The following is a 114,094-nucleotide window of genomic DNA, read 5'->3' on the forward strand; positions in this document are numbered from 1 at the left end:
TGGCCGCGCGTGCACAGGCGACAGGACACGAGCTGGCCTGGTTCCAGTCCAACGCCGAGCATGAGCTGATCGGTCGCATCCACCAGGGCCGCGACGACCAGACGACGATGATCCTGATCAATGCCGGCGCATTCACCCACACCAGCATCGCCCTGCGCGATGCGCTGGCCTCGGTGGCGATCCCGTTCATCGAAGTGCATCTGTCCAATGTGTTCGCGCGCGAATCGTTCCGTCATCACTCGTATCTCTCGGACATGGCGATCGGCGTGATCTGCGGCTTTGGCGGCAACAGCTACCGGCTGGCACTGGAAGCGGCGATCCAGCGATTGCAGGCGCCCGTGCCCGGCGCGGCATGAAATGAATCGGGCCACCAGGCCAACCCCATTCCCTTCCGACCACCTGTGGTGGCATGACTTAAAAGGCTGATCCGATGGATTTGCGCAAAATCAAGAAACTGATCGACCTGCTCGAGGAATCGAACCTCGCCGAACTGGAGATCAAGGAGGGCGAGGAAGTCGTCCGCCTGTCACGGGTACCCAAGAACACCGCGCCGGTCGCCGCCGCACCGGTGGCCGTGGCTGCCGCACCTGCTCCGATCGCGGCCACCATACCGGTGGCAACCGTCGCCGAGGCTCCAGCTGCCGATGCGCTGCCGGCCGGACATGTGGTCAAGGCACCCATGGTCGGTACGTTCTACGCCTCGGCCACGCCGGGCACCCCGGCCTTCGTCAAGGTCGGCCAGCAGGTCAAGGCCGGCGAGACGCTTGGCATCATCGAGGCGATGAAGATGTTCAACCAGATCGAGGCCGACGTGGCCGGCACCGTGCAGGCGATCCTGGTCGAGAACGGCCAGCCGGTGGAATTCGACGAACCCATGTTCGTGATTGCCTGAGGCCGCCCGGATGCTCGAGAAGGTCGTCATCGCCAACCGCGGCGAAATCGCGTTGCGCGTCTTGCGCGCCTGCCACAGTCTGGGCATCAAGACCGTGGCGGTGCACTCCACCGTGGACCGCAATCTGAAGCATGTCGGCCTTGCCGATGAGTCCATCTGCATCGGCCCGGGCCCGTCGGTCGACAGCTACCTCAATATCCCGCGCATCATCGCGGCGGCCGAGATCACCGACGCACAGGCGATCCATCCGGGCTACGGTTTCCTGTCCGAGCGCGCCGACTTCGCCGAGCAGGTGGAGCAGTCCGGCTTCATCTTCATCGGCCCGACCGCCGAAGTGATCCGCCTGATGGGCGACAAGGTCGAGGCGATCCGCGCCATGAAGGCTGCCGGCGTGCCGTGCGTGCCCGGCTCCGGCGGCCCGCTTGGCGAGGACGTCGACACCAATATCAAGATCGCCCGCGAGATCGGCTATCCGGTGATCATCAAGGCCGCCGGCGGTGGCGGTGGCCGCGGCATGCGCGTGGTGCGTACCGAGGCACACCTGGGCAACGCGATCACCATGACCAAGGCGGAGGCCAAGGCTGCATTTGGCAATGAACAGGTCTATATGGAGAAGTTCCTGGAGAATCCGCGTCACGTGGAAATCCAGGTGCTCGCCGATGGCCAGGGAAACGCGATCCATCTGGGCGAACGCGACTGCTCGATGCAGCGCCGCCACCAGAAGGTGGTCGAGGAAGCGCCGGCACCGGGTATCACCGACAAACAGCGTGCAGCGATCGGCAAGGTCTGCGTCGACGCCTGCATCCGCATCAACTACCGCGGCGCCGGCACGTTCGAGTTCCTGTACGAGAACGGCCGCTTCTACTTCATCGAGATGAACACCCGCATCCAGGTCGAACACCCGGTGACCGAGCTGATCACCGGTGTCGACCTGGTGCGCGAGCAGCTGTTGATCGCTGGCGGCGAGAAGTTGTCGATCAGGCAGGAAGACATCGTCATCCGCGGCCATGCGATCGAATGCCGCATCAACGCCGAGGATCCCGACACCTTCATGCCGAGTCCCGGCACGGTGAAGCGTTTCGAGGCACCCGGCGGCCCCGGGGTGCGCGTCGACACGCACCTTTACGACGGCTACAAGATCCCGCCGAACTACGACTCGATGATCGGCAAGTTGATCGTGCACGGCCCGGATCGCGAGACCGCGATCGCGCGCATGCGCCTGGCCCTGGCTGAAACGGTGATCGAAGGCGTCAAGTGCAACATCCCGTTGCAGCAACGGATCATGGCTGACGTCGGCTTCCAGCATGGTGGACAGAACATCCACTATCTGGAAAAGCGGATGGCGGAACAGAAGGAACATCCCGCCACCGGTCACTGACAGAAAGAAGTGAGTGAAGAGGAGTGAGAAGAAGCAGGCACGCCCTGCTTCTCGTCATGGACCGAAGTATCTCTCTCCAGCCCGACACACTCGTCACAGTGCCCGCGCCTCTCTACTCACTCCTCTTCACTCACTCCTCGCCCTATGCCCTTTCTCGAACTCTCCCTAACCATCCGCGTCCAGCAGCAGCCGCACGTGGAAGAATCGCTGGATGATCTCGGCGCGCTGTCGATCACGCTGCAGGATGCAGATGCGGAGACGCCAGATGAGCAGGCGATCTTCGAACCCGGTGTAGGCGAATTGCCGCTGTGGCCGACGATCACGCTGAACGCGCTGTTCGACGAGCACACCGATCGTCGCGGCCTCACCGAGGCGCTCGGCGAGCTGCTGCCCTGGCTTGAACCTGATCAGCTGACCTTCCGCGAGGTCGCCGACCAGGACTGGGAGCGCGCATGGATGGACCAGTTCAAGCCGATGCCGTTTGGCCGCCGGCTGTGGATTTATCCGTGGAACATCGAACCGCCGGCTGATGACGGACAGGTCGTGGTGCGACTCGATCCCGGCCTTGCCTTCGGCAGCGGCACGCATCCGACCACCGCGCTGTGCCTCGAATGGCTGGATGGTCTCGACCTGGCCGGCAAGACGGTCACCGACTACGGTTGCGGCTCCGGCATCCTTGCGATCGCCGCGCTGAAGCTCGGTGCAGTCAGCGCGATCGGCGTCGACAACGATCCGCAGGCGCTCACCGCATCCATCGACAATGCCGAACGCAACGACGTTGCGGATCGCCTCGCCGTGTTCCTGCCCGAAGATTTCAATGTAGCGGCCGCTCCTGCGCATCCTGCGCCCGCGGCACTTGTGCATCCATGCACCTCGCCGGCCGATGTCTTTATCGCGAACATCCTCGCTGGCCCGCTCGGCGCCCTGGCACCGACCTTCGCTGCCGCCGCGAAACCCGGCGCACCCTTCGCGATCTCCGGCATCCTCAATGGTCAGCAGGACGAACTGTTGCAGCGCTATGCCGAGTGGTTCGACGATCTGCGCGTGGACACCCGCGAAGACTGGGTCCGCATCAGCGGCCACCGCCGCGCCTGAGCGCAGCGACCGGCTCGAATGCACATCACCAACGATGCGCATTCGCCCGCGAACCAGCGAGGCTGCCCTGTTAAGCTTGCTGCATACTGATCGAAGCGGCCCGCATGTACACCCAATGCCCTGAATGCCTGTCCGTGTTCTCGCTGGATGTGCACACGCTTGCGCAGGCGCATGGCCACGTCGTGTGCGGGCATTGCCAGGCCTGGTTCGACAGCATCGCCACGCTCACCGACCAGTTGCCACCGGAACCGTTCCACGAGCTGCCGGTAAACGAACCCGCCCTTGAGCCGCCGCGCATCGACCTGGTGGTCTACCGGCCACGACCTGACCCAGCGGCCGTGATCGAGAGCGACGCGGCGACAGTTGAAACCTCGAAGGAAGAAGACTTTTCGCAACTGGTGTTCGCACCGCGTTTTGCGCGCGAGTCATCCGCGCACCAGCCAACACGGTCAGCGCGCCCGCGACATGTGCACTCGACTGGCGAACGTCGCTGGCCATGGGTTGTCGCCTGCACCCTGCTCGCCTTGCTGCTCGCCGCCCAGCTGGGCTGGGCCGAACGCGACCCGCTGATTCGCAATCCCACTACCGGGGGCTGGCTGCGCATCAGTTGCGCGATACTCGGCTGCCCGCTTCCACTGGTAGCCGCACCAGAGCAGTTGCGCCTGCTCGCCAGCAATGTGCAGGCGCACCCCAGCGTCGCGGGCGCACTGATGATCAGCGCCCGCGTGCGCAACGATGCGATGTTTGCCCAACCCTATCCCATACTGACAATCACCCTGTCGAACGCACAAGGGCAGCGGATCGCCATGCGTCGATTACGACCTGACGAATATCTTGACGACCCTGTCCTGCTGAACCGCGGCCTGGCTCCGGGTGCCAGCGCCGTGTTGCTGCTCGAGGTGGAGGATCCCGGCGACAAGGCAGTCGGTTTCGAATTCGGTTTCGAATAGCACTTAAAATTATCGGCCCGCACGGGTAGACTCGACTCCCTGCGCAGATTGCCAACCGGTGCTCATACGCATCGAGAGCTGCAGCGATAATCAAAAACACATGCAGCGGCCCACGCAGCCGCCGCTACGTACACGAGGGAGATGTCCGTGAATGCCGTAAGACTGCCTGCCGTCGAGGCCGCAAAGCAGACCTCGTCGCAAGGCACCGATTCGCAGGTTGCCAGTTCTCAGAGTGCACTGAGCGAATGCGTCAGCCGTACGGTACGCCGCTACCTTGCCGACATCGGCGACACCGAATGCGCCGAGGGTCTGCACGCACTGGTGCTGCGCGAGGTTGAGGTGCCACTGTTGCGTGAAGTGCTGGCCTTCCACGACGGCAACCAGAGCCGCGCCGCCAGCGCGCTCGGCATCAACCGTGCCACCCTGCGCAAGAAACTGGCCGCCCACGGCCTGCTGTAATTTCTGATAAAGGCCGCCTGCCAAGGCCGCCCATCAATCAGACGGCTATAATGAGCGGCTTTCCCCTCCTGGAAACCCGCACATGTCCACGCCCCAGCTCGTCCCGGTCCGTCGCGCCCTGCTCAGCGTCTCCGACAAGACCGGCCTGATCGACCTGGGCCGACGCCTGACCGCCAAGGGTATTGAACTGCTCTCCACCGGTGGCAGCGCCAAGGCACTGCGCGAGGCCGGCATCGCGGTCACCGACGTCAGCGACGTCACCGGTTTCCCGGAAATCATGGACGGCCGCGTCAAGACGCTGCACCCGAAGGTGCACGGTGGCCTGCTCGGCCGGCGCGGCACGGACGATGCCGTCATGACCGAGCTCGGCATCGCGCCGATCGACCTGCTGGTGCTGAACCTGTATCCGTTCGAGAGCACCGTGGCGAAGCCCGGCTGCACACTGGAAGACGCCATCGAGAACATCGATATCGGCGGCCCGGCGATGCTGCGCTCGGCGGCGAAGAACTGGAACGATGTCGGCGTGCTGACCTCGCCCGATCAATACGACGCCGCGCTGGCCGAAATCGAACAGCATGGCGGTCTCAGCCGTGCCACCCGCTTCAAGCTGGCGGTCGCCGCGTTCAACAACGTCTCCAGCTACGACGGCGCGATCAGCGACTACCTGTCGGCGCTGCAGCTCAACGAGACGCAGGACGCCATCGCAGGACATGACGCCTTCCCCGGCCAAGCGAACGGTCGTTTCGTGAAACTGATGGACCTGCGCTACGGCGAGAACCCGCACCAGCAGGCGGCGTTCTACCGCGACCTGTATCCGGCACCCGGCACCTTGGCCACGTTCCGCCAGCTGCAGGGCAAGGAGCTGTCGTTCAACAACATCGCCGACGCCGATGCCGCATGGGAGTGCGTGCGCAGCTTCACCAAACCGGCCTGCGTGATCGTCAAGCACGCCAACCCCTGCGGTGTCGCGGTGAGCCTGGACGGCATCGGCAAAGCCTACGACCTCGCCTACCAGACCGATCCCACCTCGGCCTTCGGCGGCATCATTGCGTTCAACCGCGACGTGGACGGCGCCACCGCGCAGGCCATCGTGGCGCGCCAGTTCGTCGAGGTGGTGCTGGCGCCGGGCTATGCGGATGAGGCGCTGAAGGCCTTCGCCAAGAAAGGCAACGTGCGCGTGCTGGTGATTCCGTTGCCGGACGATGGCAGCCTACTGCACGCCCATCCGGGCAACAATTCCAAGCGCGTGGGTTCCGGCCTGCTGATCCAGAGCGCCGACCTCGGCATGGTTGGCGCGGAGGATCTGAAGATCGTCACCCGCCGTGCGCCGACCGAAGCGCAGATCCATGATCTGATCTTCGCCTGGAAGGTGGCCAAGTTCGTCAAGAGCAATGCCATCGTGTATGCGCGCGATCGCCAGACCATCGGCATCGGCGCCGGCCAGATGAGCCGCGTCTACAGCGCGAAGATCGCCGGCATCAAGGCGGCCGACGAAAAGCTCGAAGTGCGCGGCTCGGTGATGGCTTCCGACGCGTTCTTCCCGTTTCGCGACGGCATCGACGCCGCTGCCACCGCCGGCATCGCCGCAGTAATCCAGCCCGGCGGTTCGATGCGCGACGCCGAGGTGATCGCCGCCGCCGACGAACACGATATGGCGATGGTGTTTACCGGGATGCGTCACTTCCGCCACTGAAGCGTGAGGGCGGCGTGACTTCCCACCGCGCAATGCACGAAGGCCTGGGCGCAAGCCCGGGCCTTCGTCGTTTCGGGATGGCATGGCCGCATCTCAGTCCGCCGGCGCGGTATCGGCTTCACCGTTCGACAGCATCGAGGGAGCCGCTGCATCAAGCCGACGCGCATAGCGCCGCGCCAGCACCGCGCAGGTCATCAACTGAATCTGGTGGAACAGCATGATCGGCAGCACGATCATGCCCAGCGGATGGCCGGCGAACAGCACCTTGGCCATCGGCACGCCACTGGCCAGGCTCTTCTTGGAACCGCAGAACACGATGGTAATCTCGTCGTCCTTGCCGAAGCCCAGCGCACGCGAACCGTAGGTGGTGAGCAGCAGCGCCAGCGTCAGCAGCACCGCATTGACGATGAGCAGCCCGACCAGCACCGGCAGCGGAGTCTGCTTCCACAACCCTTCCAGCACCGCCGCGCTGAACGCGGTGTAGACCACCAGCAGAATCGAGCCCTGATCGACCACGCCGACCAGCGGCTTGTGCTTCTGCACCCAGCCGCCGATCCAGCGCTGCGCCACCTGCCCGGCCACGAACGGCACCAGCAGTTGCAGCACGATGCCGCCCACCGCATCCCACGACATGCCACCGTGTCCATGCGACTCCAGCAGCGCCCCCACCAGCAGCGGGGTGATGAAGATGCCAAGCAGACTGGAAGCGGACGCCGAGCAGACGGCGGCGGAAACATTGCCGCGCGCGATCGAGGTGAACGCAATCGACGACTGCACCGTCGACGGCAGCATGCACAGGAACAGCACACCCATGTACAGGTCCGGCGTCACCAGCGGCGCCAGCACCGGTCGCAGCAAAAACCCCAGCAACGGGAACAGTACGAACGTGCTGGCCAGCACCGTCAGATGCAGCCGCCAGTTGGTGAGGCCGGCGACCACCGCCGTGCGCGACAGCTTGGCGCCGTGCAGGAAGAAGAGCAGCGCGATCGCCACATCGGTGAACACGCCAAACACCTGCGCAGCAGCACCGCGACATGGCAGTACGCTGGCCAGCAGCACCGTGCACAGCAAGGCACAGGTGAAACGATCGGGAAGGAAACGGCGAAGCATGGCGACTCGGCATGCCGTCCGGAGCGACGGCGCGGGTAGTGAGGTTCAGGTATTGCACCGCCCCCACATTGATAAATCAAATCGTTTTATCTTATGTACTGATACGATATAAACATGAATATCAGCCTGCGCCAGCTGCGCGCCTTCCTCGCCGTTGCCAGGCTGCAACATTTCCGTCGCGCCGCGGAAAGCCTGCACCTGACCCAGCCAGCGGTCAGCCGGCACATCGCGGATCTGGAAGCCGAACTCGACGTGCGCCTGTTCGATCGCAATACGCGCGAAGTGATGCCGACCGAGGCAGGCCGTTATCTGCAAGGCGCGGTGGAACGCGTGCTTGAGGAACTCGAGGGCGTGCTGGCCCACGTCCACTCCGAAAGCGAGCGCCGCCACGGCAAGGTACGCGTCGCAGCCGTACCCACACTCTCCGCCGGGCTGATGCCGCAATGCATCGCCGCGTGCGCCCGCCACTATCCCGAGTTGACCGTACAGCTGCATGATCAGGTGCAGACCCTGGTGCTGGAGAGCGTGCGTGGCGGCGAAGTGGATTTCGGCCTGGCGATCGAACCGGCCGACCCCGAGGCATTCCACAGTGAAACGATCCTGCATGATCCGTTCGTGCTGGTCTGTCGGCGCGACCATCCGCTGGCAAAGCTCGCCTCGGTACCGTGGAAGAAACTGCAGGGTGAACTACTGGTGCTGCTCGACCACACCTCGGGCAGCCGCCGATTGATCGACGATCAATTGCTGGCCCACCACGTCGCAGCAGATGTGGTGCAACAAACCGGACATACGCATACCGCCTTCCGCATGGTCGAAGCGGGACTGGGCATCAGCATCACGCCAAGCCTGTCGATGCCTGCCTCCGACCAGTTGGCGGTACGCCCGCTGACACCCATCGCCAAGCGCGCCATCACCCTGATCCGCCGCCGTCAGCGCTCACTGTCGCCGGTAGCCGAGCTGGTATGGATACAGATCCGCGACATGGCGGCGCAGCTGTCGCCCACGCGGTGCGCTCCATCGAAACCAGGCTGAGCGCAGCCCACTCATCAACGGGCAATCCGCTCGCTCACACCACCTTGAACCCGACGCGCCTAGCCTCGACGGCACTCAAGGGAGTCCATCATGCGCTACCAGCTGTACTACTGGTCCGGCATCCAGGGACGCGGCGAATTCGTGCGACTGGCGCTGGAAGATGCCGGGGCTGACTACATCGATATTGCCCGGGAACAGGGCGACGACGCGATCCTGCCGTTCCTTGCGGGTGAACGACCTGGCGCACTACCGTTCGCGCCACCCTTCCTCAAGGCCGGTCGCACCGTGATCGCGCAGACCGCCGCGATCCTGCTTTACCTCGCGCCACGACTCAAGCTGGTGCCGACTGGGGCCGCGGCCACGCTTTATGCGCACCAGTTGCAGCTGACCGTCACCGATCTGGTTGCCGAGGTACATGACACCCATCACCCGATTGCCAGCAGCCTGTACTACGAGGACCAGCGCGCCGCCGCCAGACAGCGTGCGGAAGACTTCCGTCAGCAGCGGTTGCCGAAATACCTCGATTATTTCGAGCAGGCGCTGATGCGCAGCGATGGCCGGCATGCGCTGTCCCGACATTCCTATGTCGATCTTTCACTGTTCCAGGTCATGAGCGGACTGGACTACGCCTTCCCGCACGCGATGCGCCGGCTGCGTCGCAAGCGGCCACATCTGTGCGCACTGGCGGCACGCGTCGCCGAACGGCCACGGATCGCCGCCTATCTGGCTTCACCACGCCGGCTGCCCTTCAACGAAGATGGCATCTTCCGCCATTACCCCAAACTGGATGACCCGCGCTGAAAGTTGCGGAACATTCTCAGAACACCGCGATCACCATCGCCCCGGCCACGATCAGACCGCCGCCAATCAGCAGCGGCAGGCTTGGCTTCTCGCCGAGAAAAACCAGCGCCAGCACGATCGCGATCGCCACGCTGAGCTTGTCGATCGGCGCCACCTTGCTCACCGGCCCCAGTTGCAGCGCGCGGTAGTAGCACAGCCACGACAGCCCGGTGGCGATGCCGGACAGCACCAGGAACAGCCAGCTGTGCAGCGGTAATCCGGTCGGCTTTGCCCATTCCTGGCGCAGGCTGAGGATGCCGGCGGTAACGATCAGGATCACGATGGTGCGGATGAAAGTGGCAAGGTTGGAACTGATGCCGACCACGCCAAGCTTGCCGAACAATGCCGTCAGTGCGGCGAACAGCGCCGAGCCAAGAGCGAACACCAGCCAGCTTTCACGCAGTTGCATCGCGCCGATCTCCGCCAGACATTCACCCGTTGTGCCCTGCTACGCTGCCCACCAACGGCGACACTCAGGGATCAGTGACTGCTCTCGTCCGGATTCGTCTGCGACGAATCATCGGTGGCCGGCTTGCTCTTGCCCCACTCCAGCACCTTGTACATCGCCGGAGCTACCTCCCGCTTGCCGTGTTCGTCGATCAGGCGCCCCTGCGGGTCGACCATGTAGGTCTGCTGTAAACCGTTCTTGGGCGTGACCACCACCATGTAGACCTGCCCGCTGTGGCTGTATTCCTGAATGGTATTGTCACCTTCCTGGCGCACGCGGATCTGCGGCAACTGCGCATCCCTGCCGCCCGGAGGGGCGCCCTGCACTTCCGGCAACGCCGGCGGCTTCCGGGTCATCGGGTTGTTGTCCGGCGCCGCAGGTGCGGGCGGTGCCACCGCCTTTACACCGGGGTCATTGATGCCTGGCGGTGGCAGTGCACTTCCCGGCGCAGACTGCGCGGATGCATTCGCCACCAGCAGGCTCGAAGCGAACAGGACGCTGGCAGCAGCCAGCAAGGCAGCGGTTTTCATGGCGGCAACCTCGATCGGGTGGCAAAGCATAGCAGTGCCTTCGCACAGCTTCCGTGAAGCGGATTGCCGCATGCGAGAATGCGGCATGGCCAAACTCATCCTGATCGACGGCTCCTCCTACCTGTACCGGGCGTTCCACGCGCTGCCGCCGCTGAGCAATGCCCAAGGCGAACCAACCGGCGCACTGTTCGGCGTGGTCAACATGCTGCGCGCCACGCTGAAGGCGAAGCCGGACTATCTCGCCTTCGTCAGCGATGCTCCCGGCCCGACTTTCCGTGACGCACTGTACGACCAGTACAAGGCGAACCGACCACCGATGCCGGATGACCTGCGCGCGCAGGTCGAGCCGATGCTGGCGATCGTCGGCGCGCTGGGCTTTCCCATCCTGCGCGTGCCCGGCGTCGAAGCCGACGACGTGATCGGCACCCTGGCCGTGCAGGCACAGGCGCTCGGCATCGAGGTGGAGATATCCACCGGCGACAAGGACATGGCGCAGCTGGTGAACCCGCACGTCACCCTGGTCAACACCATGAGCAATACGGTGATGGACAGCGACGGCGTGATGGAGAAGTTCGGCGTGCGGCCAGAACAGATCATCGATTTCCTCGCACTCACCGGCGATACCGTCGACAACGTGCCGGGCGTGCCCAAGTGCGGCCCGAAGACCGCCGCCAAGTGGCTCGCCGAATACGCCACGCTGGACGGCGTGATCGCAAACGCGGACAAGATCGGCGGCAAGATCGGCGAGAGCCTGCGCGCTGCACTGCCACAACTGCCGCTCTCGCGCGAACTGGTGACGATCAAGACCGATGTGGCGCTGGAACTCGGCCCCACCGAGCTGGCCCAGCGCGACGCTGACACCGCGCAGTTGCGCGAGCTGTATGAGCGTTATGGGTTCAAGACGGCGCTGAAGGATCTCGACGCCGCAAGCTCCTCTGCATCCCCACCCTTGGAAAGCAACGCACAGAGCGAGCTATCCGAAATCACGTCTGCGCCAACGCCCCAGCCGGACAACAACCGCGCCGCGCCGGATGCCACCTTGTCCGCGCCCGGCAGCTACGAACTGGTCACCACCCAGTCACAACTCGATACGTGGCTGGAAAAGCTGCGCCATGCCGAACTGATCGCGTTCGATACCGAGACCACCAGCATCGATGCGATGCGTGCGGACATCGTGGGCCTCAGCTTGTCTGTGGAGCTTGGCCGCGCTTGCTACATCCCCTTGAGTCACGACTACCCCGGCGCGCCGAAACAGCTCGATCGCGACAGCGTGCTGGCCGCGCTGAAGCCGGTGTTCGAGGACGCCGGCAAACCCAAGCTCGGCCAGCACGCGAAGTACGACATCAACATCCTGTCGCACTACGGCATCGCCGTGCAGGGCTTGAAGCACGATTCGATGCTCGAGTCCTACGTGTGGAACGCCACCGCGACGCGCCACGACATGGACTCACTGGCACGGCTGTATCTCGGCTACGAGACGATCAAGTACGAACAGGTCGCCGGCAAGGGCGCCAAGCAGATTTCGTTCTCGCAGGTGGATCTGGAAACCGCCTGCCGCTACGCCGCCGAGGACGCCGACGTCACCCTGCGTCTGCATCATGCGCTGTGGCCGAAGCTCGAAAGCGTGCCGGCCCTGCGCAAGGTCTATCAGGACATCGAGATCCCGCTGGTGCCGGTGCTGGCCGCGATGGAACGCCGCGGCGTGCTGATCGACGGTGACGAGCTGCGCAAGCAGAGCCAGCAGCTCGGCAAGCGCATGCTGGAACTGCAGCGCCAGGCGTATGCCCTGGCCGGCCGTGAATTCAACCTCGATTCGCCGAAGCAACTGCAGGCGATCCTGTTTGACGAACTTGGCCTGCAGGCCAAGCTAAAAACGCCGACCGGCCAGCCATCCACCAACGAGGAAGCGCTGGAGGCGATTGCCGATACGCACGAGTTGCCACGACTGATCCTCGATTACCGCGGACTGGCCAAGTTGCGCTCCACCTATACCGACAAGCTGTCCAGCATTGTCAATCCGCGCACAGGTCGTGTGCACACCAGCTACCACCAAGGCGCGGTGGCGACCGGACGGATCTCCTCGTCCGATCCCAACCTGCAGAACATCCCGGTGCGCACCGAGGAGGGCCGGCGCATCCGCCAGGCGTTTATCGCGCCGCCAGGATGGAAGGTTCTTGCCGCCGACTATTCGCAGATCGAGCTGCGCATCATGGCGCACCTGTCCGGCGACGAAGGGTTGTTGCGCGCATTCCGTGAGGGCGGCGACGTGCATCGGGCCACTGCTGCGGAAGTGTTCGGACTCAAGCCGGAGGAGGTCAGCACCAACCAGCGCCGCGCCGCCAAGGCGATCAACTTCGGCCTGATGTACGGCATGAGCGCGTTCGGGCTGGCCCGGCAGCTTGGTGTGGACCGCGGCGAAGCCAGCGATTACATGGCGCGCTACTTTGCCCGTTATCCCGGCGTGCATGCCTTCATGGAGGCAACCCGCGCTCAGGCGCATCGCGACGGTTATGTCGAGACGATCTTTGGCCGCCGGCTATATCTGGAAAATCTCACCTCGCGCAACCAGGGCCTGCGCCAGGGCGCCGAGCGCGCCGCGGTCAACGCGCCAATGCAGGGCAGCGCCGCCGACATCATCAAACGCGCGATGATCGCCATGGCTGCCTGGGTCGACAGGCGCGACGACGTGCACATGTTGATGCAGGTACACGATGAACTGGTGTTCGAAGTACGTGCGGATGCCGTTGATGTGGTCCGCGCCGCGGTGACCGAACGGATGTCCGGCGCCGCGGAACTGGCGGTGCCGTTGCTGGTCGATGTTGGCGTAGGCGCAAACTGGGACGAGGCACATTGAGGCAGTACTCTGTGTCTCTGACATGCAGACCTTCCCGTACAACAACGGCTTGCGCGTTAATGTTTCATCAAATGAACCGACCTTAAATTTTTTCACCAGCGGTTGAAACTTTCCTGATGGATCCGTATCTAAGTCTTCGGATGCACGCAACGGCATCCACGGCTGGCTCACCTCCCTGAGCCGCCACGGACGCGAACCTCTCCCCTGGGTCCCTCGCGTCCGCCCGGCCCCGAAGGTTCCCCCTAACCTTCGGGGCCTTTTTTTGTCCGCTCTTTGACCAGCACTTCTGGCCTGTACTTCTTGTGCACACCGGCAACCGGCATACTCGGGCCACATCCATCGAGGGGAAACATCCATGCGCGCAGGACTGATCATCGTCGGCATCATCTTGCTGGTCGCCGGCATCTGGATCGTCTCTGGCCACGCCAGTTACCAGGACACTGATACGCTGCTGCAGGTCGGCTCGGCCAAGATCACCGCCACCCATGACAAGGGCGTGCCCCAGTGGGTAGGCATCGCCGGCATCGTGGTCGGTGGACTGTTCGCGGTCAGCGGCTTCATCAGCAAGCGCTAAGCGTCATCGGACACATCCGGAAAACCGCCGCCTACGCGGCGGTTTTCATGTGCGCCCCGCTACAATGGGCAGGATGGATGTCTCGTACCTGATCGACCCGCTCAACGACGCACAACGCGAAGCCGTCTGCGCACCGCCCGGCCACTACCTGGTGCTTGCCGGCGCCGGCTCCGGCAAGACCCGCGTACTCACCCACCGCATCGGCTGGCTCAACCAGGTCGAACGCGTGCCGCCGTGGGCGATCCTCGCCGTCACCTTCACCAACAAGGCCGCCGGCGAGATGCGCGCGCGGCTCGACGCACTGATTCCCGGTGGCACCCAGGGTCTCACCGTGGGCACCTTCCACGGCATCGCGCATCGGCTGCTGCGCCGGCACTGGCGTGAAGCCGGCCTGCCGGAAACGTTCCAGATCCTCGATGCCGACGATCAGCTGCGACTGGTCAAGCGCGTGGTCGCCGGACTGGGGCTGGACGATGCGAAGTACCCGCCGCGCCAGGCCAGTTGGCAGATCAATCAGTGGAAGGACGAGGGCAAGCGTCCGGATGGCATCGAGCATCGCGACCATCCGGTCACGCACACGTTCGTCAACATCTACAAGGCCTATGAAGACGCCTGCCGTCGCGCCGGACTGGTCGATTTCGCCGAGCTGCTGCTGCGCGCGCACGAACTGTGGCTGAAGAACCCGGCCGTGCTGGAGCATTACCAGCAGCGCTGGCGCTATCTGCTGATCGACGAATTCCAGGACACCAACACGCTGCAGTACGCGTGGATCCGCGTGCTTGCCGGCAGTACCGGACAAGTGTTCGTGGTCGGCGACGACGACCAGGCGATCTATGGCTGGCGCGGCGCCAAGGTGGAGAACGTGCAGCAGTTCCTGCGCGACTTTCCCGGCGCGAGGACAATCAAGCTGGAACAGAACTACCGTTCCACCTCGACCATCCTGAAAGCCGCCAACAGCGTGATCCAGCGCAACGGCAGTCGTCTCGGCAAGCAGCTGTGGACGGCCGGTGAGGACGGCGAGCGCATCGCGCTGTACGCCGCCTACAACGAACAGGACGAAGCGCGTTTCGTGATCGAGCGCATCCGCGAATACATCGCCGAGCATGGCCACGCGAAAGACTGCGCGATCCTGTATCGCTCCAACGCGCAATCGCGCAACTTCGAGGAGCAGCTGACCCAGCACAGCATCAAGTATCGCGTCTACGGCGGCCAGCGCTTCTTCGAGCGTGCCGAGGTCAAGGATGCACTGGCCTATCTGCGCCTCAGTGCCAACCGTCACGACGATGCGGCGTTCGAGCGCGCAGTGAACACGCCGCCACGCGGCATCGGCGATCGCACGCTGGACGCGCTGCGTCGCCGCGCGCGCGGCGACAACACCTCGATGTGGGAAGCGGTGCTCACCGAATTGAGCAGCGGCAGCGAGCTGGCCGGCCGCGCGAAGAATGCGGTGAAGGCGTTTCTCGTCTTGATCGACGAGATGGCGCAAACCTTCGTCGGGCATGGCGGTGGCGAAGCGCTCACCCTTGCAGAACAGATCGACCACGCGATCACGCATACCGGCCTGCGCGACTTCTACGAGAAGGACTCGCGCGGCAATGCCGAGTCGCGCGTGGAGAATCTCGACGAACTGGCCAACGTTGCCAGCCGCTTCGAGCCCACCCAGGAAGATATCGACGCGGGCTTGAGCGAACTGTCCGCGTTCCTCTCGCACGCCATGCTGGAAGCCGGCGAAAACCAGGGCGAAGCGTGGGACGACTGCGTGCAACTGATGACCCTGCACTCGGCCAAGGGTCTGGAGTTTCCGGTGGTGTTCCTGGTCGGCATGGAGGAAGGCCTGTTTCCCAGCCAACGCTCGGTCGACGACGAAGGCCGGTTGGAAGAGGAACGCCGACTCGCCTATGTCGGCATCACCCGTGCCCGCGAAAAACTGTTCGTCACCCACGCCGAATCGCGGCGCATGCACGGCACCGAGATGCTGGCGCGACCCTCGCGCTTCCTGGGCGAGATGCCGGCCGAATTGATCGACGAAGTGCGCCCGCGCGTGCAGGTCACCCGTCCGCTGTATGGCGGACGCACGCGCGAAACCTCGTCATCGCTCGAAGAAACCCTGCCGGTCAAACTCGGCCAGCGCGTCAGCCATCCCAGCTTCGGCGAAGGCATCGTGCTCAGCGCCGAAGGCAGCGGCGCACACACGCGGTTGCAGGTGAACTTCGAAGGTGCGGGCAGCAAGTGGCTGGTGGCCGCCTACGCGAATCTGACGCCGCTATAGAGCTAAGTTCGATCGCCAGCCACTGCTGTTGGCAGAGCGATACCGACGCCATGTCGATCGACCGTCAAGATGGACCTTGGTGTACCAAAGCCCCATGGACCTTTCCGCAGCGCTTGGCATGCACGGGGCCACGGAGTTCCAGCTCAGCGGCGCCCCTTCACCGCAAACGCAACGCCGGCCTGGCGCCGTGCCTTTGGTGCCACCAATCCCAACGCAGCGATGACCTTCGCCGGAAGTGCTTCTTACATCATCCAGGGGCTTCCGATCGCCCGCAATGCGCTGGTGATCGATACAGGATGGGATTTTCACATCGCCAAAAGCGCCGCCCTCAGCCTGTCCTACAACGGGCAGATTGCTTGCCATGCCGTGGACAGCCAAGTCCGCGGCGGCTTCATCTGGAGGTTTAAGCACGGCCTCGACACGGAGGTTTGAGGTGGGCGGCCGGATAACTGCCGTTAGCGGCCGTTTTTTGCGCACTGGCCATAGGAGGGATACCAGGACATCACCATTCATTTCAATTTTCGAACCCACAAACGTCTTGGAAAGGTCACAGCAGCCATGCGGATCGAATGCCATGAACAAACTCAGCCATCGGGCTGGCGCCGAAGCCGTTGAAACGGGCACGCCCTTTGCGGCGTGCGGCTACATCAATGCCGTATCGCCAATGCTGGGTGGCAGCCTTGGCTCGTTCATCCGCAGACTCCGCAACATGGTCGGCAGGCAACTTGCGGATCTGAGGGGCGCGGACCGCCCCCGTGCAATAACGAACTTTCTGCGTTCGCTGCATCACCGCCAGGATTGGCTCAACAGACCATCCAAGCACCGCAAGATGGCCATCAAATACGTCGTTCGCGCGCTCTGCATGCCACGGCAGCATGGACGGTATCTGGCGTTTGTGTTCGGCAATCCACACATGTGTGCTTGCCAGCGCCGCGACCCCCGCATGCTGGAACGCCATTTTCATCGCTATATCCATCTGCAGTGGGATCGACCCACGCGCCTGCAAAGCATTCAGCGACACTATCGATTTGCACTCGCGCAGTTGCCGTGTGCGTTGTTCGAAGCGATCTACGTCTATGGAAACGCAACGCTGGGTAACTTGACCCTGAAGGACGGTGGCCAGCTGAAGCTTTGCCTGCGGCCTCCAATCTCCGTGGGCTGCGAGGGCGAGTTGTGCATACAGCTCAGTGATGCCGACGATCATCCTGTCTATCGCCTGATTCTGACCGTGATTGGCGATCGGCCGACGATCGCGATCGGCTGCCTCCAGGGTCCGGACGACCAGAACGGCAAGGATATGGTCCGCGACATGACAAAGAACATGTACGGCATGCGACCGAAGCAGTTGATGCTTTCCCTGGCTTACGCATTCGCAAAGCATTTCCGCATCGAGCGCATTTTGGCGGTAAGCAATGCGGCACACCCCTTGCGTCGGGTCCGCGACAAATTCCGGGCTGACTACGACGCGTTCTGGCTGGAGCAGAAAGGCAGCGATGTGGGGAATGGCTGGTTCATGCTCCCTGAGGCATTGAGCCGGAAATCCGAGTCGGAGGTTTCCAGCCATCATCGATCCGCGTTCCGCCGACGTGAAATCATGCGCATCGAAGCCGAGCGCTTGCTGATCGATGCACTTGAAGCCTACCCGTCGCGATCGAGCGCGACTCCATCTGGCAAGGAGCTAGAATCAGTCAGGTCATCTCAACATGACAACCTGGATGCATCGTGGATACGTTAAGCAGAGCCACCGATGCCAGCCTCGATACTCTGGCGTTGCCCGCACACGCCGCACAGGTGGCAGAATTGTTCCGTGAGCACAATCGCGCCTTGATCGCCTTTCTGCGGTGTCGACTCAACTCCATGTCTGATGCGCAAGAGCTCGCACAGGATGCCTACTTGCGGCTGCTCACGCTGGAGCACCCCGAGCGCATCGACTCATTGCGTGCCTATCTATTCCGGATCGCGACCAACCTGGCCGTCGACCGACTGCGGATGCGCAAGGTGCGAAATGATATGCCTATCGAACAGCCGTCTGAAGACTTGCACTCATCTCCCATCCCTGAGCGACACGTATGGGCAGCCGAGCAATTGCGCGACATGCGTGATGCATTGCGCGAGCTCCCGGCGAAAACCAGCCAGGCCTTCGTGATGCATGTGATCGAAGGGTGGGACTTTAATGTCGTTGCACATGCCATGAGACTTAGCGAGCGCATGGTGCGTTATCACGTCTCCAACGCACTGGCACATTGTCGCGCACGGGTCGATCAATTGGAGATGCCCTGATGACCAAGATCCTGGATGAGAAAACCATGTGCGCGGCCGCTGAGTGGTGGACGCGTTTACGCGATCCCAACGGCGCAGCCAAGACTATGGATCAATGGTTGGAATGGACCCAGGCGGATGAATGCAATCTCGAAGCTTTCGAGCGCGTGACCGAGCTTGGTAATCGACTTGGATGCCTTGATGATGTCACGCGGCGACAATGGGCGAATGAGTTTGCGCGGCGACCTGCTCCAAGACAGCGCTGGCTTCCACTCGCAGCTGCTGCTTCTGCACTGCTGGCATTGTTCGGCAGCTATCTCGCATGGAGCCATTTAGAGGCAGTGGAAGCGCCACGGGACTATGCCAGCGCAGTGGCCCAGAACCGAAGCATCACGCTGCCGGATGGCTCGAAGGTCGTGCTGGGTGGCGCCTCCACACTGACCACGCGCTTCAGTCGCGGCGAGCGCCGTGTCGAGCTGGGTGGTGGCGAGGCGTTTTTCCAGGTCGTGCACAACACCCAGCGGCCCTTCATTGTCAGCGCGGGCAACGTTTCCATCCGCGATGTGGGCACGGCCTTTGACGTACGCCGTACCGGACAGCGCGTGACCATTGCGATAACCCAAGGCCGCGTGCAGATCGCAGACGACGGTGGTGCACCAGGATCAACTGCCACTGGCAGCCTCGAGGCCGTTGCCGGCCAGCTGGTGTCGTACGATCCGGCCACGTCAGCCATGAGCATCAGCAGCATTACACCCGCGCAAGCCACTGCCTGGCGCGACGACCGGCTGGAATTCATCAATGAGCCGCTCGGCGTGGTGGTGGCCAACGTCAACCGTTACAGCGCACGTCCGGTACATATCGCGGATGCCAATCTCGAGGCACTTACCTTCACCGGCACCATCAAGACCGGTGCCATCGACAGCTGGCTGGGGGCACTGCCGCAGATCTTTCCCCTGCGTGTAAGCGAGGATGCTAGTCAGGTAACACTCTCTCATGCCGAACCCGGGCAGAAGGCACCGTTGCCGACAAGCCAGTAATCCGCGGACGCCCGAATCTCGGGTGATCTACGGACCCTGACGCACTCGCCGGTTGAGCCCGCGCCATTCCCCCCGGCGCATGTCAAACTTGTCGCTTTAGCTGGGGAAAGCGACTGCCATGAACCGGGCTGCCCTGCTGTTTGTCTGCGGCTGTCTGTCGGCGCCGTTCGTCGCATTCGTTGCCGCGGCGACCTCGGCGCCCACGGCCCCGGCAGCGCCAGGCGTCGATTTCACGATACCGCCGCAACCACTTTCCACCGCACTGATCACGTTTGGCAAACAGGCCAACCTGCAGGTGCTGACCGCTGGGGGCACGATCGCAAGTTTTCGCTCCGATGGTGTGAGCGGCAGCTTCAGTCCGGATGCGGCGCTCATCAGGCTGTTGCAGGGCACCGGATTGAGTTACGTCTTCATCAATGGGGGAACGGTGGTGGTGAAGCCACGCGAACCTGCATCGAATAGCCCACCCCATGCCACCGCCACATCCACTGCGGCAAACATCGCCAATGCCAAGCTGCTTGCTCCGGTGCACGCCGAGGGCATGGACGAGAAGGACAGTGGCTATATGGTCGACACCACCAGCAGCGCCACCCGCACCGATTCCGACCTGATCGATGTGCCGCAATCGGTCAGTGTCATCACGCGTGACCTGATGGATTCACAACAGATCCGCACGGTGGCCGACGCGGTTCGCAATGTTGCGGGTGTGCAATACATCGACGGCACCGACAGCTTGCCGAATTTCCAGATACGCGGCTTCAATCCCGGCAACGGCATGACCGACGGCATGCCCAACAGCATCGCGGCCACAGGCGATTTTCCACCCTTGATTGGCGTGGAACGGGTCGAGGTGATGAAAGGGCCGGAGGCCATCCTGGGCGACTCCATCGGCAACAACGATTTTGGCGGCCTGATCAATGTGATCATGAAAAAACCGCAGAGCGACCCAGTGCACGAGTTCAGCTACAGCATTGGCGAGTACGGCGATACGCAAGCCGGCATCGACCTGGCCGGCCCACTGGGCAACAGCGGGGAACTGACTTACCGGCTGGTGCTCTCCGACGAATATGCCGATCACACGGCCCAAGGTTATCAAGGCCAGCGCAGCAGTTACTTCGCGTCGTCGATCGGCTGGCATGACAAGACAACGAAACTCGTCGTTGGCGTCGAACGCATCCTCAATCGGCTGCCCATTCCCGATCACACTATCCTGTTGAATGACTCCGTCTCTTCCGCCTCGCCAGCCGGGATCCTCCTCGGCAACCCGAGCGACCATGCCACTTACCAGACGAGCCGGTTCTACTACATGCTCGAGCAACAACTCGGTGACGTCTGGACGTTCCGCAGTCGAGGACAGTACGTACGGCAGTCAACCGATCAGCAGGACTGGACCCTGAGCAATCCCACGCCAACCGGTGATGTGGACGCGGCTGCGGAGGTGTATCGATATGCCGATGCGTACTACACCCTGCAGAGCGACATCACCGCCACGTTCGGAGAGGGTCTGTTGACCCATACCGTCGTCGTCGGGTTCGACTATTCGCGTTCACTGATCGAAAAAAGCGACGATATTTTCAACAACATCGATGGCGTCCCGTACAACATCTTCACCGGTGCTCCGCTTCCGCCTGTCCGCTCTGTGGTCGTGTCGGCCAATGACGTCTATCTGCCGGGGAGCCCATGGTCGACCACCAGCGGGCTGTTCCTGCAGGATCAGATCGCGGTGGGTGAATATTGGGATGTTCTGCTGGCGTGGCGGCACTCGGCTTACGAGCTTTCGACCTACGACGCCAATGGCAGTCCGTGGAATCTGCACAAGACGCAAGGAGTGCCCAGTGCCGGGGTGGTCTACAAGATCACGCCCGATATAGCGCTCTACGGCAGTACTGCGAATGGCTTTCAGCCGGATTACCTGCTGGGTAAAAATGGGCACCCGCTGGCACCCATAATGTCGCGTCAGATCGAAGCCGGGAGCAAGCTCGATCTTTTCCAGGATCGCGCGCGCCTCACCGTTTCGTGGTACCGCATCATGGTGGATAGCAGCTACGACCTGTTGTCGGCGCAACCCCCGTATTTCTTTAGCCAGGGTCCCGGTCAGACGAACAACGGCGTGGAGGTCGAGTTCACCGGCCGGATCGCGCCCGGCCTGGACATCACCACCAGCTACACCAATGCACACATCGTCAATCACGACGGTACCCCGTCGACAGGCACCCCACGGCAGCATTACAACCTGTGGGCGAGTTACTGGTTCCAGGGAAGCGCACTGCGAGGCTGGGGTATCGCCGGTGGCGTGCTCGCGCGCAGCCGCAGCCTGGGGCAGACCACGGACGACAACACGTATTTCGATATCCCCGGTCAGGCCAGCGTCGATGCCAATGTGTCGTACCGCACAAAAAACTGGAGCATGGCGATAGGGGTGAAGAATCTGTTTGGCCGAAATCTGCTCAGCGATAATTTTGACGAGACATTCGTGCCGCTGCACAACCGACGCAGCTTCCTGCTGAGCGGCGCCTACGATTTCTAAAAGTCAACCTGCTATCTGCGATGACTACGAAATTATCTGCGCAAAATCGAAAAGCACCCAGTTCCGAGCCGGGGACCTGCGCGAACGGCTTCTGGAATGCGCGTCGGGCTTTTTACCGACAAGGTGTGTGCGCCGTTGGCGTCGGCCTGGTGGTCGAGCAGGCTGGGGTGGCGAAAACCAGTTTGTATCGACACTTCCGCACGAAAGACGATCTCGTTGTCGCATTTCTGGACTGAGAGGATGTCGACTTCTGGGCGGCTTGGGACAGTGTTGCGGCCACGTATACGACTGCCCCGGCCACCGAATTGGCGGCCCACATGCGCTGGATCGGGGGCGCCTCGCGCTCTGACTATCGCGGCTGTCCGCAGATCAACGTATCTGCCGAATCCCATGAACAAGACCATCCGGCACGACAGGCGGCATGCGCGCATATGCACGGGCTCCGCTCGCGCCTGAATGCCATCGCCAAGCGGCTCAATGTGGCACATCCGGATACCCTGGCTGCGCAACTGGCTTTGCTGGCCAATGGTGCCTTCGTCAGCTCGAAACTAGTTGCATCGGATGACTCGACCCGGATTCTGCTGCCGTCGGCACAGGCACTCCTCCGCACTGCGCGTTCAGCCAAACAGGCACTCGACCCATCCGGGAACTTTGCGTGATCTGAACACATGCACCCATGCGACGAAACTCTTGCACCGCCGGCGCGTTCAATTCCTGGTCACCTACAGCCAGCGAAGAGTCATCATGGATCCACAGATCACGACGCCGGACACATCGGATCGCCACCGGCTCGACGAGAATATCTGCGTGCATATCTTCACCGCATCGGCAGCGATGGTAGGCGTCTGCCTGACCGTGGTCGGCATCATTCGCGTGGTGATTTCACGGCACAAATCCGATCTGTTCGCCGACGACCTGCTGGCAGTGAACGCCATGCTTTATCTGGCGTCATCCCTGCTGTCGTACTGGGCCCTGCGCACGCGCAACGTGACCCGGAACTATCGGCTCGAACGCATCGCCGACATCATCTTCCTGGTGGCGCTGACGCTGACCGCGGTCAGTGCGGCGTATATCACCTGGGCGATGTCGGTACATTGAGGGCAGCACACTGCGTGCCGCCACGGCGCATTATTCACGCAGCCGCGGCACTCCATGCTCGTTGCGCTCTTCGATCGCGACCGGACGCGTATCGAGACGGCCGGTCCGTTGTTCCTGCGGCAGCGGCTCGACTGCATCATCACGGATCAATGCAAGCGCGTTACGGTAACAGCGTTGCGCCTGCTCCGGATTGCCCTGGCCGGCAAAGGTGTCGCCGAGCGCCTCCCATGCACCCGCGCTCGGCGCCAAGGCGACCGAGCGTTGCAGGTACTGGTTCGCCTTGCCCCACAGCCGCAGCCGCACGCATATGCGCCCGAGCGTGAGCAGGAGCACGGCGTCGTTCGGATGGCCGTCGTACCAGCTTTCGGCGCGGCGCAGGCGCGCCTCGATATCGTCGCCGCCGAGGGTGCCGTAGGTCTCGATCAGCAGCGGCGACCATTCGCGACGCAAGGCGGATTCGACTTCATCCATCGCCGGCAGGATCAGACCGAAGCCGGCCGCGCGGCGCGCGTACGCATCGATCACCGCGGGCACTCGACGCTGCGCCTTGGGCAGTTGCGACCACAACGCGTTCAGTGCCGCACCATCCGACGTGGCGTTGATCGTTGCGGCAAGTATTTTTGCTTCCAGCGCGGCATAGGGACGGCTGCCGAGCGCACCGCTTTTCTGCAGCGGATCGAGCGCCTCGCGGGCGCGCCGGATGTCGCCACTGGCCAGCGCCGCCAGCGCCAGCTCGCGCCAACCACCGGGGGTCAACGCACCCTTGTCGGCTTCCGGCGCCAACAGCGCCAGCGCTTCGGCCGGCTTGCCATCGCGACGCAACACGCGGGCGCGCAGCACACGGGCTGCCTGCGGCGCGGATTGCGAGGCCTGGTTCAAGGCTTCCAGCGCGCGACCATGTTCACCGCGACGCGAGGCTGCTTCCGCCGCGGCCAGCAGGGCCGGCCCATGCAGGCTGTTCAGGCGCGAGGCACGGTTGAGGTCACGCTCGGCATCGCCGTGACGGCCTTCGATCAAGGCAATCAAGCCATCGCCCATGCGTTGCTGACTGAGTCGCCGATGCCGCCGCGAGAACGCACCGAACGGCCAGCGCAGCAGGCGCCACAACGCGGTGAGCAAACCCCACGCCAGCAGCAGGATGAGTACGGCGGCGACCACCGTGGTTTCCACCCGCCAGCCGCGCAGACGCAGCAGCACATAACCGGGATCCGCCGCCACCCAGTGCCAGCCAAACGCAGCCAATGCAGCGACGATGACCAGCAGCAGGATCCAGCGCCACAACCTCATGGCCGGACTCCGGCTGCCGGCTTTGCCGTGCTGCTGGCGGTAGCAGGCGCCGTATCCGGTTTCAAGGCATGGACGGTGCGCAGGTTGCGCAATTCGCTCAAGGCAACGCCGAGCTGCACCGGCGCATTCGCGGGCAACGCGATAGCAAGTTGCTTGATCGTGGCGCGCGCCTGCTGCACATCCGGCGCGCTGCCGTCGAACTGGGTCGCCAGAGCGGCGTCCACTCGTTGCAGCGCGGCCGCATAGGCCGGGCCGTCATACGCCATCAGCGCGATCTGCGCCTGGGCCAGATCCAGTTCGGCCAGCTCGCGTGCAAAGCGTGCATCGGCCACCGCCAGCGGTGCGCCGTTGTCGCGCTGCACGCTGACCACGCCGGCCAGTGCATGACTGATGCGCGCCCAGGTATCCGGCGCCTGCGTCGTGCCCGGGTTGTCGAGTGGCTTCAGCGGCAATGTGGCCAGCATGCCACGCAAGGCCGTCAATTGCTGCAATGCGTTGGCCTGGCTGGCTGGCTGGCTCCTTGCCAAGGCATCGCGCTCGGCGCTGATGCTCTGGCGCACACCGGAGAACGCACCATCGTTGACCGCCGCCAGGGCCTGGTCGGCCAGTGCATATGCTGCGGCCGCTCCCTGCCCATCGTGGAACAACGTGTAGCGTTCGCCCGCCATGCGCAGCAGCGATTCGGTCTCGTCCAGCAGCATCGCATCGTGGCCGGACAGGCTCTTTTCGGCGAGCTTCGCCACCGCGTCCTCGAGATTGCGTGTGCGCTCCGCCTGGCCAAGCAGCTCTTCACGCAACGAACGGTTCACTGCCGCCGCGTCGTTCAGGCGCTGGTTGAGGCTGGTACGTTCGCCGCTGACGCCTGACAACGTGGTCTCCAGTGCGGCGACACGCTGTTGCAGGTTGGTCACGTTCTGGCTGTCGGCAGCGTTGCCTTGCTCCTGTTGCCACTGGCGCCAGCCGACATAGCCGGCGACACCCAGCGCGATCAGGGCCAGCAACAACGCAAGCGCCAGACTGCCGCCACCACGCGGGTGCGGTTCGCGCGCTGCGGGCGCGTTTCGCACCGGGCGCACCGGCATCACATCGGGACTCGCGCCTTCGGGCGCGACGGATTCACTGGGTTTGTCTGCGTTGCTCATGCGCTCATGCTAGCAGCCCATACGCCCGCGTTCGTAGCAACATGGCGTGAAGAAGCTCAGCCGGTGCGCATGGCGGCATCAAGCAGGTCGGCCGGCAGCGCCGAGGTCGCCAGCACGATGCGCGGGAAACCGTTATCGCGAGCGATCGCCCCCAACCGCTCGCTGCTGACCACGACGGTCGCCGCACACAGTCGCACCCATGCCGCGGGTGGCAACAGTCGATGCAGGTTGTGCATCGCCTCCGCGCTGGACAGCAACAGCAGCGCCGAGGACGGCAGCTGCAGCAGCACATCGACATGCCGGCGATCCAGTCGCGGCGCCACCCGCTGATAGACATGCAACTCATGCAACTGCGCGCCGCGTGCGGCGATCTGTTCGCGCAACAGGCCGCGGCCGCCGGCGGCACCGATCAGGCCGACGCGATGGCCATGCAGATCATGCATAGCCGGATGTTCCAGCAGGCCTTCACTGTCCTGTTGCAACGGTGTCAGCGGCGTGCGGATACCGTGCCGACGCAGCGCGCGCGCAGTGCCCTGGCCCACGGCCAGCACCGTGGCCGTGGTCTGCAACGGCGCCAGGATCGCGGCGAAGCGAACGGCCGTCGGGCTGGTGAAGACCAGTACATCACCCTGCAGCGCCAACTGCAGATCCTTGCGTGCCACGGCTTCGTCAGCCACGCCGCGCAGGGCCAGTCCAGGCAGCAGCAGGGGCACGCCACCCAGGCGGCGTACCCGTTTCGCCAGGGCAGCGGCGGTGCCGGCCGGACGCGTGATCACCACGACCCGCCCGCGCAGATCCGCGTTCTCTACCGGGGCTGGCCGCTGCATCCGCGCATTGTATTCTTCATGGTCATGGCCCCAGTGTAACGGTCGCCCTACACTGGGAAGTCATTCTTTCCGCCAGGCCCTCGATCAACGTGAGTACCACCGACGACGCAACAACCCAGGCCCGGCAAACTCCGGCACAGCAACTGGTCCGGTTCATCCGCGACGAGATCCCGCTGGCCCGCACGATGGATCTGCAGCTGGGCGAATCCAGCGACGAGATGCTCAGCCTGCTCGCGCCGCTGGCGCCGAACGTCAACGACAAGGGCTGCGCCTTCGGCGGCAGCCTGGTCAGTTTGATGACACTGAGCGGGTGGGCGCTGGTCGAACTGGCGCTGCGCCGGCAGGGCCATGATTGCGATGTGTTCGTGGCCGAATCCAGCGTGCGCTATCTGGCGCCGCTATGGCAGGACTTTCGCAGCGAGGCGCGGCTTGCGGCCGATGCCGACTGGACGACATTCTTCAACACACTCAATGCACGCGGCAAGGCACGCATCGAAGTTTCCTGCGTGGTCCCCGGTGATGGCGGCAAGCCGGCCGCCACGCTGAGCGCGCGTTTCGTCGCCAAGGTACGGGATTGAATCTGGCGCGAATGAACCGCGACAACCCGGTTGAGGCAGAATGGCCCGGTCTTCATCGGGAGGAAACTTACATGCGCCGCATCCTGAGCATTCTTGCGTTGCTGTCCGTGCTTTTGCTGGCCGGCTGTGCCACCCAGAAGCAGGGCGACATACTGACCACCACACTCAATGCGTATTCCAGCACGCTGCGCTGGGGTGATTTCCAGAGCGCTGCGCAATTCATCGATCCCGAGATCCGTGAAAAGCACCCGCTGAGCGCGCTGGACATCGCGCGCTACAAGCAGGTCAAGGTAAGCGACTACGACGACGGCAACGGCCCGCTCCCGGCCGGCAAAGGCAAAGTGCAGCAAACCGTGCATATCAGCCTGGTCAACATCCATACCCAGACCGAGCGCAGCATCGTCGACCATCAGATCTGGCAGTACGACGAGAAAACCAAGCACTGGTGGCTGATCAGCGGGTTGCCGGACATCACCCAGGACTGAGATCACTGCCACCGGCCCCCTGCCGATGGCATCACACCCGTATAATCGGCGGTTTACCCGAGCGGGTGCCTGCAAGGCACGGTGGACTGACGATGAACGATTTCCTGCACAAGCTGCCCGAATTTATCGGCAATCATGTGGCCCTCGCGGCCCTGTTCGCGATCCTGCTGGTGGCGCTGATCGCCATGCAGATCGCCGAACTGTTCAGCAAGACCAAGGCGCTGACCCCGGCCGGCCTGACCCTGTTGATCAATCGCGAGAATCCGCTGTTGATCGACCTGTCCGCCTATGCGGATTTCGAGAAGATGCACGTGCCCGGTGCCAAGCACGTGGCAATGAGCCAGTTCGATCCGGAAAACAAGGATCTGGCCAAGGCGAAGGAACTGCCGGTGGTGGTGATGGACAAGGATGGCCGCGGCAACTCGCTCAAGGCTGCGCAGCGGCTGGTCAAGGCCGGCTTTGGCAAGGTCCACATGCTCAGCGGCGGCGTGCTGGCCTGGCATGCGGCGCAATTGCCGGTTGCCAAGGGCAGCAAATAGGGCCACCTGCAGGAGCGGCTTCAGCCGCGATTGCTCTTCGCATGACGTGAAAAGCATCGTGGCTGAAGCCGCTCCTACATAAAAGCAAATCAGCGATCGTGGATGCCGGCGCGACTGGCCACGATCTGCGCCAGCACGTCCGGCGCGTACTCGAACGAGTCGTAATACAGCCGATCCTCCGGCAGGCCGGCATCGAGGAACAGCGGGTGCGCGGCATCGATCATCGCCGGCGGCCCGCTCATGTACAGGTCGTGGCCGGACAGGTCGGGCTGGTCCGCCAGCACCGCCTCGTGCACCAGCCCCGTGCGGAAACCAGCCGCCTGCTCCGGATCGGACAGCACGGCGTGGAAGTGCAGGTTCGGCAACTCACGCTCCCAGCGCTCGGCCAGCGGACGCAGATACAGATCCGCGCTCGTGCGCGCGCCCCAGTAGACCCGCATCGACCGTCGCGTGCCCAGCGCGATGAAATGCTCGACGATCGCCTTGACCGGCGCGAAGCCGGTGCCGCCGGCCATGAACACCATCGGCCGCTCGGAATCCTCGCGCGGCACGAAGGTGCCCAGTGGCCCCTCGATACGCAGGTGATCGCCCACCTTCAGCACATCGTCGACCCACGAGGTGAAGCCACCGCCCGCCACGTGCCGCACATGCAGTTCGATCATGCCATCGGCCTGCGGGCCGTTGGCGATCGAGAACGGGCGCCGCCTGCCGTCTTCCAGCAACACATCCACATACTGGCCCGGCAGCCGGTTGAGCCGGCGCTCGCCATGGGCGGGCAGCAGGCGCAGGCCGATCACGTCCGCCGCCAACCGCCATTTCTCGGTCACCACCATGCCGAGCTGACGTCGTGCGATGTCCTCCACCGAGGTCACCTCGCGCGCTTCCAGCAGCAGGTCGCTGGTGGGCACCGCCTGGCACAACAGCACCGCCTGATGGGCCAGCGCGCTGGCGCTCAGCGCCAGCGGCGGGTTGCGCGGGTACTCGCAATGCCCCTGCAGCAAGGTCGCCTTGCAACTGCCGCAGGCACCGGCACGGCAGGAGTACGGCAACGCCACGCCTGCCCGTTGCGCCGCCTCCAGCACGGTTTCACCGGGAGCCACCGAAAACTGGCGGTCCGAGGATTTGAGAGTGACGTTGAACACCAGGTGCATTGTCGTTGTGATCGCGGCGGACAACAATGCGGGCCCGGTACCGAGGAATCAACCATGAGCATCTGGAAACAGCCTGTCGACCTCGCACGCATCAACGCGTGGAGCGCCAACACCATGATGGAGACGCTCGGCATCCGCATCAGTGCGATCGGCGACGACTGGCTGCAGGGCACCATGCCGGTCGACCATCGCACCCACCAGCCGTACGGTCTGTTGCATGGCGGTGCCTCGGTGGTACTGGCCGAGACGCTGGGCAGCACCGCGGCAATGCTTACGCTCGACCCGGACAAGGAACTGGCGGTGGGCCTCGACATCAATGCCAACCATGTCCGCGGCGTGCGCAGCGGCACCGTCACCGGCACCGCAAAGATGCTGCATATCGGCCGCACCACCCAGGTCTGGGAAATCCGCATCGAGAGCGAGGAAGGTGTACTGGTGTGCATCTCGCGCATCACCATGACGGTGATTCCGGCACGCGTCGTGGCGGCACGTTGAACGACACGCCGTACGCCAGCCTCAGCCCCGATCTGGTGCTCGACGCGGTCACTGCCTGCGGCCTGTGGCCGGATGGTCGGCTGCTCGCACTCAACAGCTACGAGAACCGGGTCTGGCAGATCGGGCTGGAACAGATTGGAGTGGAGCCGGAATCGCCGGTCATCGCGAAGTTCTACCGCCCCGGCCGCTGGAGCGACGCGGCGATCATCGAGGAACATACGTTCGCACAGGAACTCGCCGACGCCGAGTTGCCGGTGGTCGCGCCACGGGTGTTTGGTGGTCGCACCCTGCTGTTCCACGGGGGCTTCCGCTACGCGCTGACCACCCGTCGCGGTGGCCGTGCGCCGGAGCTGGAAGCGCTCGATCAACTGCAATGGCTGGGCCGACTGATCGCACGCATGCACGTCGTCGGCGCGCGCCAACCGTTCGCTCATCGCGGCCGGCTCGATCGCGACACGATGGTGCAGAAGCCGATGCAGGCCGTGCTTGAATCGTCCTTGCTGCCGACATCGCTGCAGACGAACTATCGCGCGGCGGCGATGCGCCTCGATGCCGCCATCGCCTCACGTCTCGAAGCGGTCGGCCCGGTCAGGCAACTGCGCCTGCATGGCGATTGCCATCCTGGCAATGTATTGTGGACTGATGAAGGCCCGCACTTCGTCGACCTCGACGACGCGCGCACCGGCCCGGCAGTACAGGATTTGTGGATGCTCGCCGGCGATACGCGTGCAATGGACGCCGTGCTTGAGGGTTACCGGCAGTTTCGCGATTTCGACGACAGCGAGTTGCTGCTGGTCCCCGTCCTGCGCGCGATGCGCCAACTGCACTACGCCGGCTGGATTGCCGCGCGCTGGCACGACCCGGCCTTCCCCGTCGCGTTCCCGTTTGCCGCCGAATCGCGCTGGTGGGAGCAGCACATCGCCGACCTGCACGAGCTGGCCGACGATCTCGAATAACTTCCCATTACCTGCAGGAGCGGCTTCATCCGCGATGCTCTTCGTGACACAGGCCAGAGCATCGCGACGGAAGTCGCTCCTACAATCCCTCATTTTCCGGAGTCCTGCATGCGCACCATCCTGTTCCGCCTGATCGGCATCCTCGAAATCGCCGGCGGCTTGTATGGCGTGGCAGCGATGCTGCATCGGTTGCTGCCGTTCGGCTCCGCCCACGAAAGCGTGATCGCGCTGCTCGGCCTGGTGCTTTACGGGTTTGTGCTGGCCGCCGGCGTGCAGTTGCTCGATGGCAGCGATCGTGGCGTGCGCATGTCCAGCTGGGCGCAACTGCTGCAGTTGCCGCTGATCGCTTTGCCCGTCTTCAGCTATGCACTGCACTGCGGTGCCTTCGTGAATGTGTTCGCCACGCTGCAGGCTGCGCCACGGCTCGGCATCGACTGGCATTTCGGTAGCCAGGGTTTCGTGCTGGCGGTTGGCGGGCCGGCGGTATCGCGGCTCGGCATCAACCTGCTGGCGTTGCTGTCGTGGCTGATGCTGCGGCTGCGCTGATCAAGCAGTGTCACAGACATGAGCTGCGATTCGTTCAGGATGCAAAAGTGTTGCGTTGCAGCATTTTCTCGCGGAAAGGATTAGGCTGAGACCAAGTTCGATTGCCGAGGCGAATCCGCATGAGCCAGCAGCCGATGAGTTTCCGCACCCGCAAGTGGGTGAAGCCGCAGGATCTCAATCCCAACGGCACCTTGTTCGGTGGCAGCCTGCTGCGCTGGATCGACGAGGAAGCCGCGGTGTACGTGATCGACCAGCTGGGCAATACCCGGGTGGTCACCAAGTACATGTCCGAGATCAACTTCGTCAGCTCGGCACGCGAGGGCGACATCATCGAAATGGGCATCAGCGCCACGCATTTCGGGCGTACCTCGATCACCTTGCGCTGCGAAGTGCGCAACGTGATCACCCACAAGAGCATCCTGACCATCGACAAGATCGTGTTCGTCAACATGGGGGCCGGTGACATCCCGCTGCCGCATGGACGCACCTTATCGATCAGCGAAGAGGCTCCGGCTGTGCCCGATACGGCGTGAGGCAAATGCGGGCCAGTGGCCTGTGCAAGCTATCATTCGCCAATGAACATGCCCTCGCCTCCCGCATCTGGCACCACTCTGCCGGTAATCCGCCTGAAATCCGATCGCAACCCAGGACACCCGTGGGTGTGGTCGGCACAGATCTACAAGCCGGAATCGAAGCTGCCGCCGGGCAGCGTGGTCGAGGTGCAGGATGCCAAGGGCCGTTTTGTCGGCCGCGCGTTCTGGAATGGTCACGCACGGATTGCCTTGCGCCTGCTCGACAGTCATCCCGATCAGGCGATCGACGCGGAGTGGATCGCCGCACGCATCGCCCGCGCGGTGCAACTGCGTCGTGAGTGGCTGCAGCTCGACCAGGTCAGCGACGCCTGGCGTGTGGTGCATAGCGAAGGCGATGATCTGTCCGGGCTGATCGTCGACCGCTACGCCGACATCCTCGTGATCGAATACTTCGCCGCCGGCATGTGGCGCTTTCGCGAAGCGATCCACGCCGCACTGCTCACGCACTTCCCGGGCGCACGCTTGTACTGGTTCGCCGAATCGCATGTGCAAAAACAGGAGTCGTTCGACTGTCGCAGCGGCGACGTGCCCGAAGCCGTGGAAGTGCACGAGCACGGCCTGCGCTTCCACGCTGCGCCCGGCTCTGGCCACAAGACCGGCTTCTTCGCCGATCAGCGCGACAACCGCAAGCGCTTCGCCGAACTGGCCAAGGGGCGTCGCGTGCTTGACCTGTGCTGCAACGCCGGCGGCTTCGCGGTGCATGCGATGGCGGCCGGTGCACGCGAAGCGGTCGGTGTGGACCTGGATGCGGGCATCCTGGAGATCGCCCGCGCCAACGCCGCGGCGAACAATGTCGCCGTGACATTCGAACAGTCCGACATCTTCGACTGGGTGCGCACCGCCGTGGCGCGCGGCGAACAGTACGACGCGGTGATCCTCGACCCGGCCAAGCTCACCCGCGACCGCAGCAAGGTGATGGACGCGCTGAAGAAATACTTCGCGATGAACCGCATGGTGCTGGACATCATCCCGCCCGGCGGCCTGCTGCTGACCTGCTCGTGCACCGGCCTGGTCGGCGAAAGCGAATTCCTGGAAATGCTGCGTCGCGTGGCACTCAATGCCGGCCGCGAGATCCAGATCCTGGAGGTACGCGGTGCCGGAACCGACCATCCGTTCCGCACCGATGTACCCGAGGGGCGTTACCTCAAGGCCGTGTTCTGCCGGGTGGATTGAGCGATCTGATCGCAGCGGGCGAGACAGCCATGCGTAAACTCGCCATCTGCATCACTGGATTCCCTTATGCCTGCCACTGAAATGCTACTGATCGCTCTCGTCATCGCCGTGCTGCTGATCATCGTGCTGCAGGTGATCGCGCTGTTGCGCGGACACGGCGATGCCGGACTGGCTCCGCGGCTGGATGCGCTGAAAGACGATGGTGAACGACTGCAACGCAGTCTGCGCGAGGAACAGCGCAGCGGACGCGAGGAGCTGCAACAGGGCTTCGACCGCTTCCGTGGTCACGTCGTCGAACAACTCGGCGGCATGTCGCAGCAGCAGATCGAACGCATCGACGGTTTCGGCCAGCGCCTGAACCTGCTCACCGAACGCACCGACAACGGCCTGCAATCGCTGGCACAGCGGCTGGCCGAAGACGCGCGCAAGAGCCGCGAGGAAGTCACGCTTTCGCTCAACCGCTTCGGCGAACAGCAGCAGCAACGCCTCGCCGCACTCACCGCGGACAACGAGAAGCGCATGAGTGAAGTGCGTGCCACACTGGAAGCCAAGCTCGGCGCAATCCAGCAGGACAACGCGGCCAAGCTCGAGCAGATGCGCGCCACCGTCGACGAGAAGCTGCAGAGCACGCTGGAGACGCGGCTGGGCCAGTCGTTCCAGCTTGTCTCCGAGCGACTGGAAGCAGTGCAGCGTGGGCTCGGAGAAATGCAGAACCTCGCGATCGGCGTGGGCGACCTGAAGCGCGTGCTCACCAACGTGAAGCGCCGCGGCATCCTTGGCGAAGTGCAGCTCGGCGGCTTGCTGGAAGACTTGCTCACCAACGAGCAATACGCCGCCAACGTCATCACCGTGCCTGGCGGCAGCGAACGGGTCGAATATGCGATACGCATGCCGGGCCAGAGCGATGGCGAAAATGTCTACCTGCCGATCGACTCGAAGTTCCCGGTCGAGGACTACCAGCGCCTGCTCGAAGCTCAGGACGCCGCGGATGCCGATGCGGCATCGGCGGCAGGTCGCGCACTGGAAGTCCGCGTGCGCGAGGAAGCCAAGCGCATCCGGTCCAAATACGTTGCGCCACCACACACCACGGATTTCGCCGTGCTGTTCCTGCCGACCGAAGGATTGTATGCCGAGGTGCTGCGCCGCCCGGGCCTGTTTGAAAGCCTGCAGCGCGACCACCGTGTCACGGTGGCCGGCCCCACCACGCTGAGCGCCCTGCTCAACAGCCTGCAAATGGGTTTCCGCACCCTGGCGATCGCCAAGCGCAGCAGCGAAGTGTGGAAATTGCTCGGCGCGGTGAAGAACGAGTTCGGCAAGTTCGGACTCGTGCTGGAAAAGGCCGAACGCCAGCTCAACACCGTGAGCAAGAGCATCAGCGATGCCGGCAAGAAGACCCGCACGATCGAGAAGAAGCTTCGCGGCGTGGAGTCCCTGTCCAGTGAAGACACCACGCAACTGCTCGGCGATGAATTGATCGATGGCGACAGCAGCGGCACCGAAAACGACGCTGACGAGGAAGCATGAGCGAACCGCGCCGACCACTGACCGAGCACCATCGCCGTTTCGACCTGCTGACGAATGAAGTGGCACGGCTGTGGCAGACGTTGCCGCCACGCGATCGCCTGGTCGTCGGCCTGGTCCATGCCCTGCGCGCCGTGCTGGCTGCAAGCCTGGGCTATTTCGCCGCCCTCGAACTGGGCCTCGGACAAGGTTTCTGGGCTGCGATCACCGCCATCTCGGTCAGCCAGAGCAGCTACGCGGAAGTGCGTAGTTCCTCGCGCGACCAGTTTGTCGGCGCGATGATCGGTGGCCTGATCGGGCTGGGCGCCGCCATGCTCGGACATGACCACTACCTGGCCTATGTGCTGGCGGTGATCGCCGGCATGCTGCTGTGCTCGGTGTTCGATCTGGGCGCGGCTGGCCGCATCAGCGGCATCACCACCACGATCATCATGCTGGTGCCTCACAACGGCGCGTTCTGGCAGTTCGCCCTGTTCCGTCTCGGTGAGGTCACCCTGGGTGCAGCCGCTGCGCTACTGGTAACGCTCGCGTTCGGCTTGCTGGAGCGGCGTCTGTTCGGCAATCCCCCATCTTCATGAGACGGCCGGCATTCCTTCAACGAGAGCGGCCGTTACACTATCGCCCTGTCTGATCCCCAAGGACTCCCCATGAGCAAGCAGCCACCGGACACCGACGTTACCCAGCAACAGGCCGAGGACGCCGTGCGTGTACTGCTGCGCTGGGCTGGTGAAGATCCGGCACGCGAAGGCCTGCTGGACACACCGAAGCGTGTGGTCAAGGCGTACCGCGACTGGTTCAGCGGTTACGAGTCCGATCCGGGCGACTACCTGCGCCGCACCTTCAAGGAAGTGGAGGGCTACGACGAGATGGTGGTGTTGCGTGACATCGAGTTCGAGAGCCATTGCGAGCACCACATGGCACCGATCATCGGCCGCGCCCACGTAGGCTACCTGCCCACCAATCGCGTGGTCGGCATCAGCAAGCTGGCGCGTGTGGTCGAGGGCTTCGCGCGCCGATTCCAGGTGCAGGAGAAGCTCACCGCGCAGATCGCACACTGCATCCAGGAAACCCTGCAGCCCGCCGGGGTGGCAGTGGTGGTCGACGCCAGCCACGAATGCATGACCACCCGCGGCGTGCACAAGCGCGGCGTGTCGATGGTGACCAGCCAGATGCTTGGCACTTTCCGCGATGACGCACGTACACGTGCGGAGTTCCTGCAGTTCATCGGCATCCACGGCGGCAACCGCTGATGCATCACCTCGCCATTGCCATGGCGCTGCTGATGCCGCTGGCCGTGTTCGCGCAGGATTCACGTGCGGATTATCTCAAGCTGTTCGACACCAATGGCGACGGCAAGGTGAGCGAGGCCGAGTACGTGGCCTATATGAGCCAGGGCTTTTACCGCATGGACACCAACCATGACGGCATCCTGGAAACCAGCGAACTGCCGGGTGGCCGCGGCAAGCCGATCACGCTGAAGGAATACCAGGACAACCTGCGCCGCCAGTTCCACAAGCTCGACCGCCATCACCACGCCTATCTCAACGCGCAGGAACTGACCGCGCCACCAAGCTAGTGCCGCCTGTAGGAGCGCACCCTGTGCGCGAATGCTCTTGGCATGATCAGCACCAGAGCATTCGCGCACAGGGTGCGCTCCTACCCGGATTGAGGCGGGCCTGCTCTCAGGCCGAGATCGCCAGCCGTTCGGAGCGATACAGCTGGATCGTCGCCAGCAACGCAAGCAATGCGGCTGCCAGGCTGCCGAGCAGGCACAGTCCGATCTGTTCTGCGCTGACGCCATCGCCACGCAGCAGCTGCATGATGCCGAGGTTCTGACCCAGCAGCGGTATCGCATACATCCACGCCTGCGCCTTGATCGGCATGAACGACAGCAATGCACTGGGAATCAACGGCACCAGCATCAGCAGCGAGATATAGGTCTGCGCCTCGCGGTAGCTCTTGGCGAATGCCGCCACCATCGACTGCAGCGCGGCCAGCAGCAGCACCAGCGGCAGCATCAACAAGAGCACGTGTGATGCGAAATGCACGCCCAGGTCCAGCTCCATGCCAATCTTCTCGGCGGGAATGAACTGGCCGACCACGGCGAACGCAATCAGGGTGATCAACAGGCTGGCGGTGGAAAACACGCTGATCGCCGCGAGCTTGCCACACAGGATCTTCCAGCGCGCCACCGGATTGGCGAACAGCGGCTCCAGCGACTGCCGCTCGCGCTCGCCGGCGGTGAGGTCGATCGCCAGGTACATGCCACCCATGAAAACGGTGATCACGAAGAAGTACGGCAGCATCGCGAACATCAGCACCGCGCGCGACTGCGGCGTGGCCTGGTCGCGCCTGGCCACCTGCAGCGGCCACGCCGTGCTCGGCGACATCCCGCGCGCCACCAGTCGCATGGCCCCCTGCTGGCGGCCATAGCTTTCGACCAGCCCGGTGACCCGCTCCACCGAAGTATTGGCGTCACGTTGCGAGGAGTCGTAGAACAGCTCCACCTGCACCGGTTCGCCCTTGCGCCAGGCCTTGCCGTAATCGGATGAGATGCGCAGCACCACATCGGCATCCTGCTTGCGCACGGCCTGCGCAGGATCGGCCACCGGCGCGCCCGGCACCACGCCGCCGGCCTTCAGCGCATCGACCAGATTCGGCGCGTATTCGGCACCGATCACCGGCACCGGCAACGGTTTCTCCGCCTTGTCCAGCTCACGGCTGAGGGTGATATTGAGCAGCATCACGAAAAGGACCGGACCCAGCAGGGGGCCGGTGAGAAACGCGCTTATCAGGGTGCGCCGGTCACGAAGGTTCTCCTTCACCTCCTTCAGGAACACGGTGACGAAGGTGCGGCCACGGCTTGTTTTCCTGGTGACGGGATTCATGCGGCGAGGCCCTCGTCGGTACCGATGATCTTCACGAAGGCATCCTCCAGGCTGTGCTCACCGGTCTGCGCACGCAGCGCATCCGGCGACTCGTCAGCCACCACGCGACCATGTGCGATCACCACGATGCGGTCACACAGCGCGGCGACCTCCTGCATGATGTGGCTGGAAAACAGCACGCAACGACCTTCGCTCTTGAGCTTGTGCATGAACTGGCGCAACGCACGTGTCGCCATCACGTCGAGGCCATTGGTCGGCTCGTCGAGAATCACGTTGCGCGGATCGTGCACCAGGGCGCGGGCTATTGCGGTCTTCACCCGCTGACCCTGCGAGAAGCCCTCGGTGCGCCGTCCGGCGATGTCGTCCATTTCCAGTGCATGGATCAGCGCATCGCGGCGGCTGGCCAATAGATCCTCCGGCAATCCGTGCAGGCGCCCGAAGTAGTCGATGTTCTCGCGCGCAGTCAGCCGCTTGTAGAGTCCGCGCGCATCCGGCAGCACGCCGAGTTCGCGTCGTACCGCCAGCGGGTCGGTCGCCGCGTCGATGCCATCGACCAGTACCTGGCCACTGTCCGGGGTCATCAATGTGTAGAGCATGCGCAACGTGGTGGTCTTGCCGGCGCCGTTGGGGCCGAGCAGGCCGGTGATCTCGCCATCGCGGGCGACGAAGCTCACGCCGTCGACGGCCTTCACCGTGCCGAATGCTTTATGCAGGTTTCTGACTTCAATCACGACGAGTGACTCCGTTTGAAGCCGCGCGCAGGCCGAAGGTCACCACGGACAACGTGGCCAGCAGCGGAAGCAGTACCAGGAACAGGAATTTCGGCGCGCCAAGGATCGCGGAGGCGAGGATCGCTGCTGCCCACAGCATGGCATTGGCCAGAACGTACGGATTCTTCGTGAAGTGATATTTCATGGAGTGGCTCCGTTGAAATCGATGAAGATCGGCGTCGGCTGCAGCCGGTCGAGGCAACTTGCATCAAGCTTTTTCGGGTCGATCTGCTCGACGAAGTGCTGTACTACTTGCGGCGTGCAACCGGCGGACATCACGCTATGCGCCTGCCCCTTCAGCACCAGCACGCGTGCTTTCGGCAATCCTTTGGCAACCTCCTGGGCGTAGCGCGGTGGCGTCACCGGGTCATATTCGCCAGCCAGCAGCAGCACCGGCTTGTCGGTCTTCAGCGGCTGATGGAAATCCGCCGGCCGCGCGCCCTTCGGCCACACCGAGCAGACCGCCTTCAACGCATCGACCATGTGCGTGCCGAGGATGGTGTTGGCATCCTGCGGGCGCGGAGTCAGCAGATCGGCGTCCTCGCTGCAGATCACCGAGTACTGCATGCCACTACCCATCAGTTCGGCCAGATCACCTGAGAGGATCTTCGCCTGGCCCAGCAATGGGCCGACATCGCCATGTGCGGCCGCGTCGATCGATAGCGGCAACAGCGCAGCGGTCGCAGGCGTATAGGCGAACATCCGCACCACGCTGGCTAGCGAATTCTCGTTCAGCACGCGCTTGACGGTCTGGTAGCTCTGCGGATCGCGGAAACTGACTTCGTGCGGGTTCGCACGCAACGCATCGCGCAATTGGTACAGCGTCTGGTCCGGATCGCCGAACTGTCTCTTGCATGCAGGTTCGGCGGTGCAACGGGCGAACTGCACTTTCAAGGCATCGTCAAGGTTGCGCGCAAAGTCCTCACCCAGTGCGAGCGAATTTGGCACCACGCTGTCCAGCACCACGCTGCGCACCGCATCCGGATAACGCATCAGGTATTGCTGTGCCATCCGAGTGCCGTACGACACGCCCACCAGGTCGAACTGCGGCGAACCGAGTGCCTTGCGCACATCCTCCAGATCCCGAGCCGCGACGGTGGTGGTGTAGAAACGCGGGTCCGCATGACTGGCCAGTTGCTTCAGGCACTCGGCCGCGGCCGAGCGCATCTTGTCGGCATCGAAACTGTCGTCGTCCCCAGGTGTGGCTGCGTCACCGGAATCCTTGCAGGTGAGCGCATTGGAACCGCCGGTGCCGCGCTGATCGAGCAACAGCACATCGCGATGCGCACGCAGCGGGTCCAGCATCGTGGCAACCGCACTCGCCGAATCGGTCGCCGCCTGGCCGGGGCCACCGGCGAGAAACACCAGCATGTCCTTGCTTGCCACCTGCGCCCGCGAACGCAGCAGGGCCAGCTTCAGCTTGATCGTGCGGCCGTGCGGATCATCGCGATTTTCCGGCACCGGGAAGTCGGCGCACCATGCCGTCGTGCTTAGCCCGCTGTTCGGTTGGCCCAGCTGGCATGCGGTCAGCGTCACCGTGCCGAGCGTCCATGTCTGCGGCTTGGCCGGCGGCAATGTGCCGTCTGCCACCGTGGCTTTCTGCGCGTCGGCTGCAACTGGTGCCGCGGTCTGCCGGGGATGCTGGAACTGCTTCCACGCCAGCACCCCCAAGGCCACGACGACCACGCCGATGCGCATCGCGGTACGTCCACTCAATGCCATGCCCTACTCCTTGCCCGGTACAAAAATGGATTCAATCGGACGGCCAAACAGTTTTGCCAGCTTGAACGCCAGCGGCAGGCTGGGATCGTACTTGCCGGTCTCGATCGCGTTGATGGTCTGCCGCGACACCTCCAGCCGTTCGGCCAGATCCGCCTGCGACCAACCCTGCTCGCCGCGCAGTTCTCGTACATGGTTGTTCATGCGTAGTGGCGCTGTGCCCAGCGTCGGGCGACACCATACAAAGCCATCATTGCAAGAAAGCCCAGCGACAGCGATGGCATGCTCATGCCGGCATGTTGCAGCAACCAGCAGGTCAGGCAGCACAGCCATGTACTGACCGCAACCACCGACAGTGCGACCAGCTCGATCCGTCGTTGCAACTCATCCAGCGCCAGTACGCGGCGCACCGAAAGCGTCACGATCAACACGATCGGAGGCAACGGCAGCAACGCCACCAGCACGCGTGGCGCGCTCGATTGCAGATGCGGCAACCATAGATGTGAAACGATGAGCGCAGTCAGATACACAATGAGTGTGATGATTTCCGCAGGTGTCATGCGCCTGCGCGCATCCTCCGCGCGCTCCGTCGCCTCGAGTGTGTTGCGCGCGTATTCGCGCAGAATGAAATCCCGCACGACATGCATGTATCCGCGCAGGCCATTCATTCGGTACGCCCCCCGCGGCGCCACTTCACGACGGCCAGCACCAACCCCCATGCGGCCAGTCCCCCACTCATGCCGCACAACATGCCCAGCTGGTAATCGCCCAACTGATGACGCCCGAGTCCGGCGATCGCAGCAATCACCAGCGCTACCAGCAACAGGCGCCAGTACAGGGCTACACCGTCGTTGCACATCACATCGCTACCACCTCCGTAGCGGCGACTGGCCCAGCCACGCCCGATGGCATACACCACCACCAGCGTCGGCCACACCCAGATCAGGATCATCCCATCCAGCTTGATGACACCGGCGGCGGCCAGAAACCCTCCGGCCAGGCTCAGCGTGCTCACCATCGTGGCGGCCACCGCCAGCCCGATCAGGTGAATGCGCTGCTCCAGCTCGTCGCTGCCCAGCACCAGCCGCACCATCGCACGCACCACGAATAGCACCGGCACCACCGGCAGCAACGCCAGCGCGATCTTCAGCAGCTCGTTATGCATCTTCGGCAATAACGGCCACAGCAGGAACATGATCGCGATATAGGCCAGCATCGCGGGCCAGAACTCGCGCTGATAGCGGCGGTGGATTTGACGGCTCATGGCGGCGTCAACGCCTGCAACGAGGAAACCACCCGATAGAACCAACGATGCCTTGGCATGGCGATCCTCCTGCGCCAATCAATGTCAAGGAAACTTGACAAGTGCAGCGTAGGGTAATGATCACTCGCGTGTCAAGCAAGCTTTACATCAACGTCTGCGCAGGAAATCAGATAATGGCACGGTCGAGGAACGGTGTTCCGGATTGCAAACGTCCGGCACTGGCCGGCACGCAGCATTGATCGAAGCAGGCTTGCGACCGAAGCAGACAGTGAAGTCTAGAAATCGACTCGCACGGTCACCGTATCGGTATAAAAACCGTCTTTGGCATTGACGGGCAACGAACGGATATAGCCGTAGACGGGAACTCCGCCTAGATTGCCTCCAGCTGTGGATACCGGATAGGCATCGTCATCCCAGAATCCCTGGTTGACGTTGTTGCCACGCAACAGGTCGTAGGGAACGAGCGAGCCTCCCGGACCTTGAAGATTGCGTTGCTTGCCGGTGGAGTGCAGCCCGTAATCGAACGACACCTCCGGCGTGACCTCGTCGCTGCATTGCAAGGGCATGATGCCCTTGACCGGCTGGGAGAGATCCTGGTCATTCAGGCCTGCTACGGTATCGATCACCCGATGCTGTCCGAAATCCAGCAAGCCACGTCCCAACTTGAGCGAAGGACTACCACCTATGTCGCAGTAACTGGATACCGTCGCCATGATGGAAAGTCTGCTGCGACCTTCTCCGGCATGCGCGTTGCTGAACAACACCGCCGGCCAGCTCAGGGCACCGGCAAGCAAGGCCAAGGCAAGCATGGATCGGTTCATGACGGGATTCCAGTATGCGACACACGTGAATTGCATGATTCGGAGATCGGCCGCCTGCATGACGTCCATGAGGAACGCCATGCAAGCGGTACCGACTTCAAGCGGTTATTGCAAACCCGATCAGTAAGCGACTGTGACTGTCACGGTGTCGATGTAGGTACCCGGTGCCGGCAATGTGACGCCGGCGGGGATCTGGCCATAGAACGGGACAGTCTGCGCCGTACCGTTACCAGTGAAGCTCAGAGCCGCGCCAGCCGTGGTCGGGAACGCCGTCGTACGAGCCGACGTCGTATACAGGTTGTACGGCAACAGCGCCGTACCAAGCTTCATGTTGTTCTGGCCGGCAGAAGCGTTCGCGCCGTTGTTGGCATACACCGTATACGGCGTGGTGTTGGAGCAGACCACCGACAGGCCGTAGTTGCCGCTGGTGGTCGTGTCGGCATTGTTCACCGCGAGGGTCGAGGTGACATTGCCGAAGTTCAGCAGGCCGTTGCCGCCGCCGCTGGTAGCGCCCGTGTTGAGGTTGCAACCGGCTACGACGGTGGCTTGGACGGTCAGGTTGCCGGTGATAGAGCCGGCGAAAACCGGGGCGGTGAGCAGGGCGGCGAGCAGGCCCAGTGCGATAGTAGTCTTGCGCATGATGATGTCCTCTGATGAATGATGAAAAACGTGGTTTGTTGCTGAAGTTGACTGCAATGAGCTGCAGCTGGCCGGGGCACTGATCGCGTCGTCCGAGGGCCCCCCACCCGGACAACTGCGGCCGCCGGCAGGCGGTCCGGTGGATAGCTGCCGCTGACGCGGCCGATTGAGTGTTGAGCAAGTGAACATGGCAGCGACCCTCAGTAGTTCACCGTGACAACGACGGTATCGGTGTAAGTGCCGGTGGTGGCTGGCACGGCGGTGCCGTTCGGAATCCACGCATACACCGTCAATGTCTGGTTGCTGCCGCTGCCAGTACCGTTGACACCGCCTGCACCGCCGACAGTGCCAACGTTGGTCGCGTTCCAGGCGATGGTGTGGGCACTGTCCTGGTAAAGCGCATATGGAAGGTAATTAGTGCCGGACTTCATCCGGCGCGTGGTGGTGTAGTTGTTGCCGTTGCCCAGATAAACGGTGTAAGGCGCACCCTGATTGCACTGCACCGCAACCGCGCCGGTGGCGGATATCCCGCCTCCAGGCACCGTGATGGAGGCTGGAATGTTGCCGAAGTTGACCGTTGTGGTTGAAACCTGCGTGCAAACGGAGGGGACGACAAAATTGGCCGTGTAGGTCACCGGGTTGATGGCGTCCCAGTTCGAGGTGGAAGAGACGAAGTTTCCCTCGCAGGCGCCGCTGTTGCCCTGTTCGTCGAACATGAACTGGATGGTGTTGTCCGAGTAGGTGCCGACCGGCAAGCCCGTGGCCTGCCCGGCGGGCACAGTGACGGTGATCGTCGGGGCCAGCGACTTGGTAGTGCCACCCACGGGATTAGTGAGCACGTTGCTGTTGCTGCCGCTCGTGCTGCCGTATAGATGCGCACTGGTCATGCTCGTAATAGAGTTGGTGGTGTCGTTGAGCCCCACCGTGTACGCCATCGTGCTGCTGCCATTGGCGACGGTGCCATCGAATATCGACTCGTAGCAGACGTAAGCGCTGTTGCTTTTCGTGCCAGCGTTGCTGCAGGACCACGTGTTGGCGAACGGCAACGCGGCAGCGCTGTTGATGTTGGCGGCGGTGTAAGTGTAGGTCTGGCTGGTACTGCCTGCCATCGTGCAAGTCGCCATCGCTGGCGTCGAGACGAGTGCGAGCGGCGCGCCAACCAGGCTCGCCATCAGCAGGCTGCTCAGGATGCTGCCGCACGTCAGCAGGCTTATCAGCCCCTGGCGACACCGACGCAGCAATGATAATGATGATGTAGATATGGTCATGATTAGAACTCCACGTCCAGGCGCTGCGCATTGATTCGCACCAGTCCGCCGTCCCGATCCTGCAGGCGCGGAGCGAGCACCCGGGTCAGGTCGAACGCCGTGTCGGCATCGTTGAGGATCCGTGCGCGATAGGGCACGCCGCGCGTGCAGCGGATCAACACCGGCTGCGTGACGCCGCCGATATTGAAGGTGCAGGTCGGCATCACTTCGAGTTGCACGAACAGGCGCCCGAAAGCGTGTGGCTGGCCCAGCGCGCCACGCGCGGTGGGACCGAACGGATACAAGTCAGCCGTGTTTTGCGGTATCAGGTTCTGCCCGCGGATGGGCAACGCCTGCGCCAGCAGGGCCGCGCCCAAAAATGCAGCCATCAGGGTGCGCGTCTTCACTTGCATGTCAGCGGTCCTATCTGCTGCTGCGGCTTGCCGTTCACGTCGTAGTTGAAACTTGTCGTGCAGGTACCTGCCGCACCCAGATCGATACTGATGCGGTTGTGCGCCTTCAGTTCCTGGAAATAGACCTGGCCGTCGTAGCCGACAGGCGCACTTTCGCCACCCTCCAACTGGACGGTATAACCCGGGGCGATCGGCTTGCCGTCCTTGCCGCGCACGGTCACTACGGCGTCGTGAATGCGCTTGGCGCCGAAGTCGATGATGGTGCCCTGGCGATAGCCCGCGACGGCGACCTGCTCGGTGACTGCCGGCTGCCAGCCGTCTGCCAGCGTGGTCGGATCCAGGTATACGTGCTGCTCGTAATACGGCGTGATGTCCGGCAGGAACAGGCGTCCACTGCTGTTGGCCTGGCCGATGAGCACGCCGCCCTGCATCACTTCGGCGCCCGGGCCGGCGTTGGTCACGATGGCGTAGGCATTGCCGATCTGCGGCGCCGCAAAGACGCCGCCGCCCGCGATTACCACTGAACCTTCGGCCGACAGGTCGGTGCGGGTGCTGCTGCCGTACTGATAGACGTCGCCACGCAGCTGCGCATAGTTGGTGCGCCAGCTGAGGTAAGCATCGCCCTGATTCGGCGCGTCGGCGTAATAGCTGCTGGCAATACCCCAGCCCACGTCGCCCTGACGCTGTCCTGCCAGGCCGTTGATCTGCTGGGTGTAGCCCATGTGACCGTTGTCGCTGGTGACCGTGGACTGGGTAGTAATGTTGTGGTCCAGGTTGATGCTCATGGACAGGTAGACGCCGCGATCAGCGTGGTTGTCCAGGTCCGTATAGGCATTCGCGAACACGCTGATGCGGTGGGTCAGTGCGCGCGAAAGCGACATGTTGACGGTGCGCAAGGTGCCGCCGGAATAGCTGATGCGGTTGTAGCTGAGGTTGATCGAGGTCGGATCGAACCCGGGCGTGAAACTGATGCCGGCGCGGTCGATGGCAGTGGCCTCGGCCGTTTCGGCCGAATCGGCGCTGTCGCCTGCATCGAACAACGGATGGCTGCGCTGATAGCGATAGCTGGATACGCGTCCCAGATCGAAATAGTCACCGAAGGTGCGCTGGGTACCGGCGTAAACGCGTACGCCGTCGATCTGACCTTCCACATTCAGCGCGGCCTGCGTACCGGTCCAGTCCTTGTAATGGCTGCCGGCCAGCGACGCGCTGATCGTGCCGTAGCCACCAAGGCCCTGCACGACACCGCCGCCCAGATTGGCCAGGCCGTCAGCCGATGATTCCGCATGTCCCTCGACCGTTGTTTGGCTGGTCAGACCGTAGCGCATCGAGCCGGAGGCAAACACCGTATCGTCGTAATCGGACGACTGCAGCCCATAGTTCAACCGCGGCACGCCGACATCCAGCGAATATTCGAACACGCCCTGACGCAACTGCTCCGCGTTGTAGTAGTACGCCTGCGTCGTGGTGATCTGGCGACCGGTCGCGTCCGTGGCGACCAGGGTGACGTCGCCGCCCGACACATAGGGCAACGATTTCAGCTGGTACGGACCCGACGGCACCTGGCCGGCGAAGACCTCCTGCTGATTCACGTACAGGTCCAGAGTGGACGGCAACGCTGCCGATCCGGAGAACTGCGGCAGCGCTGCGGTCACGATGTCGGGGCGTTGCTCGAAAGCGCTCGCGAACTGGAAGCCGGCGAGGCGCACGCTGTTGGTCCACGACAGCGCATTGCTGACGAAATCGCCGAAGGTGTACGAGCGGACATTCTGGGCATCGATGTAGCGCCAGCTGCTGTCCAGGCGCACGGCCTTGTTGTAACCGGATGTGGCGTCCTGGTTGTAGATCGCAGTGGTCGAAAAGATGCCGGCATTGGTGCTCAGCAGCCCCTCGAAATCACCGGAGACGTAGTTCCTGCCACCCTCATTCGTGTCATAGAGCCCGTAGTTGAGGATCGCCGAGGTAATCGGCCGAATCGCAGAAAGGTTGGTCTGCTGTGGGATGCCGCCCAGCTGCACTTCGTAGCTTTGCATCATGGCATCCGGCACCTGCAGCGTCAGCGACTGGCTGGCCTCGTCATAGCGGACGACCACGCCGGGCAAATCGCGCAGGCGCACCTTCACGTCCGCAGCCAGGGCCGGATTGATCTTCAGGCGCAGATGCCGCAGATCCCCGGCCGTGGCACTGAAGCTGCCATCCTGTGCGCGCTCGACGTTCAGCAGCTCATGGGTGTCGGTGTTGTTGAGCACCACCTCCAGCACCATGGCTTGTTCGCCGTCGGAATTGCCGGTTACGGATGTCGGCAGATCAGGCGGTGTCGACTGCAGGAGCGCAGCATGCCCCATCGCCGAAAACGCCACGACACTGAAATTGAAGGTAACGACAACCCGCAGAAGACGCCGCGCACGTCGGTCATTGACTCTCGACATGCAGGCTTTCCTCGACAGGCATGTTGTCATCCTGCGCAGTGAGCTTCACGACCGTCCCCGGGGCCAGCGATTTGGCCTTGGGATCCAGTTTCAGATCGAAACGCTTGTGCGAGGCCGCCAGCACATAGCCGTTCAGTCCGGCCCCGAAAACCAGCGGCGCGCCGCCGTCGGGACGTACGGTCAGCCCCGTTATCTTGGCGTGGCGTCCCCCGCTGTTGGTGGCATCGGCATGCAAACCACTGGCGTCCTGCCACACTTTCCAGCTGAGCTTGGCGAAGGCCTTGGGATCGACCACGAAGACCGGCAGGGAGGTGCGCAGCACCATGGAAACGCCCTGACCTACCGTACGGGGATCGACCGGCTTGGGCAGCTCGTCGATGAACACGCGATAGCTCAGTTCATTCTGGACAGGCGCGTTCGATTCGCGTGCGACCCGCACCGTATACGACGCCCCGGGAGGAATGGTTGTCGCAGGCGGGCTGACCAGCATGTCGGTGGCCGGCTCCAGCACTTCCTCGCCGTTTGCCTGGCTCCACTTGAAGATGCGCAATTGCAGACTGACCGGATCCGCACCGGTATTCACCAGCGTCATCGACGCAGCACGTTGACCGGCAGGCATGTCGACACCGATCGGCGAGATCCGCAGCGAAGCGGCCTCGGCCGGCTGCGCCAAAGCGCCAAACAATCCAAGGGCAAGTGCCAGCGGCAGCGTGGATTTCATGATGAACAATCCGTCTCGGTCAGTCAGTAGGACAGGGTCAGCCACACGACATCGGTGTAGCGTCCTGCGGCCGGGTCCCGAAGGAACGGAATCCGGCCATAGATGGGAATGGCTGTGATCACGCCGGCTGTCGGTATCAAAAGCTGCAGCGGCGCGGTGGGGTCGAGCGGTATGTGCCGCGCAGGATCGGCATACAGGTTGTAGGCGATGCGTTCGCTGCGCGGCCCCAGCAGGTAGCGCTGCGAGCCTTGGGCATGCAGGCCGTAGTCCACTGTGAGCACCGGTGCATTCACGCCCGTGTACGAACTGGAGCAGGCGATGTGGACGACGGCGCGGTCTTTCGTGGAGAGCGCGATCTCGTCAAGTGGCAACTGGCCGCTGCCGGCGGTGCGCCCGAAATCAAGCAGCGCGTCATCCATGCTTCCCGTGATGAAATCGCAACTCGGCTCCAGTTGCAGCCGCACTTCGAGAGCCCCGTTCACGCTCCCAGCAAAAGCACCCTGAAAGAACGACATGCAGATGATGCCCGTCACGGCACACGCTGCACCGATGTATCGGCGGCTTGCTTTCACTTTCATGGCGGAGATGGCGATAACAGTCATGGCGGCGTGGCTACGGAAGCAGGAAACCCTTGAAAACCCTTGGTTACAGGGCGCAAAGCAGCTTCCATGCCAAGCAATGGCCGGTTATGGATCAACAGGATTGAAAGCCCCTGAGAACGAGAGTCCGCGCCTCATGCGTCAGACTTAAGTGACAAAATTCGGCAATAATTTCTGCGTGCCACGTCACATTGTGTCGGCAAAAAGTACGTGTTTTCTACAGGTGACTATTTGTCACACATGTGATAAGCATTTGAAATCGAGCATTGCTCCAGGCGGAGGATGCCTTCGCGGATTTGCTCAAGCTACGGCCCGACGGGATTGAGCTCATGAGCCGGACTTGAACGGCTGGTCTGCACAATCAAGCACGGAACCCGCGCTGGATGGGGTCCTAGACCCGAGAGGTTATAACTAGGACCATGCAACGGGAGGCCAGCCGAAGCTGCCATGGCCGCGTCGCCTGTCTTGCGCCACTAGCGAGAGCCGATGTGATCGGGCGGTGATTCGCGCTCCGGCCGCCGCCAGCCTGATCCGACTCCGGCCGTGCAATGACTGGAAAAGCGGCTACGCCACGCCAAGTGCATACCTTGCCGGGCCTGCGGCCCGTGGCGATTGCACTACTCGCAATATGCTCAGCGTGAGGAGATGTATTTCTCGCGCCTGATCTGCGGCACCGGCAGGCCGAACTCCTTCAATGCAGCAAACGCCGCATCGACCATGTTCGGGTTGCCGCACAGGTAGGCGATGTCACGATCCGCGTGCGGTGCCAGTTCGGCCAGCACGGTCTGCACGTGGCCGCTGCGGTCGGTACTGCGCGGGGTGGTTCGCGGCTGACGGCTGAGGCAGCCGTGGAAGGTGAAGCCAGGATGTGATTGCGCGAACGCCTCGAACTCCTCGCCGTAGAGCAACTCGCCTTCATTGCGCGCGCCGTACAGCACCACCACTTCACGACCGCCTTTCGCCAGCAGTTTCTCGATCTGCGGCAGCATCGCGCGATATGGCGTGACGCCAGTGCCGGTGGCAAGCAGCAGGTAGCGCGGATGGGTGTCCGCCTCCTGCAGGCAGAAGCGGCCGTACGGACCGCTGGCGTCGATGATGCCGCCGTTTTCGAGACCACCCAGCAACTTGGTTGCAGCACCGCCGTCGACGTAGCTCACCGCGATCTCGATGCGCTGCACCGGCGAGCTGCCGTCGCCCACGGTGGCCACCGAGTAGCTGCGTTTGGTTGCGGTACCGTCGTCGTAATGGAAGTGCACCTGCAGGAACTGGCCCGGCTGGAACGCCAGCGGCTGGCCGTCGACGCGCTCGAACGCCAGATGGCGCACGCTGGGTGCCAGCATGTGGCTGTCGACGAGACGGAGCTGGAAATGATCGGCCATGAACGGAATCCGGGAAACAGTGCGTGCGCCCGGCAAATCCGGTCGACAGGGGTTGGCCCGCTATAATAATTGGCTTGGCCTCTCCGGTGCAGCCCATGTCTCCCACTCCCGCCCTTGTCGTCGACAACCTGCGCAAGACCTACAGCAATGGCGTGGAGGCCCTCAAGGGCATCTCGCTGACGGTGCAGCCCGGCGACTTCTTTGCCCTGCTCGGCCCCAACGGCGCCGGCAAATCCACCCTGATCGGCATCCTGTCCTCGCTGGTGAATTCCAGTGGCGGCGACGCGCAGGTGTTTGGCGTGTCGGTGAACAAGGATCGCAGCGAGGCGATGCGGCTGATCGGCCTAGTGCCACAGGAGATCAACTTCAACCAGTTCGAGAAGCCGTTCGACATCTGCGTCAACGAGGCCGGCTTCTACGGCATCCCGCGCAAGATCGCCGCCGAGCGCGCGGAGAAGTACCTGAAGGAACTGCGCCTGTGGGACAAGGCGCAGATGCAGGCGCGCACGTTGTCCGGCGGCATGAAGCGGCGCCTGATGATCGCCCGCGCGATGATGAACGAGCCGAAGCTGCTGATCCTCGACGAGCCGACCGCGGGCGTGGACATCGAGATCCGCCGTTCGATGTGGCAGTTCGTCAGTGCCATCAATGCGGCCGGCACCACGGTGATCCTCACCACGCATTACCTGGAGGAAGCCGAGTCGCTGTGCCGCAATATCGCGATCATCGACCACGGCACGATCATCGAGAACACCAGCATGAAGCGCCTGCTGGCGACGCTGGACGTGGAAACGTTCGTGCTGGACGTGGATACCTTGCCGGACGAACTGCCCAACGTCCACGGCGTCACCCTGCGCCGCCGCGACGAACACATGCTGGAAGCCGAGATGGCCCGCTCGCATGACCTCAACTCGCTGTTCGCGACGCTGTCCGCGCACGGCATCACGGTGACCTCGATGCGTAACAAGACCAACCGGCTGGAGGAGCTGTTCGTGCGACTGGTGGAAGGCGGCCGCAACGGCAAGGAGCAGGCAGCATGAGCAACACCGCCGCCAACCTCATTGCGCTGAACACCATCGTGCGCCGCGAAATCGTGCGCATCATGCGGATCTGGACGCAGACGCTGATCCCGCCGGCGATCACCATGACGCTGTACTTCGTGATCTTCGGCAAGCTGATCGGCAGCCGCATCGGCACGATCCAGGGTGGCTTCAGCTACATGCAGTACATCGTGCCCGGCCTGGTGATGATGAGCATCATCACCAACAGTTACGGCAACATCTCCAGCTCGTTCTTCGGCGCCAAGTTCAGCCGCGCGGTGGAGGAGATGCTGGTCTCGCCGATGCCGAACTGGGTGATCCTGCTCGGCTACGTTACCGGCGCGGTGGCGCGCGGCTTGGTGGTCGGCGTGCTGGTGCTGCTGATCGCACTGTTCTTCACCGACCTGCACGTGGCGCATCCGCTGATCACGTTCGCGTCGGTGCTGCTTGGCGCCACGATTTTCTCGCTGGCCGGCTTCGTCAATGCGGTGTACGCGAAGAAGTTCGACGATATCGCGCTGGTGCCGACCTTCGTGCTCACCCCGCTGACCTATCTGGGCGGCGTGTTCTATTCGGTGAACATGCTGGGCGAACCGTGGCAAGCGATCTCGCGGGCCAACCCGATCCTGTACATGGTCAATGCCTTCCGCTTCGGCGTGCTCGGCATCAGCGATGTGCACGTGGGCGTGGCCTTCGTGGTGATGCTGGGTTTCGTGGTCGGGCTGTCGATCGTGGCGCTGCAGCTGCTCAAGCGCGGCGTCGGGCTGCGCTCCTGACAATATCTGTAGGAGCGCACCCTGTGCGCGATCCTTCGTCAGATCTGGGAAGAGCATCGCGCACAGGGTGCAGTCCTACATCGAGGTTCGAAATGCGCGTCAACAAATACATCAGCGAAGCCGGTCTGTGCTCGCGCCGCGAGGCGGATGATCTGTTACTCGCCGGCCGTGTCACCATCAACGGCGAAGTGGTCTCGACCGGGGCCAAGGCCCTGGAAGGCGACGAAGTACGCGTGGATGGCGAGATCGTGCGTGCGCGCATCCTCGCCGCCACGCCGGCGGCGAAGAAGGCGGTGTATATCGCGCTGAACAAGCCGGTCGGCATCACCTGCACCACCGATCACGGCGTCGACGGCAATATCGTGGACTTCGTCGACCATCCGCAGCGAATCTTCCCGATCGGCCGGCTGGACAAGGATTCCGAAGGGCTGATCCTGCTGACCAGCAACGGCGACATCGTCAACGAGATCCTGCGTTCAGAGAACCACCACGAGAAGGAATACCTCGTTGCAGTGAACAAGTCCGTCACCGACGACTTCCTCGCCGGCATGGCCAAGGGCGTGCGCATCCACGGCCAGATGACCCAGCCCTGCCGCGTGCGCCGGATCGCCAAGTTCGGCTTCTCGATCGTGCTGACCCAGGGCCTGAACCGGCAGATCCGGCTGATGGCCGCGGCGTTCGGCTATCGCGTGACGCAACTGCGCCGCGTACGCATCGTCAACGTGAAGCTGGCCCACCTGAAGGTCGGCCAGTGGCGCAATCTCACCGAGGCAGAGCTGAAGGGCCTGCTGCCGGGGCGTACGCAGTGGTGAGCCCCACCGCTTTTCTGTATAGGAGCGGCTTCAGCCGCGATGCTTTTGGCGAGCGTGCCGAAGAAGAGCATCGCGGCTGAAGCCGCTCCTACAACGACAGGTATCTGCTACGCCGCCGGCAGGCTCTGCAGGTCCCAGCGCGGATAAACCTGGACTGACGCGTCCTGATGCTGGCCGCCAGCCAGCCGGATCGCGCCAGCCAAGGCGATCATCGCGCCGTTGTCGGTGCAGAAGTCCAGTCGCGGGAAATACACCTGGAACCCGTCCTTCACGCCGGCTGCGGCCAGTTCGCTGCGCAATCTCCGGTTCGCGCCGACTCCGCCGGCGATCACCAGCCTGTGCGCGCCACTCGCCTGCAAGGCACGTCTGCACTTGATGATCAGGGTGTCGACGATGGCCTCCTCGAACGCGCGGGCGATGTCGGCGCGGGTTTGACCGCTCTGATCCGACTTCTGCCAGGCGAGCAGGACCTGGGTCTTCAGGCCGGAGAAGCTGAAATCCAGCCCCGGTCGGTCGGTCATCGGACGGGAGAAGCGGAAGGCGCCGCCACGGCCCTGTTCGGCCAGTTTCGCCAATGCCGGACCGCCAGGGTACGGCAGGCCCATCAGCTTGGCGGTCTTGTCGAAGGCCTCACCCGCGGCATCGTCCAGCGTATCGCCGAGGATGGTGTACTGGCCGATCGCCTTCACCTCGACCAGCATGGAATGGCCGCCGGACACCAAAAGCGCCACGAATGGCGGCTCCGGCGGGTCTTCCTCCAGCAGGGGGGCCAGCAAGTGACCTTCCATATGGTGAACGCCGATGGCGGGGATACCCAAGGCCCAGGCCAGCGCACGCCCGGTGGAAGCCCCCACCAGCAAGGCGCCAACCAGGCCGGGGCCGGCGGTATAAGCCACCCCGCCGAGGTCCTGCACGGTCAGGCCGGCCTGGCCCAAGGCCTCGCGGATCAACGGCACCAGCTTGCGCACGTGGTCACGGCTGGCCAGCTCCGGCACCACCCCGCCGTAATCGGCATGCAGCTTGATCTGGCTGTACAAGGTATGCGCCAGCAGGCCGCGCCCGGGCGCGTCCGGTTCCCAGCGCAGCAGGGCCACGCCGGTTTCGTCGCAGGAGCTCTCGATGCCGAGGATCGGCTTCATCGGAACAGGCTTTGAAAATTTTCTGTTATCCACGGTATAATTCGCGGCTCACCACATTCAACTGTCCTGCCAGAGCAGGCAGATTACCACCCGGAGTTTCCATGCCCAACGTAAAAGTTCGCGAGAACGAGCCGTTCGAGATCGCACTGCGTCGTTTCAAGCGTACCTGCGAAAAGGCCGGCGTCCTGGCTGAAACGCGCAAGCGCGAGTTCTACGAGAAGCCGACCCAGGAGCGCAAGCGCAAGCGTGCTGCCGCGGTGAAGCGTCACCTGCGCCGCCTGTCGCGTGACGTCTCGCGCAAGGTCCGCCTGTACTGAGTTTCCCCCTGATCCGCCGCTTCGCCGGTGGGATCCAGCAGCGCCAAGGCGCTGCGCGCGCAGGAAACGCGGTCGGCGCGGGCTCTCGCAGCCACCGCAAGCACAGCAGATTCGATGGCCGGTGTTGTCCCCAGGGGCAACGCCGGCTTCGTCGTTTCCGTAGAATCGGTTTCCCGTTGCCACTCGCCCCCAAATCCACCGAGGCTTTCGCCATGACACTCAAGCAGCAGCTCACCGAAGACATGAAGAACGCCATGCGCGGCGGCGACAAGCACCGGCTGGGCGTGATCCGGCTGATGCTGGCGGCGATCAAGCAGCGCGAAGTGGACGAGCGGATCGAGCTGGACGACGTCCAGGTGCTGGCCACGCTGGAAAAGATGCTCAAGCAGCGACGCGATTCGGTCAGCCAGTTCGACGCCGCCGGCCGCGAGGACCTGTCGGCGATCGAGCGCGCCGAGATGGTGGTGATCGAGACCTACCTGCCGAGCAAGCTGAGCGAGGCGGAGATCGACGCCTTGATCGCGGCCGCGATCAGCGACACCGGCGCCAGCACGGCTCGCGACATGGGCAAGGTGGTGGCCGCGGTGAAGGAAAAGGCCGCCGGCCGCGCCGACATGGCCGTGGTGTCGGGCAAGATCAAGGCAAAGCTGGCCGGTTGAGGTTTCAGCCAGCTCTCGCTGCCAGCAGGACCACCGCCAGCACCACCAGCATCCCGGCAGCAACGGCCGCCAGCGCGATACGGCGCCGCCGCTGCCGCAACCGCTGCCAATTCGCCAGATCCAGAAAGTAGCGTCCGTCGCCCGGGCAGCGCAGCACCGCATGGCCCACCAACTGGTGCCAGGCCATGCCCGGCTTCAGCCCAAGTTGCTCCGCACGACATGCCGTCGCCACCGTCATCGCAGCAGCCTGTTCGAACGCTCGCACGATCGTGCGCTGCTTGTGCACCATCACCGCCGTGATCACCATGCCTGTTCATCCTGTCTCAGCGTGACCGCACAGCTTGCAGTCGCAGGCCGGGGCCCGCAAGCCACCATGCATCGCGTTCACATCGGCTTCGTTACAAAACGGCACTCGGCCCGCCAGTCATCCCTGGTCACGCGGGCACGCACGCTGCAGGAGAAACACATGCTCAAGTGGGCCATCATTTTCGCCATTGTCTCGCTGGTTACCGGCCTGCTCGGCTTCCGGGGCATCTCCGGTGCTGCGGGCACCATCGCCAAGGTGCTTTTCGCGATCTTCGTGATTCTGTTCCTGATCGCCGTGCTCGCGGTGATCGGCGTATTCCATATCCTCTGACGTTTGCGGCACGACGGCATCTTGTCGTCGTGCCTCGTCTCAATCGAGCAGGCGCTGCATGCGCCGATGATCCGGCACCCGTCCCTGCGCATTGGCCAGCCGGGATGAACGCTCGCCAGTCACCTCGAAGTCCAGCCGCGTGTAAAGTCGCTCGGCTGCCGGATTGCTGGTGGCGACATCGAGCACGATCCGTTGCCGATCCATCGAACGGGCCTGTGCCAGCAGGTGCCCGATCAGCGCCTGACCGATGCCGTGCCCACGCCAGGCGGGTGCCACGGCAAGATGCGCGAGGTAATGCATGGCTCCCGTGGGCGGTGGAATCACCGTCTCCACCCGCAATCCGCGGGCGATCACGCCTGCGGCATGACGCCAACCGTAGTGTCGGAAGATCTGCCGCGCCGCCGCCAGCGTGAACGGCCACTTCGTGTCGCCGCCGAAACCGGCCCCGACCGCCACCACCACGCCATGCAACATGCCCACCACATGGTTGCGCCAGCCGAACTCGCCGTCGCCGTCGATGAAGGCCTGGCGCAGGAACGCCTGCGCATCGCCATGCCCAGGCACCGCGAACACGTAGTCGAATGCCGCCGGGCCGGAGCTGTGGATCAGCGGTACGGCACGCGCTGCATCATCCGGTGCGGCGTGGCGAAACCGCACCGTATTATGTCCAACGTGATGCATCAGGGCCTCGGGAAGAGCAACCAGGGGTCGTCCGGCATGCTAGCCCGGCGACCGTGCCCGTACAGTCTTCTGCCCGCAGATTGGCCGCACTTCCCACCGCCTTGGCCGACGCGCCCCCGCCCCTGCGGTCCAGGCCCTAAACTAGGGCGCTTATGCGCGGCCTGATTCCCGACAGCTTCATCGATGAACTGCTTGCCCGCGTCGACATCGTCGACGTGATAGAGCGGCGCGTGCCGCTGAAGAAGGCCGGGCGCGAGTGGACTGCCTGCTGCCCGTTCCACAACGAGCGCTCGCCCTCGTTCTACGTCAGTCCGGCCAAGCAGTTCTTCCACTGTTTCGGCTGCGGTGCGCACGGCAGCGCGGTGAAATTCCTGATGGACTACGATCGGCTGGAGTTTCCCGACGCGGTCGAGGAACTGGCGCAGACGGTCGGCCTGAAGGTGCCGCGCGAAGGCGGTCGCGAAGCCGCGCCGCGCGAGGACAAGACCGATCTCTATGCGCTGCTGGATGCGGCCGCCGGTTGGTACGAGGGCGAGCTGCCGCGCAACGCCGAGGCGCAGGCGTATTGCAGGAAACGCGGACTCGACGCGGCAACCATCAAGCAGTTCCGGCTAGGCTGGGCGCCGGCTGGCTATGACGGCGTGATCAAGGCACTGGGCAACAGCGAGCGACGCATGCAGCTGCTCAACGAAGCCGGCATGGTCGCCAGCAGCGAACGCGGCAGCAAGTACGACCGTTTCCGCGAGCGGCTGATGTTCCCGATCCTCGATCGCCGCGGCCGCGTCATCGCCTTCGGCGGGCGGGTATTGAGTTCGGAGCAATCGCCGAAATACCTCAACTCGCCCGAGACGCCGCTGTTCCACAAGGGCCGCGAGCTGTTCGCGCTGTGGCAGGTGAAGCAGGCCAACGCGAATCTCACGCGGATCATGGTGGTCGAGGGCTACATGGACGTGATCGCACTGCATCAGGCCGGGCTGCCCATTGCGGTGGCCACACTGGGCACGGCGACCACGCCGGAACATACCGAAGTGCTGTTTCGCGCGGCGCCGGACGTGGTGTTCTGTTTCGATGGAGACCGTGCCGGCCGTGCCGCCGCGTGGAAAGCGCTGGAATCCGCGCTGCCGCGATTGCGCGATGGGCGTCAGGCGTACTTCCTGTTCCTGCCCGATGGCGAGGATCCGGACTCGCTGGTGCGCAAGGAGGGCAAGGATGGCTTCGAGCAGCGCATCAAGCAGGCCTTGCCGCTGTCAGACTACTTCTTCAACGAGTTGTCGCACGACGTGGAGATGGGCAGCATCGACGGCCGCGCTCGACTGGCCGAGCGTGCCCGCCCGCTGATCGCGAAACTGCCGGATGGTGCGTTCCGCGACCTGATGGCGCAGGAACTGGAGAAGCGCAGCGGCGCCCGCACGGTGCTGCAGGCTGATCCAGCCGCGCATCGTGCCGTGCAGCGACCGGTGGCTGTGCAACGCAGTCTGGTGCGCAGCGCGATCTCGCTGCTGCTGGCCCAACCCGGATTGGCCGATCAGGTGGAGCGGCCGTACCGTTTCCTGCGCCTGGACAAGCCGGGCGTGGAACTGCTCGCCGAACTGATCGACACGGCCCGCTCGCGCCCCGGCATCAACCCGGCGATGCTGGTGGAGCATTTTGCCGAACGAGCGGAATATCCGTCGCTGCAGAAGCTGATGGCAGCGGTCGCGGTCGGCGAACCCGAGGCGCAGCGCGCCGAGTTCTTCGATGCACTGGCACGCATGGATGACCAGGCCACCACCCAGCGCCGCGATACGCTCACCGCCAAGAGTCGCGAAGGCACACTGGACAGCGCCGAAAAGGCCGAGCTGCGCGAATTGCTGGCTGCGCGCGCACGGCCGGCCGTCGCTCCGGAATGACTTCATGCCGTCCTGCGTGCCAATGGCCGCCAACAGCATCCGGCTTCGTCGGGAGGTCATCACCAGCCGACTGTGGGATCATGCCCCGCTGCCGCAAGGCGGGCTGAGCAAGATGCGCAAGGATATCGATGGATCTGCTTGAACGACTGATCACGATTTTCGCCGAGAACGGCTATGTCGCCGTGTTCATCGCGCTGATGATCTGTGGCGCCGGCCTGCCGTTGCCGGAGGACATTACCCTGGTCGCTGGCGGCGTCATCGCCGGGCTCGGCTACGTCAATGTGCACGGCATGTTCGCGCTGGCGATGTTCGGTGTCTTGCTGGGTGATTCCGCGATCTTCCTGCTCGGTCACCATTACGGCGCGCGCATGCTCAAGTGGCGGCTGGTGGCACGCATACTCACGCCCAAGCGCTATGCGATGGTGCAGGAAAAATTCGTGCGCTACGGCAACCGCATGCTGTTCATCGCGCGCTTCCTGCCCGGCATGCGCACCACGGTCTACATCACCGCCGGCATCAGCCATCGCGTGTCGTTCACGCGCTTCCTGCTGATGGATGGACTGGCTGCGCTGATCAGCGTCCCGTTCTGGGTCTACCTCGGCTATTTCGGCGCCGACAACCACGAGTGGCTGATGAAGTGGGTACGCCGCGGCCAAGGCAGCCTGTGGGCGCTGGTCGGTCTGGTCGTGCTGGCCGTACTGGTGCTGTGGTGGCGGCATCGGCGCCGTACACGCTGCCCGCAGGACTGAACCGCGCGCCACAAAAAGCGGCCAGCGACGCTAACTGCAATAGCGCCGCGCGGTGGAATCACCTGCCCTGGCGAACGAAACGAACGCCAGGAAGCCCGAGACAGCGGGTGACACCGTCGCGACTCATCGCGACGGTGTCACCGCCACATCATGCCGGTTCCACCAGCCGCCACCGAGTGCCTGAAACAGCGCGACCGTATCGGCATAGCGGTTCGCGCGGGCCTGCACCAAGGTGATCTCGGCCTGCCGCCAGGTCTGTTCGGCATTGAGCATGGCGACTTCGCTGATATCACCCAGCGCCAGCTGCTGCTGCGAGATCGCCAGACTCCGCGCGGCAGCACGATCGGCCAGTTCGGCCGAGGCCAGCGCCGCCGCATCGGACTGCACCGCGTGCAGCACGTCGGCCACGTTCTGCACCGCGTCGATCACCGTACTGCGGTACTGCGCGGCGCTCTGCCGATAGGTGGCCTCGGCGGCACGTTGCTTGTGCTTCAGCGAGCCACCGTCGAACAGCGGCGCGGTGATCGCAGCACCGAGATTCCAGAAGCCGGTGCCGGTGCTCAGCAAGGAACTCGCACTGTCCGCCGCGCTGCCGATGTTCGCGGTGATCTGCACGTTCGGCAACCGGTTGGCGATTGCCACACCGACCTGTGCGCTGGCTGCATGCAGCTGTTCGTCGGCCATGCGCACGTCGGGGCGCTGTTCGACCAGTCGCGCCGGCAGGCTCAGCGGCAGTTCGACCGGCAGCTGCAGCGCATCCAGCATGAAGCGGGCATCGATGGTATCGCTCGGCATGCGCCCGCTGAGTGCGGCCAGCAGGTCGCGTTGCTGGGCCAGCTGCTTCTCCAGCGTTGGCAGGGTGGCACGGTTCTGTTCCAGCGCGGCCTGCTGTGCGGCGACGGCAGCCTCGGGGGCATCCCCGAGCGCCTGTTGGTGCTGCAACGTCGCCATGATCTTTTCCTGGCCCGTGATGATGCTGCGGGTGGCATCGATCTGCGCGCGCAACGACGCTTCCTGGATCGCCGCATTGACCAGGTTGGTGGTCAGCGTGAGATAGGTCGCCTCCAGCTGGAAGCGCTGGGCGTTCGCCTGCGCCACCAGCGACTCGACCTGGCGGCGGTTGCCGCCCCACAGATCCGGCGAGTACGAAATGCTGAGTTGCGCCGTGGTGAGGTTGTACAGCGTGCTGTTCGAGGCGACGTTGCTGGACAGTACGTTACCGGTCTTCTGCCTGGTCGGATTGACGCTGGCATCGACGCTGGGGAAATACGCGCCGCGCTGCGCACGCACGCTTTCCCACGCCGCCTGCAACGCTGCCTGCGCCGCGTCGGCGTCGGCGTTGTGTTTCAGCGCATCGTCGATCAGCGCATTCAGGGGTGCCGAATGGAACAGCGTCCACCACTGCCCCGGGATATCCATGTCCTGCACGAGCTGCTGTGCGTTGCCGCCCGGGCCGGGTGCGGCCGCGGTGGTGGTGTGCAGCAGGGCGGTCGGCGCGTAGTCATGCGTGGCCGGCGGCGCCGGGCGCTGGTAATCCGGGCCGACGGCGCATGCGTTGAGCAGCAGGCCGATGCCAAGAGCGAGCAGCGTGTTGCCAACGCACCGTGGCGCGATTTTGTGGAAAGCGTGCATGGTCAGATGTCCTTCGCCGACGGTGCGTGGCCGCGGCGGCGCTCGATGAAACGCTCGATCGCGAAATAGAAGCTGGGCAGGATGTACAGCGTAAGCAGGGTGGCAATCGGCAGGCCGCCGACCACCACGGTGGCCAGGCCGCGCTGCACGTCCGTGCCGATGCCGGTGGCCAATGCTGCCGGCAGCATGCCGACGCTGGCCACGGTCGCCGTCATCAGTACCGGGCGGAAGCGCTCCGCAGCACCGGCCAGCACCGCTTCGGCCAGCGTCAAACCTTCCTTTCGCACACGGTTGATGTTCGACACCATGATGATGCCGTTCTGCACCGCCACGCCGAACAGCGCAATGAAGCCCACCGCGGTGGCGATGTTCAGTGTCTCACCGCGCAGATGCAGCGAGATCAGGCCACCCACGGCAGCCAGCGGCACCACCGCCAGCACCAGGAACGCCTGATGCAGCTTGCCGAACTCGGCGAACAGCAGCACCGCCATGATCGCCAGCACCATGCCGAGCACCACGATCAGGCGCGCCTGTGCACGCTGCGCATTCTGGAAATTGCCGGCCCATTCCAGCCGATAATCCTGTTTGTCGTAGTGCACCTTCGCATCGATCTGCTGCTGGGCGTCAGCCAGGTACTCCGACAGCGCACGGTCGCGGTTGTCGATGCGGATGGTCAGCTCGCGATGATCCTGTTCGTGCGAGATCGTGCTCTCGCCGGTCTTCAGGCTGATATGCGCCACCAGCTTGAGCGGCACCTGGGCGCCGTTGGCCGCGGTCAGCGGCAGCTGGCCGATCGCCTCGATGTTGTTGGCGACTTTGTTCGACACGCGCGCGGTCACGTTGTAGACACGATCACCCACATAGACTTGGGTAATCGGTGCGCCACCGATCGCGGTCTGGATCAGGTTGCTGATGTCGGCGATGTTGATGCCGTAGCGTGCCGCCGCGTCGCGGTCGGCCTCGATCGCCAGTTGCGGGATTGGCGGCTCCTGGAAGATCGATGCATCCGCCGTGCCACGCACATCCCGCAGCACGTCGACGATCTGCCCACCGATGCGGCGCAGTTCCTTGAAGTCGTCGCCGTAGATGCGCAGCACCAGCGGACTGTGCGCGCCACCGACCATGTCGTTCTCGCCATCCACGATCGGCTGGCTGACGCCTACCGTGATGCCGGGAATCTGTTGCATCCGTGCGTTGAACTTGCGCAGGAACTCCGCCTTGGTCTCGCCGTTCGCCCAGCTGCTGTACGGCTTGAGACTAACTGCGGATTCGACATGCGACGGCGTCCACGGATCGGTGCCGCTGTCGTTGCGGCCGAGCTGGGTGACCACATAGGAGACTTCCGGAAATTCGCGCACGGCACGACGCAATTCGGCGGTCATCGCACTGGCCTTGTCCAGCGACAGGCCGGTCGGCATCTGCACCTGCAGCCACAACGAACCTTCATCCAGGTCGGGCAGGAATTCACGCCCGATCGTCGCACCCAGCAGCACCACGCCGAGCAGTGCCACGCCCGCTGTGACATAAACCGTCGGCAACTTGTGCAGCAGGCGGCCCAGACTGTTGTGGTATGCCGCCTGCAGCCGTTCCAGCGGCCTGTTGTGGAACAGCTTGCGCGGCTTGCGCAGCGCGATGTAAGCCAGCCCGGGCGTCAGCGTGACCGTGCACAGCAGCGCGGCCAGCAGCGCATAGCCCACGGTGAAGGCCATCGGCCGGAACAGCTTGCCCTCGGCGTGCTCGAACGCAAACAGCGGCAAGTAGGCAGTGATGATGATCAGCGTGGCGAAGAAGATCGAACGACCGACATGCTTGGTCACCGTCATCACGTCGTCTTCGGTGAGCACCTCGTTGGGTTTCTCCTCGCGCCGGCGCAGGATCGCCTCCATCACCACGATGGTGCCGTCGACGATGACGCCGAAATCGATCGCACCCAGCGAAAACAGGTTCGCCGGCATCCTGGTGAACTGCATCAGGATGAATACGGTAACCAGCGACATCGGGATCGCCACCGCGGCCACCAGCGCCGAACGCGGACTGCCGAGGAAAAGGATCAGCACGATGCAGACCAGGCCGACGCCCTCCATCACGGTGTGGAAGACTTTTTCCTTGGTCGCGTTGACCAGGTCGTCGCGGTCGATGTACGGCACGACGCGCACGTCCTGTGCCGCGAGCCGCTGGTTGAGCTCAGCGACCTTGGCGTGGATGCCTTCGAGCACGCGTGACGGATTCTCGTACTTGAGCAGGTCGACGATGCCCTCGATCGTGTCGGGATTGCTGTCCTTGCCGAGGATGCCTTCGCGCACCTGGTGGCCGTACTGCAACTTGCCCAGGTCGCGCACGTACACCGGCACGCCGTTGCTCTGGACGACCACGATGTCGCCCAGGTCCTTCAGCGTATGCACCATGCCGATGCCGCGCACGATGTACGACTGCTCGCCGCGGGTGATGCGACCACCGCCGGCGTTCGCGGTATTGGCCGAGATCGCGCTGCTGACCTGGCCCACGCTGACGCCGTAGTGCAGCAGCTGGGCCGGGTCGAGCTCGAGCTGGAACTCCTTGGTGAAGCCGCCGAAGTTGTCGACATTGGCGACACCCGGAACCTGCTCCAGCGCGGGCACGATCACCCAGTTCTGCAGCTCCGACAGCTGCATCAGGTTCCTGCTGTCAGATTCCAGCGTGTAGCGATAGATCTCGCCGGCCGGTCCGGACACGGGATCGAGACCCGGGGTGATCCCGGGCGGCAGGGTGACCTGGGCGATCCGCTCCATCACGCGCTGGCGTTCCCAGTAATCCTCCGCACCATCCTTGAACACCAGCGTGATCAGCGACAGCCCGAACGTGCTGCTTGAACGCATGCTCACCAGCCCGGGCGTACCGGCCAGCCCACGCTCCAGTGGCGTGGTGATCTCCTGCTCGATTTCCTCGGCAGCCAGGCCCGGCACCTGGGTGGTGACCTGGGCGGTGACGTCGCTCAGCTCCGGATACGCCTCGATCGCCAGCTGGGTCCAGGAGTAATAGCCGAAGCACGCGACGAGGATCGTCACGACGATGAACAACATGCGCTTCTGGAAGCAGAAGTGGAAGATCGCGTTAATCATTGAGCAGCACTCCGCCCTTCACGATCACGCGATCACCCGCCTTCAGCCCCTTCACCACGCGCGCACCGGCCGTCTCGTCATAGCTGAGCTCGACTGTGCGACGCTCGAACGTCCATGGCGCCACCTCGACGAACACGGTCGTGTTGTCGTTGTTCATAAGCAGCGCCGACTCCGGCACGAACACCTGCGCCGGCTGCGGGATGTCGAAGCTGGCATTCGCGAACATGTTCGGCTTCAGCCGCCCGTCCTCGTTGGCGACGGCGGCGCGTACCATGTCGCGGCGTGTATCCGGCTGCAGCAACGGACTGACGAAGCTGACCCGGCCATGGAAGACCTGATCCGGATAGGCGGACAGCGTGGCATTCACCGATTGCCCCTTGGCGACCAGGGCGATCTCGCTTTCCGGTACGTTGGCGGTGATCCAGACCGTGTCCAGATTGGCGATGGTCATCATCGCGGCTGTGGCATCGTTGACATACATGCCCGGCGCCACCGACAACGCGGTGACGTAACCGCCGACCGGCGCGGTGACATTCATCGCGTGCGCCGCATGCGCACCCGCCGCACCACCTACCGCGGCAAGCCGTGTCTGCGCCCGATTGAACTCCGCCAGCGCCTGGTTGTAGCCACTTTGCGCGGCTTCCAGATCCTTCACCGCATTGCCGCCGGCCTCCTGCACGCCATGCGCGCGATCCAGGCTCTTCTTCGCCAGATCGAGTGCATCGCGCGCCTTGTCCGCATCGGCATAGGCCTGCGCCAGGTCGCCCGAATCGATCACCGCCAGCAACTGGCCGCGACTGACGTGGTCACCCAACCCCACCTTCAATTCGACCACCTTGCCGGTCAAGGCCGGCAGCACATTGGCCGTGCGTGCCGGGTCGGCCTCGACCGTGGCCGGAAAGCTCACCACATGCGGTACATCGCGCATCTCGACCGACTGGATCACCAGTCGCGTACGCAACGGCGACTTCTCGGGCACATGCAGCCTGCCGTGATCGGCAACCATGGCGGGCACTTCCTGCGTGGCCTCATTCGAGCCGTGCGAACAGGCAGCGAGCGACAACGCCAGCACGATGGAGGCCGACAGGCACGACAGGTTTTGAATGGAACGGAACGACATGAGCTTCCCCTTCGGCATGAAGGCATGAACGAACCCGCGGTGGCCGGCGGGCGATGCATACGGCGAGGGAAAGGCAGGCAGTTCGTGGCGAACTGCCTACGCATCCCGGACCGCGGTAAGACCGTCAATGGTCGCCGCGTCCGGGGCGTACTTCAGGGCGAAGAGCGCTTGGGTGCGGCGTCAGTACGGCTGGCTTGGAGGTGGTTGATCGGTTGAGGGCCTACTGTGCAAGAGCCGGTTTCTCCTGTTTGCTCGACGCCGATGACAAAAGTGTTACGACAAGTTGTTTTAGAACGCGCCGTTCTACAGCACGCCGTTGCTGGGGCTCGGCGCTTCGCGAACCAGCCGTTCCTGCAGCAGCCCGGCACGCTCCAGCACCGGGTATGCCAGCGCAGCCAGATGCGAGTGGATGCGCTTGAGATCGCGCAGGATGCGCAGGTAGACGTCGCCGCCACCACCATCGTCACACTGCTCGCGCAGCGCGCGGATATGTCGCTCGGAACTCTCGTTCTCCATCCGCCACAACGCCGGCTTGCGCGCCACCAGCTGCTGCGCTGCGCGCACGTCGCTGCGCAGGAACACCGCCACCGCCAGCTGCAGGCTTTCCATCACCTGGTTGTGCATCGCGGCCAGGTCGAGGATGTCGTCGGCGCTGAAATCCTGGCCGCGCGCGGCCTTCTTCGCGGCGAATTCCATCAGGTTGTTCGCGGTGATGTCGCCGATATGCTCGATATTGATGATGAAGGCGAGAATGTCCTGGCTGCGCTCGCCGTCTTCCTCGTTCAGGGCTTCGCCGCCGAGGTCGGCGAGGTATTCGCGGATCGCCACGCCGAGCCGGTCCAGGGTCGGGTCCATCCGGCTGATCGCGGCAGCGCGCACGCGGTCGTCCTTGCCGAACACCTCGACCAGCCCCTTGAGCATGTTCTCGACCATGTCGAGCATGCGCATCGCCTCGCGCGCGGCATTCGCCAGCGCCACGTTGGCGCTGTCCAGAGCGGCTGGATCGAGATACTGCGGCACCGATGCATCGGACGGTTTCGGCGGCTCCGGCAACAGGCGCACCAGCAACTGCGCAAAGCGCTCGACCGGCAGGATGAACAGCAACGCCAGCGCAAGATTGAACGCAGTGTGGAAATTCACCACGATGCGCGCCGGCGAGGCACCCAGCGGCGCCAGCCACTGCGCGATCAGATGCAGCAGCGGCAGGCAGATCAGGCAGCCGAAGGCACGCACCAGCAGGTTGCCCAACGGCAGCCGCCGTGCCACCGGCGTACCCGCATCGAACAGCGCCGGCAACGTGCCTCCGAGGTTCGCGCCCAGCACCAGCGCCAGCGCACCCGGCGCATCGACCACGCCCGTCGTCGCCAGCGAGACGATCAGCAGCACCACCGCCACACTGGAATGGCAGGCCCAGGTCAGCACCGCCGCGACCAGCAGCGCAATCAACGGCTCGTCCGACAGGCTCTGCAGCACGGCGCGCAACGCCTGCGCGTTCTCCATCGGTGCCATCGTCAGTACCAGAAGGTGCAACGACAGCAGCATCAGGCCCAGGCCGATCGCGACACGACCGAGATTCTCGTAGCGCACATCATCGCTGCGCCGGTGCACTGCCGTACCAAGCAGGATCAGGATCGGCGCAATCACCGCGATGTCGAACGACATCACCTGCACGATCAGCGTGGTGCCGACATTCGCACCCAGCATCACCGCGAGCCCCGGCGCCAGGCCGAGGAAACCGCTGGCGGCAAACGAGGTCGCCATCATGCCGGTGGCGGTACTGCTCTGCAGCAGCGCAGTGATGCACACACCGAACGCGAACGCAGCCGGGCGCCGGCCGAGATAACGGCCCAGCCAGCGACGCAACGCACTGCCATAACCACGCAGCACGCCACTGGTCACCATGTGTGTGCCCCACAGCAACAGCGCGACGTAACCCGCGATGTCGCACAAGGCGAACGTTCCTTTCATCTGATTTCTCCCTGGCGCTCGGCGCCGGTCCGTGACGCGGACCGGCGCCATCGCTCTCAACCGCGTTACAGCCAGTGCGTGTAGCGACGTATGTAGACCAGTTTCATCAACTGGGTCAGCGCGCAGTACGCCAATACCGTCAATGCCAACCAGCCGAAGTACGCGGCAGGCATTTCCATCATGCCGATCTTCGTGCCGATCGCGGTGAAGGGCAGCAGCATGCCGATCACGATGATCGCCGTGGTCAGACCCAGCACCGGTGCCGCAGCACTGCTCTGCAGGAACGGGATCTTGCGCGTGCGGATCATGTGCACCACCAGCGTCTGCGTGAGCAGGCTCTCGATGAACCAGCCTGACTGGAACAGCGACTGATGCGTCGGCGAGTTCGCGCCGAACACGTACCACAACAGCGCGAACGTGGTCATGTCGAACACCGAACTGGTCGGGCCGATCCACACCATGAAGCGGCCGATGTCGCTGGCATCCCACTTGCGCGGCTTGCGCAGGTATTCCTCGTCCATGCGGTCGAACGGAATCGACAGCTGCGAGATGTCGTACAACAGGTTCAACACCAGCACCTGCAGCGGCAGCATCGGCAGGAACGGCAGGAACGCACTCGCAATCAACATGCTCAACACGTTGCCGAAGTTCGAGCTGGCGGTCATCTTGATGTACTTGATGATGTTGCCGAAGGTGATGCGCCCTTCGAGCACGCCCTCCTCCAGCACCATCAGGTTCTTCTCCAGCAGAATGATGTCGGCCGATTCCTTCGCGATGTCGGTGGCGGTATCCACCGAGATGCCGACGTCCGCCTCGCGCAGTGCCGGCGCGTCGTTGATGCCGTCGCCGAGAAAGCCGACCGTATGGCCCTGGCGCTGCAGCGACTTCACCACGCGTGCCTTCTGCAGCGGCGACATCTTGGCGAAGACGGTGGTGCGCTTGACCATCTCATCCAGCGCGGCATCGTCCAGCGGTTCGATATCGCGCCCCTGCGCCGAGTGCGTGACGTCGAGGCCTACTTCGCGGCAGATCTTGCGCGTCACCGCTTCGTTGTCGCCGGTGATGACTTTGACTTCCACGCCATGATGGTGCAGCGCGGCGATAGCCGTGGCGGCACTGTCCTTCGGCGGATCGAGGAAGGCCAGGCAGCCGATCGCGACCATCTCGCTCTCGTCCTTGACGCCGTAGGTATGCGTGGTCGGCGGCTCATGCTTGATCGCCACCACCAGCACGCGCAGGCCATCCTCGTTGAGGTGGTGGGTCATCGCCTTGATCTCGCGCCGCCGCTCGTCGGTCATCCGCACGATGCTGTCGCCATCGCGCTCGGAGGTGCAGATCGCCAGCATCTCCTCGACCGCACCCTTGCAGATCAGCAGGTGCTGGCCGTCGCCGTTGGCGAGCACGACCGACATGCGCCGACGCTGGAAATCGAACGGGATCTCATCGACCACCCGATAGCGCGCGACGGTGCCCTCCAGATCACGATGCGCCAGTACGGCCTTGTCCATCAGGTTCTTCAGACCGGTCTGGAAATGGCTGTTGAGGTAGCCGTATTCCAGCGCATCCTCGGATTCTTCGCCGTTCAGATCCAGGTGCCGCTCCAGCACGATCTTGTCCAGCGTGAGCGTGCCGGTCTTGTCGGTGCACAACACATCCATCGCGCCGAAGTTCTGGATTGCGTTGAGGCGCTTCACCACCACCTTGCGCTTGGACATCGCGATCGCGCCCTTGGCGAGGTTCGCGGTAACGATCAGCGGCAGCATCTCCGGCGTGAGGCCCACCGCGACCGACAGCGCAAACAGCAGCGCCTCGAAGAAGCCGTGCTTGAACCACTGAATGCCCAGAACGACAGGCACCATGACCAGCATGAATCGGATCAACAGCCAGCTGACGCTCTTCACGCCGCGATCGAAGCTGGTCTGCACACGCTGGCCCGTGAGGGTACGCGCAATGGAACCCAGATAGGTACGCGAGCCGGTCGATACCACGACCGCGGCGGCGGTCCCGCTGACCACGTTGGTGCCCATGTAGCAGACGGTGGTGAGGTCGAGCGGGTTGTCGTGGGAGACCCGCTGGTCGCGCTCCCGGACCTGCGCCATGGTGGGCGCGAGCTTCTCCACCGGCAGCGATTCGCCGGTGAGGATGGCCTGGCTGATGAACAGGTCCTTCGCCGTGAGCAAGCGCATGTCGGCAGGCACCATGTCGCCCGCCGCCAAGTGCACGATGTCGCCCGCCACAAGCTCACCCACCGGTACCTCGATGCGCTCGCTATGGCCATCGGAGGCCTTGCGCGTGACCGTGGCGGTATTGCGCACCATCGCCTTCAGGTTCTCGGCGGCGCGCGAAGAACGGTATTCCTGGCTGAAGCTGAGCAGCACGCTGATGCTCACCATCACGGCGATGATGATCGGGCCGGACAGGTCGTCCGGCGTAACGAACACCTGCACCACGGCCAGGATCAGCAGCACGATGATGAACGGGTTCTTGAAGGCCCGCAGCAGCTGGCGCGTCCAGTGCGGCGGCTTCTCGTGCGATACCTCGTTGTGACCGTCGCGGTCCAGCCGGGTCTCGATCTGTTCCTCGTCGAGGCCAGCCGGCGAGGTCTCCAGCGATACCAGCAGCTCGTCGTTCGCGCGGAAGGCTTCCTGCGCCACCATCGCATGCACGGCCACCGCCTTGCCAGCCACCTTGCCTGCGGCAGCCTGATTGAATTGCTTGTTCATGACCCGCTTCCGTGAATTCGCTGATGCCTGCTGCCGGTGCGAGTCGGCGGAATCAATCCGCCAGCTGCGTCACGGTCAGCGCGTTTGGCCGCGCATACGGCCAGAACGGCGCCACCCTTGGCGGGGGCCATCCCTTGCATGACGTATTTGCGACCATCAGCGACTGGATACCAGCGCAAGATGTACGGACGATGGCAGTGCATCGGCCGAGGTCGGCGCATGGCTGGCTGCCACCGGGGTCCGGCGGTGCAATTCGATCACGTTGCTGCCGGCGATCTTTTCGAGCGGCGCGGGCACGGTGACGGTGTACGGACGGCGCACAGCCTCACGACGGCCAGCCAGCAGCCGGCGCAGTGCGCGCAACAGAAGGGTATCGCGAAGGAGCTTCATGGGCCCATCTCCTCGTAACGACGCCTATGGCGTCGTCAGGGGTGGGCCGGACTTTCCCTAGTCGAGGAAAGCACCAGCCGACCGCAGGCGGTCGCCGCAGGCGTTCAACTTGTTGTTATGCGTCGCCGGCATCCGATGCTCGCGGATGACGACGTTGCGACTAGGGTAAACGTCCATATGCCTTGGTTTGTCAGGACTGGGGGCCAGCCGACGCAGTGCGCCGGGAGGCTCGCGCATTGTCGTGCTGCGCTGCGGAAGTGTCAACCCGTACAGGCTGAATGAATGTCAACCCACTGCTTCGAACAGCAGGCCATGCCGCACCATCGGCTCGACCAGCCAGTGGTCGGCCAGCAGGAACGCGAAGAGCGCCATCAGGTACACGATCGAGTACTTGAACACCTTCATCGGGAACAGCTCGTCCGGCGGATTCAGCAGGCGCACCGCGTAATACAGGAAGCCCAAGTCCAGCACGATCGCGCCGCCCAGATAGATCAGGCCACTCATCCCGGTCAGCGCCGGCAGCAGAGTCACCAGCACCAGCAGCACGGTGTAGAACAACACCTGCCAGCGCGTGTACACGATGCCATGGGTGACCGGCAGCATCGGCACCTGCGCCCGCGCGTAATCGTCGCGACGGAAGATCGCCAATGCCCAGAAATGCGGCGGCGTCCACACGAAGATGATCAGGCACAGCTGCAATGCAAATGCGTGCAGGTGGCCGGTGACAGCGGTCCAGCCCAGCACCGGCGGGATCGCGCCGGCGAGGCCGCCGATCACAATGTTCTGCGGTGTGGCGCGTTTCAGGTAGGCCGTGTAGACCAGCGCGTAGCCGATCAGGCCACCGAAGGTGAGCAGTGCGGTCAGCGGATTGACCAGCAGCGCCAGCACCAGCATCGAGGCGATGCCGAGCAACACCGCGAACACCAATACCTGATGTGGCGTGAGCGAACCGGTGGCAAGCGGACGCCGCGCGGTACGTGCCATCAGCTTGTCGATGCGCTCGTCGATCAGATGGTTGAACGCCGCGGCCGAACCGGAAGCCATCCAGATGCCCAGCGTGCCGAACACGAGCGCCCGCCACGGCGGGATGCCCGGCACGGCGAGGAACATGCCGATCACCGCGCAGAACACCAGCAGCGCCACGACGCGCGGCTTGGTCAGTTGCAGGTATTCGCTGAACGATCCCATTTAACGCGGCTCCAGCGACAGGAACATCGACTCGTCATGCCGACGCTGGGTACGCGCCAGTGTGGCCAGCAAGGTGAACAGCAAGAGTGCAGCCACACCATTGTGCGCGGTCGCCACTGCCAGCGGCAAACCGAAGTACACATTGCTGATGCCCAGCAGCACCTGGCTCACCAGGGCCACGGCGACTGCGATGCCAAAGACCCGCAAGCCACGCCGGGCCAGCTTGTGCGACAACCAGCCGAGATAGCAGAACACCACCAGTGCACCGAACCGGTGCACTAGCTGGATCGCGCTACGCGCGGCCATGTCGAGCACACCACCTTCGTAATTGACACCAATGCCCCGCCACAGCACGAAGCCCTGGTGGAAATCCGTGGGTGGTGCCCATTGATTCAGGCACTGCGGGAACGAGCCGGGGCCGTAGCCACAGGCCAGCGCCGCATAATTCGCCGAGGTCCAGCCGCCCAGCGCGATCTGGCAGAACAGCAGCGCCACGCCGATCGTCACCAGCCGGCGCAGGTCCGCCAGCCGGTCGTCCGGCGCCGCGATGCCGGCAAAGCGCAGCGCCGCATACGCCAGCAGCGCGAACGTGGTCATGCCACCGAGCAGATGCCCCATCACCACGATGGGCTTGAGCAGCAGCGTCACCGTCCACATGCCGAGCATCGCCTGGAAAATGATCACCGCCAGCGCCAGTACGCTGATCCACCATGCACCCGGCCGGCGCAATGCGCTGGCTGTGAACAGCGGCAGCGCAATCGCGCACGCCGCCAGCAACGACGACCATCGATGCTCGCCACTGATGTACAGACCGACCCCGACGGCCGCAAACACCGCCGCAACAAGGATCGCCAGCTGGGCGCCGCGCTTGCGCCAGCTCGCCAGCAACGCCAGCACCAGCACCAGCACCCCAAGTGTGCCCGCCAGGAAGCGATGTACCTGCTCACGCCAGGCCTTGTGTGCCTCATACGGGCGATCGGGGAAGGCCGCATCAGCCTTCGCCACTGCCTGCGCATGCTGCGGCCAGGTCGCCTGACCGTAACAGGTCGGCCAGTCCGGGCAGGACAGGCCGGCATTGGACAGCCGTACGAACGCGCCGAACATCACCAGCCCGAACGCGAACACCGCGGCGAGCAGGGACAACCACCGCAGGATTTTCAGGATACCCGACGACATCACTTGATCACCTTCAGCATGTCCCGCAACAGGCCGGGAACATCGAAACCTGCCGGATACAGCGACAGCGCCGTGCCGTTGGATTCAACCAGCACCGCACTGACGCTGTCCGGCGTGGCCGGCACGTAGGCAGCCAGCTTGCCATCGACATCCCGACCCAGCGTCCAGTACGTATCCATCGCGACACGTTGACCCGCATCCGCCGGCGGCACACCGATGTAGAGCAGACGCAGACGCGACTGACTGCGGTTGAGCATCACCCGCGCCTTGGCGATCTCGGTCAGCGTCTCGAAGCACTGCGCGGCACAGTCCGGGCCAGCCAGTGCAATCAGGGTGAGTCGCGGTTCGCTGTCGCGCCATGCATAGTCGTGTTGCCCGTCGGCCAGCTGCACCTGCACTTTCTCGTCGACGAAATTGCGCTGCGGCACGATCGGCTGGCCATTGCCCTTCACACCCGGCTGCCAACCACCCCAGGTGAGCAGGCCCGCGGCGATCATCGGCGCGGCAAACACCAGCGCGATCAGGATCAGGAACATCCGGCTGCGGCGCAATGATTTCGGATCAGCAGTATTCATCGGACTTCATCGTCATTCGGGATCATTCTGAAAATGGGATTCACGCGGCTTACGCCTGCGATTGAGCACCAGCAGGATCACCACCGCCGCGATCGCGAAGGAGAACCACTGGAACGCATAGGCACGATGGCGTGCCGGTGGCATCGAGGAAAAATCGAGCGTGTGAACCCGCACGTAGATCGAAGCCGGATCGGCATCCAACGCCAGCACCCGCGGGTACAGCGGGCGACCGAGGTCATGGGCCACGGCTGCCGGATCCAGAAAGATGCTGCTCTTCGGCCACTGCGTCTGCCGTGCCAGCGCATCGCCACCCATTTCGAAACCGAGCGGCGGCGGTGGCACATACAGACCCTGCAGACTGACATCACCGCTGGGCAATGGCGGCAATTGCGGCACCTGTGCGGTGCCGTTGCCGGGCAGGAAACCGAGGTCCACCAGCAGCACTGGCTGCAACTGGTCGCGCAGCACGAAAGGCACGAAGACCTCGACTCCGCCGCGCTCGTCATGCTGGGGATTGTCCAGCAGGTACAACCGCTCGACGAGATAGCGACCGCTTACCTGCACCCGTGGAAAACCGTCAACCGGCGGTGTCTCGGCCACCTTTGCAAAATCCTGTCGGGGTGCGGAAGCCGATGCGGCATACCGCCGCAGCAGCGCATCCTTGAAGTCGGCACGATGCAGCTGCCAGATGCCCAAACGCACGAACAGCAACGCCCCGGCTGCGGTCAGCAGCAGCGCCCACCACGGCGGACGGCGAAATCCGATCACGCAGCGTATCCGCCGCTGATCGCTATACTGCAACTGTCGAAATGGATCGGATCAATCACGTGGAAACCGTCTACAAATGTGCGCTGGTGGTGGTGCTGCTGGTGGTGATCTTCAGCCTCGGCCAAGCGCTGTACTTCATGATGACCGACAAGGACGACGACAAACGCACCGTCTGGGCGCTGACCCGCCGCATCGGCCTGTCGCTGGTGCTGATCGGCATGGTCGCGTTCGGCATCTGGATGGGTTGGCTGCATCCGCACGACGTCGGCCAGTAATTGTACCCGGCTGCTGTCGGTACTGCGGCCTGACCGCGACAAATCGCGCGCGATGGCGGCTGACTACCGCGGCCGTTGAGTGATCCCTTCGCTCCAACAAAAAGCCCGCCAATGGCGGGCTTTTTGTTGTGCATGTGTCACGACTCTTGTGAAGAGTCCGGCCATGGATGACCGGTTTTGCTCTTCGCGAAACGGATGTCGCGTCAAAGATCAGAGTATGTAGACGAACATGAACAGGCCGAGCCAGACCACGTCGACGAAGTGCCAGTACCAGGCCACCGCCTCGAAGCCGAAGTGGTGGTCCTTGTTGAAGTGACCCTTCAACACGCGGAACCAGATCACCGCCAGCATGATCGTGCCCAAGGTCACGTGCAGGCCGTGGAAGCCGGTCAACAGGAAGAAGGTCGAACCGTAGACGCCACTGTGCAGGGTCAGGTTCAGTTCCTTGTAGGCCTCGATGTACTCGTGCGCCTGGAAGTTCAGGAACAGCGCGCCCAGCAGCACGGTAAGACCCAGGAACACCAGGATCTTGCCGCGATGGCCCGCGCGCAGCGCGTGATGGGCAATCGTCACGGTGACGCTGGAGCTGAGCAGGATCAGCGTGTTCAGCAGCGGCAGGCCCCATGCCGGCACGGTCGAGAATGTGCCGCCGACATGCTCCGGGCCGTTGCCGCCGTTGGCGCCCCACGACGCGGCGTAATTGCTCCACAGGAACTCGTGGGTCAACGTGCCATGGCCGGTGCCGCCGAGCCACGGCACCGAGAACATGCGGATGTAGAACAGCGCGCCGAAGAACGCGCCGAAGAACATCACCTCGGAAAAGATGAACCACATCATGCCCATGCGGAACGAGGTGTCCACCTGGTGGTTGTAGCTGCCCGCCAGCGATTCGTTGATCACCGAGCGGAACCAGCCGAAGAACATGCCCAGCACGCCGATCACGCCTACGGTCAGCACGGTCTTGCCGAAGCCGGCGTCGCCGGGTTCCGCATTCAGCCAGTGCGCAGCACCGAACACGGTGGTGAACATGACCACTGCGGCCACGATCGGCCAGTAGCTCTTGGCCGGAACAAAGTAAGCGTCGTGCTGCTGACCCATGGTGAGACCCCGTGGATTTCTCTTGATGACTTGACCCCGCCATGCCGACCGGGGAATTGCATGCCGATCGTCTAGACACCCAACCGGTTGAAGAAAAACATGTCGCGACTGCGGTATTGCTATTTCATCAGCACGATCTGCACGAACGACACCAAAAAGAACGCCGCCACGATCACCACCAGTATCGTCACGGTGCGCCGCACGCCCTTGCGGCGCTCTGCGTCGAACTGGTCAATCACGGCTTGCTGCATCTTCGGTTGCGTCATGTGGATCCGTGCTCTGGACGCCTCGCCGCTTCCGGCATGGGCACCCTGTAGATGGTCAATCGTTCACGTGGCCGTGCGCCAGCTCGTCGTCGTGGATCACCGGCGGCACATCGAAGGTATGGTGCGGCGCCGGCGACGGCACCGTCCACTCCAGGCCCTTGGCGCCTTCCCACACGCGATCGGTGGCCTTCTTCTTCGAGAACCACACGGCATGGATCAGCACGCCGAGGAAGATCAGCTGCGAGGCGCCGAACAAGAAGCCGCCGATCGAGCTGATCATGTTGAAGTTGGCGAACGCCACGTTGTAGTCCGGGATGCGGCGCGGCATGCCGGCCAGACCCAGGAAGTGCTGCGGGAAGAACAGCACGTTGACCCAGATCACGCTGTTCCAGAAATGCATCTTGCCCCAGAACTCGCTGTACATGTGGCCGCACCACTTCGGCAGCCAGTAGTACGTCGCGGCGATGATCGCGAACAGCGCGCCGGTCACCAGCACATAGTGGAAGTGCGCCACCACGAAGTAGGTGTCGTGGTACTGGAAGTCGGCCGGCACCAGCGCCAGCATCAGGCCGGAAAAGCCGCCGATGGTGAACAGGATGACGAACGCGATCGCGAACAGCATCGGCGTCTCGAACGTCATCGAGCCGCCCCACATGGTGCTGACCCAGTTGAACACCTTCACGCCGGTCGGCACCGCGATCAGCATCGTCGCGTACATGAAGAAGATTTCGGCGCCCATCGGCAGGCCGACCGCGAACATGTGGTGCGCCCACACGATGAACGACAGGAAGGCGATCGAGGCAATCGCGAACACCATCGCCTTGTAGCCGAAGATCGGCTTGCGCGCGAAGGTCGGGATGATCTCCGAGATGATCCCGAATGCCGGCAGGATCATGATGTACACCTCGGGATGACCGAAGAACCAGAAGATGTGCTGGTACAGCACCGGGTCACCACCGCCACCCGGGTTGAAGAAGTTGGTGCCGAAGTACTTGTCGGTGAGCAGCATCGTCACCGCACCAGCCAGCACCGGCATCACTGCGATCAGCAGGAACGCCGTGATCAGCCAGCTCCACACGAACACCGGCATCTTCAGCAACTCCATGCCGGGCGCGCGCATGTTGAGGATGGTCGCGATGATGTTGATCGCGCCCATGATCGAGCTGATGCCCATCAGGTGGACCGCGAACACCACGTAGGCCAGCGAATCGCTCTGCAGCGACAGCGGCGGATACATCGTCCAGCCACCGGCCGGCCCACCGCCGGCCATGAACAGGGTGGACAGCATGAGGGTGAAGGCGAACGGCAGGATCCAGAACGACAGGTTGTTCATGCGCGGCAGCGCCATGTCCGGCGCGCCGACCATCAACGGGATCATCCAGTTACCGAGGCCGACGAAGGCCGGCATGATCGCGCCGAAGATCATCACCAGCGCATGCATGGTGGTCAGCTGGTTGAAGAAATACGGCTGCATCAGCTGCAGGCCCGGCTTGAACAGCTCGGCGCGAATCAGCATCGCGAAGCTGCCGCCGATGAAGAACATCAGCAGCGCGAAGACCAAGTACAGCGTACCGATATCCTTGTGGTTGGTGGACATGCACCAGCGCTGGAAGAAATTCTTCGGCGCGCCGTGGTGATCATCGTGCTGATCATGGGTGGCTGCGTGGGACATGGCCTTGCACCTCTAACCTGAAAATTGAATGCGGCTGCAATGAGACTGGAGTAGCTGGGGAGCGGCCTTACTTGGCCGTGGCAGGTGCCGCAGCGGTCTGGGCGGACACCGGTGCCGCAGCCGTGGATGCCGCCGCCGGTGCCGCGGCAGGTGCTGCCGACTGCGCCTCCTGCTCGGCCAGCCACTTGGCGAAATCCGGCTTGGACTTGGCCACCACCACGATCGGCATGAAGCCGTGATCCTGTCCGCATAGTTCGGCGCACTGGCCACGATACGTGCCCGGCTCCCGAATGTTGGTCCAGGCCGCATTGATGATCCCGGGGATCGCATCTAGCTTCCAGCCCAGCGCCGGTACCCACCAGGAGTGGATCACGTCGGCACCGGTGATCACGAAGCGGATCTTGGTGTCGACCGGCACCACCAGCGGCTTGTCCACGTTCAGCAGGTAAGTGTTCTCGTCGCCTACCTTGACCGCGTACGGATCCATGCCCGAACCCAGCTGACGGGTCTGGTCGCTCTGCGTGTCCAGCTTGGACATGAAACCGACCTTGCTGATCGGCTTGCCGAGGTAGTCGACATAGTCGTAGCGCCACTTCCACTGATAGCCGGTGACCTTGACCGTCATCTGCGAACCGGTGGTATCGGACCAGGAGGTGATCCCGCCGGTGGCCAGGTAGGCCAGCACGATCAGGATGATCACCGGGATCGTGGTCCACACGATTTCCAGCATGGTGTTGTGCGACCACTTCTCGGCCACCGCGCCGCGTGACTTGCGGAAGCGGAACATGGCGATGAACATCGCGCCGAACACCAGAACACCGATCACCACGCACACGCCGAGCGAGATGTTGTTCAGGTCATAGGGAACCTGTGACCAGGTACTCGCGCCACGCTGCATGTTCAGCTGGTACGGATTCGGATCGGCCTGGGCCACGCCGCCGAACAGTGCAAGGGCAAGTGCCGCCCATGCCGTGAATGATCGCCTGATGCCGCCAGATGTCATGTCTTGCACCTTTGTTGAATCTATTTGCGCAACTGGCCATTGAAATCAGCCAGCAACACCATGAGTTTCTTCGACAGCTCGACACGTTCCTGTTCCGCAAGAAAGGCGCCGATTTCCATTTCGCGCCCATGCGATGACAGCAGCAGGCGCTGGCGCCCATTGCCCGGCTCCAGCAGCACGCGTACCCAGTACGACTGGAAACGCACACTGCGACGCCCTGGCAAGGATTGCACCTCCAGCGACGAAGCGTCGAGGGTGATGCGCTCACTGCGGTCACCGGCCCGCCAGGCCACGCTCAACGCGATAGCCACGGCGGCGGATTCCACCAAGGCAAACAGCGGAGCAAATACATTCCCCTGCCACGCGCCCAGTCCTGCCGTAATCAGCGCCAGTGCCACCAGAACCACGATCAATCGACGCAGGCCGCGTCGGCTGAGCGTGCGATTGGGCTTGAGCCACATCGTCACGCACGGCAGGCCGGCGGCAGCTGGTCGAAGCACGATCATGGAGATCCGGCGTGCCTGGAACGTCGGAATGATAGGCCGCGGCGAGTCGGCGGGCAAGAATGCCGCACCCGGTTGACCTGGACCCGTTGGCGAATCCACACCACCCAATGACCCTTCGACCGCTTCGACAGGTCGCCCATGCCGCCGACTCGTCACGGGCAGATGTCCGATATCGTGCACGCGCGCACATCATCTCCAGCGTACAATCGCCCGGCTGACCATCCCCGCCATAACACCGATCCCCACCGTGACCCAGCCCATTCTCAGCCCCGAACTCCCCACCGGCGCCGAGCCGGCACGCGCACGCATCACGGCCGCGTGGCTGCGCGACGAAACCGAAGCAGTCAACGACCTGCTCGCCCAGGCCACCTTGCCGCCGGTCGAGCGAGAGAAGGTGATCGACCTCGCCGCCGACCTGGTCAGCCGGGTGCGCCTGCGTGCCAAGGACCAGAGTGCGGTCGAATCCTTCATGCGCCAGTACGACCTGTCCAGCGAGGAAGGCGTGCTGCTGATGTGCGTGGCCGAAGCGCTGCTGCGCATTCCCGACAAGGCCACCGCCGACAAGCTGATCCGCGACAAGCTCGGTGATGCGGACTGGAAGAAGCATCTGGGCCAGAGCGAGTCGCTGTTCGTCAACGCCTCCACCTGGGGGCTGATGCTCACCGGGCATCTGGTGAATCTCGCCGATGACACCCGCCACGATTTCACCGGCGCGCTGAAGCGGTTGGTTGGTCGTGCCGGCGAACCGGCGATCCGCCTCGCCGTGCGTCAGGCGATGCGCATCATGGGCCACCAGTTCGTGATGGGCCAGACCATCGATGAAGCGCTCGACCGCTGCGCAAAGAAGGAATACGCGGTATACCGCTATTCCTACGACATGCTGGGCGAGTCGGCGCTGACCAGTGAAACCGCCGAGCGCTATCAGCAGGATTACCGCAACGCGATTGCCGCGATCGGCGCGCGTGGCCCGTTCGCGAACCACACCGACGCGCCGTCGATTTCGGTGAAGCTGTCCGCGCTGCATCCACGCTACGAAGTGGCCAAGCGCGAACTGGCCCACCGCCAGCTCAGCGAAAAGCTGCTGGAATTGTCGCAGCTGGCGATGAAGTACGGCATCGCGCTGTCGGTGGATGCCGAAGAGGCCGAGCGCCTTGAGCTATCACTCGACATCATCGGCGACGTGTTCGCGCACCCCTCGCTGCAAGGCTGGAACGGCCTTGGCATCGTGGTACAGGCCTACGCCAAGCGCACCCCGTTCGTGATCGACTGGCTGATCGAAACCGCGCGCGCCGCCAGCCGTCGCTGGTACGTACGCCTGGTCAAGGGCGCCTACTGGGACGCCGAAATCAAGCGCGCGCAGGAAAACGGCCTGGCCGGCTATCCGGTGTATACGCGCAAGCCGAACACCGATGTCTCCTATCTCGCCTGCGCACGCAAGCTGTTCGGTGCCGGCGTCGAACTGATCTATCCGCAGTTCGCCACGCATAACGCGCACTCGATCGCCGCCGTGCATCACATCGCGCAGGGCCGTCCGTACGAGTACCAGCGCCTGCACGGCATGGGCACCGACCTGTACGCCGAAGTGATCGGCCCGCAGAACTTGAACGTGCCCTGCCGCGTGTACGCGCCGGTCGGCACGCACGAGGACCTGCTGCCGTATCTGGTACGCCGCCTGCTCGAGAACGGTGCCAACACCAGCTTCGTCAACCGCGTCGTCGACGAGAGCGTGCCAGTGCGCACCCTGGTTGCCGATCCGTGCGAAACCGTGCGGTCGTTCGCCTCCATCCTGCATCCGCGCATCCCGCTGCCGGTCAACATCTACGCAGAACTCCGGAAGAATTCCATGGGCGTCAACTTCTCCAACGACAACGAACTGAGGGCGATGGCCGACGCGGTCAACGCTCATGCCGGCCCGTGGGCTGCTGCTCCGCTGGTGCCGGGCGCGACCGCCAACGGCCCGACCATCCGGGTGACCAATCCCGCGGACCGCCGCCAAAATGTGGGCAGCTACGTCAGCGCCGACAGCGCCACCGTCGACAAGGCGCTGAGCAATGCCGTCGCCGCGCAGTTCGACTGGGATCGTCTGCCCGCGGCCAGCCGCGCTGCGATCCTCGAACACGCCGCCGAGCAGCTCGAAGCGCACCGCGGCGAGTTCATCGCGCTGTGCGTGCGCGAGGCCGGCAAGAGCCTGCCCGACGCGATCGCCGAGATCCGCGAGGCCGCCGACTTCCTGCGCTACTACGCCACCATGGCGCGCCGCCTGTTCGGTCAGCCCGAACAGTTGCCGGGCCCGACCGGCGAGAGCAACGAGCTGTTCCTCAACGGCCGTGGCGTGTTCGTCTGCATCAGCCCGTGGAACTTCCCGCTGGCGATCTTCCTCGGCCAGGTCAGCGCCGCACTCGCGGCCGGCAACAGCGTGATCGCCAAGCCGGCCGAGCAGACCTCGCTGATCGGCTACGCCGCCGTGAAGCTGCTGCACGACGCCGGCGTGCCGGCCGACGTGCTGCAGTACCTGCCGGGTGACGGCGCCACCGTCGGCGCCGCCTTGACCCGCGATCCGCGCGTCGCTGGCGTCGCCTTCACCGGCTCCACCGAAACCGCGTGGGCGATCAATCGCGCCCTCGCTGCGCGCAATGCGTCGATCGCTGCGCTGATCGCCGAGACCGGCGGCCAGAACGCGATGATCGCCGACTCCTCCGCGCTGCCCGAGCAGATCGTCAAGGACGTGATCGCCTCCGCATTCCAGTCCGCCGGCCAGCGCTGCTCGGCCGCCCGCGTGCTGTTCGTGCAGGAAGACATCGCCGACAAGGTCTGCGCGATGCTCGCCGGTGCGATGGGCGAGCTGAAGGTGGGCGACCCGGGCCAGCTGTCCACCGACGTCGGCCCGGTGATCGATGAGGACGCCAGGAAGATCCTGGTCGACCACGCCACGCGCATGGACAAGGAAGCGAAGAAGATCGGCGAGGTCGCACTCGATCCGGCGCTCACCGCCAACGGCACCTTCTTCGCCCCACGCGCCTACGAGATCCCCTCGCTCGCCACGCTGACCCGCGAAGTGTTCGGCCCGGTGCTGCACGTGATCCGCTGGAAGGGCAGCGAGCTGAAGCAGGTGGTCGATCAGATCAACGCCACCGGCTACGGCCTCACGCTCGGCATCCACAGCCGCATCAATGACACCGTCGACTACATCGCCAGTCATGCCCGCGTCGGCAACTGCTACGTCAACCGCAACCAGATCGGCGCGGTAGTCGGCGTGCAGCCGTTCGGCGGCGAGAACCTGTCCGGCACCGGCCCCAAGGCCGGCGGCCCGCACTACCTGCTGCGCTTCGCCGGCGAACGCACGCTCACCATCAACACCACGGCGGCTGGTGGCAACGCCTCGCTGTTGACGATCGGCGAGTAAGCGCCGAATGAGGCCCGCCTCGGTTGGCCTCATTCGCAGGTACATCACGCAGTTCGCAACAGCCCTTGTGCGCCGCGCCAACCACATAGGCGCTGCACGTGTTAGAACTCGTTCCTGCGCCGATGGGGTCGGCACGGGAAGGGCTCAGGCATGTCACAAGTGGCGGGAATGCAGGTTTCACGGCTTACACCGTCGTTGGTGGCTGAGCCCGATCCGCGTGCATTGGCTGCAGACATACCACCCAATGTACTGGTGCATCTGACCGAACTCGCCGCGCGACGCGGACTGTCCAGCGATGCGTGGTTCGCCGGCCTCGGCCTCACCCGCCAGCAGATCAACGATCCGAGCGTGCGGGTTTCCTACCGCCAGGCGCGCACGCTGATCGGGCGCGGCCTGAAAGTCCTGCGCGACCCGGCACTGGGCCTGGTGGTCGGCAGCAACGAAACCATCGGCAGCTTCGGCCTGCTCGGACTGGCGATGATGACCTCGCGCAATTTCGGCGAGGCGATGAGCGTGGGCATCGAGAATCACAAGGTCTGCGGCAGCCTGCTCGACGTGGACTTTGCCGTGCTCGACGCGCAGACCGTCGCCGTGCAAGCGTGGCCGCGCTTCGGCGAGATCGAGCTGCTGCCGTTCCTGTGCGAGGAGCTGTTCTCCAGCTCGCTGGCCATTGCGCGCGAACTGGTCGGGCCGAAGCTGGTGCCGGTCCGGATGGAACTGACCTATCCCGCACCGGCCTATGCCAACGAATACGCACGGATTTTCCGTTGCGAAGTGCGTTTCGGCGCCCAGTACAACCGCATCCTGGTGGATACCAGCTGGCTGGCTCACCCGCTGCCCGGCTACAACCCGCTGACCTCGCGGCAAGCGCTGGCGTTGTGCCAGCAACAGCTGCGCGGCAACGCCAGTCATGACGAGATCGTCGGTTCGGTCGAGCGCCTGCTGCGCAGCCGGCTGCGCGAACATCCCAGGCTGACCGAAGTGGCGCGCACACTGCATCTGAGCGAGCGCTCACTGCGGCGCAGATTGGCGGACAGCGGCCGCATCTTCCGCGAGATCCACGATCGTGTCCGCGCCGAACGTGCACTGGAACTGCTGCATGCGGGCCAGCTCAGCGTGGCCGAGATCGGCAACGAGCTGGGTTTCAGCGACCCGCGCGAATTCCGTCGCGCGTTCAAGCGCTGGACCGGCATGCCGCCGCAGTCGGCCCGTCGCAGCATGTCCTGAACGGATAGCTGGGCTCGACCGTCATTAACAGATTCAAGACTGGCCGATTCGCCCCCCCTGTTCGTCCTTTTTGCCCTCCCCCTCATCGCACGCTTGCACGACAGTGGGCCATACCGCGCCGCACGGCGCCTGGGGAGCTTCCATCATGCGCAAGATCTGCATGCCGATTGCCGCCGCCATCCTGCTGGCTGCCTGTGGCCAGCACGAACCGGCACCGCAAAGCCAAACCGATGCGTCGTTCGAGAGCAAGCTGCAACAGCAGTTGCTCGATGCCAAACCCGGCAGCGTGATCGAGATTCCCGCCGGCCATTATTCGCTCAAGCGCGGCCTCAGCCTGCGCACCGATGGCGTCACCATCAAGGGCGCCGGCATGGACAAGACCGTATTGTCGTTCAAGGGCCAGCTGGTCGGCCCCGAAGGACTGCTGGTCAACGCCAACGATTTCACCATCGAGAACCTGGCGATCGAGGACACCAAGGGCGACGCGCTGAAGATCAACCAGGGCAAGAACATCACCATCCACGGCGTGCGCATCGAGTGGACCGCCGGCCCGCAGACCACCAACGGCGCCTACGGCCTGTACCCGGTGAAGACGCAGAACGTGCTGGTCGAGGACTCGGTGGTGATCGGCGCCTCCGACGCTGGCATCTACGTCGGCCAGTCGCAGAACATCATCGTGCGGCGCAACCGCGCCGAGCAGAACGTGGCCGGCATCGAGATCGAGAACTCGATCAACGCCGACGTCTACGAGAATACCGCTACGAAGAATACCGGCGGCATCCTGGTGTTCAACATGCCGAACCTGTCGCAGGCGGGACATGCTTCGCGCGTATTCAAGAACAAGGTGTTCGCCAACAACACCGGCAACTTCGCCGCCAAGGGCGCGGCGGTCGCGAGCGTGCCGGCCGGCTCCGGCGTGGTGGTGAACTCCAACGACAAGGTGGAGATCTTCGACAACGACATCGCCGACAACCAGACCGCGAACCTGATCGTCGCCAGCTACTTTTCCACCAACTACTACAACACCCGCGGCGTGGCCCCCGACTACAACCCGTACCCGAAGGGCATCTATATCTACGGCAACCGCCTCACCGGCGGCGGCGATTCGCCCGACGGGCTCAAGCTGAAGACCCTGAAGACCGCAGTCTATGGACTCACCGGCCGCTTCCCGGACGTGCTGTGGGATGGCTACAGCGACCCGAAGGATCTGGTGAACGGTCTGCCGCCGCCGGATGACCGTATCTGCATCCAGGACGTCAACGGCGTGCTGAATGCGGACGGTGCGCACGACTACAAGAATCCGAGCACCGACATCAAGCCGTACCAGTGCACGCTGCCCAAGTTGCCACCGGTGGTGCTGAATCCGGAGCCAAAGGTGTGAGGGTATCGTCAGTGCGGATGAAGTGGATCAGACATGCCCTACCCCTGCTCGCCCTGTTGCTGTTGACGGCATGTCAGCGCGGGATGCCGCCGGTGGCCTTCCACGCCGATGGCCGGCCGCCGAAGCTGAGCGACTGGCATGTGGTCGAGGTGCGCGACGGCAAGCTTGAGCTCAACAATGGTGTGGTGCCGTACGACCTCAACACGCCGCTGTTCACCGACTACGCGCACAAGCTGCGCACGATCTGGATGCCGAAGGGCACGTCGGCGAAGTACAACCCCAGCGACACCTTCGACTTCCCGGTCGGCACGGTGATCAGCAAGACGTTCTATTACCCGAAAGCCGCCGACGGCAAGTTCACCGATATCGCACGCACCTACGATTACTCGCGCGACTTCGCCGGCCAGGGTCTCGACATGGCGCACGTGCACCTGGTCGAGACACGCATCCTAGTGCGGCGCAAGGATGGCTGGGCGGCGATGCCCTACGTGTGGAACGAGGCACAGACCGAAGCCACGCTCGCCCGCACCGGTGCAGTGCTGCCATTGACCCTGGTCGATGCCATGCCCAGCGACGGCACACCTGCGCGCGAAGACTTCAACTACGTGGTGCCGGACGAAAGCCAGTGTGCCAGCTGCCACGCGCAGGACTGGATCGACCGCAAGATCCATCCGATCGGCCTGAAGGCACGCCATATCAACAAGGACTACCGCTACGCTGACAGTGAGCAGAACCAGCTTGAACATCTGATGCAGGTGGGCTACCTCAGCGACGCGCCCGCAGCGGCCGCCGCACCACGCGATGCGGACTGGGCCGATCCGAAAGCGCCGCTGGATGCGCGTGCACGCGCCTACCTCGACATCAACTGCGGCCACTGCCACAACCCGCACGGTGCGGCCAACACCACCGGGCTGTCGCTGACCTACGACACGCCGGAAGACCGCCACCTCGGCATCTGCAAGCCGCCGACCGCCGCTGGGCAGGGCACCGGCGATCATCTGTTCGACATCGTGCCGGGCAAACCGGACGACTCGATCATTCCATATCGACTGTCGTCCACCGAACCGGGCACGATGATGCCGGAGATCGGCCGTAGTACGGTGCACCGCGAAGGCGTGGCACTGATCAAGGCGTGGATCGCCGCGCAGCCGGGGAGCTGCGTGACGTTGCATTGAGAGCCAATACCAAGAGTGCCGTGCCCGCGAGGCATGGCCACACCATGCATGGGGAGCACGGCATGAGCATGCGTCAACGTCCACTTTCGATCGCCTTGCGCAGGTTGCTGCTGGGCGCCAGTACGCTGCTTCTGTGCGGCCCGTCGCTGGTCATCGCCGCCGACCCTGCGCCGCAGGACACTGCCACCAGCGGAACGGCCGCCACGCCCGATCAGGCGCCCGACAGCAAGGCCAAGATCGCCGAAGCGAAGCTGCTTGGCAACGTGACGGTGACGGCGCAGAGCCGCTCGCAGGAGGTGCAGTCGGTACCGATCCCGGTGCAGATCATCACCGCGAAGCAGGTGCAGACGCTGGCCGCCACCGACATCAGCAAGATGGACATCTTCGTGCCCGGTCTGGTGGTCAGTGCCGACCAGCCGACCCAGCCCTCGTATGAGCTGCGCGGTATCGGTGGCAGCGGGTTCGGCGCCGGCACGGAATCCGCGGTCGGTGTCTATGTGGATGGCGTCTACGCCGCACGTACCGGTGGCGCACTGCTGGCATTCAACGACATCGCGCGAATCGAGGTGCTGAAAGGTCCGCAAGGCACGCTGTTCGGTCGCAATTCCGCTGGCGGCGCGATCTCGATCATTACCAATGAACCCAGTGACAAGTTCGAGGCCAACGCCACCCTTCGCTACGGCAATTACGGAGAGCGCTACGGCGACGCACTGGTCAACATTCCGCTGAACCAGGACATGGCGCTGCGCGTGAGCGTGCTGGACAACCAGAGCGACGGCTGGGTCAAGGACGCGGCCACCGGCAAGCACTATGGCGGCAACGACGACTGGGGCACGCGCGCCGTATATCGCTGGAACATCACGCCGGACACGCGCGTGTTGCTGTCCTGGGATCATGAGCAACTCAAGCAGGCGCCGCATCCCGCATTCGGGCTGGTTCCGCTGTCGAGCTATACGCAGCTCCCGGCGCCACTGAACAGCATGACGATACCGCCATATCCCGCCGATCCGGCGACCTATGTCAACCCGCTGCATTCGCCGCTGTACAACGACGCCGTCGGCGGGGCCGAGACGCGCCGTTTCGACGGCGCCACCCTGACCGTGGACCACACCTTCAGCTGGGGCGGTTTCACGTCCACCACGGCATGGCGCAACTTCGACACATTCAACCTGGGCGATTACGACGGCACGAACAACTACAACACCTATCTCGACACAGCCAACATCGAGCACAGCAACAGCTGGTACCAGGAGTTCAAGCTGTCCGGCAACACCGATCTCATCGACTGGGTCGCCGGCACCAGCTTCTACCTTGAGAAGTCACATCAAATCAGCCAGGTCGGCGTCAACACCAACTCCGTGACCACGCTGATCCTCAACAATTTCGCCAGCCAGGTGGGATGGCCATTGGTCGACAGTCTCATTCCAACCATGCCGCAGCTGACCTCCCTGCTCGGCGACCCGTGGACCGAACAGGTCGACAACGGCCAGACCATCACCTCGTACGCGACCTATGGCGACGTGATCTGGCACCTCACCGACAAGCTCAACCTCACCACCGGCGTGCGCTTCACTCTCGATCAGAAACAATATAGCTGGCTCATCCCGCCACGCTATGCACCCCAGCTCGATGCCACCCTCGCCGCGCTGCCTCCATCGGGAAATCCCATTTTTGATGGTCTTGTCCTTCCCGAGTTCGAGCAAAACCTCATATTCACCCCCGATACCGCCGGTCCGATCGGCGTGCTGACACAAAGGCGCGACAACTGGCGCAACGTCAGCCCGCGCATGGTGCTGGACTACCACTTCACCCCGGACGTGATGGCCTATGGTTCCGTGACGAGGGGCTATCAGGCCGGTGGTTTCAACTTCCAGCAGGTCGGCGGAACCTACGCACCGGAACACGTGACCAACTACGAAGGCGGCGTCAAGACCGTATTCCCGGATCAGCACCTGTTGTTCAATGTGACCGGGTACTACTACACCTACGACAACCTTCAGGGGCTGTCGCTCCAGCCGGCACCCGCAGGTACCAATGGCGTTCCGGAATACGTGATCACCACCAGCGACCAGCACGCTCATGGACTGGAAGTCGAGCTGCAATGGATACCGTTTGACAAACTGCGGCTGGGCCTCAATGGCGCCTATATCGATTCGACCTATACGCATTACATCTCTACGGACAGCAAAAACCTGGCCGGCCAACCCACCGGCACTCCCTTTTTCTCCGGTGCCGCCAACCTCAGCTATACCCTGCCCGATGTATTCAACGGCAGCCTGGTCTACAACGCCGCCTACGGCTTTCGCGGCAAGACCCGCTGCAACAGCGGTTCCGGGTTTCAGGGCACCTGCCAGGTCAGCCCCAACTTCCCCGTCGGCACTGCCCAGCAGAGCGTAGACATGCGGCTGGACTGGAATGCACCAGGCGACCAGTGGGGTGTCGGCATCTTTGTCAGCAACCTGCTCAACAAGCGCTACGTCACCGGCGTCGACAATACCGCGGCGCCACTGGGCTCGGCTTACGCGAACATCACGCCACCACGCATGTGGGGGGTGGAACTGCGTGCGAAGTTCTGACGCCGGCTGCCGATGCAGCCGTACGGCTCGCTCTCACTTACATTTCCGCTGCATGGGCGCATGCTGCATCTCTTCACACAAGTGACCCCCATGACCGATTCCGCAACCGACCTCAATCAGCGCCTGCAGCTCCTTCGCACCGCCCAGCGCGCCGAGCCGATGCCTGACTGGCACGCGCGCGTCGCGCGGCTGCGCACGCTCGAGAAGATGCTGCTCGAACGACGAGAAGCTTTCGCGGTGGCGATCAATGCCGACTTCGGCTGCCGCCCGCGCGAGGAGACCGATCTGCTGGAACTCTTCCCCAGCCTCTCTGCGGTCCGCCACGCACTCGGCCATGGCCGACGCTGGATGAAACCGCGGCGAAAACTGGCCGGCCTGGCGTTCCTGCCGGCACGCACCGAGCTTCGCCCGCAACCACTCGGTGTGATCGGCATCATCGTGCCGTGGAATTACCCGCTGTATCTGGCGGTTGGCCCGCTGGTCGACGCGCTGGTCGCCGGCAATCGCGTGATGTTGAAGATGAGCGAGTTCACGCCGCGCTTCTCGGCGCTTTTCGCCGAACAGGTGGCTCGCTATTTCCAGACAGATGAAGTGACGGTAGTGACTGGCGATGCAGCCATGGCGCAGGCCTTTTCCGCGCTACCGTTCGATCACTTGCTGTTCACCGGTTCCACCGCGGTCGGCCACCATGTGATGCGCGCAGCGTCCGCCAACCTGACTCCGGTGACGCTCGAACTGGGCGGCAAGTCGCCAGCGATCATCGGGCCCGGCGCGCGTTTCGAACATGCAGTCGAACGCATCCTGTTCGGCAAGCTGGTCAATGCAGGGCAGACCTGCATCGCGCCCGATTACGTGCTGCTGCCCCGTTCGCAGGTGGCCGATTTCGTCGCAGCAGCTCGCACTGCCGCTGGCCGGCTGTACCCCAAGCTGGGTGAGAACGAGCAATACACCAGCATCGTCTCCGATCGCCAATATCAGCGCATTGCGGCGTTGCGTGACGACGCGGTGGCTGCTGGCGCGTATGCCGAAACACTGGGTGACGAGACCGCAAGAAACACGCAACCGCGTCGGCTGTCGCCGGTGCTGTTGACCGGTGTCAACGACACCATGAGCGTGATGCAGGAAGAGATCTTCGGCCCATTGCTGCCCCTGGTGCCGTACGACAACCTGGACGAGGCTATCGCGTACGTCGCCGCGCATCCGCATCCGCTGGCGCTGTATCTGTTCGAGCAGGATCAGGCACTGATCGACCGCGTGCTGGCACGCACCGTGGCCGGCGGCGTCAGCCTCAACGACACGCTGTTTCATATCGCGCAGCACGGCCTGCCGTTCGGCGGCGTCGGTGCCTCCGGCATGGGCGGCTATCACGGCGAGGCCGGCTTCCATACGTTCTCGCATCTGAAACCGGTGTTCCGGCAGGCCCGCTTCAATGGTGCCGGCCTGCTCAACCCGCCGTACGGTGCACGCTTCAAGCGCATGCTGGGCCTGTTGCTGAAACGCGGCTGAAACGGAGCGGCTGAACCACGCTCCTGTTACCCTCGCGGATGCTTCGGGGCGCTGTCCCGGCCACGCATTCCGACAGGTATCACCATGCAATGTTTTGTCTACGCCAGCCTGCGCAAGCACGACAGTTACCTGTGGCTGGTGCAGCGCGATGCATTCGATGTACTGCCCGAGTCGCTGGTGCTTTTGCTGGGCGAGCTGCGCTTCGTGATGGAAGTGCAGCTTGACGAGCAACGCAAGCTGCCGGTCGAGGATGTCACCCAGGTGATCGAGCATCTGCGCACGCAGGGCTGGCATCTGCAGTTGCCGCCGCAGGAAACGCTGGCCTCGGCCAACCACCCCGCCTACGAGCACTCTCCGCGGAATGATCGGGACGAGTGATCGCGTAATCATGTCGATGGCGTTAACACTTGGTTACCGTCTGCACATCCAACGATTTCTATACTGTCGCCATGACCCAGCCCAAATCGCGTCGCCGCCCACCTCTCTTGCAAGCTCTCGCGTGGTTCATCCCGGGGCTGATCGCCGGAGTCGCAGCGGGATTGACGACCCATCCGCTGACCCTGATTCCTCTGCTGCTGGCGAACGCACTGACCATGGCCGCGATCTGCCATGCGATCGGCTTCGATCCGGAGCCGCGCTTCGGCCGCACCGTGCTGCGCCGTGGCGCCGCACATTTGGTGATGTTCACTGCCTACACCGCCCTGGTGTTCGTGCTGGTCGCTTGGCCGATGCTGCAACTCAGCCAGGCACCCAGCCTCGGTGCGGCACTCTTGCTGGCTGCTGCACTGGTGCTGGCACTGGTGGCGCTGTGGCGCCTGTGGCCTGCGTTCGGGCTGGTGTTCGTGTGGGACGACGCGTACCCGAGCCAGCGTGACGGCTCGTGGATTTTCACGGCGACCTTGCGCAGCATCGCATTCGGCCGTCATCTGTCGCGTGAGGAAAGGTTTTTCAGCCATTTCCTGCCGGCCGCGCTGGCCTTGCTGGTGCTGGCCTTCGGCGCGATCGCACTGACCGGCCTGGTAGGCATGCTGCCGGCCGAGTTACGCATCGCTGCATTGGGGGTGTATGCCATCGCGCTGCTGCCGTTGGGCTGTCTGGTCATTGCCAATCGCACGCTGCGCGCACTGTTGTGCGAACGGCAGCATCCGCGCCGGCACAGCGACCACGCCGCGACGCCAGCGAGGGGGACCGCGAGTGCTCCGCGACCCGTGTTGAGCGAGGAGGAGCGCACTGCCGGTACGCCCGAACAGGCCGAGGCTCTGCTGGTTGCCACCCGCGACGGTGACATCGAACGCGCGCTGGCACTCGTCGAGGCTGGTGCCGATCCCGGCACCGCGCCCGCTGCCGGAGATCGCGACCAGCGTCCGGTGTTGATGCTGGCCGCGTTGTTGCCGGATACACGTCTGCTGCGTGCGCTGATCGCCAAGGGTGCCGACGTGAATCGCGCCAGCGGTGGCCTCACACCGCTGCTGGCCGCCACCCGCGACAGCTGGCATGGTCGCGCCGAAGCCGTGCTGACCCTGCTCGCCAATGGCGCCAGTCCGCTCGTTACGGATGCCGAAGGCAACACGCCACTGCATGGGGCCGTTCTGAGTGCCGAGCCGGGCGTCGCAGCGATGCTGCTGGATGCCGCCGCACCGATCAACACGTTGAACCAGGCCGGCATCAGTCCGCTGTCCACCGCCTGCCGCGCTGCCAACTGGCCGCTGGCGAAATTCCTGCTGGAACACGGTGCCAAACCGGCGCCGGCCGATGGTGAGCCGGCTCTGGTCGCCGCCGCCGGCATCGCCGACGACGATGTCACCGGCGTCAAGCTGCTGCTCAAGCACCGCGCCGCAGTGAATGCCGTGGACGCGCGTCATCGTCATGCACTGTTGAGCGCCGCCTCTGAGGGCCACGAGCAGATCGCCCGCGTGCTGTGCACCGCGGGTGCCGACGTCAATCTGACCGACCGGCATGGCAGCACGGCGTTGATGGAAGCGGCAAGGGCCGGCGCTGGCGGCATCGTGCAACTGCTGGCCGAGGCGCAGCCCGATGCACGCCTGCGCGACCAGCACGGGCGCGACGCACTCACCCTGGCCTGCCAGTCGCCGCACGCACAGGGCGAAACCGTGCGCGCGCTGCTCGCGCTGGGCGCCGAACCGAAGGCTCCCGGCAGCGATGGCCGCAGTGCGCTCGACCATGCCGCCGCGGCCGGTCGCTGGGACCTGGTTGCGCTGCTCGATCCGGACACGCCGTTGCCGACCAGCCTCAGCCAGGATCTGCTGGCTGAAGGCGCGGACACCCCGGCGCACCTGCTCGACGCGCTGCGCTTCGGCCACTGGGCGATCGTGTCGGGTTTCGCCGAACGCGTGCGCGAATGGCCGCAGGCACAGCTGGCTCAGTTGTATCTGGATCTGGCCACACCGGGTCTCGCGGCCGGCCGCCGCTGGCTGCTCGAACACGGTCTCGATGCCGAAGCACGTCTCGAAGCACCTCGGCTCGATGATGCCGATACCGCTGAAGCCCCCCCGCTACCGCCCCTGGGCCGGCGCCTGTTCGACGCGTTGCTGCAGCAGCTGCCGAACTCGACCGAAGCGCTGGATGACCTGTTGCAGAGCGGTGCCACGCCGGCCGGTGCTGGCCTGCTGGCCCAGGCGCTGACGCGCCTTAACGGTGTCGCGCAGGCGGCCGCGCTGCCACTGAACCTGCTCGAACGCGGCGCCGATCCGTTCGGCCCGGATGCGCGCGAGCGCACGCCGTTGCATCTGGCTGTGGTCAATGCACAGCTCGATCTGCTGCAGGCATTGCTGGCGCGCGGCTGCGATCCGAACACCCGCGACCGCGACGGCCGCACGCCACTGTTTGCCGCGCTCGAACATGGTGCACAGGCGCTGCCGCTGGTGCGCACGCTGATCGCCCACGGCGCCAATCCCGAAGCGGCCGACACCAACGGTGAAACGCCACTGGGGCTGGCGCTGGAGCATCCGGCGGTGGAACGCTGGCTGGACTGGCGCGACTGGCCGCGACCGAATCGTCCGCTACGCGCCGACGATCTCCCCGTCGCTGCGGCAGCTGGCGCACTGGCCACGGTGCAACGGCTGCTGGAGCTGGGTTTCGCCGTGGACACCCGCGACGAACAGGGCGCCTCGGCGTTGCTGCGCGCCTGTGGTGCCGGTCATCGCGAAATCGCCGCCTGCCTGCTTGCTGCCGGCGCCGATGCAGCACTGGCCGCGAAAAGCGGCGTGACACCGTTGGCTGCGGCAGTCGCCGCGCGGCGCGAGGGACTCGTCGAATTGCTGCTGGAACAGCATGTCATAGCCGACCAGCGCCTGCCCAACGATGCCACCGCCTTGATGGTGGCCGCGGCGATGGGTTATCCGGAAATCGCCGAGCGGCTGCTCGATGCCGGCAGCGACGTCAATGCAGTCGACGCGGCTGGCCGGACGGCATTGCATGCTGCCGCGCAGTTCGGCTTCGAACACAGCGACAGCCTGCGTGCACGGCGCCTGTTCGACAGCCTGCTGAAGCATGGTGCCGACATCAACCGCGCGGACAGCGAGGGCAAGACCCCCCTGCTGCTGCTGCTCGGTGCGCAACTGCGTCCCGGTGTCGAATGCGATGCCACCCACATCGGTGCGCTGGTACCGCTGTTGCTGGAAGCCGGGGCCAAGGTCGAGCACGCCGACCAACGTGGCGTCACCGCGTTGCACGCCTGCGCCATGCATGCCCTGCTGCCACCGGCACGCGTGCTGCTGTCGCGTGGCGCCGATCGCGCGGCCGCCGATGCCTTCGGTCGCACGGCCGCCGACGTGGCGCGCCAGCTGGGCTATGTCGACATTGCGCACGAACTGGCGGCGCGCAGCAGCGCGATCCCGAGCGTGCGACAGACCCTGCGTCAACCCGCGCAACCGGCCGAATAGACACCGTTCGCCTCGGCAGTGCTTTCGGCGACCGCCGCCACCGCGGTGCGCCAGCGCAGTGTCCGCCAGGCGTTCACCACCTGCGCCGTATCGATCTCGTCCACGCGCCGGGTCCCCGGCAAGCCACCCAGCACGATCACGTCGCTGCCCGAACCGCTGCGCGGTGTCCACAGCTGCGGTTCGCGGGAACCCATCAGCACCACCAGCGGACATCCCATCGCGGCGGCCAGATGCCCTGGCCCGGTATCCACCGAGACCATGCTGTGGGCAATCTCCAGCAACGCCTTGAGGCGCCCCAGCGGGAGAATCGCGGCCTCGATCCTGGGTGATGCTGCATCCACCACCGACATCAGAAAATCAAGGTAGCCGGCCTCGGCCGGCGAGCCGCAAAACAGCACCTGCGCCTGTGGCAGACGCTGGCTGATGGTGCGCGCCAGCGCGGCCCAGTGCTCGGCCGGCCACGACTTGTCGTCATCCTCGGTGGCTCGCACGCCATTCCAGCGCATGGTGCGCTTGTTGGCTGGTTGCAGCAGAATCAGCGTGCGACCGTTCATGCCTTGCGCGTGCAGCCACGTGTCGCGGTCGGTGCGCTCCGCCACGCTGACCTGCAGCTGCGGTGCAGCAGCGACTGGAGATGTCAGCGCCCCGCAAGTTGTGCGAAACGCCGCCGGGGTGGTGTCACCGAAGCGCAGCAGCAGATCCACCCAGTGCTCGTGTTCGATCAGCGGAATGTCTTCGATGAAACTGCAATGCTCTGCCGGCACGCCGGCCAGTGCCAGCATCGGGCGGATCTTGGTGCGTGTGCGCTCCACCGGCTCGCTGATGTAGAACGGTGATCCGCGCAGTCGTCGCAAGGCCATCGCGGCGCGCAAGCGCTGCGGGCGCATCCAGATCGGCCCGGCTTGCGAGTTCAGTGGAATGCAGCCTGCCACCTCCGGTTGCGCCGAATAGAGTGCCGGCGACCAATCGCCCAGGGCGAGCAGCTGGCAGGGTCGGCCATAGCGCTGGTGCAGCTTGTGCAACAAGGGTTGCAGCAGGACCGTGTCGCCAAGCCGGCCGAAGCGGATGACGACGGGGCCGGTCGGCGCGGGAGGCTGATTCGTGGGCATGACTCCAACCAACGCCGGAAATTGCAGGCGGTTGACGCAGCGTACAGCGGTCCCCGCCAATTTCACCGCTCGCGATGGACCGCCACGATCAATCCGAACCTGCCAGCGGCACATCGACATCGCGCTGGCGGATCCGGGCAGCGGAAGGTTCGGCGTCGGCCTCGAACAGCTTCTCCAGATCGGCCAGGGCCTCCCGTGTGGTCTGCACCAGCTTGGCCTCGTCATCGTAGACCGCGTACTGCAGCTTGATCAGCTCTGCATCCTGGCGACGGAAGCGTTCCACCTGATCGGCGGCCTGCTCCGGCGCCAGACCCAATGCCTCCAGCGCCTTGCGGGTCAGCTTGAGGCTGGAATACAGCGTCTCGCGCACCGGCTCGTCGATGCCCAGATCCATCAACCGCCACACGTGCTGGCGGTTGCGCGCGCGCGCGATGATCTTCAGGTGCGGATATTGCCGGCGCACCACCCGTGCCACGCGCAGGCTCGATTCGGGGTCGTCGCTGGCCAGCACGAACACTTCCGCCTTGTCCGCCTGCGCGGCACGCAGCAGCTCGGGGCGCGCCGGGTCGCCATAGAAGATGTCAGTGACGTTGCCGAAGCGCTGGACCAGATCGAGCTGCTCCACCGAATGATCCAGCGCCACGAACGGGATGCCCTGCGCACGCAGCACGCGGGCTACGATCTGCCCCATGCGGCCGTAGCCGGCGATGATCACCCGCGGCGCATGGGTGTCGATGATGTCGTACGCCCGTGTCGGCTTCTTCGACTTGCCGCCCAGCAGCTTCGCCACCAGCGCCACCAGCAGCGGCGTCAAGGCCATCGACAAGGTGATCGCCAGCACCAGCAATCCGTTTTGTCGCGCACTTAGCAGCTGCTGCCCGGTGGCCAGCTTCAGCACCACGAAAGCGAATTCACCGCCGCAAGCCAGCAGCACCGCCAGCCGCAGCGCATCGGTCCGCTCGAGTTCGCCGAGCCACCGTCCCAGCGGCCACAGCAGCACGCCTTTCAGCAGCATCAGTGCGATCACCAGCTCCAGCACCAGCAGCGGTTGATGCAGCAGCAACGACAGATCCATCGACATGCCGACGCTGATGAAGAACAGCCCCAGCAGCAGGCCCTTGAACGGCTCGATATGCGATTCGAGTTCGTGCCGGTATTCCGAATCGGCCAGCAGCACGCCGGCGAGGAACGCGCCGAGGGTGGTCGAGACATGCGCCAGTTCCATCAGCAGCGCGGTGCCCATCACCACCAGCAAGGCGGTGGCGGTGGACACTTCCACCGAGTCGGCACGCGCCACGAAGCGGAACACCTGGCGCAGCAGATAACGGCCGCCGACCATCACCAGCGCAATCACCACGATCGTGCGCAACATCGCCAGCAGATCGATGCCTTGCGCCGACGACGAACTGGCCAGCAACGGCACCGCGGCAATCAGCGGGATCGCCGCCAGATCCTGGAACAGCAGAATCGCGAAGGCCTGGCGCCCATAGGCCGAGCCGGCCTCCTTGCGCTCGCCGAGGATCTGCAAGCCGAACGCGGTGGACGACAACGCCAGGCTGCCGCCGATGATGGCCGCCGCGCTGCCGGAAAGTCCGAACAGGTAGTACGCCGCCGCGCCGATCGCCAGGCTGCAGCTCAGCACCTGCAGCAGGCCGGTGCCGAACACCGAGCGACGCATCACCCACAGCCGCTGCGGCGACAGCTCCAGACCGATCACGAACAGCATCAGCACCACGCCAAACTCGGAGATCGCGGCGACCCCCTCGGTATCGCTGACCAGGCCGAGCAGCTGCGGGCCGATCACCACGCCAGCCAGCAGATAGCCCAGCACCGAGCCCAGCCGGAAGCGCTTGGTCAGCGGCACCGCGATCACCGTGGCGAGCAGGAACACCACCGCGGTCTGCAGGAAATGAGAGCTGTCCACGCGTGCGCCATTCATGTCGTAGAGGCCCGATTATTCCACGCAGCCACCCTTCGTGCGGCGATATCGTGCACGGCACCCAAAAAGAAACAGGCCCGCACATGGCGGGCCTGTTTGCAGTGTGGCAGCCGGGCTGCCGGTTGTGCCGCTTACTTCGCCGGGGCGTCCTTGAGGCCGCGATTCTCCAGCATCGGCTCGATGCTCGGATCCTGGCCACGCCAGTCCTTGTACAGCTTCGCCAGCTCCACCGTATTGCCGCGCGACAGGATCATCGCGCGGAAACGGTCGCCGTTCTCGCGGGTCAGGCCACCGTGATCCTTGAAGCCGATGAAGGCATCGTCCGCCAGCATCTGTGTCCACAGGTAGGCGTAGTAGCCGGCGGCGTAGCCGTTGCCCCAGATGTGCTGGAAGTAGCTGGAACGGTAGCGCGGCGGCACGTAGCTGAGGTCGATCTTGTCCTTCTTCAGCGCGGCCGTCTCGAACTGGTCGGCATCCTGCAGTGGCGCATCGGCGCCGAGCATGTGCCAGTTCATGTCGAGCAGGGCCGCCGCGGTCAGCTCGGTCATGGCATAGCCACTGTTGAACTTGCCGGCCTTCTTCATCTTGTCGACCAGCGCCTGCGGCATCGGCTCATTGGTCTTGTAGTTCTTCGCGTAATTCGCGAACACCTTCGGGTCGGTCGCCCAATGCTCGTTGAACTGCGACGGGAACTCGACGAAGTCGCGTGCCGTGGCGGTGCCGGACAGGGTCGGATACTGCTCGTCGGCAAAGATGCCGTGCAAACCATGGCCGAACTCGTGGAACATGGTGACCACGTCGTCGAACGACAGCAGTGCCGGCTGACCCGCGGCCGGCTTGCTGAAGTTGGCCACGTTGTAGATCACCGGCTTGGTGCCGAGCAGCTTGGACTGGCCGACGAAATTGTCCATCCAGGCGCCGCCATTCTTGTTGTCGCGCTTGAAGTAGTCGCAGTAGAACAGCGCAATCGACTTGCCGTCCTTGTCGAACACCTCGAACACGCGCACGTCCGGCTGGTACACCGGAATGTCATGGCGTTCCTTGAAGGTCAGCCCGTACAGCTGGTTGGCGGCGTAGAACACGCCGTTCTGCAGCACGTTGTCGAGCTCGAAATACGGCTTGATCTGGCTTTCATCCAGATCGTACTTGGCCTTGCGCACCTGCTCGGCGTAGTAGCTCCAGTCCCATGGCTCCAGCTTGAAGCTGGGCTGCTTGAGCGCGGCCTGGTCCTTGTCGATCTGCGCCTGGATGTCGGCGGCTTCCTTGGTCGCGCGAGCCACCGCGGCCGGCGCCAGCTTGTCCATGAAGGACATCGCCGTTTCCGGTGTCTTCGCCATCTGGTCGTCCAGCTTCCATGCCGCATAGTTCGGGAAGCCGATCAACTTGGCCTGCTCGGCACGGATCTGCGCAAGGCGCTCGATGATCTTGCGGGTGTCGTTGGCGTCGCCCTTCTCGGCGCGGTTCCACGAAGCCTCGAACAGCGCCTTGCGGGTATCGCGGTCGCCCAGGTCCTGCAGTTCGGGCTGCTGGGTGGTGTTCTGCAAGGTCAGCACGTACTTGCCGTCCAGCTTGCGATCCTTGGCAGCCTGCTCGGCGGCAGCGATCTCGGCATCGGACAGACCGGCCAGCTTGGCCTTGTCGTCGACCACCACGGCGGCATCCTTGGTGGCGGCCAGCAACTTGTTGGTGAACGACGTGCTGAGCGTGGATTCTTCCTTGTTGAGATCCTTCAGCTTGGCCTTGTCGGCATCGGACAGCTTGGCGCCGGCGTGCACGAAACCCTTGTAGACCACCTCGACCAGACGCGCCGATTCCGGATCGAGCTTGAGCGTGTCGCGCTGGTTGTAGACCGCCTCGACACGCTGGAACAGCTTGCTGTTGAGGTAGATCGCATCCTGATGGGCAGCCAGCTCGGGCGCCACATTTTCCTGCACCTTCTGCAAGGCATCGTCGGTATTGGCGCCGGTGACGCCACCGAACACGGCCAGCACGCGATTCAGCATGGCGCCGGATTTCTCCATCGCCACGTAGGTGTTCTCGAAGGTCGGCGCATCCGGGTTGTCCGCGATCTTCTCGATCTCGGCCAGCTGCTGCTTCATGCCCTCCTCGATCGCCGGCTGGTAGTCGGCATCATGGATCTTGTCGAACGGCGGCGCCTGGTACGGCAGCGTGCTGGCGGCGAAGAACGGGTTGCTGGTCATGGCGGTGGCGACCGGTGCGGCGCTGCTGGCGGGAGCCGCCGAGGCGGCCGGTGCGGGGGACTTGGCGGCATCATTCGGCTGCTGCGAACAGGCCGCGAGGGCCATCGTGGTGGCAATCACAATCGAGCGGAGACGGAGCATCTGGCTTCCCCAAGTGGCGCGTCCATAGGCGGACACAGTAAGTCGGAACTTCCGACTGTAACCATTCCCGGGTGGTTTCTCCAAGCCCACAAGTCATGTCGGCGATGCCGCCGGTTCAGGCTGCCCGCATGTCGCGCAACTGCCACGCCGCGCCGATCAGCAGATACAAGCGGTGCCGTACCACGCTCATCGGCAGCTCGGTCACCAGATCGACCTCGGTATGCAGATCGACCACCTTTGCACCCACTTGTGCCGCGGGATCGGTTGCACCAAGACTTGCATCGACTGCGTCCGGATCCGGCTGTGCCGCGCGCCAGCGCTGAAACAGGCCATCGTCGCGCAATGATTGCTGCAACGCGGCAGCAAAGTCGTTCGGGCCGGCGCCGTCGTAAGTGAAACGCGGATCCGCGCCGCGTGCATGGGCCAGGTCGGCGATCGAGAGGTAGTAGCGGTTGCGGGCCATGTGAGCTCCGACGATGGGAATACGCGCCATCCAAGCACAATGGATGTGAAGCCTAGTCCAAGGCCGCGACAGCGACATGCAAGTGAGCCGCCGCAGCCGCTGGCACCACGCCGTGCGGCAGCACACCGAGACACGGCGCCGGCAGCAGTTCGCGCAGGGTCGCCAGATTCTCCTCCAGCGCCGCCATGTCCGGATCGATGCAGTTGCCGATCCAGCCCAGCAGGCGACAGCCATCGGCTTCGATGGCACGGGCGCTGAGCAGGGCATGGTTCAGGCAGCCCAGCCGCAGACCCACCACCAGGATCACCGGCAGCTGCCACTGCCTGGCGATATCCGCCGCGAACAACCCCGGCGCCAGCGGCACCAGCCAGCCGCCAACACCTTCGACCACCACGCGTTGATGGCTGCCCACGAGCTGTTCGAAGGCACGCTGCAACGGCGACAGCGAAATCTCGATGCCATCGTGGGCTGCCGCCAGATGCGGCGACAACGGATCACGCAACGCGACCGGATTGATCAGCGCATACGGCAGCACAGCGCTCCCAGCCGCCTGCAGCGCCAATGCATCGTCGTTGCGCAGACCTTCCGGCGTCTCCACGCAACCGCTCGCTACCGGCTTCATGCCGCAGGCGACATGCCCGGCTGCCCGCAAGGCATGCAGCAATGCGCACGCCGCATGGGTCTTGCCGATACCGGTATCGGTACCGGCGATGAAGACACTGCGGTTGATGTCGGACAAGTCCAATCCCATGTCGGCTGAAGTTCCATGGCGATCCGCCCCACCCCCGCCATTCGCAGGCATCGGTACGGATCATCCGGCGCATAATAGATTTTTTGGCTACGGACCACTTCATGTTCGAACTGAAGTCACACACTCACGCTGGCAAGCGCGAACACTACGAGGACCTGGCGCAGCAGGCGCGCGGCCTGCTCGCCGGCGAGCGCGACCTGATCGCGAACGCGGCAAATTTCAGCGCATTGGTCTATCACAGCCTGCCCGAAGTGAACTGGGCCGGCTTCTACCTGTACGACGGCAGCGAGCTGGTGGTCGGTCCGTTTCAGGGCAAGCCCGCCTGCATTCGCATCGCGCTGGGTCGCGGCGTCTGCGGCACCGCCGCGCAGACACGCGAGACCCAGCTGGTGCGCGACGTCAACGCCTTCGCCGGGCACATCGCCTGCGATGCCGCCTCGCAATCGGAAATCGTGGTGCCGCTGGTGAAGGCCGACGGCAGCCTGCTCGGTGTGTGGGACGTGGACAGCCCGGTGATCGACCGCTTCGACGAGGACGACCGCGCCGGCATGCAGGCGCTGTGTGCGGTGTTCATGGAAGCCGTGCGCGGTTAAAGCCGTCCGCTCAGCGTTCGTGGCCCTGATGCGCACCGTCGCGCGGCTGGCGCAGCAACGTCATTACCGCCTGTCGTGCTTCCTCCACACCGGTGCCGGCGGACGAGGAAAAAATCTGCGCGGTGGCGTGCAAGCCTTCGGCCACAAACTGCTTGCGCAGTGTCGCCAGTGCCTGCGTGGCCTGCCCGCGCGATAGCTTGTCGGCCTTGGTCAGCAGCAGATGGCACGGCAGCTGGGTGGCAAAGCAGAACTCCAGCATCAACCGGTCGAACTCCTTCAGCGGATGGCGGATGTCGACGATCAGGATCAACCCGCGCAGGCTGCGGCGCTGATGCAGGTAGGCGTCGATCTCCAGCTTCCAATGCTCACGCATCTCCAGCGGTACCTTGGCGTAGCCGTAGCCAGGCAAATCGATCAGGCGCACATCGAGCGGTGGCTGGCCATCGATCTGGACCGGTGGCGGCAGGCTGAAAGCAACCATCTGCTGGGTGCGACCGGGGGTCTTGGAAGTACGCGCCAGCCCCTTGTGGCCAGTCAGCGCATTCAGCGCACTGGACTTGCCGGCATTGGAGCGGCCAGCAAACGCCACCTCGGCGCCTTGATCGGCAGGCAGCTGACTGATGCGATGGGCGGCGAGCACGAACTGCGCGCCTTGCAGGGGATTCGACATGGGATGGTTTGACCAAGGTACGGTGGCACGGGGATAATTCTTCGGTTTCTGCCTGTCGCAGTCCTGATGGCTGCAAGCGACGGCAGTGTCTGCGAGCCTTTCGGGAGTCAAGTGTATGAGTTTTCGCTCCGCCGGTTTTCGGCCCGCTGTTCTCGGGTCCGCCATCGCGCTTGTGCTGGCGCTCTCCACCAGCGCACTGATGGCGCAGGAAGTGCAACCGAAAACCGTCGCGCCAGCTGCTGCCAGCACTGCTGCAGCACCGGCGAACACAGCCAGCACGGCGGCCGCGCCGACCGCCGAAGCCGCCATCAAGCCGGGTGACGCCACCGCCGGCCAGGCCAAGGCTGCCGTCTGCGGCGCCTGCCACGGCCTCGATGGCAACTCCAGCGACGCGCAGTATCCGAAGCTGGCCGGCCAGAGCGAGCAGTACATCGTCCGCCAGCTGACCGACTTCAAGGCCGGCACGCGGCAGAACCCGATCATGCTGGGCATGGCCACGCCACTGTCCGAGCAGGACATGCACGACATCGGCGCCTACTTCGCCAGCAAGACCCCGCTGCCCGGTGTGGCCGACCAGGCCCTGGTCGAACACGGCGAGACGCTGTTCCGCCAGGGTGATCCCAAGCGCGACATCCCCGCCTGCATGGCCTGCCACAGCATCGATGGCCACGGCAATCCCGGCGCCATGTATCCGGAGCTGACCAGCCAGCACGCGCAGTACATCCAGGCCACGCTGAAGTCCTGGCACGACGGCACCACCTGGGGTACCGATGCGCACTCGCAGATCATGCCGTCGATCGCACAGAAACTCGACGCCGACGATATCGCCGCACTGGCCAGTTACATCGAAGGTCTGCACAGCACCGACAACCAGCCTGCTGCCGCCACACCCTGATCCGGACGATTCATGCGCCGACCACAAGTTCGGCGCTGTCGGTTTCAGCCGCACTCCCCCCGAGTCAATCAAGTCCAAGTTCCGCCGCCGAGGTACTCCATGTTGAAGCGTCTGCCGATCCTGTGTGCCGCCCTGCTCGCGCTTGCCGCCTGCAACCATGACAATGGCAGCGGTGCCGCCCAGCCAGCTGCACCTGCCGCGACCACCAGCGCAGCCGCCACCCCGGCAGCCAGCAGTCCGGTGCCGGCTGCCGCAGCGACCGCGACGGCTCCTGCCGCCTCGGCCAGCACCGCTCCGGCGGCCAGCGGCACGACAGCCGCGGCGCCAGCCCCGGCGGCACCGGCCACTCCGTTTGTCGATACCGGCAAGTGGGTCGAGGGCAAGAACTACTTCCTGATCGACCCGGCGCAACCGACCAGCCACCCCGGCAAGATCGAGGTAACCGAGGTGTTTTCCTATGGTTGCCCGGCGTGCAACGCGTTCCACGAGACGGTGGACCAGATCGCCAAGAGCCTGCCGGCCAATGCGGTGATGAATTACCTGCCGGCCTCGTTCCGCCCCGACGAGAACTGGCCGCTGTACCAGCGCGCCTTCCTGACGGCGCAGGCGTTGGGCGTGGTCGACAAGACCCACGATGCGATGTACGACGCGGTGTGGAAGAGCGGCGAGCTGTCCACCTATAGCCTGAAGGGCAGCGGCCTGAAGCCGAAGGAAGCGTGGCCGACGATCGACGACGTGGCGAAGTTCTATGCCAAGTACGGCGTCGACCCGAAGGAATTCGTCGGCATCGCCAACTCGTTCACCGTCAATACCCAGATGAAGCGCGCCGACGACCTGATGAAGGCCTACGGCGTGGATAGCACCCCATCCATGGTGGTCAACGGCAAGTACCGCTTCACTACCAATTCCGCCGGTGGCTATGCGCAGTCGATCGAACTGACCCAGTGGCTGGTGGCCAAGGAAGCGGCCGGCAAGTAAGCCGCAGGTTTGTCGGTTGGACCGGTCCATCGGCAGCCCGAAGCTGCCTTGCCAAGAGAGCGTCCCATGTTCAAGCGAGTGACCCGAATGCGTGCCATCCTCCTGCTCGGCGGCCTGCTGCTGGCGAGTGCCTGCACCGCCCAGTCCAGCGCGCCGGCGCCGTACACCGAGGGCAACGAGTACGTGACCCTGCCCGCTCCCTACCAGCGCTACAGCAGCGCGGGCAAGGTGGAAGTGGTCGAGGTGTTTTCCTATGCCTGCATCCACTGCGCGGAGTTCGCTCCGGTTGCCGAGAAGCTGCGCAAGGAGCTTCCGCCCGGCGTCGAGTTCAAGCTGGTGCCGGCGCCGTTCAGCGCGGAATGGCTGCCGTTTGCGCGTGCCTATTACGCAGCCGATCAACTCGGCGTGGTCGATCGCACGCACATGCAGCTGTTCCAAGCCAAGTTCGGCGACCACTACCCGATCAACTCGATGGATGAACTGGCCGACTTCTATGCCCGCCAGGGTGTCGACCGCACGAAGTTCATCAACATCGCCAGTTCGCCCGAGGCAACCGCCAAGCTGAAGAGTGACCTGGCCCTGATCCAGAAGTGGCAGGTGGACGGCACCCCCAGCATCGTGGTCGATGGCAAGTATCGCGTGAACAATGTCCACACGCTGGACGAGATAGCCGCAGTGGCCGTATGGCTGGCCAAACGCGAGCTCGGCAGCAAGTAAGCCGGCGCCTCACGCGAACCGCGAATGATGCGCGGTTCACCTCGGGTGGATCATGCTGACTGCAGAATCCGGCCAACGGTCCATCGACATGGCCGTCGGCATTCCCCTTCCGTGCAGTGTGTTTCGATGACCCGCGCCACCGTTGCCCAAGCCGATCCTCCCGAACGCCGCCTGCGCCTGCTGAGCTGCAACATCCTCGCCGGTGCCAGCGTGCAGCGTTACAGCGAGTACGTCACCCGCAGCATCAACGCGGTACTGCCCGGACGCAACAAGATGGACAACCTCGACCGGCTGGCCGAGGTATTGCAGCAGTTCGACGTGATCGGCCTGCAGGAGGCCGATGCCGGCAGCCTGCGTTCGGGCTTCCTCAACCAGACCCGCTATCTCGCCGAAACCGCCGGCATGCCGTTCTGGAGCCATCAGCCGAACCGGGCGATGGCGCGGCTGGCGCATTCGGCGAACGGCCTGATCAGCCGGCTGAAACCCCATTCGGTGCTGGATTACCCGCTGCCCAGCCGCATCCCCGGCCGCGGCGCGTTGCTGGCGCAGTTCGGCGAAGGCGACAGTGCGCTGGCGGTGATGATCGCGCACCTTTCCCTGAGCGCGCCGGCACGCACGCGCCAGCTCGGCTTCATCGCCGAACTACTGCAGGACTTTCCCCATGCGATCCTGATGGGCGATCTGAATACCGAACCGCATAGCGCCGAGATGACCCACCTGTTCGCCAAATGCAATCTGCAGCCACCGGCTCGACCGACGCTGACCTTTCCCAGCTGGAAGCCGCGGCGGGCGCTGGATCACATCCTAACCTCGGCCACGCTGCGGATCGACAAGGTCTGGACGCTGCCCCAGGCCTTTTCCGATCACCTGTCGCTGGCCGCTGAAATCCACCTGCCGTCGCACGTCGGCGGCATGATATCCACCAGGGGCCGTCGCCAATGACGCCGTACTGGCGGCGGGCAGCGGCATGGCTGGGACTGCTGGTGGTGGCGCTGGGTGCCGCATCGCTGCGTTACCGCCTGATCGAATCCAGTGCGATTGGCGAGTTGTGCAGCAGCGAGCATGGCCCGGCCTGGTGTGACTGGCGTCAGTGGCTGGTGCTGGGTTTTCAGCATCATGCGGGCAACATAAGCGTCTATGGCGTCATCGCCCTGATGGCCACCGCGCTGGCGCTGTTGTCGAAGCGCCCCTGGCCGGCATGGCTGGCTGCCGCAACGGGCACGTTCGCACTGCTGCTGTATTGCTTCGAACCCGGTGCGCTGGCGTTGCTGATCGGCTGCCTACGCCTGCTGCGTCTGCAGGCGCAGCCGCCCACGCCACCACTCGGCCAGCACCGGCAGCGCGATCAGTAGATTCAGTCCCAGCCATATCCAGGCCACCGGCGTCAGCCACACTTCCTGCGCCAGCACGACCACCGCCAGCACCGGCACCACGACGGCGAGAAAACGCTCCTCCAGCGACGGCATCGACATCGCATGCCGACCAGCCAGCCAGCCCACCAGCGCGTGCGCGATGCACGGCAGCATGAACAGGCCCAGCGGAAAATCGCGATAACGGCCATCGAACACCAGCAGCAAGCCGTAGAACGCCAGCACGAACAGCCAGCCGAAACGCAGCCAGCGCGGCAACGGCGACGACATGCCGCCCGCCATCTGCGCCGCCATCCAGCGCGCCAGCCACAGCGCACTGATCAGGGCCAGCGCACAGGCCAGCAACGACACCGACCACTCCCACGGATCGCGGCAGGCAAACAGCATCTGCCGGAACTGCCATGCCAGCGCGCAGCCACTGGCGAACCCGGCCAGTTTCAGCGCCAGCCAACCGCGCCAGCCACGCCAGCGACGATGCCAGGCGCCGACCAGCGCGAACAAGCCAGTACCCGTCGCACCCGCCAGCCAGCCAGCCCACCAGTGCGGCTCCTCGGTCACCGGCCCTTCCATCGCGAACTTCGGCCGCGCCTGTGCATCGAAGATCCCCCAGTAACCGCCAGCGGTACCTTCCTGCTCACGTTTCCATGGCTGGTCGAACGCTTCGATCACGTTGTACGGCATGCTCACCGTAGCCGCGTAACGCAGGAATTCGCGCAGGTAGCGCGCCTCGTTGATCAGGCTTGCACTTGCCGCCTGGCGCGGCCGTCCGGCGCTGGGCCAGCCGGTTTCGCCGATCATCACGCGACGACCGGGAAACGCCTGCTGCACCTTCGCATACACCATCGCCACGTGCTCCACCGCGCGCTCCGGCGACACCGGCGTGTCCTCCCAGTAAGGCAGGATGTGGATGGTGAGGTAATCGACCGAACCAGCCAGCTCGGGATGGCGCAACCAGAATTCCCACACGTCGGCATACGTCACCGGCACGCTGATGGCAGCGCGCACTTCGTGCAGATAGCCGGCCACTTGCGACGAGGAAAGTTCACCACGCAAAAGCACCTCGTTGCCGACGATCACACCACGCAGCACGTGCGGGTATTTGTGCGCTATCGAAATGCCAAGCCGGACCTGCTCATCGTTCGCCTTCCTGTCGGCGCCCAGCCAGATGCCCAGCAGCACCTTCATGCCGTAGCGATTGGCAATTTCCGGCACGGCGCTCAGGCCCTGCCCCTGCGAATAGGTGCGCACGCAGTCGAAACGCTGCGACAACGCACGCAGATCCTCATCAATGCGTTCGGGACTGATGAAGGCGTTCGGATCGAGCGGTGTCTCGCCTGCCTTGCGGAACGGCGCGTACGACACGCAGGCAATGCGCGCCGACGGCGCATCCGGCAATGACACCGGTCGCCCCACGGCCCACCACCAGTACGCACCAGCCAGTGCAGACAGGACCAGCGCCAGCCACGCGAGTCCGTATCGGTGATTGACAGGCGAGGAGGCTGACGACATGCCGATTCCGTAGATGCTGACGACGAGGCGCGTCAGCTTAACAGGCGCATCCGCGTGCCGACGCCGCATGTTCATCTGACGCCACGGAGGCATGAATTAGACTGCCAGTGGATCGACCGCAGGAGTTCGCATGTTTTCTCGTTCACCCGCGCGGCACGCGCTGCTGGCTGGCCTGTTGCTGACTGCCGGCTGCCTGCTCGCCGCCACTGCCGCCACGACCAGCGAACCCTCGGCTGACCAACGTGCCGCATTCAAGCAGGCTTATGCCGCCGCACAACAGGGTGGCGACAGCTGGCGCAGCATGGCCACCGGCCTGCGCGACTATCCGCTGTATCCGTACCTGCAGGCCGCCGCGCTCGAGCACGACATCCAGCAGACCGACCGCGCCACCGTCGAGTCATATCTGCAGCAATACCCGGACTGGATTCCCGCCGCCGACCTGCGCCGCGACTTCCTGCTGGAACTGGCGCGACGCCAGGACTGGGACAGTTTCCTCGCGTTGTACCAACCTGGCCTCAGCGACACACTGAGCTGCGACGCGCTGCAAGCGAAGCTGGCGAACGGTGGTGCGCTGGATTTCGACAAGGACCTGGCGCCGCTGTGGGCGAAGCCGAACCTGCCCGGTGCCTGCGATCCGGTGCTGAATGCCGCGCACGATCAGGGCCTGCTCACCAGCGCCCGGCTATGGACACGGATCGATCGCGCCGCCGATGCCGGTCAGCCCGGCACCATCGCCAGCCTGGCCAACTGGCTGCCGGCGAATGACAGCGCCACTGCACAACGGTTCGCGCTGGCCCTGCGCGATCCGGCGAGTGCCGCAACGGCCGCTGCCAGTTGGCCGGATACCTCACGCAATACACAGGCCGTCACGCTGGCCTTGAGTCGGCTGGCCCGGCGCCAGTCCGACACTGCCGACAGCGCATGGCAGCAGTTGCAAACCCGCTTCAGCTTCAGTGAGCCGCAGCGCAACCAGATCCTGCATGCACTGGCGCTGTTCCATGCCACCGATTACGACGATGGCGCGCTAGCCCGACTGATCGCCCTGGCCGCCACCGCGCAAACCGATGCCAGTCGCGAATGGCGCGTACGCGTCGCGCTGGCGCAACAGGAATGGCCGGCGGTATTGGCCGCGATCAACGCGATGCCACCCAGCCAGCAGCAGAATGGCGAGTGGCGCTACTTCCGCGCCCGCGCGCTGGCCGCCACCGGCCAGACCGCACAGGCGCAGGCGCTGTACGCCAACCTGGCCAGGGAAACCACGTTCTTCGGCTTCCTCGCCGCCGACCAGCTCGGACAGCCCTACGCGATCTGCCCACGTGCACCGATCGACGACCCGCAGCAGGAGCAGGCGCTGCTTGCGCAACCCAGCCTGCAGCGCGCATTCGAGCTGTTCGCGGTGGACCTGCCGAAGCTGGCGCGGCGCGAATGGGCACGCGCCCTGGATGACGCCGACGAACGCACGCAGGTGCTTGCCGTCGAACTGGCGGACGCCCGCGGCTGGTACGACCGCGCGGCATTCACCCTCAACCACGACGAGGCGATGCGCTACTACACGCTACGCTTCCCGCTCGCCAGCCAGGATGGCGTGGTGGCACAGGCCGAGCAGGCCGGCATCGACCCCGCCTGGGCCTACGGCATCCTGCGCGCGGAAAGCGCCTGGGTGAGCGACGCGCGTTCCGGTGCTGACGCGCGCGGCCTGATGCAACTGGTGCCAGCCACCGCCGAGCTGGTCGCCAAGCGCAACGGCCTCAACTGGGGCGGTGGCGAGACGCTGTATGACCCGGCCGTCAATATCGAACTCGGCACACGCTACCTCGCGCAGGTGGCAGAGCGCTTCAACGGCGCCCCTTGGCTCGCCAGCGCTGCCTACAACGCCGGCCCCAACCGCGCGGATCAATGGGTGGCCGCACGCAGCCAGCTGCCACCCGACCTGTTCATCGCCACCATCCCGTTCAAGGAAACCCGCGAATACGTGGCGCGCGTGATGGACTTCAGCGTGATGTACGACTGGCGCCTGCATGGCAAGGCCGTACCGCTGAGTTCGCGGCTGAGCGCGATCGGCCAGCCGTATGAACTGCCGGACGCCACCACGGTGCGCAGGTCAATCGACTGCCCGCCGCCTGCACCGGTCAGCGCACCGGCCGGCGCCACCTCCACGCCGCAGGCTTCACCATAGAGAGAGCGTCAGTTCTGCTTCAAGGATCGATCCGCATGGCCGCTTTGTCATCCTCGGCGACATCGCGGTCACGCTGGTTGAGTTATTCCTGTCGTTGGAAACCGGCGTGGCCACGATATCGACAAGCTGTCGCGCGGAAGGACACATGGTAAAGACAACGCCTGAGCCCGAGCTTCTCCGAGGGGTGCTGAAGCACGAGCTGGCCGATGCAAGTGAGGTGCTGCACGGGTCGCAACCGCATGCTGACGCGTGACGATCATTGACACATTGCGCACGCCCTCCGCCCCTCAGCCTAGCTGATAGTCGGGACTCGACTTTGCAGCATACCGATTATGGCCTGACTGGCGAGTTCGACAACACGCTCCATCCGGCTGGGTAATCCTGATAGTAGTAACCGGGCTGTGAGGCAGGAAATCCCAGCAATTGGGAAGAGTTGAAGGCGCCGCTGCCGTTGTTCTGCCACAGGTACAGATCGTTGGCTGAGCTGGTCCAGAGAATGCTGGCTGTACCGCCTGAGAACCTGTCTATGGCGGCGACGTGATAACCCGCACTGATCGGCATGATCTGGTACCCGGTACGCGTGCTGCCATTCATCAACCAATAGGCGAACTGATGGGTCGAATCGTTCGTCCAGATCAGGTCGGCACGTTGATCGCCATTGATGTCACCACTACCCACAAGCTGCCACCCGGCGGGGTAGTCGAGTCCCCGAGCGCTGGTGAATGCACCTGCGCCGTTGTTCATCCAGAAGTAGAGGTCATTGGCCGCACTGGTCCAGACCAGATCGACATAGCCGCTGCCCGTGAAGTCGCCGATGGCGGCAATGTAGTAGCCGGGCGTGACGGGAATGATTTTTGTGCTGACGACTGTCGCGCCATTCATCAGCCAGTACGAGAACTGATGGGTCGAATTGTTGATCCACAGGAGATCGGCGGTGCCATCGCCATTGATGTCGCCTGTTCCAACCAAGGTCCAGCCGGCCGAGTAGCTGGGACCTTGAACGGAACTGTACGAGCCGGAACCGTTGTTGATCCAGAAATAGAGGTCATTAGCCGCGCTGGTCCAGATCAGGTCACTGCTTCCGTTACCGCTGAGATCGGCGACAGCAGCAATTCGATAGCCGGCTGCCACGGATGCGACCTTGTTGCCGATCGGGTTGGAGCCCTGCATCAACATGTAAGCGTATTGGCCAGTCGACGTGTTCTGCATGACGATGTCGGCCATGCCATCACCGTTGATGTCCGAAGTTGGCTCACCTGGCGCATTGAATGCAGCCACCACGGGCATCGTTTGATTCAACGCCAGTGTTTGATTGGCCTGGATGGGGTCGCCGCAGGGATTGCCATTGCAAAGGGTAATGTTCGGATCGGCAAAATAGGGGACCGACTGCTGATTCCCGGTTCCATAGGCCATGATCGTAAAGAAGCTGCCCGTTGTCAGCGTCTGTCGCCATCCGTAGGCATACGTAAACGCACCGGGCCCGGAAGCATCTGCTTGGTCATGGGCAAGGCCCATGTTGTGGCCCATCTCATGAGCAAGCGTGATGTCGAGGCAGTAAGAACCGCTGTCGCTGCCATCACCAATGGTTGAGTATCCGTAAGGCGCTGATGCGACCGTGAAAGGGGCCAGGTTTGCACCATTTAGATATCCAAGACCGCAAAGCCCCCCTTGGCCCGTCTTGGAAAACGGGCGCACCAGGCTTACCAGATCCGCTCCCAGTGCTTTGCGCCTCGCACGCAGTGAGGCAAGGGGGCCTGCAGGCGAATTGTTGGTCAGGTCATCAAGTACCTGGTTGTCGTCACTCGCATCGGGATAATTGACTGCCACCGTGCCAACCAGTCGCACGCGGCTGTTGACTTGGCTATCCGAATACGCCTGATTAGCGACAGAAATCAGGTAATTGAGACGGGTGATTACCGCGGAGGTCGATCCCAACGCCGTGACCATCCCGGGCGTGTAGCCAAGCAGAACATCAATAGTGGGAGTGGTGGTGCTTGAAGTGGCTGCAACTATGGCCGCCCGGGTTTGTGCCGCGGCATGGTCACTGACTTGCACTTGCGGAGGCAGGCGATAGTCAATGGGCGGCGACGGCATAAGTTTCTGTACTTGTGCGCGTTCCGCTGCTGCCTGGTCATCCTGCTGGGCGATATAGGTTTTGCCGTTCTGGGTAATGAGGCGTAGTGGTTTACCCTTTGTCGACAACAGCGATCCGAAGGTCGCATCCTTGCCGAAAGTAATTATCACGCTACGTTCGCTACCGGGGGTGCTCACCTCGCCGACCCAGGTTTGATTGCCGTCGCGTTGCGCCTCCACTCGAACGGTTTTCGCAAAGATATGCTCGCCATCCGGGGTTGTTACCCACACACCACCCTCGGCTGAAGCGGCTTCTGCCCAACCCTTTTGGATGTCTACCGGATAGAACCGCTCGGTGCCTTGGAGAAAGCTACTTTGCGTGGCAATACGACTGAACAATTCTGATGTTGCTGCGGTACAGACGCTGCAACTGGCGAACGACAAAATCGCGAACAGCACCTTACCCATGGCTTCCCCCTGTTAACTCCCTAGGCTCAGACTTTAGCGAAATCTGGAACAGTTTTCGTAATCCCTTGTTCACGTGGCGAAACGTGTTCCTAGCTGCAAGAGCCCCGCCGATGTCGCTCCGCTACCTTGGCTTGCTCAACCGGGACATCCGTTGGCAGAATCCCTAGGACGGGTCCCGTTTTGCCACATCCACCATGCATGGGGACGGTGGCAATCAAAATCCAAAATCACCGCGGCCCGGCTCAATCACCCGGCAGCAGATGCTCCTGCACTAGCTGGCTGGTGGATTCGCTCAACCGGCCCTGACTATCGAAGTGCAGCACCACCACCCAGTTGTAGACATCGCCCGGCCAGGTCTTGCGCCCCAGCAACTGCTTGGCATCACCGCCCAGGGCCTCGATCAGCTTCACGATATGCCCGTGATGCCAGGCGATCAGCACCACCGGTGCGTTGTTCTTCTTGCGCAACTCCTTGGCCAGGTCGTCGACCTGATCGTCGGCCCAGGGTTGCTCGATCGGCAACTGCAGGCGGGCAGCCAGCGGCGTCAGCGTGAGCCGGGGACGCATGCTCGCCTTGCTGTCGCTGGTGGCGATCAGGCGCTGTGGCAACAACGTGCCGCCATCGAGCTGGAACGGATCGAAATAACTGGCGTAGGCCTGCGCTCGCTGCTCGCCACGCGGACTGAGGCCATTACCCTGGTCGGGCTTTTCGGCGTGCCGGATGATCAGCACGGTGACATCACGCAGACCGCGCGTGTCCTTGTCGGCATGGTGCGCGGACACCAGCACGGGCCATAGCAACAACACCCAGAGAAGTTTGCGTAGCTGCATGATCCGGATTCCATGTGGGAAGTGCGCGCCAGAATATCAGCGCGATCACGCCGTCGTGGCCACGGGGCTGAACGGATGCCGAAGCGACGATGTGATGCGCGTCGACGGGCGGCCGCATGGCAGAATCCCGCCATGCACATCTATCTGGTCGGCGGCGCGGTCCGTGACAAATTGCTGGGGCGGCCGGTGGTCGATCATGACCATGTGGTGGTCGGCGCGCTGCCCGAGGACCTGCTCGCGCTGGGCTACCAGCCGGTGGGCAAGGATTTCCCGGTGTTCCTGCACCCCGGGACCGGTGAGGAATATGCGCTGGCGCGCACCGAGCGCAAGACCGGACGCGGTTATCACGGCTTCGTGTTCCAGGCCGATGCTTCGGTGACGCTGGAACAGGATCTGGCCCGACGCGACCTCACCATCAATGCGATCGCCGAAGATGCGCAAGGTGTACTGACCGATCCGTATCACGGCGTGAGCGATATCGAGGCGCGCGTGCTGCGGCATGTGTCGCCCGCGTTCGTGGAAGACCCCGTACGCGTGCTGCGGGTGGCGCGCTTCGCAGCGCGCTTCGCGCCGCTGGGCTTCACGGTGGCCGACGAAACCATGGCGTTGATGCGGCAGATGGTCGACGACGGCGAAGTGGATCACCTGGTGCCCGAGCGCGTGTGGGCGGAAACGCGCAAGGCGCTGGGCGAACCGCAGCCATCGGCGTTCCTGCGCGTGCTGCGCGAGTGCGGCGCGCTGGCGGTGCTGTTTCCTGAAGTGGATGCATTGTATGGCGTGCCGCAGCGCGCCGAGTTCCATCCCGAGATCGACTCCGGCGTGCATCTGGAAATGGTGCTGGACGCGGCAGCGCGGCTGGCACCGGGCGACGACCTGGTCGGCTTCTGCGCATTCACGCATGACCTCGGCAAAGCGTTGACGCCAGCGGACGAACTGCCACGTCATGTCGGGCACGAGCATCGCGGCGTGGCACCGCTGCGCGCACTGACTTTGCGATTGAAGGTCCCGACCGAACACGCCGCGCTGGCCGAGCTGGTCTGCCGCGAGCATCTGAATGCGCACCGCGCGTTCGATCTGAAACCGGCCACCGTGCTGAAGCTGCTCGGCGCGCTCGATGCACTGCGTCGTCCCACGCGGCTGGACACCTTCCTGGCCGCCTGCGAGGCCGACAAGCGTGGCCGGCTGGGCCATGAACACGACGCTTACCCGCAGGCGGGGTACTTGCGCGCAGCGCATGCCGCAGCGGCGGCCGTGGAGGCGAGTGCATTTGTCGAACAGGGGCTGGCCGGTCCGGCCATCGGCGCAGCCATGGCGACGGCCCGCACCAAGGCGATCGCCGCCGTAAAAACTAACCATCCGCCAAGCTGATCCGCGGTATAAAGCCGGGATAAAGATTGCCCGCAGCGGGCATCCTTCGATCTCACGTTCTGTTGGAGCTGCCCGTGTCCCGCGCATTCACCCGAGTCTCGCCCCTGCGTCAGCGCTTCCGCCCGCTCTGGTGGCTGGCGATCACCTTCGTGCTGATCTCCTTTGTCACCCGCGTGGCACTGCTGGTCATGTCCGGCCAGGAAATACCGCACACGCCACTGAACCTGCTGTACGCCTTCGGGGTGGGCCTGGGCTACGACCTGGTCACCTTCATCTACGTGGCATGGCCGATGGTGCTGATGCTGTGGCTGGTGCCGGCGCGGCGCGCGGTGATTTCCGGCCCCGGCCTGTGGTTGCTGTACCTGGTCGGCATGGCGCTGCTGTACGCGGCCTGCCTCGGCCTGGTGTTCCTGCTGTGGCACGTGCATGTGCACGAGTCGTGGCCGCTGATCGTGCTGTTCCTGTTCTTCCTGCCGATGCCGGCGCTGGCGTACTCGGCGCGCAGCGGCCAGTGGGCGATGTACGTGATGGGCCTCGTACTGCTGTACGGACTGTTCTTCGTGGCGGCATCCGAGCTGGTGTTCTGGAACGAGTTCAGCGTGCGCTTCAATTTCATCGCGGTGGATTATCTGGTCTATACCACCGAGGTGATCGGCAATATCCAGGAGTCCTATCCGATCGGGCGCTGGATGGGGCTGCTGATGGTGGCCGCCCTGGTGGTGTTCGTGCTGACCAAGCGCGGCCTGCGCACGCGTGATGAAGGCAGCCGTTTCTGGCAACGCAGCAAGCTGGCGCTGGTGTGGCTGGTGCTGACCGTGCTTTCGCTGTTCGCGGTCAACAGCGGCATGAAGGATCGCACCGGCAACAGCTACGTCGACGAGCTGGCCGGCAACGGCATCTACCAGTTCTTCGCCGCGTTCCGCAGCAGCCATCTCGATTACGCGAAGTTCTACCAGACCCTGCCGGAAGATCGGGCGTTCGCCATTCTGCGCGACAACCTGAAGGCACCGAACGCGAGCTTCGTCAGCGACGACCCCAAGGATCTCACCCGCGCGATCACCCACGTCGGGCCGGAGAAGCATCTCAATGTGGTGCTGATCAGCGTGGAAAGCCTGTCCGGCGATTACCTGGGCACGTTCGGCAACAAGGAAAACCTCACGCCGTATCTCGACTCGCTGGTCAGCCAAAGCGTGTTCTTCGACAACATGTACGCGAACGGCACGCGCACCGTGCGCGGACTGGAAGCGCTGTCGCTGTCGGTGCCGCCGACGCCGGGTGACTCGCTGATC

General features: G+C 64.1%; 106 protein-coding genes (2 of these 106 only partly in view). 57 read left to right on the plus strand and 49 right to left on the minus strand.

Annotated elements, in window-relative coordinates; translation table 11 throughout:
* The 7 genes from aroQ to purH all read left to right on the plus strand — a co-directional run.
* Positions 1-356: the 3' portion of a type II 3-dehydroquinate dehydratase gene (gene aroQ / locus B0E50_RS04835; protein WP_077440276.1), read on the plus strand. Its footprint begins 103 nt before the window's first position; 356 of the gene's 459 nt are visible here — the last part of the coding sequence; its start codon lies beyond the left edge, outside the window; the stop codon is at positions 354-356.
* Between the two features lie 74 nt (positions 357-430).
* Positions 431-892, plus strand: a complete 462-nt coding sequence (gene accB / locus B0E50_RS04840) for an acetyl-CoA carboxylase biotin carboxyl carrier protein (RefSeq protein WP_077440065.1) — start codon at positions 431-433, stop codon at positions 890-892.
* Between the two features lie 10 nt (positions 893-902).
* Entirely contained in the window at positions 903-2,270 is a 1,368-nt protein-coding gene (gene accC, locus B0E50_RS04845) for an acetyl-CoA carboxylase biotin carboxylase subunit (RefSeq protein ID WP_077440066.1), read from the plus strand.
* 144 nt (positions 2,271-2,414) lie between these two features.
* Entirely contained in the window at positions 2,415-3,365 is a 951-nt protein-coding gene (prmA, locus tag B0E50_RS04850) for a 50S ribosomal protein L11 methyltransferase (RefSeq protein WP_077440067.1), read from the plus strand.
* A 104-nt stretch (positions 3,366-3,469) separates the two neighbouring features.
* Complete coding sequence (locus B0E50_RS04855; RefSeq protein ID WP_077440068.1) at positions 3,470-4,315, plus strand: zinc-ribbon and DUF3426 domain-containing protein; 846 nt, start codon at positions 3,470-3,472, stop codon at positions 4,313-4,315.
* A 141-nt stretch (positions 4,316-4,456) separates the two neighbouring features.
* Positions 4,457-4,774, plus strand: coding sequence for a helix-turn-helix domain-containing protein (locus tag B0E50_RS04860; protein ID WP_077440069.1), 318 nt, complete (start codon positions 4,457-4,459; stop codon positions 4,772-4,774).
* A gap of 82 nt (positions 4,775-4,856) precedes the next feature.
* Entirely contained in the window at positions 4,857-6,467 is a 1,611-nt protein-coding gene (gene purH, locus B0E50_RS04865) for a bifunctional phosphoribosylaminoimidazolecarboxamide formyltransferase/IMP cyclohydrolase (RefSeq protein ID WP_077440070.1), read from the plus strand.
* A gap of 93 nt (positions 6,468-6,560) precedes the next feature.
* Here purH and B0E50_RS04870 read toward each other — a convergent pair whose 3' ends face one another.
* Positions 6,561-7,577: a bile acid:sodium symporter family protein gene (locus B0E50_RS04870; protein WP_077440071.1), complete on the minus strand. Its 1,017-nt coding sequence runs from the start codon at positions 7,575-7,577 to the stop codon at positions 6,561-6,563.
* Positions 7,578-7,691: 114 nt separating this feature from the next.
* Between B0E50_RS04870 and B0E50_RS04875 the strand changes: the two genes are divergently transcribed.
* Positions 7,692-8,609 (plus strand): LysR family transcriptional regulator, encoded by a 918-nt coding sequence (locus tag B0E50_RS04875; RefSeq protein ID WP_077440072.1) that lies wholly within the window; start codon positions 7,692-7,694, stop codon positions 8,607-8,609.
* Positions 8,610-8,699: 90 nt separating this feature from the next.
* A complete protein-coding gene (locus tag B0E50_RS04880) occupies positions 8,700-9,410 on the plus strand; it encodes a glutathione S-transferase (RefSeq protein ID WP_077440073.1) in 711 nt (236 codons plus the stop codon).
* Positions 9,411-9,426: 16 nt separating this feature from the next.
* Here the strand turns inward: B0E50_RS04880 and B0E50_RS04885 are convergent, their stop codons facing one another.
* Positions 9,427-9,858, minus strand: a complete 432-nt coding sequence (locus tag B0E50_RS04885; RefSeq protein WP_077440074.1) for an EamA family transporter — start codon at positions 9,856-9,858, stop codon at positions 9,427-9,429.
* A 71-nt stretch (positions 9,859-9,929) separates the two neighbouring features.
* Positions 9,930-10,427 (minus strand): DUF2782 domain-containing protein, encoded by a 498-nt coding sequence (locus tag B0E50_RS04890; RefSeq protein WP_077440277.1) that lies wholly within the window; start codon positions 10,425-10,427, stop codon positions 9,930-9,932.
* An 85-nt stretch (positions 10,428-10,512) separates the two neighbouring features.
* On the opposite strand from B0E50_RS04890, the gene polA reads away from it, so the two are divergent.
* The 10 genes from polA to B0E50_RS04935 all read left to right on the plus strand — a co-directional run bounded on the left by polA (position 10,513) and on the right by B0E50_RS04935 (position 23,045).
* Complete coding sequence (polA, locus tag B0E50_RS04895) at positions 10,513-13,281, plus strand: DNA polymerase I (protein ID WP_077440075.1); 2,769 nt, start codon at positions 10,513-10,515, stop codon at positions 13,279-13,281.
* 355 nt (positions 13,282-13,636) lie between these two features.
* Positions 13,637-13,855: a hypothetical protein gene (locus tag B0E50_RS04900; RefSeq protein ID WP_077440076.1), complete on the plus strand. Its 219-nt coding sequence runs from the start codon at positions 13,637-13,639 to the stop codon at positions 13,853-13,855.
* A gap of 73 nt (positions 13,856-13,928) precedes the next feature.
* The gene (gene uvrD, locus B0E50_RS04905; protein WP_077440077.1) at positions 13,929-16,124 is read left to right on the plus strand and encodes a DNA helicase II; all 2,196 of its coding nucleotides are present in this window, start codon (positions 13,929-13,931) and stop codon (positions 16,122-16,124) included.
* A 69-nt stretch (positions 16,125-16,193) separates the two neighbouring features.
* Complete coding sequence (locus B0E50_RS17860; protein ID WP_139350751.1) at positions 16,194-16,556, plus strand: autotransporter domain-containing protein; 363 nt, start codon at positions 16,194-16,196, stop codon at positions 16,554-16,556.
* Between the two features lie 142 nt (positions 16,557-16,698).
* Entirely contained in the window at positions 16,699-17,859 is a 1,161-nt protein-coding gene (locus tag B0E50_RS04910) for a DUF535 family protein (protein ID WP_168170810.1), read from the plus strand.
* Positions 17,847-18,404, plus strand: coding sequence for a sigma-70 family RNA polymerase sigma factor (locus B0E50_RS04915; protein ID WP_254427182.1), 558 nt, complete (start codon positions 17,847-17,849; stop codon positions 18,402-18,404). Before B0E50_RS04910 ends, B0E50_RS04915 begins: the two co-directional genes overlap by 13 nt.
* Positions 18,404-19,420 (plus strand): FecR domain-containing protein, encoded by a 1,017-nt coding sequence (locus tag B0E50_RS04920; RefSeq protein WP_077440079.1) that lies wholly within the window; start codon positions 18,404-18,406, stop codon positions 19,418-19,420. The genes B0E50_RS04915 and B0E50_RS04920 overlap by 1 nt, the downstream gene beginning before the upstream one ends.
* 118 nt (positions 19,421-19,538) lie before the next feature.
* Positions 19,539-21,947: a TonB-dependent receptor gene (locus B0E50_RS04925; protein ID WP_077440080.1), complete on the plus strand. Its 2,409-nt coding sequence runs from the start codon at positions 19,539-19,541 to the stop codon at positions 21,945-21,947.
* A 20-nt stretch (positions 21,948-21,967) separates the two neighbouring features.
* Positions 21,968-22,183, plus strand: a complete 216-nt coding sequence (locus B0E50_RS18260; RefSeq protein WP_217343214.1) for a helix-turn-helix domain-containing protein — start codon at positions 21,968-21,970, stop codon at positions 22,181-22,183.
* A gap of 508 nt (positions 22,184-22,691) precedes the next feature.
* Entirely contained in the window at positions 22,692-23,045 is a 354-nt protein-coding gene (locus tag B0E50_RS04935; RefSeq protein WP_077440081.1) for a hypothetical protein, read from the plus strand.
* Positions 23,046-23,075: 30 nt separating this feature from the next.
* On the opposite strand, the gene B0E50_RS04940 is transcribed toward B0E50_RS04935, so the two are convergent.
* The 3 genes from B0E50_RS04940 to B0E50_RS04950 are packed head-to-tail and all read right to left on the minus strand — an operon-like array spanning position 23,076 to position 26,301.
* Positions 23,076-24,332 (minus strand): heme biosynthesis HemY N-terminal domain-containing protein, encoded by a 1,257-nt coding sequence (locus B0E50_RS04940; protein ID WP_077440082.1) that lies wholly within the window; start codon positions 24,330-24,332, stop codon positions 23,076-23,078.
* The gene (locus B0E50_RS04945) at positions 24,329-25,474 is read right to left on the minus strand and encodes a uroporphyrinogen-III C-methyltransferase (protein ID WP_077440083.1); all 1,146 of its coding nucleotides are present in this window, start codon (positions 25,472-25,474) and stop codon (positions 24,329-24,331) included. The genes B0E50_RS04940 and B0E50_RS04945 overlap by 4 nt, the downstream gene beginning before the upstream one ends.
* Before the next feature lie 56 nt (positions 25,475-25,530).
* On the minus strand, positions 25,531-26,301 hold the full coding sequence (locus tag B0E50_RS04950) for a uroporphyrinogen-III synthase (RefSeq protein ID WP_077440084.1): 771 nt from the start codon (positions 26,299-26,301) through the stop codon (positions 25,531-25,533).
* An 89-nt stretch (positions 26,302-26,390) separates the two neighbouring features.
* Here B0E50_RS04950 and B0E50_RS04955 point away from each other — a divergent pair, with 89 nt between their 5' ends.
* From B0E50_RS04955 to B0E50_RS04965, 3 genes are all read left to right on the plus strand, one after another.
* Positions 26,391-26,879 (plus strand): YiiD C-terminal domain-containing protein, encoded by a 489-nt coding sequence (locus B0E50_RS04955; RefSeq protein ID WP_077440085.1) that lies wholly within the window; start codon positions 26,391-26,393, stop codon positions 26,877-26,879.
* A gap of 71 nt (positions 26,880-26,950) precedes the next feature.
* Positions 26,951-27,364: a hypothetical protein gene (locus B0E50_RS04960; protein ID WP_077440279.1), complete on the plus strand. Its 414-nt coding sequence runs from the start codon at positions 26,951-26,953 to the stop codon at positions 27,362-27,364.
* 92 nt (positions 27,365-27,456) lie between these two features.
* Positions 27,457-27,903: a rhodanese-like domain-containing protein gene (locus tag B0E50_RS04965; protein WP_077440086.1), complete on the plus strand. Its 447-nt coding sequence runs from the start codon at positions 27,457-27,459 to the stop codon at positions 27,901-27,903.
* Between the two features lie 89 nt (positions 27,904-27,992).
* Here the strand turns inward: B0E50_RS04965 and B0E50_RS04970 are convergent, their stop codons facing one another.
* Positions 27,993-29,054 (minus strand): 2Fe-2S iron-sulfur cluster-binding protein, encoded by a 1,062-nt coding sequence (locus B0E50_RS04970; protein WP_077440087.1) that lies wholly within the window; start codon positions 29,052-29,054, stop codon positions 27,993-27,995.
* A gap of 54 nt (positions 29,055-29,108) precedes the next feature.
* Between B0E50_RS04970 and B0E50_RS04975 the strand changes: the two genes are divergently transcribed.
* The 9 genes from B0E50_RS04975 to B0E50_RS05015 all read left to right on the plus strand — a co-directional run bounded on the left by B0E50_RS04975 (position 29,109) and on the right by B0E50_RS05015 (position 35,914).
* Positions 29,109-29,549: a hotdog fold thioesterase gene (locus B0E50_RS04975; protein WP_077440088.1), complete on the plus strand. Its 441-nt coding sequence runs from the start codon at positions 29,109-29,111 to the stop codon at positions 29,547-29,549.
* The gene (locus B0E50_RS04980) at positions 29,546-30,505 is read left to right on the plus strand and encodes a serine/threonine protein kinase (RefSeq protein ID WP_077440089.1); all 960 of its coding nucleotides are present in this window, start codon (positions 29,546-29,548) and stop codon (positions 30,503-30,505) included. The genes B0E50_RS04975 and B0E50_RS04980 overlap by 4 nt, the downstream gene beginning before the upstream one ends.
* 108 nt (positions 30,506-30,613) lie before the next feature.
* Positions 30,614-31,051 carry a hypothetical protein gene (locus tag B0E50_RS04985; RefSeq protein WP_077440090.1) on the plus strand — a complete coding sequence of 146 codons (438 nt, stop codon included), beginning with the start codon at positions 30,614-30,616 and terminating at the stop codon, positions 31,049-31,051.
* 119 nt (positions 31,052-31,170) lie between these two features.
* The gene (locus tag B0E50_RS04990) at positions 31,171-31,584 is read left to right on the plus strand and encodes a hotdog domain-containing protein (RefSeq protein WP_217343216.1); all 414 of its coding nucleotides are present in this window, start codon (positions 31,171-31,173) and stop codon (positions 31,582-31,584) included.
* A 42-nt stretch (positions 31,585-31,626) separates the two neighbouring features.
* Complete coding sequence (locus B0E50_RS04995; RefSeq protein WP_077440091.1) at positions 31,627-32,817, plus strand: class I SAM-dependent rRNA methyltransferase; 1,191 nt, start codon at positions 31,627-31,629, stop codon at positions 32,815-32,817.
* Positions 32,818-32,883: 66 nt separating this feature from the next.
* Positions 32,884-34,341: a DNA recombination protein RmuC gene (gene rmuC, locus B0E50_RS05000; RefSeq protein WP_077440092.1), complete on the plus strand. Its 1,458-nt coding sequence runs from the start codon at positions 32,884-32,886 to the stop codon at positions 34,339-34,341.
* Complete coding sequence (locus B0E50_RS05005; protein ID WP_077440093.1) at positions 34,338-34,916, plus strand: FUSC family protein; 579 nt, start codon at positions 34,338-34,340, stop codon at positions 34,914-34,916. The genes rmuC and B0E50_RS05005 overlap by 4 nt, the downstream gene beginning before the upstream one ends.
* A 69-nt stretch (positions 34,917-34,985) precedes the next feature.
* On the plus strand, positions 34,986-35,588 hold the full coding sequence (gene folE / locus B0E50_RS05010; RefSeq protein WP_077440094.1) for a GTP cyclohydrolase I FolE: 603 nt from the start codon (positions 34,986-34,988) through the stop codon (positions 35,586-35,588).
* Complete coding sequence (locus B0E50_RS05015) at positions 35,588-35,914, plus strand: EF-hand domain-containing protein (RefSeq protein ID WP_077440095.1); 327 nt, start codon at positions 35,588-35,590, stop codon at positions 35,912-35,914. The genes folE and B0E50_RS05015 overlap by 1 nt, the downstream gene beginning before the upstream one ends.
* Positions 35,915-36,020: 106 nt before the next feature.
* Here B0E50_RS05015 and B0E50_RS05020 read toward each other — a convergent pair whose 3' ends face one another.
* The 15 genes from B0E50_RS05020 to B0E50_RS05090 form a co-directional block, all read right to left on the minus strand.
* Entirely contained in the window at positions 36,021-37,226 is a 1,206-nt protein-coding gene (locus B0E50_RS05020) for an ABC transporter permease (protein ID WP_077440096.1), read from the minus strand.
* Positions 37,223-37,957, minus strand: coding sequence for an ATP-binding cassette domain-containing protein (locus tag B0E50_RS05025; protein WP_077440097.1), 735 nt, complete (start codon positions 37,955-37,957; stop codon positions 37,223-37,225). Before B0E50_RS05025 ends, B0E50_RS05020 begins: the two co-directional genes overlap by 4 nt.
* A complete protein-coding gene (locus B0E50_RS05030) occupies positions 37,950-38,141 on the minus strand; it encodes a hypothetical protein (RefSeq protein ID WP_077440098.1) in 192 nt (63 codons plus the stop codon). The genes B0E50_RS05025 and B0E50_RS05030 overlap by 8 nt, the downstream gene beginning before the upstream one ends.
* On the minus strand, positions 38,138-39,718 hold the full coding sequence (locus tag B0E50_RS05035; RefSeq protein ID WP_077440099.1) for an alpha/beta hydrolase: 1,581 nt from the start codon (positions 39,716-39,718) through the stop codon (positions 38,138-38,140). The genes B0E50_RS05030 and B0E50_RS05035 overlap by 4 nt, the downstream gene beginning before the upstream one ends.
* 3 nt (positions 39,719-39,721) lie before the next feature.
* Positions 39,722-39,919, minus strand: coding sequence for a helix-turn-helix transcriptional regulator (locus tag B0E50_RS05040; protein ID WP_077440100.1), 198 nt, complete (start codon positions 39,917-39,919; stop codon positions 39,722-39,724).
* On the minus strand, positions 39,916-40,383 hold the full coding sequence (locus tag B0E50_RS05045) for a hypothetical protein (RefSeq protein ID WP_139350753.1): 468 nt from the start codon (positions 40,381-40,383) through the stop codon (positions 39,916-39,918). Before B0E50_RS05045 ends, B0E50_RS05040 begins: the two co-directional genes overlap by 4 nt.
* Positions 40,380-40,979, minus strand: a complete 600-nt coding sequence (locus B0E50_RS05050; protein ID WP_139350754.1) for a hypothetical protein — start codon at positions 40,977-40,979, stop codon at positions 40,380-40,382. Before B0E50_RS05050 ends, B0E50_RS05045 begins: the two co-directional genes overlap by 4 nt.
* Positions 40,980-41,254: 275 nt before the next feature.
* The gene (locus tag B0E50_RS05055) at positions 41,255-41,869 is read right to left on the minus strand and encodes a spore coat protein U domain-containing protein (RefSeq protein ID WP_168170811.1); all 615 of its coding nucleotides are present in this window, start codon (positions 41,867-41,869) and stop codon (positions 41,255-41,257) included.
* A 51-nt stretch (positions 41,870-41,920) separates the two neighbouring features.
* Positions 41,921-42,439 carry a spore coat protein U domain-containing protein gene (locus B0E50_RS05060; protein WP_168170812.1) on the minus strand — a complete coding sequence of 173 codons (519 nt, stop codon included), beginning with the start codon at positions 42,437-42,439 and terminating at the stop codon, positions 41,921-41,923.
* A gap of 200 nt (positions 42,440-42,639) precedes the next feature.
* Entirely contained in the window at positions 42,640-43,611 is a 972-nt protein-coding gene (locus tag B0E50_RS05065) for a spore coat protein U domain-containing protein (RefSeq protein WP_168170813.1), read from the minus strand.
* 98 nt (positions 43,612-43,709) lie between these two features.
* A complete protein-coding gene (locus tag B0E50_RS05070) occupies positions 43,710-44,099 on the minus strand; it encodes a hypothetical protein (protein WP_139350755.1) in 390 nt (129 codons plus the stop codon).
* Positions 44,090-46,528 carry a fimbria/pilus outer membrane usher protein gene (locus tag B0E50_RS05075; RefSeq protein ID WP_168170814.1) on the minus strand — a complete coding sequence of 813 codons (2,439 nt, stop codon included), beginning with the start codon at positions 46,526-46,528 and terminating at the stop codon, positions 44,090-44,092. The genes B0E50_RS05070 and B0E50_RS05075 overlap by 10 nt, the downstream gene beginning before the upstream one ends.
* Positions 46,512-47,249 carry a molecular chaperone gene (locus B0E50_RS05080; RefSeq protein WP_077440108.1) on the minus strand — a complete coding sequence of 246 codons (738 nt, stop codon included), beginning with the start codon at positions 47,247-47,249 and terminating at the stop codon, positions 46,512-46,514. The genes B0E50_RS05075 and B0E50_RS05080 overlap by 17 nt, the downstream gene beginning before the upstream one ends.
* 23 nt (positions 47,250-47,272) lie before the next feature.
* Positions 47,273-47,851, minus strand: a complete 579-nt coding sequence (locus B0E50_RS05085) for a spore coat protein U domain-containing protein (RefSeq protein ID WP_077440109.1) — start codon at positions 47,849-47,851, stop codon at positions 47,273-47,275.
* Positions 47,852-48,480: 629 nt separating this feature from the next.
* The gene (locus B0E50_RS05090; protein ID WP_077440110.1) at positions 48,481-49,227 is read right to left on the minus strand and encodes an FAD-binding oxidoreductase; all 747 of its coding nucleotides are present in this window, start codon (positions 49,225-49,227) and stop codon (positions 48,481-48,483) included.
* Positions 49,228-49,322: 95 nt separating this feature from the next.
* Here B0E50_RS05090 and B0E50_RS05095 point away from each other — a divergent pair, with 95 nt between their 5' ends.
* The 3 genes from B0E50_RS05095 to B0E50_RS05105 all read left to right on the plus strand — a co-directional run bounded on the left by B0E50_RS05095 (position 49,323) and on the right by B0E50_RS05105 (position 51,855).
* Positions 49,323-50,267 (plus strand): ABC transporter ATP-binding protein, encoded by a 945-nt coding sequence (locus tag B0E50_RS05095; protein ID WP_077440111.1) that lies wholly within the window; start codon positions 49,323-49,325, stop codon positions 50,265-50,267.
* The gene (locus B0E50_RS05100; protein ID WP_077440112.1) at positions 50,264-51,043 is read left to right on the plus strand and encodes an ABC transporter permease; all 780 of its coding nucleotides are present in this window, start codon (positions 50,264-50,266) and stop codon (positions 51,041-51,043) included. The genes B0E50_RS05095 and B0E50_RS05100 overlap by 4 nt, the downstream gene beginning before the upstream one ends.
* A gap of 92 nt (positions 51,044-51,135) precedes the next feature.
* The gene (locus B0E50_RS05105; RefSeq protein WP_077440113.1) at positions 51,136-51,855 is read left to right on the plus strand and encodes a pseudouridine synthase; all 720 of its coding nucleotides are present in this window, start codon (positions 51,136-51,138) and stop codon (positions 51,853-51,855) included.
* A 107-nt stretch (positions 51,856-51,962) separates the two neighbouring features.
* Here the strand turns inward: B0E50_RS05105 and tsaD are convergent, their stop codons facing one another.
* Positions 51,963-52,994, minus strand: coding sequence for a tRNA (adenosine(37)-N6)-threonylcarbamoyltransferase complex transferase subunit TsaD (gene tsaD / locus B0E50_RS05110; protein WP_077440114.1), 1,032 nt, complete (start codon positions 52,992-52,994; stop codon positions 51,963-51,965).
* Positions 52,995-53,095: 101 nt separating this feature from the next.
* Here tsaD and rpsU point away from each other — a divergent pair, with 101 nt between their 5' ends.
* The gene (gene rpsU / locus B0E50_RS05115; RefSeq protein ID WP_007081639.1) at positions 53,096-53,311 is read left to right on the plus strand and encodes a 30S ribosomal protein S21; all 216 of its coding nucleotides are present in this window, start codon (positions 53,096-53,098) and stop codon (positions 53,309-53,311) included.
* A gap of 212 nt (positions 53,312-53,523) precedes the next feature.
* Positions 53,524-53,970, plus strand: coding sequence for a GatB/YqeY domain-containing protein (locus tag B0E50_RS05120; protein WP_077440115.1), 447 nt, complete (start codon positions 53,524-53,526; stop codon positions 53,968-53,970).
* Between the two features lie 4 nt (positions 53,971-53,974).
* On the opposite strand, the gene B0E50_RS05125 is transcribed toward B0E50_RS05120, so the two are convergent.
* The gene (locus B0E50_RS05125; RefSeq protein ID WP_077440116.1) at positions 53,975-54,277 is read right to left on the minus strand and encodes a hypothetical protein; all 303 of its coding nucleotides are present in this window, start codon (positions 54,275-54,277) and stop codon (positions 53,975-53,977) included.
* A gap of 159 nt (positions 54,278-54,436) precedes the next feature.
* Here B0E50_RS05125 and B0E50_RS05130 point away from each other — a divergent pair, with 159 nt between their 5' ends.
* On the plus strand, positions 54,437-54,607 hold the full coding sequence (locus B0E50_RS05130) for a DUF1328 domain-containing protein (protein ID WP_077440281.1): 171 nt from the start codon (positions 54,437-54,439) through the stop codon (positions 54,605-54,607).
* A gap of 39 nt (positions 54,608-54,646) precedes the next feature.
* Here B0E50_RS05130 and B0E50_RS05135 read toward each other — a convergent pair whose 3' ends face one another.
* Positions 54,647-55,264, minus strand: a complete 618-nt coding sequence (locus B0E50_RS05135; RefSeq protein ID WP_254427183.1) for an N-acetyltransferase — start codon at positions 55,262-55,264, stop codon at positions 54,647-54,649.
* A gap of 176 nt (positions 55,265-55,440) precedes the next feature.
* Here B0E50_RS05135 and dnaG point away from each other — a divergent pair, with 176 nt between their 5' ends.
* A complete protein-coding gene (gene dnaG / locus B0E50_RS05140; protein ID WP_077440118.1) occupies positions 55,441-57,177 on the plus strand; it encodes a DNA primase in 1,737 nt (578 codons plus the stop codon).
* Between the two features lie 128 nt (positions 57,178-57,305).
* A complete protein-coding gene (locus B0E50_RS05145) occupies positions 57,306-57,926 on the plus strand; it encodes a DedA family protein (RefSeq protein WP_077440119.1) in 621 nt (206 codons plus the stop codon).
* Positions 57,927-58,049: 123 nt separating this feature from the next.
* On the opposite strand, the gene B0E50_RS05150 is transcribed toward B0E50_RS05145, so the two are convergent.
* The 10 genes from B0E50_RS05150 to B0E50_RS05195 all read right to left on the minus strand — a co-directional run bounded on the left by B0E50_RS05150 (position 58,050) and on the right by B0E50_RS05195 (position 72,564).
* A complete protein-coding gene (locus B0E50_RS05150) occupies positions 58,050-59,558 on the minus strand; it encodes an efflux transporter outer membrane subunit (RefSeq protein WP_077440120.1) in 1,509 nt (502 codons plus the stop codon).
* 2 nt (positions 59,559-59,560) lie between these two features.
* A complete protein-coding gene (locus B0E50_RS05155) occupies positions 59,561-62,656 on the minus strand; it encodes a CusA/CzcA family heavy metal efflux RND transporter (RefSeq protein WP_077440121.1) in 3,096 nt (1,031 codons plus the stop codon).
* Positions 62,649-63,776: an efflux RND transporter periplasmic adaptor subunit gene (locus tag B0E50_RS05160; RefSeq protein WP_077440282.1), complete on the minus strand. Its 1,128-nt coding sequence runs from the start codon at positions 63,774-63,776 to the stop codon at positions 62,649-62,651. Before B0E50_RS05160 ends, B0E50_RS05155 begins: the two co-directional genes overlap by 8 nt.
* A gap of 303 nt (positions 63,777-64,079) precedes the next feature.
* Positions 64,080-65,744: a Na/Pi cotransporter family protein gene (locus B0E50_RS05165; protein WP_077440122.1), complete on the minus strand. Its 1,665-nt coding sequence runs from the start codon at positions 65,742-65,744 to the stop codon at positions 64,080-64,082.
* 65 nt (positions 65,745-65,809) lie between these two features.
* Entirely contained in the window at positions 65,810-68,467 is a 2,658-nt protein-coding gene (gene mgtA, locus B0E50_RS05170) for a magnesium-translocating P-type ATPase (RefSeq protein ID WP_077440123.1), read from the minus strand.
* A 156-nt stretch (positions 68,468-68,623) separates the two neighbouring features.
* Positions 68,624-68,857 carry a hypothetical protein gene (locus tag B0E50_RS05175; protein WP_077440124.1) on the minus strand — a complete coding sequence of 78 codons (234 nt, stop codon included), beginning with the start codon at positions 68,855-68,857 and terminating at the stop codon, positions 68,624-68,626.
* Positions 68,858-69,142: 285 nt separating this feature from the next.
* On the minus strand, positions 69,143-70,045 hold the full coding sequence (gene cyoE / locus B0E50_RS05180) for a heme o synthase (protein ID WP_077440125.1): 903 nt from the start codon (positions 70,043-70,045) through the stop codon (positions 69,143-69,145).
* Positions 70,046-71,221 carry a COX15/CtaA family protein gene (locus B0E50_RS05185; protein WP_077440126.1) on the minus strand — a complete coding sequence of 392 codons (1,176 nt, stop codon included), beginning with the start codon at positions 71,219-71,221 and terminating at the stop codon, positions 70,046-70,048.
* Positions 71,221-71,796 (minus strand): hypothetical protein, encoded by a 576-nt coding sequence (locus tag B0E50_RS05190; protein ID WP_077440127.1) that lies wholly within the window; start codon positions 71,794-71,796, stop codon positions 71,221-71,223. Before B0E50_RS05190 ends, B0E50_RS05185 begins: the two co-directional genes overlap by 1 nt.
* A gap of 12 nt (positions 71,797-71,808) precedes the next feature.
* Positions 71,809-72,564, minus strand: a complete 756-nt coding sequence (locus tag B0E50_RS05195) for an SURF1 family protein (protein WP_077440128.1) — start codon at positions 72,562-72,564, stop codon at positions 71,809-71,811.
* Between the two features lie 59 nt (positions 72,565-72,623).
* Between B0E50_RS05195 and B0E50_RS05200 the strand changes: the two genes are divergently transcribed.
* Positions 72,624-72,839, plus strand: coding sequence for a twin transmembrane helix small protein (locus B0E50_RS05200; protein ID WP_077440283.1), 216 nt, complete (start codon positions 72,624-72,626; stop codon positions 72,837-72,839).
* Between the two features lie 210 nt (positions 72,840-73,049).
* Here B0E50_RS05200 and B0E50_RS05205 read toward each other — a convergent pair whose 3' ends face one another.
* The 5 genes from B0E50_RS05205 to B0E50_RS05220 all read right to left on the minus strand — a co-directional run bounded on the left by B0E50_RS05205 (position 73,050) and on the right by B0E50_RS05220 (position 77,339).
* Positions 73,050-73,937: a cytochrome c oxidase subunit 3 gene (locus tag B0E50_RS05205; RefSeq protein ID WP_077440129.1), complete on the minus strand. Its 888-nt coding sequence runs from the start codon at positions 73,935-73,937 to the stop codon at positions 73,050-73,052.
* A gap of 119 nt (positions 73,938-74,056) precedes the next feature.
* The gene (locus B0E50_RS18130; protein ID WP_168170808.1) at positions 74,057-74,203 is read right to left on the minus strand and encodes a hypothetical protein; all 147 of its coding nucleotides are present in this window, start codon (positions 74,201-74,203) and stop codon (positions 74,057-74,059) included.
* Between the two features lie 55 nt (positions 74,204-74,258).
* Complete coding sequence (ctaD, locus tag B0E50_RS05210; protein WP_077440130.1) at positions 74,259-75,875, minus strand: cytochrome c oxidase subunit I; 1,617 nt, start codon at positions 75,873-75,875, stop codon at positions 74,259-74,261.
* A 67-nt stretch (positions 75,876-75,942) separates the two neighbouring features.
* Positions 75,943-76,878: a cytochrome c oxidase subunit II gene (gene coxB, locus B0E50_RS05215; protein WP_077440131.1), complete on the minus strand. Its 936-nt coding sequence runs from the start codon at positions 76,876-76,878 to the stop codon at positions 75,943-75,945.
* A 20-nt stretch (positions 76,879-76,898) separates the two neighbouring features.
* Positions 76,899-77,339: a DUF2244 domain-containing protein gene (locus B0E50_RS05220; protein ID WP_077440284.1), complete on the minus strand. Its 441-nt coding sequence runs from the start codon at positions 77,337-77,339 to the stop codon at positions 76,899-76,901.
* A 292-nt stretch (positions 77,340-77,631) separates the two neighbouring features.
* Here B0E50_RS05220 and putA point away from each other — a divergent pair, with 292 nt between their 5' ends.
* The 8 genes from putA (at position 77,632) to B0E50_RS05260 (ending at position 92,554) form a co-directional block, all read left to right on the plus strand.
* A complete protein-coding gene (gene putA, locus B0E50_RS05225) occupies positions 77,632-80,787 on the plus strand; it encodes a bifunctional proline dehydrogenase/L-glutamate gamma-semialdehyde dehydrogenase PutA (RefSeq protein WP_077440132.1) in 3,156 nt (1,051 codons plus the stop codon).
* 150 nt (positions 80,788-80,937) lie between these two features.
* Positions 80,938-82,014, plus strand: coding sequence for an AraC family transcriptional regulator (locus B0E50_RS05230; protein WP_077440133.1), 1,077 nt, complete (start codon positions 80,938-80,940; stop codon positions 82,012-82,014).
* A gap of 145 nt (positions 82,015-82,159) precedes the next feature.
* On the plus strand, positions 82,160-83,395 hold the full coding sequence (locus B0E50_RS05235) for a parallel beta-helix domain-containing protein (RefSeq protein WP_077440134.1): 1,236 nt from the start codon (positions 82,160-82,162) through the stop codon (positions 83,393-83,395).
* Between the two features lie 17 nt (positions 83,396-83,412).
* Positions 83,413-84,570: an SO2930 family diheme c-type cytochrome gene (locus tag B0E50_RS05240; RefSeq protein WP_077440135.1), complete on the plus strand. Its 1,158-nt coding sequence runs from the start codon at positions 83,413-83,415 to the stop codon at positions 84,568-84,570.
* 62 nt (positions 84,571-84,632) lie between these two features.
* On the plus strand, positions 84,633-87,146 hold the full coding sequence (locus B0E50_RS05245; protein WP_077440136.1) for a TonB-dependent receptor: 2,514 nt from the start codon (positions 84,633-84,635) through the stop codon (positions 87,144-87,146).
* 90 nt (positions 87,147-87,236) lie between these two features.
* Positions 87,237-88,652: a coniferyl aldehyde dehydrogenase gene (locus B0E50_RS05250; protein ID WP_077440137.1), complete on the plus strand. Its 1,416-nt coding sequence runs from the start codon at positions 87,237-87,239 to the stop codon at positions 88,650-88,652.
* Between the two features lie 84 nt (positions 88,653-88,736).
* Positions 88,737-89,030: a YcgL domain-containing protein gene (locus B0E50_RS05255; RefSeq protein ID WP_077440138.1), complete on the plus strand. Its 294-nt coding sequence runs from the start codon at positions 88,737-88,739 to the stop codon at positions 89,028-89,030.
* Between the two features lie 71 nt (positions 89,031-89,101).
* Positions 89,102-92,554: an ankyrin repeat domain-containing protein gene (locus tag B0E50_RS05260; RefSeq protein WP_077440139.1), complete on the plus strand. Its 3,453-nt coding sequence runs from the start codon at positions 89,102-89,104 to the stop codon at positions 92,552-92,554.
* On the opposite strand, the gene B0E50_RS05265 is transcribed toward B0E50_RS05260, so the two are convergent.
* From B0E50_RS05265 to bioD, 5 genes are all read right to left on the minus strand, one after another.
* Positions 92,530-93,663 carry a glycosyltransferase family 9 protein gene (locus B0E50_RS05265; RefSeq protein WP_077440140.1) on the minus strand — a complete coding sequence of 378 codons (1,134 nt, stop codon included), beginning with the start codon at positions 93,661-93,663 and terminating at the stop codon, positions 92,530-92,532. The genes B0E50_RS05260 and B0E50_RS05265 overlap by 25 nt on opposite strands.
* Before the next feature lie 88 nt (positions 93,664-93,751).
* Positions 93,752-95,587, minus strand: coding sequence for a monovalent cation:proton antiporter-2 (CPA2) family protein (locus B0E50_RS05270; protein WP_077440285.1), 1,836 nt, complete (start codon positions 95,585-95,587; stop codon positions 93,752-93,754).
* Positions 95,588-95,733: 146 nt separating this feature from the next.
* Entirely contained in the window at positions 95,734-97,944 is a 2,211-nt protein-coding gene (dcp, locus tag B0E50_RS05275; protein ID WP_077440141.1) for a peptidyl-dipeptidase Dcp, read from the minus strand.
* Positions 97,945-98,059: 115 nt separating this feature from the next.
* A complete protein-coding gene (locus tag B0E50_RS05280; protein ID WP_077440142.1) occupies positions 98,060-98,407 on the minus strand; it encodes a hypothetical protein in 348 nt (115 codons plus the stop codon).
* Between the two features lie 52 nt (positions 98,408-98,459).
* Positions 98,460-99,137 (minus strand): dethiobiotin synthase, encoded by a 678-nt coding sequence (gene bioD / locus B0E50_RS05285; protein WP_077440286.1) that lies wholly within the window; start codon positions 99,135-99,137, stop codon positions 98,460-98,462.
* 122 nt (positions 99,138-99,259) lie between these two features.
* Here bioD and B0E50_RS05290 point away from each other — a divergent pair, with 122 nt between their 5' ends.
* Entirely contained in the window at positions 99,260-99,751 is a 492-nt protein-coding gene (locus tag B0E50_RS05290; protein WP_077440143.1) for a GAF domain-containing protein, read from the plus strand.
* Positions 99,752-99,761: 10 nt separating this feature from the next.
* On the opposite strand, the gene yihA is transcribed toward B0E50_RS05290, so the two are convergent.
* Positions 99,762-100,421 carry a ribosome biogenesis GTP-binding protein YihA/YsxC gene (yihA, locus tag B0E50_RS05295; RefSeq protein WP_077440144.1) on the minus strand — a complete coding sequence of 220 codons (660 nt, stop codon included), beginning with the start codon at positions 100,419-100,421 and terminating at the stop codon, positions 99,762-99,764.
* Between the two features lie 115 nt (positions 100,422-100,536).
* On the opposite strand from yihA, the gene B0E50_RS05300 reads away from it, so the two are divergent.
* The 5 genes from B0E50_RS05300 to B0E50_RS05320 all read left to right on the plus strand — a co-directional run bounded on the left by B0E50_RS05300 (position 100,537) and on the right by B0E50_RS05320 (position 104,363).
* Positions 100,537-101,316 (plus strand): c-type cytochrome, encoded by a 780-nt coding sequence (locus B0E50_RS05300; RefSeq protein WP_077440145.1) that lies wholly within the window; start codon positions 100,537-100,539, stop codon positions 101,314-101,316.
* A gap of 99 nt (positions 101,317-101,415) precedes the next feature.
* Positions 101,416-102,294 (plus strand): thiol:disulfide interchange protein DsbA/DsbL, encoded by an 879-nt coding sequence (locus tag B0E50_RS05305; protein ID WP_077440146.1) that lies wholly within the window; start codon positions 101,416-101,418, stop codon positions 102,292-102,294.
* Positions 102,295-102,360: 66 nt separating this feature from the next.
* Positions 102,361-103,011 (plus strand): thiol:disulfide interchange protein DsbA/DsbL, encoded by a 651-nt coding sequence (locus B0E50_RS05310; RefSeq protein WP_077440147.1) that lies wholly within the window; start codon positions 102,361-102,363, stop codon positions 103,009-103,011.
* 126 nt (positions 103,012-103,137) lie between these two features.
* Complete coding sequence (locus tag B0E50_RS05315) at positions 103,138-103,953, plus strand: endonuclease/exonuclease/phosphatase family protein (protein ID WP_077440148.1); 816 nt, start codon at positions 103,138-103,140, stop codon at positions 103,951-103,953.
* Positions 103,950-104,363 carry a hypothetical protein gene (locus tag B0E50_RS05320; protein WP_077440149.1) on the plus strand — a complete coding sequence of 138 codons (414 nt, stop codon included), beginning with the start codon at positions 103,950-103,952 and terminating at the stop codon, positions 104,361-104,363. Before B0E50_RS05315 ends, B0E50_RS05320 begins: the two co-directional genes overlap by 4 nt.
* Here B0E50_RS05320 and B0E50_RS05325 read toward each other — a convergent pair.
* Positions 104,292-105,890, minus strand: a complete 1,599-nt coding sequence (locus B0E50_RS05325) for a glycoside hydrolase family 17 (protein WP_077440287.1) — start codon at positions 105,888-105,890, stop codon at positions 104,292-104,294. The two genes, B0E50_RS05320 and B0E50_RS05325, sit on opposite strands and share 72 nt — an antisense overlap.
* 130 nt (positions 105,891-106,020) lie before the next feature.
* Here B0E50_RS05325 and B0E50_RS05330 point away from each other — a divergent pair, with 130 nt between their 5' ends.
* A complete protein-coding gene (locus tag B0E50_RS05330; RefSeq protein WP_077440150.1) occupies positions 106,021-108,066 on the plus strand; it encodes a transglycosylase SLT domain-containing protein in 2,046 nt (681 codons plus the stop codon).
* A gap of 330 nt (positions 108,067-108,396) precedes the next feature.
* Here B0E50_RS05330 and B0E50_RS05335 read toward each other — a convergent pair whose 3' ends face one another.
* Positions 108,397-110,607: a reprolysin-like metallopeptidase gene (locus B0E50_RS05335; protein WP_077440151.1), complete on the minus strand. Its 2,211-nt coding sequence runs from the start codon at positions 110,605-110,607 to the stop codon at positions 108,397-108,399.
* A gap of 242 nt (positions 110,608-110,849) precedes the next feature.
* Positions 110,850-111,437, minus strand: coding sequence for a flagellar basal body-associated protein FliL (locus B0E50_RS05340; RefSeq protein WP_077440152.1), 588 nt, complete (start codon positions 111,435-111,437; stop codon positions 110,850-110,852).
* A 132-nt stretch (positions 111,438-111,569) separates the two neighbouring features.
* Here B0E50_RS05340 and B0E50_RS05345 point away from each other — a divergent pair, with 132 nt between their 5' ends.
* Positions 111,570-112,805 (plus strand): multifunctional CCA addition/repair protein, encoded by a 1,236-nt coding sequence (locus B0E50_RS05345; protein WP_077440153.1) that lies wholly within the window; start codon positions 111,570-111,572, stop codon positions 112,803-112,805.
* A gap of 74 nt (positions 112,806-112,879) precedes the next feature.
* Positions 112,880-114,094, plus strand: partial view of an LTA synthase family protein gene (locus B0E50_RS05350; protein ID WP_254427184.1) — the 5' portion only. It continues 1,020 nt past the right edge of the window; the window shows 1,215 of its 2,235 coding nt (coding positions 1-1,215); the start codon lies at positions 112,880-112,882; its stop codon lies beyond the right edge, outside the window.

The sequence above is a fragment of the Rhodanobacter sp. C01 genome (assembly GCF_002001045.1).
Lineage (GTDB): Bacteria > Pseudomonadota > Gammaproteobacteria > Xanthomonadales > Rhodanobacteraceae > Rhodanobacter.

Bases quoted from the DNA above. Each gene is read 5' to 3' on its own strand.
- accB (WP_077440065.1), top strand. From the start codon at position 431: ATGGATTTGCGCAAAATCAAGAAACTGATCGACCTGCTCGAGGAATCG.
- accC (WP_077440066.1), top strand. From the start codon at position 903: ATGCTCGAGAAGGTCGTCATCGCCAACCGCGGCGAAATCGCGTTGCGC.
- prmA (WP_077440067.1), top strand. From the start codon at position 2,415: ATGCCCTTTCTCGAACTCTCCCTAACCATCCGCGTCCAGCAGCAGCCG.
- B0E50_RS04855 (WP_077440068.1), top strand. From the start codon at position 3,470: ATGTACACCCAATGCCCTGAATGCCTGTCCGTGTTCTCGCTGGATGTG.
- B0E50_RS04860 (WP_077440069.1), top strand. From the start codon at position 4,457: ATGTCCGTGAATGCCGTAAGACTGCCTGCCGTCGAGGCCGCAAAGCAG.
- purH (WP_077440070.1), top strand. From the start codon at position 4,857: ATGTCCACGCCCCAGCTCGTCCCGGTCCGTCGCGCCCTGCTCAGCGTC.
- B0E50_RS04870 (WP_077440071.1), bottom strand. From the start codon at position 7,577: ATGCTTCGCCGTTTCCTTCCCGATCGTTTCACCTGTGCCTTGCTGTGC.
- B0E50_RS04875 (WP_077440072.1), top strand. From the start codon at position 7,692: ATGAATATCAGCCTGCGCCAGCTGCGCGCCTTCCTCGCCGTTGCCAGG.
- B0E50_RS04880 (WP_077440073.1), top strand. From the start codon at position 8,700: ATGCGCTACCAGCTGTACTACTGGTCCGGCATCCAGGGACGCGGCGAA.
- B0E50_RS04885 (WP_077440074.1), bottom strand. From the start codon at position 9,858: ATGCAACTGCGTGAAAGCTGGCTGGTGTTCGCTCTTGGCTCGGCGCTG.
- B0E50_RS04890 (WP_077440277.1), bottom strand. From the start codon at position 10,427: ATGAAAACCGCTGCCTTGCTGGCTGCTGCCAGCGTCCTGTTCGCTTCG.
- polA (WP_077440075.1), top strand. From the start codon at position 10,513: ATGGCCAAACTCATCCTGATCGACGGCTCCTCCTACCTGTACCGGGCG.
- B0E50_RS04900 (WP_077440076.1), top strand. From the start codon at position 13,637: ATGCGCGCAGGACTGATCATCGTCGGCATCATCTTGCTGGTCGCCGGC.
- uvrD (WP_077440077.1), top strand. From the start codon at position 13,929: ATGGATGTCTCGTACCTGATCGACCCGCTCAACGACGCACAACGCGAA.
- B0E50_RS17860 (WP_139350751.1), top strand. From the start codon at position 16,194: ATGGACCTTGGTGTACCAAAGCCCCATGGACCTTTCCGCAGCGCTTGG.
- B0E50_RS04910 (WP_168170810.1), top strand. From the start codon at position 16,699: ATGAACAAACTCAGCCATCGGGCTGGCGCCGAAGCCGTTGAAACGGGC.
- B0E50_RS04920 (WP_077440079.1), top strand. From the start codon at position 18,404: ATGACCAAGATCCTGGATGAGAAAACCATGTGCGCGGCCGCTGAGTGG.
- B0E50_RS04925 (WP_077440080.1), top strand. From the start codon at position 19,539: ATGAACCGGGCTGCCCTGCTGTTTGTCTGCGGCTGTCTGTCGGCGCCG.
- B0E50_RS18260 (WP_217343214.1), top strand. From the start codon at position 21,968: ATGACTACGAAATTATCTGCGCAAAATCGAAAAGCACCCAGTTCCGAG.
- B0E50_RS04935 (WP_077440081.1), top strand. From the start codon at position 22,692: ATGGATCCACAGATCACGACGCCGGACACATCGGATCGCCACCGGCTC.
- B0E50_RS04940 (WP_077440082.1), bottom strand. From the start codon at position 24,332: ATGAGGTTGTGGCGCTGGATCCTGCTGCTGGTCATCGTCGCTGCATTG.
- B0E50_RS04945 (WP_077440083.1), bottom strand. From the start codon at position 25,474: ATGAGCAACGCAGACAAACCCAGTGAATCCGTCGCGCCCGAAGGCGCG.
- B0E50_RS04950 (WP_077440084.1), bottom strand. From the start codon at position 26,301: ATGCAGCGGCCAGCCCCGGTAGAGAACGCGGATCTGCGCGGGCGGGTC.
- B0E50_RS04960 (WP_077440279.1), top strand. From the start codon at position 26,951: ATGCGCCGCATCCTGAGCATTCTTGCGTTGCTGTCCGTGCTTTTGCTG.
- B0E50_RS04965 (WP_077440086.1), top strand. From the start codon at position 27,457: ATGAACGATTTCCTGCACAAGCTGCCCGAATTTATCGGCAATCATGTG.
- B0E50_RS04970 (WP_077440087.1), bottom strand. From the start codon at position 29,054: ATGCACCTGGTGTTCAACGTCACTCTCAAATCCTCGGACCGCCAGTTT.
- B0E50_RS04975 (WP_077440088.1), top strand. From the start codon at position 29,109: ATGAGCATCTGGAAACAGCCTGTCGACCTCGCACGCATCAACGCGTGG.
- B0E50_RS04985 (WP_077440090.1), top strand. From the start codon at position 30,614: ATGCGCACCATCCTGTTCCGCCTGATCGGCATCCTCGAAATCGCCGGC.
- B0E50_RS04990 (WP_217343216.1), top strand. From the start codon at position 31,171: ATGAGCCAGCAGCCGATGAGTTTCCGCACCCGCAAGTGGGTGAAGCCG.
- B0E50_RS04995 (WP_077440091.1), top strand. From the start codon at position 31,627: ATGAACATGCCCTCGCCTCCCGCATCTGGCACCACTCTGCCGGTAATC.
- rmuC (WP_077440092.1), top strand. From the start codon at position 32,884: ATGCCTGCCACTGAAATGCTACTGATCGCTCTCGTCATCGCCGTGCTG.
- B0E50_RS05005 (WP_077440093.1), top strand. From the start codon at position 34,338: ATGAGCGAACCGCGCCGACCACTGACCGAGCACCATCGCCGTTTCGAC.
- folE (WP_077440094.1), top strand. From the start codon at position 34,986: ATGAGCAAGCAGCCACCGGACACCGACGTTACCCAGCAACAGGCCGAG.
- B0E50_RS05015 (WP_077440095.1), top strand. From the start codon at position 35,588: ATGCATCACCTCGCCATTGCCATGGCGCTGCTGATGCCGCTGGCCGTG.
- B0E50_RS05020 (WP_077440096.1), bottom strand. From the start codon at position 37,226: ATGAATCCCGTCACCAGGAAAACAAGCCGTGGCCGCACCTTCGTCACC.
- B0E50_RS05030 (WP_077440098.1), bottom strand. From the start codon at position 38,141: ATGAAATATCACTTCACGAAGAATCCGTACGTTCTGGCCAATGCCATG.
- B0E50_RS05035 (WP_077440099.1), bottom strand. From the start codon at position 39,718: ATGGCATTGAGTGGACGTACCGCGATGCGCATCGGCGTGGTCGTCGTG.
- B0E50_RS05040 (WP_077440100.1), bottom strand. From the start codon at position 39,919: ATGAACAACCATGTACGAGAACTGCGCGGCGAGCAGGGTTGGTCGCAG.
- B0E50_RS05045 (WP_139350753.1), bottom strand. From the start codon at position 40,383: ATGAATGGCCTGCGCGGATACATGCATGTCGTGCGGGATTTCATTCTG.
- B0E50_RS05050 (WP_139350754.1), bottom strand. From the start codon at position 40,979: ATGAGCCGTCAAATCCACCGCCGCTATCAGCGCGAGTTCTGGCCCGCG.
- B0E50_RS05055 (WP_168170811.1), bottom strand. From the start codon at position 41,869: ATGGACGTCATGCAGGCGGCCGATCTCCGAATCATGCAATTCACGTGT.
- B0E50_RS05060 (WP_168170812.1), bottom strand. From the start codon at position 42,439: ATGCGCAAGACTACTATCGCACTGGGCCTGCTCGCCGCCCTGCTCACC.
- B0E50_RS05065 (WP_168170813.1), bottom strand. From the start codon at position 43,611: ATGGCGAGCCTGGTTGGCGCGCCGCTCGCACTCGTCTCGACGCCAGCG.
- B0E50_RS05070 (WP_139350755.1), bottom strand. From the start codon at position 44,099: ATGCAAGTGAAGACGCGCACCCTGATGGCTGCATTTTTGGGCGCGGCC.
- B0E50_RS05075 (WP_168170814.1), bottom strand. From the start codon at position 46,528: ATGTCGAGAGTCAATGACCGACGTGCGCGGCGTCTTCTGCGGGTTGTC.
- B0E50_RS05080 (WP_077440108.1), bottom strand. From the start codon at position 47,249: ATGAAATCCACGCTGCCGCTGGCACTTGCCCTTGGATTGTTTGGCGCT.
- B0E50_RS05085 (WP_077440109.1), bottom strand. From the start codon at position 47,851: ATGACTGTTATCGCCATCTCCGCCATGAAAGTGAAAGCAAGCCGCCGA.
- B0E50_RS05090 (WP_077440110.1), bottom strand. From the start codon at position 49,227: ATGGCCGATCATTTCCAGCTCCGTCTCGTCGACAGCCACATGCTGGCA.
- B0E50_RS05095 (WP_077440111.1), top strand. From the start codon at position 49,323: ATGTCTCCCACTCCCGCCCTTGTCGTCGACAACCTGCGCAAGACCTAC.
- B0E50_RS05100 (WP_077440112.1), top strand. From the start codon at position 50,264: ATGAGCAACACCGCCGCCAACCTCATTGCGCTGAACACCATCGTGCGC.
- B0E50_RS05105 (WP_077440113.1), top strand. From the start codon at position 51,136: ATGCGCGTCAACAAATACATCAGCGAAGCCGGTCTGTGCTCGCGCCGC.
- tsaD (WP_077440114.1), bottom strand. From the start codon at position 52,994: ATGAAGCCGATCCTCGGCATCGAGAGCTCCTGCGACGAAACCGGCGTG.
- rpsU (WP_007081639.1), top strand. From the start codon at position 53,096: ATGCCCAACGTAAAAGTTCGCGAGAACGAGCCGTTCGAGATCGCACTG.
- B0E50_RS05120 (WP_077440115.1), top strand. From the start codon at position 53,524: ATGACACTCAAGCAGCAGCTCACCGAAGACATGAAGAACGCCATGCGC.
- B0E50_RS05125 (WP_077440116.1), bottom strand. From the start codon at position 54,277: ATGGTGATCACGGCGGTGATGGTGCACAAGCAGCGCACGATCGTGCGA.
- B0E50_RS05130 (WP_077440281.1), top strand. From the start codon at position 54,437: ATGCTCAAGTGGGCCATCATTTTCGCCATTGTCTCGCTGGTTACCGGC.
- dnaG (WP_077440118.1), top strand. From the start codon at position 55,441: ATGCGCGGCCTGATTCCCGACAGCTTCATCGATGAACTGCTTGCCCGC.
- B0E50_RS05145 (WP_077440119.1), top strand. From the start codon at position 57,306: ATGGATCTGCTTGAACGACTGATCACGATTTTCGCCGAGAACGGCTAT.
- B0E50_RS05150 (WP_077440120.1), bottom strand. From the start codon at position 59,558: ATGCACGCTTTCCACAAAATCGCGCCACGGTGCGTTGGCAACACGCTG.
- B0E50_RS05155 (WP_077440121.1), bottom strand. From the start codon at position 62,656: ATGATTAACGCGATCTTCCACTTCTGCTTCCAGAAGCGCATGTTGTTC.
- B0E50_RS05160 (WP_077440282.1), bottom strand. From the start codon at position 63,776: ATGTCGTTCCGTTCCATTCAAAACCTGTCGTGCCTGTCGGCCTCCATC.
- B0E50_RS05165 (WP_077440122.1), bottom strand. From the start codon at position 65,744: ATGAAAGGAACGTTCGCCTTGTGCGACATCGCGGGTTACGTCGCGCTG.
- mgtA (WP_077440123.1), bottom strand. From the start codon at position 68,467: ATGAACAAGCAATTCAATCAGGCTGCCGCAGGCAAGGTGGCTGGCAAG.
- B0E50_RS05175 (WP_077440124.1), bottom strand. From the start codon at position 68,857: ATGAAGCTCCTTCGCGATACCCTTCTGTTGCGCGCACTGCGCCGGCTG.
- cyoE (WP_077440125.1), bottom strand. From the start codon at position 70,045: ATGGGATCGTTCAGCGAATACCTGCAACTGACCAAGCCGCGCGTCGTG.
- B0E50_RS05185 (WP_077440126.1), bottom strand. From the start codon at position 71,221: ATGTCGTCGGGTATCCTGAAAATCCTGCGGTGGTTGTCCCTGCTCGCC.
- B0E50_RS05190 (WP_077440127.1), bottom strand. From the start codon at position 71,796: ATGAATACTGCTGATCCGAAATCATTGCGCCGCAGCCGGATGTTCCTG.
- B0E50_RS05205 (WP_077440129.1), bottom strand. From the start codon at position 73,937: ATGGGTCAGCAGCACGACGCTTACTTTGTTCCGGCCAAGAGCTACTGG.
- B0E50_RS18130 (WP_168170808.1), bottom strand. From the start codon at position 74,203: ATGACGCAACCGAAGATGCAGCAAGCCGTGATTGACCAGTTCGACGCA.
- ctaD (WP_077440130.1), bottom strand. From the start codon at position 75,875: ATGTCCCACGCAGCCACCCATGATCAGCACGATGATCACCACGGCGCG.
- coxB (WP_077440131.1), bottom strand. From the start codon at position 76,878: ATGACATCTGGCGGCATCAGGCGATCATTCACGGCATGGGCGGCACTT.
- B0E50_RS05220 (WP_077440284.1), bottom strand. From the start codon at position 77,339: ATGTGGCTCAAGCCCAATCGCACGCTCAGCCGACGCGGCCTGCGTCGA.
- B0E50_RS05230 (WP_077440133.1), top strand. From the start codon at position 80,938: ATGTCACAAGTGGCGGGAATGCAGGTTTCACGGCTTACACCGTCGTTG.
- B0E50_RS05235 (WP_077440134.1), top strand. From the start codon at position 82,160: ATGCGCAAGATCTGCATGCCGATTGCCGCCGCCATCCTGCTGGCTGCC.
- B0E50_RS05240 (WP_077440135.1), top strand. From the start codon at position 83,413: ATGAAGTGGATCAGACATGCCCTACCCCTGCTCGCCCTGTTGCTGTTG.
- B0E50_RS05245 (WP_077440136.1), top strand. From the start codon at position 84,633: ATGAGCATGCGTCAACGTCCACTTTCGATCGCCTTGCGCAGGTTGCTG.
- B0E50_RS05250 (WP_077440137.1), top strand. From the start codon at position 87,237: ATGACCGATTCCGCAACCGACCTCAATCAGCGCCTGCAGCTCCTTCGC.
- B0E50_RS05255 (WP_077440138.1), top strand. From the start codon at position 88,737: ATGCAATGTTTTGTCTACGCCAGCCTGCGCAAGCACGACAGTTACCTG.
- B0E50_RS05260 (WP_077440139.1), top strand. From the start codon at position 89,102: ATGACCCAGCCCAAATCGCGTCGCCGCCCACCTCTCTTGCAAGCTCTC.
- B0E50_RS05265 (WP_077440140.1), bottom strand. From the start codon at position 93,663: ATGCCCACGAATCAGCCTCCCGCGCCGACCGGCCCCGTCGTCATCCGC.
- dcp (WP_077440141.1), bottom strand. From the start codon at position 97,944: ATGCTCCGTCTCCGCTCGATTGTGATTGCCACCACGATGGCCCTCGCG.
- B0E50_RS05280 (WP_077440142.1), bottom strand. From the start codon at position 98,407: ATGGCCCGCAACCGCTACTACCTCTCGATCGCCGACCTGGCCCATGCA.
- B0E50_RS05290 (WP_077440143.1), top strand. From the start codon at position 99,260: ATGTTCGAACTGAAGTCACACACTCACGCTGGCAAGCGCGAACACTAC.
- yihA (WP_077440144.1), bottom strand. From the start codon at position 100,421: ATGTCGAATCCCCTGCAAGGCGCGCAGTTCGTGCTCGCCGCCCATCGC.
- B0E50_RS05300 (WP_077440145.1), top strand. From the start codon at position 100,537: ATGAGTTTTCGCTCCGCCGGTTTTCGGCCCGCTGTTCTCGGGTCCGCC.
- B0E50_RS05305 (WP_077440146.1), top strand. From the start codon at position 101,416: ATGTTGAAGCGTCTGCCGATCCTGTGTGCCGCCCTGCTCGCGCTTGCC.
- B0E50_RS05310 (WP_077440147.1), top strand. From the start codon at position 102,361: ATGTTCAAGCGAGTGACCCGAATGCGTGCCATCCTCCTGCTCGGCGGC.
- B0E50_RS05315 (WP_077440148.1), top strand. From the start codon at position 103,138: ATGACCCGCGCCACCGTTGCCCAAGCCGATCCTCCCGAACGCCGCCTG.
- B0E50_RS05320 (WP_077440149.1), top strand. From the start codon at position 103,950: ATGACGCCGTACTGGCGGCGGGCAGCGGCATGGCTGGGACTGCTGGTG.
- B0E50_RS05325 (WP_077440287.1), bottom strand. From the start codon at position 105,890: ATGTCGTCAGCCTCCTCGCCTGTCAATCACCGATACGGACTCGCGTGG.
- B0E50_RS05330 (WP_077440150.1), top strand. From the start codon at position 106,021: ATGTTTTCTCGTTCACCCGCGCGGCACGCGCTGCTGGCTGGCCTGTTG.
- B0E50_RS05335 (WP_077440151.1), bottom strand. From the start codon at position 110,607: ATGGGTAAGGTGCTGTTCGCGATTTTGTCGTTCGCCAGTTGCAGCGTC.
- B0E50_RS05340 (WP_077440152.1), bottom strand. From the start codon at position 111,437: ATGCAGCTACGCAAACTTCTCTGGGTGTTGTTGCTATGGCCCGTGCTG.
- B0E50_RS05345 (WP_077440153.1), top strand. From the start codon at position 111,570: ATGCACATCTATCTGGTCGGCGGCGCGGTCCGTGACAAATTGCTGGGG.